Raw genomic sequence first — 112,771 nt, 5'->3', positions numbered from 1 at the left:
GGGTGGGGTGGCCGGCGGGGCGGCCGAGGACGTCGAGGGTGCCGGTGACCTTGGCCTGGGTGCCGACGATGGCGCGCATCAGCGTTGATTTGCCGCATCCCGAGGGGCCGAGCAGGCCGGTGATCCGGCCGCGCGGGACGGTGAAGCGGAGGTTGCGCAGGACGGTGCGGGGGCCGCGTTCGACGGTCAGGTCGGTGGCGTGTACGGCGGGGGTTTCGGGCGTGGCCGGGGGGCCGGAGGCATTATTCATCACGCGATGAATAATGCTCCCGGCGCCGGGGGCCGTCAAGCGTCGCTAGGTGTTGCGGGCGACCAGCAGCTCCACGTCGTAGACCTCCTCCACGGTGCCGTCGGGGAAGGCGGCCAGGAGGTGGGTCCGTTCCTGGGTGAGGAAGGCGGCGGCGCTCTCCTCACCGTGCGTCAGGAAGATCGAGTGGCTGCCGATGTTGGCCAGGTGGGTGTCGAGGGAGACGCGGCGGCTCCAGCGGACCGTGCGGTGGACGAAGTCGAGTCGGCCGCTGGGGTCGGCCAGGGCGGTGCGCACGCCGTCGCCGTTCTTGGCCACCACCCCGTCGCGGCCGAAGTGGCGTTCGATGCGGTCGGTCTGGGCGTCGATCCAGGGGATGTCGAGGGCGCTGGCGTTCCACCACAGCGCGAGGGCTCCGCCCGGGCGCAGCACCCGCAGCGCCTCCGGCACCGACCGGGCGGGGTCGGTCCAGTGCCAGGACTGGGCGTAGGTGATCAGGTCGGCGGCAGCGTCGGCCAGGGGCAGGGCATTGCCGTTGCCCCGGACGATCGGGACGTCGGGAAGGCCGCGGTGGAACTCGGCCGCCATGCCGTCGCCGGGTTCGACCGCGACCACGTCGGCACCGCGGGCGCGCAGAAGCGCGGTCGCGATTCCGGTGCCGGCGCCGACGTCCACGACCCGGGCGCCGGCGAGGGGACGGGCGGCGAGTTCTTCGATGACGTCGAAGAGGGCGGGCGGATAGGAGGGGCGATTGGCTCCGTACTGCGCCGCGGCAGCGTTGAAGGACTGCGCCCGGCTGGCATGCGAGGACGAAGGCGTAGTGGTCATACGCCCATGGTGATCCGCCCAACCGATATACGACAGCGGCCCTCGACCCCGGTCACCGCACCGCACCGCACCGCACCGACGACCGACCCATGCAAAGATTTTCATGCAAAGAAATGGTTGCAACGGTTTCTTTGCATGGCTATCTTCTTCCGTATGAACGAGTCGTCCGAGGACCCGCGGGTCCACAGTCTCGACGCCCGGTCGCTGCGCGGCCTCGCCCATCCACTGCGTATGCGACTGCTGACCGCGCTGCGGCACGCCGGTCCGGCCACCGCCTCCCAACTGGCCGAGAAACTGGGCGAGTCCAGCGGTGCCACCAGCTACCACCTGCGTCAACTCGCCGCGTATGGCTTCGTCGAGGACGCGCCGGAGCGCGGCAAGGGACGGGAGCGGTGGTGGAAGGCGGCCCATATGGGGGTGCGCTTCGACTCGGCGCTACTCAAGGACGGCAACCCTGAGGTGCGCGGGTCCGCCGACCTGTTCCTGCACGAGCTCGCCAACCACCACACCCGGGAGCTGGCGACCTGGCTCGGCACCCGCGGCGAATGGTCCGAGGCGTGGAACCGCTCCTCCGACTTGAGCGATTGGACGCTGAATCTCACGCCCGAACGCGCCCTCGACCTCATCCACAAGATGCACGACCTCGTGGAGAGCTACCGCGTACCGGCTCATGACGACGGCGCGCCGGACGTCGAGCAGGTGCGCGTCCACACGCACGTCCTTCCCCTCCGCACGGACTGAGAGGCCGTTCCATGGACATCGAGACCCATCTGACGCTGCACCGCGTCCGCGCCGCGGAACTATGTGGTGAAGCCGAGGCATATCGGCTCGCCGCGGTGGCCCGGCGGCGCCGGGGCCTGCGGGTCCGGCTCGGCTGGACCCTGGTGGAGGTGGGCCTGCGGCTGGCCGCCACGCCCAAGAGAGCGGACGTTCTTCCGGCGTGCTGACTGGCGTGGGGAATCGTTAGTGGCGGCGGGTTTTTTTGGCTGGGTTGCCGGTGCGGCGGGTTGTGCGGCGTTCGTGCCGGGTGCGGGCCTCCTCGTACTCGGCGCGGTGCAGCTTCTCGCCGGGGGCCTCGATGAGGGTCCGGAAGAAGTACGCGAGGAGGGAGCCGACGAAGCCGATGGCCAGGAGGCCGCGCAGGGACGCCTGGCGGTCGGGGTCGGGGCGCCTGCCGAAGCGGTCCCAGGTGTTGCGGAAGGCCAGCGCGCTGCAGATCGCGAACATCACCACGACCAGCACGGTCACAAAGGATCCCGTGTCGGCGATCTGCAGGCCCTGGTAGGCGAAGCGGAGGATCAGGCAGGATGCGGCCGCCGCGGCGAGCGAGCCCACGGCCACGCCGGCGCGGCGGGCCGCGTAGCCGCCGTCGTGGTGCACCCAGGACGTGCCGAAGAAGCGCAGGGGCTCGGGGCGGGGGCCGTTCGGTCCGCCGCCGGTGGAGCCCGCGGGGGCGTCCGGGGTGCCGGGTTCGTCGCTCACGGGACGATTATGGCGCCGCGGGTCCGCGGGCTCCGGGGCGGGTCAGGAGCAGCGCGAGGCCACGTAGCCGTCGCTGCCCGTGTACACATAGGCGTCGGAGACGTATTCGCCGTTGTCGATGTTGTCCCAGATGTTCGAGGTGCCGTAGGGGCCGGTGACCGTCGTGCCCGGCGTCTGGCAGAAGATCGGGACGCGGGTGTCGGCCGGCAGGACCCGGACGATGCCGTAGTTGGTGCCGGGACCGCTGCGGACGTTCAGCCGCACGCCCGGGGCGACCGGATAGGTGCGCACGGTGGCCCCGGCCGCCTGCGTGTCGTCGGTGTCGTTCGTCTCGTTCGTGCCGTCGGTTGCTTCCGTCGCTTCCACACGGTCGACAGACATGAGTGGATCTCCCCCCGTCAGACCCCATGACCTCCATGGGGTCACGTTGATTCCCCTGTTTCGAGCCACGAAACACCCGTGCGCGACTCGCACGCGGAGGCTAGCAAGTCGCCTCGGTCCCGTCCGAGTCATCGACTAGGCTCCGAGCGTCGCGCGCGCCGACGAACAGCACGGGGGTGGTCCCATGGCGCCACAGCGGAACACCGGAGCGGGCGCGGAAGCGGAACTTCCCGAGTACGCCGGTCACTACCGTCTTGAGGCACGCCTCGGGTCGGGTGGCATGGGCGTGGTGCACCTGGCCCGCAGCACCTCGGGGCTGAGGCTCGCCGTGAAGGTCGTACACGCCGAGTTCGCCAAGGACCGCGAGTTCAGGGGCCGTTTCCGGCAGGAGGTGGCCGCGGCCCGGCGGGTGAGCGGCGCCTTCACCGCGTCGGTCGTCGACGCCGACCCGGAGGCCGAACGGCCCTGGATGGCCACGCTGTTCATTCCGGGTCCGACCCTCGCCGATCATGTGAAGCGGAACGGGCCCATGGAGCCCGCCCAGTTGCGCCGGCTGATGGCCGGGCTCGCGGAGGCGCTGCGCGACATCCACCGGGTCGGGGTGGTGCACCGCGATCTGAAGCCGAGCAACGTCCTGCTCGCCGAGGACGGTCCGAAGGTCATCGACTTCGGAATCTCACGGCCGAAAGACAGCGAACTGCGCACCGAGACCGGCAAGCTGATCGGTACGCCGCCCTTCATGGCGCCCGAGCAGTTCCGGCGGCCCCGGGAAGTCGGGCCGGCCGCGGACATCTTCACGCTGGGGTCGGTGCTGGTGCACGCGGCGACCGGGCGCGGCCCGTTCGACTCGGACAGCCCGTACGTCGTGGCCTACCAGGTCGTCCACGACGAGCCGGATCTGGCCGGGGTGCCGGACGACCTCGCCCCGCTGGTGCTGCGCTGCCTCGCCAAGGAGCCGGAGGACCGGCCGACGCCCGACGAACTGATGCGGGAGCTGCGGTCGGTGGCGGCCCTGTATGACACGCAGGCGTTCATACCGTCTCAGCGGACGCGCGCGGACGACCGGCAGGCGGACGGCACGGACCGGCCGACGCCCGACACGGAGGACCCCTGGGGGCTGCGGGCCGTCCCGCCCCAGGAGCCCGAACGGGAGGTGCGGACCGCGCCGGCGCCCCGGGGACCGCGGGCATGGCTCGGCAAGCGGGCAGCGCTCGTGGGCGGGTCGCTCGCGCTCGCGCTGTGCGGTGTGCTCGGGTCGGTGCTGTGGCTCGGCGGCGACCCGCCGGTGCCGGTGGGTGTCACAGCGGAGGACACCCCGGCGGGCTTCCCGGGGTGGCACGCCGATCCGGTGGGCGAGGGCTCCGGGATGCCCCAGTGCACGTACGGCGACGACAAGGTGCTGTGTCTGCGCTCCGGCATGGCCTACGCCCTCGACCCGGCCAACGGGTCCCTGCTGTGGCGGCACCCCGTCGCCGGGGACCGGGCGAGCGTCGCGCCGGTGCTGTCGGGCGGACTCCTTCAGGTGCCGGCGAACGGGGACGGGCGAGTGGAGGCGGTCGATCCCGGCTCCGGTACGACGCGCTGGAAGCGGGCGGTGCCGGGACAGGCGGCGCTGCGCTTCGCCGGCGGGATGCTCCTCGTCGGCGACGCCGACGGATCGGTCACCGGCGTGGACAGCCGGACGGGCGACACCAGGTGGACCCGGCGGATCTCCGGGGCCCACACGCCCTCCCTCGACTGGTTCGCGGGGGACTCGTCGGCGTATGCGACCAGCTCCGAGGACGGGACGCACACGCGCGTGACGGCCGTGGATCCCGAGACGGGCGCCGAGCGCTGGCAGGCTCGGCTCGCGGGGAACCTGAGGCCGGTCGGCAGCCAGGGCGGCTCGCTGTTCCTGCTGTCGGTGGACAACGCCACCGGCGAGACGCACGAGGTGGTGCGCTACACGCCGGCCGCGGCGACCGAGCGCCGGGTGCCGCTGCCGGTGCCGCGCCTGGCTCCGCAGGCCGCCGTGCGGGGCGATGTCGTCTACCTGCTGTCCAGTGGCGGCGCGCTGGAGGCGGTCGACATGGCGGACGGCGAGCGGCGGTGGCATCTGGAGACGTCCGTGAGCCGTGGCTCGGCGCCGGTCGCCGACGCCGGCCATGTGTACTTCAGCGCCGCCGACGGGCGGCTGCTCGCGGTCGACGCCCACGACGGCGCACTGCTGGGACAGACCAGGCCGCGGCTCGGTGCGAACTCCGACGAGGTCATGGCCGCGCTCCCGGCACCGCTGCTCGTCGGCGGCCGTCTCTTCGCCGGCGCCCCCGACGGCACGGTCATCGCCGTGGACGCCCGCGACCCCGATTCCTGGTGACCGGGCGCGGCCCCGCTACCGGCAGCCCGCGGCCCCGCTACCGGCAGCCCGCGGCCCCCGCAGTGGTCGGCCCGCCGCGCACCTTGGCACACGGCGGGGCCGCCTCCGGCTGAGGCGGCCCGGGAGCGTGCGGGGGCTGCGGGGCTCAGCCCAGCTTGCTGACGTCCCGGACGGCGCCCTTGTCCGCGCTGGTCGCCATCGCCGCGTACGCCCGCAGGGCCGACGAGACCTTGCGGTCGCGGTTCTTCGGGGCGTAGTCGCCGTTCAGCGCCTGCTCGCGGCGCGCCAGTTCGGCCTCGTCGACCAGCAGCTCGATGCTGCGGTTCGGGATGTCGATACGGATCCGGTCGCCGTCCTGGACCAGGGCGATGGTGCCGCCGGACGCGGCCTCGGGGGACGCGTGGCCGATGGACAGGCCGGAGGTGCCGCCGGAGAAGCGGCCGTCGGTGATCAGCGCGCAGCTCTTGCCCAGGCCGCGGCCCTTGAGGAAGGACGTCGGGTACAGCATCTCCTGCATGCCGGGGCCGCCCTTGGGGCCCTCGTAGCGGATGACGACGACGTCGCCCTCAGTGATCTGCTTGCCGAGGATCTTCTCGACGGCCTCCTCCTGTGACTCGCAGACCACCGCCGGGCCCTCGAAGGTCCAGATGGACTCGTCGACGCCGGCCGTCTTCACCACGCAGCCGTCGACGGCCAGGTTGCCCCGCAGGACGGCGAGGCCCCCGTCCTTGGAGTAGGCGTGCTCGGCGGAGCGGATGCAGCCGTGCTCGGCGTCCTCGTCCAGCGCCTCCCAGCGCTCGGACTGGGAGAACGCCTCCGCCGAGCGGACGCAGCCGGGGGCCGCGTGCCACAGTTCCACGGCCTCCTGGGAGGGGGAGCCGCCGCGCACGTCCCAGGTCTTCAGCCAGTCCGCCAGGGACGGGCTGTGCACCGCGTGCACGTCCTCGTTGAGCAGGCCGGCGCGGTGCAGCTCGCCGAGCAGGGCGGGGATGCCGCCGGCGCGGTGCACGTCCTCCATGTAGTACGTGCGGTCCTTGGCGACGTTGGGCGCGACCTTCGCCAGGCAGGGGACCCGGCGGGAGACGGCGTCGATCTGTTCCAGGCCGAACGGGACGCCCGCCTCCTGGGCCGCGGCCAGCAGGTGCAGGATGGTGTTGGTCGAGCCGCCCATCGCGATGTCCAGGGCCATCGCGTTCTCGAAGGCGGCGAACGAGGCGATGCTGCGGGGCAGGACCGTCTCGTCGTCCTGGTCGTAGTAGCGGCGGGTGATGTCCATCACCGTGCGGGCCGCGTCCTCGTACAGCCCGCGGCGGGCCGTGTGCGTGGCCAGGACCGAGCCGTTGCCGGGCAGGGACAGGCCGATCGCCTCGGTCAGGCAGTTCATCGAGTTGGCGGTGAACATGCCGGAGCAGGAGCCGCAGGTCGGACAGGCGTTCTCCTCGATGCGGAGGATGTCCTCGTCGGAGACCTTGTCGTTGGCGGCCTCGGCGATCGCGTCGATCAGGTCCAGCGTGCGGACCGTGCCGTCGACCAGGGTGGCCCGGCCGGCCTCCATCGGGCCGCCGGAGACGAAGACCGTGGGGATGTTCAGGCGCAGCGCGGCCATCAGCATGCCCGGGGTGATCTTGTCGCAGTTGGAGATGCAGACCAGGGCGTCGGCGCAGTGCGCCTCGACCATGTACTCCACGCTGTCCGCGATCAGGTCGCGGGAGGGCAGCGAGTACAGCATGCCGCCGTGGCCCATCGCGATGCCGTCGTCGACGGCGATGGTGTTGAACTCGCGCGGGATGCCGCCCGCCTCCCGGATCGCCTCGCTGACGATCCGGCCGACCGGCTGCAGATGGGTGTGGCCCGGCACGAACTCGGTGAAGCTGTTGGCGACCGCGATGACCGGCTTCCGGCCGATGTCCGCACCGGGTACACCGGAGGCCCGCATAAGGGCGCGGGCGCCCGCCATGTTGCGGCCGTGGGTGACTGTGCGGGACCTCAGCTCGGGCATCGTCGCTCGCTCCTTCGAAGACCTTCTGCCAGACGGTTCTGGTCCGTCGAGCCTACGCCGGTCATCCAGGGATCGGGACGCCATGTCCGGAATGCGGGATGTCCGTCTCGCGGGTCCGGTGCCCGCGGGCTCACGCCCCGGTGAGATGCCCCTGTACCACCGGCGCCGCCCGCGCGATGATCTGCTCCAGGTCGGCCGAGGCCAGCGGCTCCATCTTGATCACGTACCGCAGCATGGCGCAGCCCACCAGCTGCGCGGCCGCCAGCTCGGCGCGCAGCTCGGCGTCCGGCAGCTCCAGCTGTCCCGCGATGCGGCGCAGCAGCTGGCTCGCGATCAGCCGGCGGAAGACGGCGGCGGCGGTCTCGTTGTTGACGGCGGAGCGCAGGATCGCCAGCAGCGGCGCCCGGGAGGTCGGATTCTCCCAGATGCCGAAGAAGAACCGGGTCAGCCGTTCGCCGATGCCGTCCAGCGGGCCGGCGCCCACGACGTTCGAGGCGTTCAGCGCGGGCGCGAAGGCGACCTCGATGGCCGCCTCGAAGACCTGTTCCTTGGTGCCGAAGTAGTGGTGGACGAGCGCCGAGTCCACGCCCGCGGCCTTGGCGATGCCGCGTACGGACGTCTTCTCGTAGCCGCGCTCGGAGAACTCCTCGCGGGCCGCGGTCAGGATGCGGTCGCGGGTGTCGCCCGACTCGGTGCGCGGGGGCCGGCCGCGGCGGCGGGCGGGCGCGCCCTCCCGGTCCGGGGTGGTGCCGCTCACCGTCCGGGCACCTTCACCGCGGAGGCGAGGTGGAGCCGGGTGAAGGCCAGCGCCTCCGCCAGGTCCGCCTCGCGTTCGGCGCTGGACATGGCCCGCCGGGTGTTGACCTCGATGACGACATGGCCGTCGTAGCCGCGCTGCGCGAGCCGTTCCAGCAGTTCGGCGCAGGGCTGGCCGCCCCGGCCGGGCACCAGGTGCTCGTCCTTGCCCGATCCCCTGCCGTCGGCGAGGTGGACATGGCCGAGGCGCGAGCCCATCCGGTCGATCATCTGCAGGGCGTCCGTGCGGGCGGTGGCCGTGTGGCTGAGGTCGATCGTGAAGTGCCGGTAGTCGTCCTTGGTAACGTCCCAGTCGGGGGCGTAGGCCAGCATCTCGCGGTCGCGGTAGCGCCAGGGGTACATGTTCTCGACGGCAAACCGTACGTCCGTCTCGTTCGCCATCCGCCAGATGCCGGCGACGAAGTCACGGGCGTACTGCCGCTGCCAGCGGAACGCCGGGTGCACGACGACCGTACCGGCGCCCAGCTTCTCGGCGGCCGAGCGGGCCCGCTGGAGCTTGACCCAGGGGTCCGTGGACCACACGCGCTGGGTGATCAGCAGACAGGGGGCGTGCACGGCCAGGATCGGGATGCGGTGGTAGTCCGACAGCCGGCGCAGCGCCTCGATGTCCTGGCTCACCGGGTCCGTCCACACCATGACCTCGACGCCGTCGTAGCCGAGGCGTGCGGCGATCTCGAAGGCCGTCGCCGTCGACTCCGGGTAGACGGAGGCCGTCGACAGGGCGACCTTCGCATCCGGGATGCGGACGGGGACGTCCCTTGCTTCAGCCACGAAGGACAGGGTACGGGGTCGCATCGGTTCGGCTGCCGGATGCCCCGTGCGCCGTTTCGGCCGTTCCTCGCGTGCCGGTGCGGGCCGTCCGTGACCCGTCGCACACCCCCGCGCGCCGGTGCGGGGCGCTCACGGCGACCCCATGTGGTCCAGGCGGCGCAGGATCACGCCCTCCCGCAGGGCCCACGGGCAGATCTCCAGGCTCTCCACGCCGAACAGGTCCATCGCGCCCTCGGCGACCAGGGCACCGGCGAGGAGCTGGCCGGAACGGCCCTCGGAGACACCGGGGAGTTCGGAGCGTTGCCGGGCGCTCATGCCGGCCAGCCGCGGCACCCAGGCCTCCAGGGACTCCCGCTTCAGCTCGCGCTGCACGTACAGGCCCTCGGCGGAGCGTGCGGCGCCCGCGATGCGGGCCAGCTGCTTGAAGGTCTTGGAGGTGGCGACGACGTGGTCGGGCGCCCCGAAGCGGCTGAACTCCCCCACCGTGCGGGCGATCTCGGCCCGTACGTGCCGGCGCAGGGCCCTTATCGCCCCGGAGTCCGGCGGGTCACCGGGCAGCCAGCCGGCCGTGAGCCGGCCGGCGCCGAGCGGCAGCGAGACGGCCGCGTCGGGTTCCTCGTCGATGCCGTAGGCGACCTCCAGGGAACCGCCGCCGATGTCCAGGACCAGCAGCTTCCCGGCCGACCAGCCGAACCAGCGGCGGGCGGCGAGAAAGGTGAGCCGGGCCTCCTCGGCGCCGGTGAGCACCTGGAGTTCGACGCCGGTCTCGTGCTGCACGCGCGCGAGGACGTCATCGGCGTTGCTGGCCTCGCGCACGGCGGAGGTGGCGAAGGTCAGCAGGTCCTCGACGCCCTTGTCCTCGGCTGCCTGGAGGGCGTCGTGGACGACGCCGATCAGCCGGTCCACCCCGTCGGGGCCGATCGCCCCGTCCGCGTCCTGGAGTTCGGCGAGCCGCAGCTCCGCCTTGTGCGAATGCGCGGACAGCGGGCGCGCGCCCGGGTGTGCGTCCACCACCAGCAGATGCACCGTGTTCGATCCAACGTCCAGGACACCGAGTCTCATGTACGGAACGCTACTGCCACCTGGGCCGTCGTCCGTCCCCGGAGCGGGCTGGGGCGACATACCCTGGACGGGTGCCAAAGACGAAAAAGGCGAAGGACCACAAGACCGCCAAATCCTCCTCCGGTTCTTCGCGGGCGAAGTCATCGCAGAAGCCGAAGAACGCGGCGGAGGGCCCCGAGCCCGATGAGAAGGGGCTCGACTTCGCGCGCGCGTGGGTGGAGTTCCCCGACCCGGCGGACGACGAGCAGGTCTTCCGGTGCGACCTGACCTGGCTGACCTCCCGCTGGAACTGCATCTTCGGCAGCGGCTGCCAGGGCATTCAGGCGGGCCGCGCGGACGACGGGTGCTGCACGTTGGGCGCGCACTTCTCCGACGAGGACGACGAGAAGCGGGTCGCCGAGCATGTGGCGCGGCTCACGCCGGAGATCTGGCAGCACCATGACGAGGGCATGCGGCACGGCTGGGTCGCGGAGGACGACGAGGGGTCCCGGCAGACCCGCCCGTACCAGGGGTCGTGCATCTTCCAGAACCGGCCCGGCTTCTCGGGCGGCGCGGGCTGCTCGCTGCACATCCTCGCCCTGCGGGAGGGCCGCGAGCCGCTGGAGACCAAGCCGGACGTGTGCTGGCAGCTGCCGATCCGGCGGACCTACGACTGGATCGACCGCCCCGACGACACGCGGGTCCTTCAGGTGTCGATCGGTGAGTACGACCGCCGTGGCTGGGGTCCGGGCGGGCACGACCTGCACTGGTGGTGCACCTCGGCGACCTCGGCGCACGGCGCGGGCGACCCGGTGTACGTCTCCTACCGGGCCGAGCTGACCGAACTGATGGGCAAGGCCGGCTACGACCGCCTGGCCGAACTGTGCGAGGAACGCCTGGCAACGAACCTCCCCCTACTGGCCCCCCACCCAGCAGACCCAACCGGCTGACCCAGCAGCGCCACCCAGCCCCAGGGGCACGAGGAACGGCGCGCCAAGCCCACCCAGGGCCGCAAGAAGCGGCGCGCCAAGCCCACCCAGGGGCGCGAGGAACAGCGCGCCCAACCACACCAAACCGGCACCCGCCCACGGCGCCAAACCCGGCACCCCACTAGGCACACGCACCCCAACCACCAGAAAAGCCACAAGCCCAGCCACCCCAGGGGCGCGAGGAACTGCGCGCCCAACCACACCAAACCAGCACCCGCCCACGGCGCCAAACCGGGCCACCCCCTAGGCGCCCCGCCAAACCGCCGACGGCCTACTCGTCCGAGGGCGGCGGCGAGTCGGTCGGGGGCGGAGGCGAGGACGGAGGGTCGGACGGAGTCGGCTCCGGGGGGGGCGAGGTCGGCTCGGTCGGCGTGGGCGACGGACTGGCCGGCGGATCGGCGGTAGCCGATTTCGTGGGCGTCGGGTCCGGTGCGGCGGTGGTGGGCGGCCCGCCCGGGTCGGAGGGGCGGGTGGGCGCGGTGCCGTACCCCCGGATGGAGACGACGGCGCCCGCGGGTGCGATCGCCACCTGCGCGCTCCAGAACCCGGAGGGCTCGCGCAGCGGGTCGACGTACACCTTGATGGTCAACGATTCGCCGGGCTGGAGCGTTCCCGAGCCGCGGCTGAGGTAGAGCCAGTCGGCCGGCGTGGACATCGACCAGTGGACCGGCGAGGGGCCGGACGCGGTGAGGGTGACGTAGGTGGTCTGGCCGCTGGTGCGGGCGGACACCCCAAGGTGGCCCGCGCCCTTCTTGCCGGCCCCGGAGACGCTGATGACCTCCACGGAGACGTCGGGCGCCGCGCCGTCCTTCATGAAGCGGGCGCCGGGCCTGACGCCGGCGTTACCGGTGTTGCCGTAGCCGTCGGCCCCGTCGCTGTGATCGCCGCCGTGGTCGTGCGCCTCCTGCGCGGTGGCGGCGGGGCCGTCCTGGTCCTCGCCCCCGGGCGAGCCCCGGTAGGCGGCCCACAGGGCGAGTACGGGGGCGGCGACGACCGTGGCCACCACGGTCGTCGTGACGGCACGCGCGCGTAGCCGGTCGCGGCGGGCCGCCCGGTCCTTGGGGTCCATCGGGAAGCCGCGCCGGTCGAAGCGCGGCACCGCGGCGCCCCGCGCACGCGGCCGGTGCGCCAGTGCCTGGCGCAGGGCCGCCCGCGGGGCCTCCAGGACCGGCAGTTGGGCGGGCGTGACGGCGGCGCCGGGCCAGCGGCCGGGCGCCGCGCGCTCGGCGGTGCGGCGGCAGCGGGGGCAGTCGTCCACGTGCCGGACCAGCTCGCGGCGGACCGTGCTGCTGAGCACGAGCTGGTGGTCGCCGGCGAGCCGGGCCACTCCGGGACAGCCGCCGGTCTCCACAACGGCGAGCGCGGCACGCGTGCGTTCCACCTCGCAGGCGGCGGACGCGAGCAGATCGCGGGCGGCGGCCAGATCCAGGCCGAGGACGGCGGCGACCTCGTGGGCGGCCAGCTGGTGGCGTACGGCGAGTTCGAGCGCTTCGCGCTGCTCCGGGGTGGTCCCGGCGGCCTCCGGCCAGGCGAGCCGGGCCAGTTCCCGTCTCCGCTGCTCCTGAAGCTCATCGGTGAGCGCCGGTTCGGCCGCCTGCGCGTCGGGCCGCCGCCCGGCGTCGGGGCCGTCCGCGGTGCCGGACCGCTCTTCGGCGCCGGACGGCCGCTCAGTACCGGGCCGCTCTTCGGCGCCGGGCCGCCGCTCGGCGCCGGAGCGGCCCGCCGCGTGGGTGACCTGACGTTTCTGCTTGGCCTCGGCGAGCTTGCGCAGGCAGGCCCAGCGGGCCAGCGCGTACAGCCAGGCCCGGCGGTCCTCGGCCGACTCCGGCCCGCGGTGGCCGCGCCGCTCGGCCAGCGCGAGCACGTCGCCGAGCGCCGCGGTCGCCGCGTCGTGGTCGCACAGCACCGACAGACAGTAGGTGAACAGGCCGTCCAGGTAAGGCTCGTAGCGCGGCGGCGTGCGCTGCGCCAGCGTGCGCGCCGCGGCACGGTCGCGCGCCTCCCGGTGCGCCCGATGTGCGCCGGTCGTGCGGGGGAAGGTTTCCGGACTGCTGCTCATCACCCGTGCGACCGTAGGCGGCCCTGGATGGCCCCTTCCGCCACCTTGAGCACTTTTAATCCGTACGGGTGAAACGATCCCTCATAAGGGGACAGGAACGTTTCATTCCGTGACTTTCCCCGACGGCGCGGGGTAGGTCGCGGCGGCCCCGGACGCCGGCCCGTGCCCGCGTTGTCGGTGGCGGCCGTTACGGTTTCGTCCATGGCTGCCCGTACCAAGACCACCAAGGACCGCCCGTCCTACCGCTGCACGGAGTGCGGCTGGCAGACGGCCAAGTGGCTCGGCCGCTGCCCCGAGTGCCAGGCGTGGGGGACGATCGAGGAGTACGGCGCGCCCGCGGTGCGGACGACGACGCCCGGGCGCGTCACCACCTCCGCGCTGCCCATCGGCCAGGTCGACGGCCGGCAGGCCACCGCCCGCTCGACCGGCGTGCCCGAGCTGGACCGGGTGCTCGGCGGCGGCCTGGTGCCCGGCGCTGTGGTGCTGCTCGCGGGCGAGCCCGGTGTGGGCAAGTCCACGCTGCTGCTCGACGTGGCGGCCAAGTCGGCGAGCGAGGAGCACCGCACCCTCTATGTCACGGGTGAGGAGTCGGCGAGCCAGGTGCGGCTGCGCGCCGACCGCATCAAGGCCATCGACGACCATCTGTACCTGGCCGCCGAGACCGATCTGGCCGCCGTCCTCGGGCACTTGGACGCGGTCAAGCCCTCGCTGCTGATCCTGGACTCCGTACAGACGGTCGCCTCCCCCGAGATCGACGGGGCGCCCGGCGGCATGGCCCAGGTGCGGGAGGTGGCCGGGGCCCTGATCCGCGCGTCCAAGGACCGCGGGATGTCCACGCTGCTGGTGGGCCATGTCACCAAGGACGGCGCGATCGCCGGTCCGCGGCTGCTGGAGCACCTTGTGGACGTGGTGCTCCACTTCGAGGGCGACCGGCACGCGCGCCTGCGTCTGGTGCGCGGCGTCAAGAACCGGTACGGCGCGACGGACGAGGTGGGCTGCTTCGAACTGCACGACGAGGGCATCACGGGCCTCGCCGATCCGAGCGGGCTGTTCCTGACCCGGCGCGACGAACCGGTGCCCGGCACCTGTCTGACCGTGACCCTGGAGGGCCGCCGCCCGCTGGTCGCCGAGGTGCAGGCGCTGACGGTCGACTCGCAGATCCCCTCCCCGCGCCGTACGACGTCCGGTCTGGAGACCTCCCGGGTGTCGATGATGCTGGCGGTGCTTGAGCAGCGCGGCCGGATCAGCGCGCTCGGCAAGCGGGACATCTACACCGCGACGGTCGGCGGGGTGAAGCTCTCCGAGCCCGCCGCCGACCTCGCCGTCGCCCTGGCCCTGGCCTCGGCCGCGAGCGACACCCCGCTGCCGAAGAACCTCGTCGCGATCGGCGAGGTGGGGCTGGCGGGCGAGGTGAGACGGGTCACGGGCGTGCAGCGCAGGCTCGCCGAGGCGCACCGCCTGGGCTTCACGCACGCGCTCGTGCCGGGCGATCCGGGCAAGATCCCCGCCGGCATGAAGGTCCTGGAAGTGGCCGACATAGGGGACGCGCTCAGAGTGCTTCCGCGCTCCCGTCGCCGGGAGGCCCCGCGGGACGCGGAGGACCGCCGGTAGACTTTGCCCTGGTCTCGCCCGTCCGTACGAACGTCGTGCGGGAACGGGGGCGCCCCAGAACCTGCGACCGGAGGAGTGCAGTGGCAGCCAACGACCGGGCAGCAGCTCCCGGAAAGTCCGGTGGGAGTGCCGGTTCCGATGGCCTGATGCGCGCCTCGCTGAGCGCCGTGGCACCCGGTACGGGTCTGCGCGACGGTCTGGAGCGGGTTCTGCGGGGCAACACCGGCGGACTGATCGTGCTGGGCTCCGACAAGACCGTCGAGGCGATGTGCACGGGCGGTTTCGTGCTGGACGTGGAGTTCACCGCGACCCGGCTGCGCGAGCTGTGCAAGCTCGACGGCGGCATCGTGCTCTCCTCCGATCTGTCCAAGATCCTGCGGGCGGGTGTCCAGCTGGTCCCGGACCCGACGATCCCGACGGAGGAGACCGGCACCCGGCACCGCACGGCGGACCGGGTCTCGAAGCAGGTGGGTTTCCCGGTGGTCTCCGTGTCCCAGTCGATGCGGCTGATCGCCCTGTACGTCGACGGACAGCGCCGGGTCCTGGAGGACTCGGCGGCGATCCTCTCGCGCGCCAACCAGGCACTCGCCACCCTGGAGCGCTACAAGCTGCGCCTGGACGAGGTCGCGGGCACGCTGTCGGCGCTGGAGATCGAGGACCTGGTGACCGTCCGCGATGTGTCGGCGGTCGCGCAGCGCCTGGAGATGGTGCGCCGCATCGCCACCGAAATCGCCGAATACGTGGTCGAACTGGGCACCGACGGGCGTCTGCTCGCCCTCCAGCTGGACGAGTTGATCGCGGGCGTCGAGCCGGAGCGGGAGCTGGTGGTCCGGGACTATGTGCCGGAGCCGACGGCGAAGCGTTCCCGCACGGTGGACGAGGCGCTGTCGGAGCTGGACGCGCTCAGCCATGCCGAGCTGCTGGAACTTCCCACGGTGGCCCGGGCGCTGGGCTACACCGGCTCCCCTGAGGCGCTCGACTCCGCGGTGTCGCCGCGCGGCTTCCGCCTGCTGGCCAAGGTGCCGCGGCTCCCGGGCGCGATCATCGACCGGCTCGTGGAGCACTTCGGTGGGCTGCAGAAGCTCCTCGCGGCAAGCGTCGACGACCTCCAGACGGTGGACGGCGTCGGCGAGGCCCGGGCCCGCAGCGTCCGTGAGGGCCTGTCCCGCCTGGCGGAATCCTCGATCCTGGAACGCTACGTCTGACCACCCCGCGCCGACTACGGCGCACGCACCGGCCTCGGAGACGAGCGCATCCGAGACACAACGGCCTCGCGCACCGGAACGGCGGCAACGCATCGACCGAAAACGGAACGCCGCTCGCGGCACGTCCACCTGGCCCGGCACGCCCACCCGGTGCGGCGCGCCCACCGGCTGCGGTACGAGCCGTCGTAGCGCTCCGGTGATGGCGGTCGGCCGTCTGCCGCGGCACGCATAGGGCGGCTGGAACGATCCGGTCGGGCTCGGTCGCCTACCGTCGGCGCGACGGGCGCGGATGCGTACCGAGGCCCTGCCTGCTCCACCCGGACGCGCGGTCGCCCAAGGACGTCTCGACGCGGCCGGCGGTTGGTCCCCCTCCCTGGTGCGCCCCGAAAAGACCGGCCGGTGCGGGTCAGTCTGCGGTCAGGACGAAGGAGGTCTGGGCCTTTTCGAAGCCGGAGGACCTGGCTTCGACCAGGTAGGTGCCGGGGGCGGCCGAGCCGGACGGGGGCGTGGCGCACTCGGGAGCGCTCGGCCTGCGGTCCCACTTCACGCTGTAGGTGATGCTGCTGCCCGCCGGCACCCGGTACACCAGGCTCCCCGCGCCTTTCGGGCAGTCGGCGGACGACCAGTAGTCGTCGCTGTCGTCCGCGGGCGTGATGGTCAACACGGCCTTCTTCGGACCCAGATCGACCTTGCAGTCGGCGGACGAAGAGTTCTTCGCGATGAGTTCGACGGTCGGCGTCTGCCCGGGCGCGTAGCTGTTGTGCAGGCTGCGCAGGCTCAACTTCACCGCGCCGGGCGTGCAGTTGGGCAACCCGGAGGACGCGGGGAGCGTGGGCCCCGCACCCGTGCCCGTACCGCCGCCGCCCGCCCCGTCGCCCGCCCCCGTACCGGATCCCGGGGAGCCGCCGTCGTCCGGCCCGGCGGAGCCGGCCGTGGCGCCGCCGGCGCCCGCACCGGCGCCGTCGTCGCCCGATCCCCCGCCGCCCGACTCGTCACGCCCGCCCGGGTGTTGGCTTATCGCGGACCCGGACGGCGACGGCCCCGCCGTGATGGTGGGCGCGGGGCTCTTGCCATTGGACCCGTCGGCGCTCTTTTTCTCGCCCCCGCCGCCCGAGGTCACGATCCAGGTGATCAGCAGCGCCAGCAGGGCGACCACGGACAGCAGAACGACCCTCCGGCGCCAGTAGATGGAGGAGGGAAGCGGCCCGATCGGATTGCGCAGAGATCCCACGGCGCAAACTGTACGAGAGATCGGCGCGCTTGCTTGCGCCACCCGCCGCCCGCGGCCCAACTTTTCCAGATCATCATCCCGGTAACTGCCGTAGGGAGGAGCGCCCTTCGGCCGCCACGCGCCCCGGCCCGGCGGTGCCGCGGAGCACGTCAGCCCCACCCGTGGCAGGATCGGGAGGGCCATGACTGAGAAGCTCCACGCCCCCGTGATCGCCTGGTTCGACGCCCATGCCCGCGACCTCCCCTGGCGCCGCCCGGAGGCGGGCCCGTGGGGCGTGATGGTCAGCGAGTTCATGCTCCAGCAGACGCCGGTCAACCGCGTACTGCCGGTCTATGAGCAGTGGCTGGCCCGCTGGCCGCGCCCCGCCGATCTGGCCGCGGAGGCCCCCGGTGAGGCCGTCCGCGCCTGGGGCCGGCTCGGCTACCCGCGCCGCGCCCTGCGGCTGCACGGCGCCGCGGTCGCCATAACGGAACGGCACGGCGGCGACGTGCCGACGGACCACGCCCAACTGCTCGCGCTGCCCGGCATCGGCGAGTACACGGCGGCAGCCGTGGCCTCGTTCGCGTACGAGCAGCGGCACGCCGTGCTCGACACCAATGTGCGCCGGGTGTTCGCGCGGGCGGTCACGGGCGTGCAGTACCCGCCGAACGCCACCACGGCGGCCGAGCGCAGGCTGGCCCGCGAGTTGCTGCCCGAGGAGGAACGGACCGCCGCGCGCTGGGCCGCCGCCTCCATGGAGCTGGGCGCGCTGGTGTGCACGGCGAAGAACGAGCTGTGCGAGCGCTGTCCGATCGCCGACCAGTGCGCCTGGCACCTGGCGGGCAAGCCGGAGCACTCGGGCCCGCCGCGCCGCGGTCAGACATACGCCGGAACCGACCGCCAGGTGCGCGGGAAGCTCCTCGCCGTGCTGCGCGAGGCGCACTCCCCCGTGCCGCAGGCGGCCCTCGACCGGGTGTGGCACGAGCCGGTGCAGCGCGCCCGTGCGCTGGACGGGCTGGTCTCGGACGGTCTGGTGGAGCCGCTGGCGGGCGGCCGTTATCGGCTTCCGCATAGTTGACGTACAGACAGGTCACAGCGGCGGTGGCCCGGTTACGGCCCATCAGGCCCGACAAAAACCACCAAATCAGGACAGAAGGCGGCCCTTCTTTACCCCGTTCCTACTTCCGTTACACAACCGACGGACAGCCGAGCGCCATCCGCAGGCTCCTCCGCACAACCCCGTGACAACTGCTCCGTACCTTCATTTCCGTGCCCGGCCGACCACCGGGCCGGGCAACGACAGGCACGGGCCGTAGCAGCACGGGGAACGGAGGCGGTTGGAATGGCGCAGGGCGAGGTGCTCGAATTCGAGGAGTACGTCCGCACCCGGCAGGACGCGCTGCTGCGCAGCGCCCGCCGGCTGGTTCCGGACCCGGTGGACGCCCAGGACCTGCTGCAGACGGCGCTCGCGCGGACGTACGGCCGCTGGGACGGCATCGCGGACAAGCGCCTCGCCGACGCCTATCTGCGCCGGGTGATGATCAATACGCGGACCGAGTGGTGGCGGGCGCGGAAGCTGGAGGAGGTCCCCACCGAGCAGCTGCCCGACGCGTGCGTGGACGACGCCACCGAGCAGCACGCCGACCGTGCGCTCCTCATGGACATCATGAAGGTGCTCGCTCCGAAGCAGCGCAGTGTCGTGGTGCTGCGACACTGGGAGCAGATGTCCACGGAGGAGACGGCCGCCGCCCTCGGCATGTCGGCCGGAACGGTCAAGAGCACGCTGCACCGGGCGCTCGCCCGGCTCCGCGAGGAGCTGGAGGCGCGCGATCTGGACGCACGCGCGCTGGAGCGTGAGGAGCAGGAGCGTTGCGCGGCCTGACGGGCGCCGGGCCCAGTGCCCGAGGGAGTGTGCAGGCGGTGAGCACGGTGGTGGCCGTGCTCACCGCCCTCGCCCTTTTCGTGGCCGCCTGCGCCACCGGCGGCACCGGCGCCCGCGACGAGGGTCCGGCACACGCCGACTCGGTCGCGGGCGCTGCGGCCTCCCCCGCGCCCAGCCCCTCCGACAGCTACCGGCGGGTGAACGCGGTCACTCTCGTCAAGGACGACCCGCACGTCTCACCCGCGGTCAAACGGGGCCTCAAGCCGTGCGCCGCCGACGAGTACCCGGTCGACGTGTCCTACGGCAACCTGACCGGATCGACCGTAGAGGACGTCGTGGTCAACGTGCTGACCTGCGGCGACGCCGTGGGGGTCGGCTCGTATGTGTACCGCAGCGAGGGCGGCAGGTACCAGAACGTGTTCCGGGCGGAGGAGTCCCCCGTCTACGCCGAGATAGACCGCGGCGATCTGATGGTGACCAAGCAGGTGTACGAGAAGGGCGACCCGGTCTCCAGTCCGTCCGGCGAGAACGTGATCACCTACGCCTGGACCGCGGGCCGCTTCGTCGAGGAGTCCTCCCACCACACCGACTACGGCAACGCGGCCGGCGGCGTGGCCTCGCCGGTGCCCGAACCGACAGTGGCACCGGACGGCTGATGGCGAGCGCGGTGAACCCCGCACACGACACCGGCGTCACAAGGGTGACGGCACGAGAACCACACGAGGACTGAGAGCACCGGGATGGCAGAGCAGACCCACGTCCTGTTCGTCGAGGACGACGACGTCATCCGTGAGGCCACCCAACTCGCCCTGGAGCGGGACGGCTTCGCGGTCACCGCGATGCCCGACGGGCTGTCGGGTCTGGACGCGTTCCGGGCCAGGCGCCCCGACATCGCGCTGCTGGACGTCATGGTCCCGGGGCTGGACGGGGTGAGCCTGTGCCGGCGCATCCGCGACGAGTCGACCGTGCCGGTGATCATGCTGTCGGCGCGCGCCGACTCCATCGACGTCGTGCTGGGCCTGGAGGCGGGCGCCGACGACTATGTGACCAAGCCCTTCGACGGTGCCGTACTGGTCGCCCGCATCCGCGCGGTGCTGCGCCGCTTCGGGCACGCCGGCGGGGCCGCTCAGGCCGAGAACCCCGGTACGCCGGTGTCCGGCGGCGTGCTGACCTTCGGCGGACTGGAGATCGACACCGAGGGCATGGAGGTGCGCCGGGACGGCCGGCCGGTGGCGCTCACCCCGACCGAGATGCGGCTGCTCCTGGAGTTCTCCTCGGCGCCTGGCACGGTGCTCTCGCGCGACAAGCTGCTGGAACGCGTATGGGACTACGGCTGGGGCGGCGACACACGGGTCGTCGACGTCCATGTGCAGCGGCTGCGGACAAAGATCGGCCAGGACCGGATCGAGACGGTCCGCGGCTTCGGGTACAAGCTGAAGGCGTGAGCGGGCGACGACATGAGGCGGTTCATTCGGCGTCCGGTCCACGGAAAGGTACTGTCGGCCGGCCTGCGCACCGGGCTCCGCTGGAAGCTGAGCGCGGCGATCGCGCTGGTCGGCGCCCTGGTGGCGATCGCGCTCAGCCTGGTCGTGCACAACGCGGCCCGGGTGTCCATGCTGGACAACGCGCGCGACCTGGCCGACGAGCGGGTGCAGATCGCCCAGCGCAACTACGAGCTGTCCGGGCGGCCCAACTTCCCGAGCATCAAGATCGACGACCCGGAGCTGCCGCCCGAGCTGCGGCAGAAGGTCGGGGAGGGGCGCCGGGCGACGTATGTCACCGACCACGGCGGCCCGGTGCCGGACATCTGGGCGGCGGTCCCGGTCAAGGACGGGCACGTGCTGTCGCTGCACACCCACTTCACCGACCGCAGCACGGACGTGATGAAGGACCTCGACCAGGCCCTGGTCATCGGCTCGATCGCGGTCGTCGTCGGCGGCAGCGCGCTCGGCGTGCTCATCGGCGGGCAGCTGTCGCGGCGGCTGCGCAAGGCGGCGGCCGCCGCGAACCAGGTCGCCAAGGGTGAGCCGGACGTCCGGGTGCGGGACGCCATCGGCGGTGTCGTACGGGACGAGACCGACGATCTCGCGCGTGCGGTGGACGCCATGGCGGACGCGCTCCAGCAGCGGCTCGAGGCCGAGCGGCGGGTCACCGCCGACATCGCGCACGAGCTGCGCACCCCGGTGACCGGGCTGCTGACCGCCGCCGAGCTGCTGCCGCCTGGCCGGCCCACCGAGCTGGTCCTGGACCGGGCCAAGGCGATGCGCACGCTCGTCGAGGACGTGCTGGAGGTGGCCCGGCTCGACGGCGCATCCGAGCGGGCCGAACTGCAGGACATCATGCTGGGCGAGTTCGTCGCCCGGCGGGTGGCCGCCAAGGACCCGGAGATCAGGGTGCGCGTGGTGCACGAGTCGGAGGTCACCACCGACCCGCGGCGCCTGGAGCGGGTGCTGTTCAATCTGCTCGCCAACGCCGCCCGGCACGGCAAGCCGCCCGTCGAGGTGACCGTCGAGGGCCGCGTCATCCGGGTCCGCGACCACGGGCCCGGCTTCCCGCAGGACCTGCTGGCCCATGGCCCGAGGCGCTTTCGCACGGGCAGCGAGGACCGCTCGGGCGAGGGCCACGGCCTGGGCCTGACCATCGCCGCCGGGCAGGCCCGGGTGCTGGGCGCCCGGCTGACCTTCCGCAACGTCAGGCCCGCGGGCACACCGGAGGACGTCCCCGCGGAGGGCGCGGTGGCCGTCCTCTGGCTCCCGGAACACGCCCCGACGAACACGGGCAGCTACCCCGTACTCCGGTAGCGCCCCCAGGACGGGCTCGAACGGGCTCGCAGGAAAGGCCCTCCGGGGCGGACACCCGCCGGAGGGCCTTCGGCTCGGACGTGGCTCAGACGGCCTCGGCCACCGGCGCCTGCGCCTGGGCGGCGTCCGCCGGGTCCTTCTGCGGTCCGCCCTTGAGCGGGACCTCCTTCACGAACAGCGCCGCGACCAGCACGATCACGGCGACGGCCGTGCCCAGCAGGAAGGCGCTGTGGGTGCCCGCGGACACCGCGTGCTGGTACGCCTCGCGTGCCGCCGCCGGCAGCTTCGCCAGGCTCGCCGCGTCCAGCTGCGCGGACTGCTCGGTCAGCTGCCGGCCCGCCGAGCCGGCCCGCTCCGCCATGACGTCCTGGACCCGGTGGTTGAACAGCGCGCCCATGATGGCGACACCGAACGAGGAGCCGAGCGTACGGAACAGGGTGGTCGACGAGGACGCGACGCCCATGTCCTTCATCTGCACGCTGTTCTGCGCGACCAGCATGGTGATCTGCATCAGACAGCCCATGCCCAGACCCAGGACGGCCATGTACACGCCGGAGGTGAACCGTGAGGTGCCCGCGTCCATCAGGGACAGCAGATACAGACCGGCGACCATCAGCACGCCACCGGCGATCGGGAAGATCTTGTAGCGGCCGCTGTTGGTGGTGACCCGCCCCGCGACCATCGACGTGACCAGCATCGCGCCGAGCATCGGCAGGAGCAGCAGTCCGGAGTTGGTCGCGGACGCGCCCTGCACCGACTGCTGGTACAGCGGCAGGAACAGCGTGGCGCCGAACATCACGAAGCCGGTGATGAAGCCGATGACCGACATCAGGGTGAAGTTGCGGCTGCGGAAGATGTGCAGCGGCAGCACCGGCTCGGCGGCCTTGGTCTGCCAGAACACGAAGGCGACCAGCGAGACGATGCCGATGGCGCTCAGTTCCATGATCCGCGCGGAGGTCCAGGCGTACTCGGTGCCGCCCCAGGTCGTCACCAGCACGATCGCGGTGATGCCGACGGTCAGCAGCGTGGCACCCAGGTAGTCGATGCGGGTCTTGGTCCGCTTCTTCGGCAGGTGCAGCACCGCGCTGATCGCGGCCAGCGCGATCGCGCCGAGCGGCAGGTTGATGTAGAAGGCCCAGCGCCAGCCCCAGTTGTCGGTGATGGTGCCGCCGACCAGCGGGCCGCCGATCATCGCGAGCGCCATGACGCCGGCCATCATGCCCTGGTACTTGCCGCGCTCACGCGGCGGAATGAGATCGCCGATGATCGCCATGACGCCGACCATCAGACCGCCGGCGCCGAGACCCTGCACGGCCCGGAAACCGATCAGCTCGCCCATGTTCTGGGCCATGCCGCTCAGCGCGGACCCGATCAGGAAGATCACGATCGAGGTCATGAAGGCGCCCTTGCGGCCGTACATGTCCCCGAGCTTGCCCCAGATCGGGGTGGCCGCCGCGGTGGCGAGCGTGTACCCGGTCACCACCCAGGACAGGTGTTCGAGGCCGCCCAGTTCACCGACGATCGTCGGCATCGCCGTGCCCACGATCATGTTGTCGAGCATCGCGAGCATCATCGCGATCATCAGCGCGAGCAGGACCACGCGCACGCTCCTGGGCTGCTTGCCCTGCTCTTCGGATATCTCCTGGCCCGCCCGGGCCTGCGGTGTGTCCGCCATCGTCCGGCACTCCCCCTGCGGCGGCCACTTACTTGCCGCCCGGCTAGTTGACTACACTGGGGAAGGTAGACCCGTCACTAGCCGGTCGTCAAGTAAGTTTCCGCAGCAGCGCGAGGAGTACGAAAATGGGCGTCACCATGGACGGGACCAAGCAGCAGCGCCGCGGAAACACCCGCCAGCGCATCCAGGACGTGGCGCTCGAACTCTTCGCGGAGCAGGGGTACGAGAAGACCTCCCTGCGGGAGATCGCCGAACGCCTCGACGTCACCAAGGCGGCGCTCTACTACCACTTCAAGACGAAGGAAGAGATCATCGTCAGCCTCTTCAAGGATCTGACGAAGCCGATGGAGGACCTGATCGCCTGGGGCGAGGGGCAGCCGCACACCCTGGAGACCAAGCGGGAGATCATCCGGCGCTACAGTCAGGCGCTCGTCGACGCGGCGCCGCTGTTCCGCTTCATGCAGGAGAACCAGGCGACCGTGCGGGAGTTGCGCATCGGCGACTCGTTCAAGGACCGCATGCGCGGCCTGCGGGACATCATCATCGACCCGGAAGCGGACCTGGTCGACCAGGTCCGCTGTGTGAGCGCCATCTTCACTCTGCACGCCGGGATGTTCGTCCTCCAGGACCTGGAAGGCGACCCCGAGAAGAAGCGCGCGGCCGTTCTCGAGGTCGCCGTGGACCTGGTGACACAGGCGCACAAGGGCGCCGGGAACACCGGGACTTAGACCCGCACGCCCTTGCCGCGCAGGAAGGAGACCGGGTCTATCGCGGAGCCGTAGTTCGGGGTCGTACGGATCTCGAAGTGCAGGTGCGGGCCGGTGGAGTTGCCGGTGTTGCCGGAGCGCGCGATGTGCTGGCCGGCGGCGACGGCCTGGCCGACCTTCACGTCGATCCTGGACAGATGGGCGTACTGGGAGTACGTCCCGTTGCCGTGCTTGATGACGACGGCGTTGCCGTACGCGGGGCCGTCACCGGCGCCGTTGCCGCCGGCCTTCACGACGGTGCCGGTGGACGCGGCGACGACCTCGGTGCCGATCGGCACGGCGAAGTCCTGGCCGCTGTGCTTGGCCTTCCACATGCCGCCGGCCTGGTTGAAGCTCGCGGAGAGCGTGTACTGCTTCACCGGGTCGACCCATGCGGCCGCGCTCTGGGCGGCGGTGGTCGTTCCCGTGACGGTGGTCGCGGGAGTGGCGGCCGCCGCGACTCCGCCTCCCAGTACGGCCGAGACGCCGAGACCGGCGGCAAGGACCGCGGCACGGTTGCGGAGCAGGGACGTACGGGACCGGCGGGGCGTGACGCGCTGGAACATCGAAACCTCGTGTACTCGGGGACGGGAGACCCGGCCGGAGCACGGACGGCTCCCGGTCGGGCCATCCCTTGGTAACCCCCGGCCTCGCCCGCCTCCAAAACCCCCATCTACGAGGCGTTCTAGTACGCCACCGGGACATCGCCGCCTTTCTTGACAAATGCCTCACTAGTCGGACAAGCCTCCTGGCAGCGGCGAATCGACCCAAAAGCATCCGGGGTGAATGTCCTAATTTGCCCCAACGCGAACTCCCACTAAGTGGGCTAGTAACGGACATTTGCCCTGTGCGGCATGTCACCGAGCCCCTAGATCCAACCCCCTTCGAATGTGACCGGCGCTACGCCCGCCCCTCGGACCGAGCGCTCCGGTTAGGCTCCCTCCGTATTTCTCGTTCGCGTTTCTCGTTCGCGGCGGTACGACCACGGGGGTGGACGGATGGAGCCGGCGGTACTGGGCAGCAAGCTCGCCTCCAGCGTGATCGGGCCGCTGGTGAAGAAGCTGATCGTCAGCGACGGCCCCGGCGCCGGACTCGTGGACAAGCCGGTACGGCTGACCCGTCTGGTGTCCTTCCGTGGCGAGAAGCGCACCCTCACCGAGAGGGACGTCCACCGGCTCGCCGCGCGTCTGGTGCAAGAGGCGGTGGACTCCCCCGGCGAACCGCCCTTCCCGGCCCACGAACAGCCGGCCGTGGCCGACGCCCTCGCCCGCAGGCTGCTCGCCCTCGGCGACCTCGACATGGACGACGCCCAAGCGGTCCGGCTCGGCCACCGCGAGCTGGCCAAGAGGCTGCACCACGGCTCGGCGGCTCCCGACGGCCTGTCCGCGGATGCCGCCTTCTTCCTCGACTCCGCGACCGAATGGGCCTGCCTGCAGATCCTGGAGTTCTTCACCCGGCGCTCCACCTTTGTCGCCCGCACCCTCGTCGAACAGACCCGCGGGCAGGCCGAACTCATCGCCAAAGTGGACGAGTTGCTGGCCCGCGCCCAACGGCCCGACGCCCGCGACACCGCCTTCGAACGCCGCTACCTGCCCTACGTCGCGCGACAGCACGACCACATCACCCTCTACGGCGTCGATCTGCGCGACTCTCCCGACCGCTGGCCCCTGGAAGTCGCCTACCTGAGCCTGGAGACCACGGGCGACGACGCCGCGGGCGACGCCACCCCGGACGAGCACCCCTCCGCGGCCACGGTCCGGCTGGCCGCCGAGGACGCGCTGCGCGGCCACGACCGGGTGCTGCTGCGGGGCGACGCGGGCTCCGGCAAGACGACCCTGGTGCAGTGGCTTGCGGTGACGGCCGCCCTGCACGGGAACGGGCGCATCCCGTACGTCCTGCCGCTGCGCTCCCTGATCCGCGCGGGCGCGCTCCCGGCGCCCGCCGCCTTCCTCACCGCCGTGAACTGCCCGCTGTCACCGCCCGAAGGCTGGGCGGAACGCGTCCTGACCGCCGGCCGGGCCCTGGTCCTCGTCGACGGCCTGGACGAGATCCCGGCCGCCGAGCGCCATCGCACCCGCGACTGGCTGCTCGCCCTGGTCCACGCCTTCCCCGGCAACAAGTGGCTGCTGACCTCCCGCCCCACCGCCGTACGCCCCGACTGGCTGGCCGCCGAGGGCTTCCGCGAGCGGGCCCTGACTCCGATGCGCCGCGCCGACGTCACCACCTTCGTACGGCGCTGGCACACGGCGGCGCGGGCCGAGGAGTACGAGGCCGGGCTGCTGGACTCCCTGCGCACCAAGCGCGATCTGGCCCGGCTCGCCACCAACCCGCTGATGTGCGGCCTGATCTGCGCCCTGCACCGCGAGCGCCGCGGCTATCTGCCCACCGGCCGCAAGGAGTTGTACGACGCCTCCCTCACGATGCTGCTGTCCCGCCGGGACCGGGAGCGGGGCATGGGCGCGGTGGACGGCATGGAGCTGGGCGAGGAGGCCCAACTGGAGCTGTTGCAGCGCCTGGCCTACGCGCTCGTGCTGTCCGGCCGTACCGAGATGGACCTGGATGCGGCCGAGGGGATCGTGGAGCGCTGTCTGCCGGCGGTGGCGTCGGCCGCGGGCCAGGGGGACGCGGCGGCCGTGCTGCGGACGCTGCTGCTGCGCAGCGGTCTGCTGCGGCAACCGGCCGAGGGCGTCGTGGACTTCGTGCACCGCACCTTCCAGGACTACCTGGGCGCCCGGTACGCCGTCGCGGAGGGCCACCTGGACGTGCTGATGAGCCATGCGGACGACACTCAGTGGGAGGACGTCATCCGCATGGCGGTGGCCCACGCCCGACCCCGCGAACGGGCATTTCTGCTACGGCAGTTGACGGCACGCGAGGTGCCCCGGCTGAGTCTGCTGGCGCTGGCCTGCCTGGAGCAGGCGACGGCCGTGGATCCGGCGGTGCGGGCGGAGGTGGAGGAGCGTGCGGCGGCGCTGATTCCCCCGCGGACCACGCGGGACGCGCGGACGCTGGCCGAGGCGGGGCCGCTGGTGCTGGAGCTGCTGCCGGGCCCCGAGGGGCTGACGGACGAGGAGGCGCGGGGCGTGACGGTCACGGCCTCACTCCTCGGGGACGAGGAGCCGGAGGGGGCGCTGGCGGTGCTGCGCCGGTTCCGGAACCACCCGGACCTGGGCGTCCGGCGCCAACTGGTGGGGACCTGGGGCCGGTTCGACGCCGTCGAGTACGCGGCCGAGGTACTGGACCGGCTGGACCGTGCGAAGCTGCATCTGTCCTGCGGGTCGCCCGAACAGCTCGCGGCACTGGCCGGGATGCGGTCCTGGCACGAGCTCTCCTTGCAGGGTGAGCACCGGATGGCGGACATCCTGGCCGCCGTGCCGAGGGCCGACGCGGTGACCTCGCTCCAGTTGTCGGACAACCCCCGTCTCACCGATCTCGGGTCCCTGCTGCCGTTCGGCTCCCTCCACAGGCTGTGGATCCACGACTGCCCGGCGGCGGGCGGCCTGGACCGCCTCTCCGCGCTGCCGCTCAGCCTCTTCGGCTGCTCCGGAATCGGCGACCTGACGGGGCTGCGGACCCTGCGGTCGCTGACCAGGATCACCCTGAGCCAGCAACTGCCGGGCACCGACCTCACCGACACCCTGCCACCCGAAGCGCCCTTGGAATTCCTCTTCCTCGGCGCACACAGCACCGACGGCACGGGGCTGCGCGGGGTGCAGCACTGGACCGGCCTGAAGACGCTCAGCCTCGGCCCGCTGACCACGGAAGTGACGGCCGCCGACTGGCGGGCGGTCAGCGAACTGCCGGAGCTGACCCGGCTCTACCTGAACGCGCGGATCATCCAGGAGTTCCCGCAGTCCATCGCACGGATGCCACAGCTGCCGGGCATCGAGGTGCTGCGGGTCGTCTCGATGACGGGCGAGGAGGATCTGGCCCCTCTGGTGCCCCGGCTGCCCGGACTGCGTTCGGTGACCCTGACCAACCGGGCGGGGCACTCCGTTCCGGTCTCCCGCTTCGTGGGGCTCTTCCCCGGCGCGGAAACGAGCCTGGAGCCGCGCTGAGAACGGCCGAAGGGGCCGGTGCCCGCAAGGCACCGGCCCCTTCGGGGCGGCCAATCGGCCGGAGGCTTACGCCTCCTTGCTCAGGTTCGGACCGGCTCCGCCGGCCGCCTGCTCGATCGGCGGGGCGTCCGGCAGTGCGGACTTCTCCTCGCCCCGGAAGGTGAAGGTCTTGGTCTCGCCCTCACCCTCGGTGTCCACGACCACGATGTGACCGGGGCGCAGCTCACCGAAGAGGATCTTCTCCGAGAGCGTGTCCTCGATCTCGCGCTGGATCGTGCGGCGCAGCGGCCGGGCGCCCAGCACCGGGTCGTAACCCTTCTTGGACAGCAGCTCCTTGGCGGACTGGGACAGCTCGATGCCCATGTCCCGATCCTTCAGGCGCTCGTCCACCTTGCTGATCATCAGGTCGACGATCCGCAGGATGTCCTCCTGCGTCAGCTGCGGGAAGACGACCACGTCGTCGACGCGGTTGAGGAACTCGGGCCGGAAGTGCTGCTTCAGCTCGTCCGAGACCTTGTTCTTCATGCGCTCGTAGTTGGTCTTCGTGTCACCCGAGGCCGCGAAGCCCAGGTTGAAGCCCTTGGAGATGTCCCGGGTGCCGAGGTTGGTCGTCATGATGATGACCGTGTTCTTGAAGTCCACGACCCGGCCCTGGGAGTCGGTCAGCCGACCGTCCTCCAGGATCTGCAGCAGCGAGTTGAAGATGTCCGGGTGGGCCTTCTCGACCTCGTCGAACAGGACGACGGAGAACGGCTTGCGGCGGACCTTCTCGGTCAGCTGGCCGCCCTCCTCGTAGCCCACGTAGCCGGGGGGCGAACCGAACAGACGCGAGACCGTGTGCTTCTCGCTGAACTCCGACATGTCGAGGGAGATCAGCGCGTCCTCGTCACCGAACAGGAACTCGGCGAGCGCCTTGGACAGCTCGGTCTTACCGACACCGGACGGGCCGGCGAAGATGAACGAGCCACCGGGGCGCTTCGGGTCCTTCAGACCGGCACGCGTACGGCGGATCGCCTTCGACAGCGCCTTGACGGCGTCGACCTGGCCGATGACCCGCTTGTGGAGCTCGTCCTCCATGCGGAGCAGGCGGCTGGACTCCTCCTCGGTCAGCTTGAAGACCGGGATGCCGGTGGCCGTGGCGAGGACTTCGGCGATCAGCTCGCCGTCGACCTCGGCGACGACGTCCATGTCGCCGGCCTTCCACTCCTTCTCCCGCTTGGCCTTGGCGGCCAGGAGCTGCTTCTCCTTGTCGCGCAGGGAGGCGGCCTTCTCGAAGTCCTGCGAGTCGATCGCGGACTCCTTGTCCCGGCGCACGGCGGCGATCTTCTCGTCGAACTCGCGCAGGTCCGGCGGAGCGGTCATCCGGCGGATACGCATCCGGGAACCGGCCTCGTCGATCAGGTCGATCGCCTTGTCCGGCAGGAAGCGGTCCGAGATGTAGCGGTCGGCCAGGGTGGCGGCCTGGACCAGCGCCTCGTCCGTGATGGAGACCCGGTGGTGGGCCTCGTAGCGGTCACGCAGGCCCTTGAGGATCTCGATCGTGTGCGGCAGGGACGGCTCGGCGACCTGGATCGGCTGGAAGCGGCGCTCCAGGGCCGCGTCCTTCTCCAGGTGCTTGCGGTACTCGTCCAGCGTGGTCGCACCGATGGTCTGCAGCTCACCGCGGGCCAGCATCGGCTTCAGGATCGAAGCGGCGTCGATGGCGCCCTCGGCGGCACCCGCACCGACCAGCGTGTGCAACTCATCGATGAACAGGATGATGTCGCCGCGGGTGCGGATCTCCTTGAGCACCTTCTTCAGGCGCTCCTCGAAGTCACCGCGGTAGCGGGAGCCGGCGACCAGCGCGCCGAGGTCCAGCGTGTAGAGGTGCTTGTCCTTGAGCGTCTCGGGCACCTCGCCCTTGACGATGGCCTGGGCCAGGCCCTCGACGACGGCGGTCTTGCCGACGCCGGGCTCACCGATCAGGACCGGGTTGTTCTTGGTACGGCGGGACAGCACCTGCATGACCCGCTCGATCTCCTTCTCGCGCCCGATGACCGGGTCGAGCTTGGACTCGCGAGCGGCCTGGGTGAGGTTCCGGCCGAACTGGTCGAGGACCAGGGACGTCGAGGGAGTGCCCTCGGCAGGGCCGCCGGCGGTGGCGGTCTCCTTGCCCTGGTAGCCCGACAGCAGCTGGATGACCTGCTGGCGGACACGGTTGAGATCGGCGCCCAGCTTGACCAGGACCTGGGCGGCGACGCCCTCGCCCTCACGGATCAGACCGAGCAGGATGTGCTCCGTGCCGATGTAGTTGTGGCCCAGCTGAAGGGCCTCGCGGAGCGACAGCTCCAAGACCTTCTTGGCACGGGGGGTGAAGGGGATGTGCCCGGACGGGGCCTGCTGGCCCTGGCCGATGATCTCCTCCACCTGCTGGCGGACCGCCTCAAGCGAAATGCCGAGGCTCTCCAGGGCCTTGGCGGCGACACCCTCACCCTCGTGGATCAGGCCCAGGAGGATGTGCTCGGTGCCGATGTAGTTGTGGTTGAGCATCCGGGCTTCTTCCTGAGCCAGGACGACAACCCGCCGCGCGCGGTCGGTGAACCTCTCGAACATCGTTAATCGCTCCTCAGAGCGGTCAGGCAGTAAGGGGACGCTCCCCTCTCTGTCCTTCCGCAGCTTAGTCCCGCAAGCGGGGACCGCTCATTCCAACTGCCGACACCGTCCGGATCACCTCCGCTCTCGCGGAGACAAGCTGCTGCCTCCTGACCCCGAACGCCGACATCTGCTCCAACCCGATGGTGCGAGACGATGTTCCCGCAGGCCAGGCAGTTACCCCCACCATCAGTACGCCGATGGCGAACGTGAGACGGCCTGTTCTGCGTGTCGCCCCCTCCCACTAGGGATGTCTTACCCGTACGGACTGACACTCCATGCCGGGCGCCCCGGTTCCCTCCGCTATGGGCGAACAACCTTGCGCCTGCTCGGGCCCCCACGCGCCCCCTCGTCCGGCACTGTGCGCAGTCATCGGTACACCAAGCGTAACTCTCAGCGAGGTTCCACTGTTGCGCCTGGCATGGTTGGCACCCTTCCCATGATCCCGCTCCCCCGTCGGCCTGTCGCGCCGGACGCACGGGCCCGGGACTGGTACGAGAACGAGCTGGGCTGGGCCACGGCACCCGGGGGGCCGCTGCGGCTGCTCACGGGTGTGCGCTTCGACGTCCTGGACGTTCCGGCCGCGGCGGGCGCCGCGACGCTCCGGCATCTGGCGCCGGGCACTCCGGTGGCCCTGCGGGGCGAGCGGATGCGGCTTCTGGTGGCCGCGGGCAGCGCGGAGGAACTGCCGGGGCTGCTGGACTGGCTGGAGTGGGGCTCACTGCCGCTCGATCTGATCGCCCTGGGCGCGGGCGGGCGGCTGGACGCGCCGATGCCTCCTGAGCCCGGCGCCGGCGGACCGCGGCCGGCACTCCCGGGCCGTTCCGGGCCCGCGCCGCACGCGCGCGCGGTCCCCGCGCCGCGTTCCGCGCGTGCCGCTCATCCTGGGCAGGGGGCCGCCGTGTGGCTGCGGCCCCCCGAGCCGGGGCGCGAGGTCGAGACCTCGCTGCCGACCCTGTCGGCCGTGGGGGGCGGTGGGGGCGCCCCCGATCTCGTACGGCTGGTGGACACGGTGGCGACGTGCTGCCACCGGATCCGGCTGCGGCGCGCGTGCGCCGGGCCGTCGGCCGTTCAGCCGTTGGCCTTCTCGTAGGCCTCGCGGATGGACGCGGGAACACGGCCACGGTCGTTGACCTCGTAACCGTTCTCCTTCGCCCAGGCGCGGATCTGCGCGGTGTCCTGGCTGCCACCGGAAGCGGCGCGGGCCTTTCCACGTCCGCCCGAAGCACGGCCACCGGTACGACGGCCGCCCTTCACATAGGGGTCGAGAAGTCCGCGCAGCTTGTCCGCGTTGGCGGTCGTGAGATCGATCTCGTACGTCTTGCCGTCCAGCGCGAACGTCACGGTCTCGTCCGCCTCGCCACCGTCGAGGTCGTCGACAAGAAGGACCTGAACCTTCTGTGCCACCGGATTTCCTTTCATCGATAACTTGAGGGCTCGGAGCCCGCGGCGTCCGCCGTTTCGCCGCCCCCTGTTATATGCAGTACTGCAGTACGTCGGAAAGCAAACCGCCTTTGCCGGAAAAACACAAACCCCCGGCAGAGACTCTGGGGGGCGCACCAGTCCGGAAACATGCGCGTTTCGGACATAGGGAACGTGGGCAGGGTCGGCGGCCGGAATACCGGGTCAAGCCCCGGCGATCACAGATGCAGAAGCATCCGGCTGTTGCCCAAGGTGTTCGGTTTCACTCGTTCGAGACCCAGGAACTCGGCGACGCCTTCGTCATAGGAACGCAACAGCTCCGCGTAGACATCGGTGTCCACGGGTGTCTCGCCGATCTCCACGAAGCCGTGCTTCCCGAAGAAGTCCACTTCGAAGGTCAGGCAGAAAACGCGTCGAACACCGAGCCAACGGGCGGTGTGCAGCAACTTCTCCAGCAACCGGTGGCCGACGCCGGCGCCCTTCAGACCCGGCTTGACCGCGAGAGTGCGCACTTCCGCGAGGTCTTCCCACATGACGTGCAGCGCGCCGCAGCCGACCACCTCGGCGTTGTCGTCGCGTTCGGCGACCCAGAACTCCTGGATGTCCTCGTAAAGCGTGACGGTCGCTTTGTCGAGCAGGATGCGCTCACGGACGTACACGTCAAGGAGGCGGCGCACGGCCGGGACATCGCTGGTCCGGGCCCGCCGGACGGTGATGGCTTTTGCGGTGACTTCGGGGCGCTCTGCTGACATGAGCGGACGCTATCGCCCGCCGCCGTCCTGGGCGGAGCCGGGGTTCTCGGCGCCGGTATCGGGGACCGTATCGGGGGTTTCCGGGCCCTGGACGATGCGGACGGCGTCCCTGAGGGCCTGACGCTGTTCGTCGCTCATCATGCCGAAGAAGGCGACCAGAGCCGCCGCCGGGTTGTCACTGTGCGACCACGCCTCGTTCATCAGGGCGGCGGCGTAGGCGGCCCTGGTGGAGACGGCCTCATATCGATAGGCCCGGCCCTCGGCCTCGCGGCGCACCCAGCCCTTCTGATGGAGATTGTCCAATACGGTCATGACCGTGGTGTACGCGATCGACCGTTCCCGCTGAAGGTCTTCCAGGACTTCTCGAACGGTCACCGGGCGGTTCCACTTCCACACCCGCGTCATGACCGCGTCTTCGAGATCTCCCAATGGGCGAGGCACAACTCACAATAATAGTAGGAGACCCAACCAACGGCGCACCAAACGCCCCCTCCCTCAACAACCCGCCCAAAAAGTCTGCCCAACTCCCCGCGCAAGACCGCCTCCGCGCCGCACCGGGCACCACGGACGTAACGATCCAGAAGGGCGGCCGTGGTCCAGGGCGGGCGCCGGGATACGGGGCAGGCGGGCGGGGTCCGGAGGCGGGCGCCACGGGCGCGGGCAGGCGTCATGGTGCGCGGCGCGCATCTCAACCGCGGCGGGTGCGGCGGACCGGGCGGGTGCCTTGGCCGCCGAGGCAGGCACCGCAGGTCGTAGTGGCCGCCGCGGGCGGGTAGCCGGCGCACGCCGGTGCAAGCGCTCAGGCGTCGGGGTGTTCCACCGCGACCCAAGACGGCCGCCGTGGTCCAGGGCGGGCGCCGGGATACCGGGCAGGCGGGCGGGGTCCGTGATCAGGCGCCACCGGCGCGGGCAGGTGGGCGCTCGGGGCGCGGGCAGCCGCTCTGGTGCGGGGCGTGCGCCTCATACGCGGGCCGGAATGCGCCACGGGGTAGAGCGGGCGCCGCAACCGGGACAGGCACCGTGGGCACAGGCCCGGGAAGCGCCACGGGCGGGGCGGGCGTCGCTGTCCCGGACAGGCGCCGCGGTCTGGGTCGGGTGCCTCAGACGTCGGGTCGCCGCCGACCGGAGGGGATCGGACGCGGGCCGACACCGTGGTCCGGAGCGGGCTCCGCAGTCGGGCGCCGGCGCGGCGGCCGGGGCGGGCGCGGGGCGCGGGCAGTCCCGGGAGCTGGAGCGGGCGCGCGGTCCGGAAGCAGGCGCTGCGGGCCTGGAGCGGGCGCCTTGGGAGCCGGCCAATGCCCTGTGTGCGCCTCGACCCTGGCGGGGTGGGTGGGTCAGGCGTCGGAGTTGGCGGGGGTCTCCGTGCGGGTCAGGGCGGCGTCGACTGCGGCGTCTTCCTTGGTCTTGGCGGCGCCGCCCTGGGTCTTCACGATCACCCTGACCACACCGATGAAGAACACCGCCATGACGACGGGGGGCACGAGAGCGGAGACGTAGTCCATGCCCCCAGGGTAGCCACGCACCCCCGCCGCCGGCGGACCGCCCCTCAGCCGGCGGCGAGCCGCTGCTGAGGGGGGCCGGGGTTGGCGGGAGGCGTGGGCGGCTTGCGGCGCGGGAAGACCTCGCCGGGCGTCGGAATGGGCCGCGACGGCTTCGACGGGGCCGGGGCCGGCCGCTGCCCTGGCCGCTCGCCCGGCCGCTCCTTCGGGCGTTCCGCGGGCTTCTTGCCCTGTTCCTCGCCCGCGCCGCCCGGCAGGGCCAGCAGCCGCGTGCTCCGGCGGGAGGCGGGCACACTCGGCAGGACGGCGCCCCCTCCGCCCGTGCAGCGGCGCAGCAGGGCCGCCGCGCCGGGATTGCCGCGCAGCGCCCGCAGCGCGGCGAGGTCGTCGTCCGACGGCCGGTACCCGGCGGCCAGCGCCTCCTCCAGGAGCGCGAGATACCCGACGACGGTGCCGGGCAGGGCGGCGCGGTACCGGGCGAGGTCCGCCACCAGGAAGGCGCGCAACCGGGCTCCCTCGCGCATCGCCTCGTCGAGCGACTCGGCGAGCCGGAGACAGTCCTGGACGTCCTCGGCCGAAGCGGGGCAGGGGTGAACGGCGAGGGCGAGAGCACGGCGGAGCACACGCAGCTCCTCCGCACCGAACGCCATGCCGCCGCGGGATCCGTATGGCGTGGGCATGCACCGACGATACGCACTAATCAGACAAACTTGGCATAAGGGGCGCGCGTGGCGCGCGCAGCCCACCCACCTGGACGTCCGCGCCCCGCCCCGCGCCGGGCAGAAACAGGCCAAGGTCAGAGACGGACCCGGATCAGAGACGGGACATGTTCCGCTCGTACACCAGGCGCAGCCCGATCAGCGTCAGCCACGGCTCGTGCTCGTCGATGACAGACGACTCGCCCAGGACCATCGGCGCCAGCCCACCCGTGGCGATCACCGTCACGTCGTCCGGGTCGTCGGCCAGCTCCCGGGCCATCCGGGTCACCACGCCGTCGACCTGGCCGGCGAACCCGTACACGATCCCCGCCTGCATCGCCTCCACGGTGTTCTTGCCGATGACGCTGCGCGGCCGGGCCACCTCGATCTTCCGCAGCTGCGCGCCCTTGACCCCGAGCGCGTCGACCGAGATCTCGATGCCCGGCGCGATGACCCCGCCGATGTACTCCCCGCGCGCGCTGACCGCGTCGAACGTGGTCGCCGTGCCGAAGTCCACGACGATCGCCGGGCCCCCGTACAGCTCGACGGCCGCGACCGAGTTGATGATCCGGTCGGCGCCGACCTCCTTGGGGTTGTCGGTCAGGATCGGCACGCCGGTCTTCACTCCGGGCTCCACCAGCACCGCGGGCACGTCCCCGTAGTACCGCCGCGTCACCTCCCGCAGCTCGTGCAGCACCGACGGCACGGTCGCGCAGATCGAGATGCCGTCGATGCCGTCCCCGAGTTCGTCGCCGAGCAGCGGGTGCATGCCCATCAGCCCCTGCAGCAGCACCGCCAGCTCGTCCGCCGTGCGCCGGGCGTCCGTGGAGATGCGCCAGTGCTCGACGATGTCGTCACCGTCGAACAGACCCAGCACGGTGTGCGTGTTGCCCACGTCGATCGTGAGGAGCATGGCCCTACTCCGCCTCACGCAGGTCCAGGCCGATGTCCAGGATCGGCGAGGAGTGGGTGAGGGCACCGACGGCCAGGAAGTCCACGCCGGTGTCCGCGTAGGCCCTGGCGTTCTCCAGGGTCAGCCGGCCCGACGCCTCCAGCAGCGCCCGCCCGTCCGCGATGGCCACCGCCTCCTCGCACTCCCCGGGCGTGAAGTTGTCCAGCAGGACCAGGTCGGCGCCCGCGTCGACGACCTCGCGCAGCTGGTGCAGGGTGTCGACCTCGACCTCGATGGGCACGTCGGGGAACGCCGCCCGCACGGACTCGAAGGCCCTGCCGACGCCGCCCGCGGCGACCACGTGGTTGTCCTTGACCAGCGCCGCGTCCGACAGCGACATGCGGTGGTTGACCCCGCCGCCGCAGCGCACCGCGTACTTCTCCAGCGACCTGAGGCCCGGCGTCGTCTTGCGGGTGTCACGGACCTTCGTGCCGGTGTCGTCGAGGGCGTCCGCCCACGCACGCGTGGCCGTCGCGATGCCCGACAGGCGGCACAGCAGGTTCAGCGCGCTGCGCTCGGCCGTCAGCAGGTCACGCGTGCGCGTGGTGACCGACAGCAGCCGCTGCCCCGCCGCCACCCGGTCACCGTCCGTCACGTGCCGCTCGACCTCGAACTCGTCCGTGCAGACCACCGAGAGCACCGCCTCGGCGACCCGCAGGCCGGCCACCACGCCCGCCTCGCGCGCGGTGAAGTCCCCGGTGGCCACGGCCTCCTCGGGGATGGTCGCCACGGTCGTCACATCCACGCCGCCCGCCAGGTCCTCCTGGACGGCGACGTTCGCGATGTCCTCGATCTCCACGGGGTCGAGCCCGGCGTCGGCCAGGAGCTGGGCGAGCGCGGGGTCGAGCCCGCACTCCAGGTATGCCTCGTCGCCCTCGGCACCGCAGGCGCAGCCGTCGCCGCAGCCACCGGTCGAGGCGAGGGGAAGGTCGGGGGTGCTCACTTGTGTCACTGCTCCTGGGGACGGTGCTGCCGGGTCGGGGGGAAGTCTGCGGTGTCCGTGGTGCGCACGGCCAGCGTGCGGTCCGGATTCAGCCGTACGACGATGTGGCGCCGCCAGGCCGCGTCGTCGCGGGCGGGCCGGTCCTCGCGCCAGTGGCAGCCGCGGGTCTCCTCGCGCAGCCGGGCGGCGGCGACCAGGACGCGGGCCACGCACAGGAGATTGGTGGCCTCCCAGGTGTCCACGCCCGGCTCGGCGGTCTTGCCGTTCTCTTCGAGGGCGTCGCGGGCCTCGGTGTCCAGCCGCTGGAGCTGGTCGGCGGCCTTGGCCAGGGATTCCTCCGAGCGCAGGACGCCCGCGCCGTCGGTCATGATCCGCTGGATCGCGAAGCGCGCCTCGGGGCCGAGCAGCGGGTGCGCGGGCCGGCCCGGCTGCCCGACCGGGTCGGGTTCGCCGGCGGGCGGGCCGGCCGCCGCCCGGCTCGCCGCGATGTCGGCGGCGATCCGCTCGGCGTAGACCAGGCCCTCCAGGAGGGAGTTGGAGGCGAGCCGGTTGGCGCCGTGCACGCCGGTGCAGGCGACCTCGCCGCACGCGTACAGCCCGGGGACCGTCGTACGGCCCCGGGAGTCGGTGCGGACGCCGCCGGAGGCGTAGTGGGCGGCCGGGGCGACCGGGATGGGCTCCTCGACCGGGTCGATGCCGTGGGCGCGGCAGGCGGCCAGGATCGTCGGGAAACGGTGCTCCCACATGGCGGCGCCGAAATGCCGGGCGTCCAGGAGCATGTGCCCGGCGTCCTGCTCCTGCATACGGCGCATGATGGCCTTGGCGACGATGTCCCGGGGCGCCAGCTCGGCCAGTTCGTGCTGCCCGAGCATGAAGCGCACGCCGTCGCCGTCGACCAGGTGGGCGCCCTCGCCGCGCACCGCCTCGGAGACCAGCGGCTGCTGGCCCTCCGCGTCCGCCCCGAGGAACAGCACGGTCGGGTGGAACTGCACGAACTCCAGGTCGGATACCTCCGCGCCCGCGCGCAGGGCGAGCGCGACGCCGTCGCCCGTCGACACCGACGGGTTGGTGGTCGCCGAGAACACCTGGCCCATGCCGCCGGTCGCCAGCACCACGGCGGGCGCGTGCACGGCGCCCACGCCGTCGTGCTGGCCCTCGCCCATGACGTGCAGGGTCACGCCCGCGGTCCGGCCGTCCGCGCCCGTCAGCAGGTCGAGCACGAGCGCGTTCTCGATGGTGCGCAGTCCACGCGCGTGTACGGCCTCCACGAGCGCCCGGGAGACCTCCGCGCCGGTGGCGTCGCCGCCTGCGTGCGCGATGCGGCGGCGGTGGTGGCCGCCCTCCCGGGTCAGCTCGATGTCGCCCTCGTCGTCGGTGTCGAAGTGGGCGCCGGTGGAGATCAGCCGCCGCACCGCGTCGGGGCCCTCGGTGACGAGGATCCGTACGGCCTCCTCGTCGCACAGGCCGGCGCCCGCCACCAGGGTGTCGTCCAGGTGCTGCTCGGGGCTGTCGCCCTCGCCGAGGGCCGCCGCGATGCCGCCCTGCGCCCAGCGGGTGGAGCCGTCGTCGAGGCGGGCCTTGGTGACGACGACGGTGCGCAGGCCGGCCGCCTCGCAGCGCAGGGCCGCGGTGAGTCCGGCCACGCCGGAGCCGACGACGACCACGTCCGCGTCGATGGACCACCCGGGAGCGGGCGCGTGCAGTCGTATGCCTGTGCTGGTCACGAGGCGGCTCCGAGGGTTCCGAAGGTGAGGGGGATGTTGTCGATCAGCCGGGTCGTCCCGACCCGGGCGGCCACGGCCAGGACGGCCTCGCCGGTGAAGTCGTCGTCGATCTCGGTGAAGTCCGCCGGGTCGACGAGGGCCACGTAGTCCAACTCAAGCGGCGGGTCGTAGCGGGCCGCCTCGTCAAGGACGGTGCGGGCGGCGGCGCGGACGGCCGCCGCGGCTCCCGGCACGGCCTTGGCGACGGCATGCGCGTCGGCCGCCGCCCGGGCCTCGCCGAGCGCGCTCAGCGCCTCGGCACGCGCACGCGTGGAGGGCACCGCGAGGGCACGCGCGCGCAGCGCCTCCTGGGCGGCGTGCCGGTCGTGGCCGGCGAACAGGGCCCGGGACAGTGCGAGCGCGGTGCGCCGCTCGTCGGGCGAGAGATAGCGGTTGCGGCTGGACAGGGCCAGGCCGTCGGGTTCGCGCACGGTCGGCACGGCGACGATGTCGACGCCGAAGTTCAGATCCCGCACCATGCGCCGGATCAGGGCCAGCTGCTGGGCGTCCTTCTGCCCGAACAGGGCCAGGTCGGGGCGGGTGAGGTGGAACATCTTGCCGACGACCGTGAGCACGCCGTCGAAGTGGCCGGGGCGCGCGGCGCCCTCCAGTCGCTCGCCCATGGGGCCGGCGGAGATGCGCACCTGGGGCCGGCCGCCAGGGTAGACCTCGTCCACCGACGGCGCGAACACCGCGTCGGCGCCCGACTGTTCGGCGATCTTCAGGTCGGCTTCGAGGGTGCGCGGATAGCGGTCGAGGTCCTCGCCCGCGCCGAACTGGAGCGGGTTGACGAAGACGGTGACGATCACGAACCCGGCGTCGCCGACGCGCTCGCGCGCGGCCCGGACCAGGGTGGCGTGGCCTTCGTGCAGGGCGCCCATGGTCATGACGACGGCGGTCCGTCCAGCTGCCGCGTCACGGTCGCGCACGCGCGTCAGGTCCTCCGCCGTGGGGACGAGTTCGAAGCGACGGCGGCTCATCGGTCTTCCCCGTTCTCGGGCAGGTCCGTGCCCGTGGCGAGCACTCCGAGCAGGTCCTCGGCCAGTTCCGGCTTCAGCAGCCCGTGCGCCAGGGCACGGTCGGCGGTCGCGCGGGCCATCGCCAGATAGCCGGCGACGCTCTGCGGGGCGTGCTTGCGCAACTCGGTCACGTGCGCCGCGACCGTGCCCGCGTCACCGCGCGCGACGGGCCCGGTCAGCGCGGCGTCACCGGAGCGCAGGGCGTTGTCCAGGGCGGCGCCGAGCAGCGGGCCGAGCATCCGGTCGGGCGCCGCGACGCCGGCCGCGCGCAGCAGCTCCATGGACTGCGCGACCAGGGTCACCAGATGGTTGGCGCCCAGGGCGAGGGCCGCGTGGTACAGCGGGCGGTTCTCCTCGGCGATCCACTCGGGCTCGCCGCCCATCTCGATGACCAGCGCCTCGGCGGCCAGCCGCAGCTCGTCGGGCGCGGTGACGCCGAAGGAGCAGCCGGCCAGCCGCTGGACGTCCACGGGGGTGCCGGTGAAGGTCAGCACGGGGTGCAGCGCGAGCGGCAGCGCGCCCGCGCGCAGCGCCGGGTCCAGGACCCGCGCGCCGTAGCGCCCCGAGGTGTGCACGAGCAGCTGCCCCGGCCGTACGGCGCCGGTCTTGGCGAGGCCCGTCACCAGGCCCGGCAGGGTGTCGTCCGGGACGGTGAGCAGGACCAGGTCGGCCCGCTCGAGGACGTCGGCGGGCGGCACGACCGGCACGTCCGGCAGCAGCAGTTCGGCCCGCCTCCTGGAGGCGTCGGAGACCGCGGAGACGGCCACCGGCCGGTGCCCGGCGAGCCGCAGGGACGCGGCCAGGGCGGGGCCCACCCGGCCGGCGCCGACGACGCCCACGGTGAGCCGCGCGGGGCGGTCCTTGAGGTCTGGCTGTTGGTCTGTACTCACGCGACGGTGGCCTTCCCGTTCCAGTCCGCTCTGGGTACCGGACGATTTCTCGTCATGTTAACGCGATCGGCCCAGACCCCAACCGCTCGTCCACAGCCTGTGGACCCCCGGGACCGGCTGGGGCCCGGTGGTGGGGGCCCGTGCGGGAAAGGCCATGCGCCCCACATTGGGCCCACACCCCGTGGCCCACCATCCGAGGCACCCCGTATCGCTCCAGAGCCACATCGGCCGCGTGCGGCCCATCAAACTTGCGCAGGCCCCACAGGCACCGCGCAGCCGCCCACGCCCACATGCGCCGTCAACCGCTCCGGCCCCGCATGCGCCCCATCGCTCCGCTCGTGCTCCGCCACCGCACGCGAGCCGCGTCAGGGCACCTCCCCGCCCAGCATCCGCATCGCATGCCATCCGCAATCGTGGCGCGGTAGGCCGGGCACCCCGCACGGCCCGGTTGGCACGCGCCCGTCCACGCCCAGCTCGCGCACCACCCCCGCGTGGCCCACGCACCGCTCGAACCACCGTCACCGTCCTGCGGCGCCCGCGGTGCGCCGGGATGCCGGCTATTGGAAATCGGGCTGCTTTCGGGGTGGGGGGAGCGGCATGATCCGGGGCATGAGTGACAAGGCTGAGCGAGGCGAAGAGCCGTCGGAGCGGCTGCGGGAGCGGCGGGCGGCGGCGCACCGGAAGGCACGGCACGTGCTGGACCGCCCCGGCATACGGGCCACGATCCGCGAACGGCTGGAGCTGCTGCTGGAGGCCGGATCGCAGGTGTACGACCTGGACGAACCGGCGGACATGTACGGCGACCGGATCGTGACGGCCCTGGAGGACCGGGTCGCCGCGCTGCTCGGCACGGAGGCCGCCGCGTTCTTCCCGACGGGCACGATGGCCCAGCAGGTGGCCCTGCGCTGCTGGGCGGCCCGCACCGGCAACACATCGGTCGCACTGCACCCGCTGTCGCACCCCGAGGTGCATGAGCGCCATGCGCTCAGCCAGGTCAGCGGCCTGCGCCCGGTCCATGTGACCACCGCGACCCGGCTCCCCACGGCCGACGAGATACAGGCACTCGCGGAGCCCTTCGGCACCCTGATGCTGGAGCTGCCCCTCCGGGACGCCGGTTTCGTGCTGCCCACCTGGCAGGAGCTGACCGAGGTCGTGGCTGCCGCCCGGGAACGGGACGCCGTGGTGCACTTCGACGGGGCCCGGCTGTGGGAGTCGACCGTCCATTTCGGCCGCTCCCTGGACGAGATCGCCGGCCTGGCCGACAGCGTCTACGTGTCGTTCTACAAGTCCCTCGACGGCCTGAGCGGCGCCGCGCTCGCCGGCGGCAGGGGGCTGGTGGAGGACGCCAAGGTCTGGCGGCACCGGTACGGCGGCACGCTGTTCCAGCAGTTCCCGGCCGCGCTGTCGGCGCTCGTCGGACTGGAGCGTGAGCTGCCCCGGCTGCCGGAGTACGTGCGGCACGCGCGCGTGGTGGCCGGCGCGCTGCGCGAGGGGCTGACCGCGGCCGGGCTGCCGTGGGCGGGCGTGCACCCGGAGGAGCCGCACACCCACCAGTTCCAGGTCTGGCTGCCGTACGAGCCGGACGTGGCCGCGGAGGCCGCGGTGCGCCAGGCCGAGGAGACCTCCGTCGCCCTGTTCGCGGGCGCGTGGCAGTCCGGCGGACCCGGCCTCGCCGTGACGGAGGTCACTGTCGGGGCGCCCGGCCTGGAGTGGACGGGGCAGGACGTGAGGGCGGCCGTGGCCGAGTTCGCCGCCCGGCTGCCGGAGAAGCCGTAACCACCGGGCGTGGGAACCCGCGTACCACCCTCGATGTCAGTGGTGGCGTGCACCATGGGGTCATGAGTGTGCGCATCGACATCGCGGGGCTGCGGCCGGAGCGGGTCGTCGTCGTGCCCTCGCCGCTGGCCGAGCTGGGCATGGCGCTGCACGCGCTGTCGGAGCCCGGGCACCATCCGGGTCTGCGCGGCTGGGCGGCGGACGTGACCGCCCGGCTGGACGCGCACCTCGCCGACCGGATGTGCGACGCGGACTTCCTGTGGCGGACGACGTTCTCGGACCTGTTCATGCCGTTCGCGGGCCTGCCCGGCGCGGTCCCCGGCACCACCCTCGCCGAGGACATGGACCTGCTGGACAAGCTGGCGGACGAGGATTTCGTGGACGCGGCCCTGGAGTTCACGTGCACGCTCACGTACGACACCCGGGCGCCGGACATCCTGTCGAACGCCGGGGTGCGCCGCCGCGCGCTGGAGGCGGCCGCCTCGCGCGGGCCGCGGCAGGTGCGGTTCACGCAGCGGCTGCTGGACGACCCGCCGAGCGTCCGGTCCTGGCTGCGGCGGTTCCTGGAGGACTGCGACGAGGCGTTCTTCGCGGACACCTGGGACCGGCTGCGCCACCAGCTCTCGGCGGACGCCCGGCACAAGGGCGAGATGCTGCGCCGCAAGGGGCTGGCCGAGGCGCTGGCCGCCGTCTCCCCGGCCGTGACGCTGGACGAGTCGGCCGCGCGGATCACCGTGGACAAGCTCTCCGAGGGCCGCACGGTCACCGCGGGCGGCGGCCTGCTCCTGATCCCGTCGACCCTGGGCCGGCCGCATCTGAGCGTGCTGTACCGCTACGGGTGGCAGCCCACCCTGCACTACCCGGTCGCCTCCCCCGAGCCGGCCTCGCCCCCGTCGGTGGAGCAGCTGACGCTGCGGATGACCGCGCTGTCCCACCCGGTCCGCATGCGAATATGCCGCCATCTGGCGCGCAGCGCGTACACCACGAGCGAGCTGGCCCAGGTGCACGGCCTGACCGCACCCGAGGTGTCCCGGCATCTGGGCGTGCTGAAGAAGGCGGGCCTGGTCACCACCCGCCGCCGCGGCCGCTATGTGCTGCACCAGCTGGACGTGACGGTCGTCGCCCGGCTGGGCGGCGACCTCCTGGAGGGGCTGCTGCGTTAGCGCTCCGCTGGAAGGGCCGTGATGTGCGGTCAGTCGGCTGCGGCAGCATCGTGGCTGGTCGCGCAGTTCCCCGCGCCCCTTCGGGGCGCTGCCGGACCGTGATCAGTCGAAGCGGATGTGCCGCAGCCCGACGCCGGCCTGTCTGATCCGCGTGCGCAGCGCGCCCTCGGTGTTGGGCAGCAGCGTCAGCCCGGCCAGCACCGCGATCCGGTCCGCCGTCTTGGGCACGGTCGAGTGGTCGGTCCACAGGTGCTCGGCGAACTCCGGCTCGCGCAGCCGCTCCAGGCAGTGGTCGAGCTGCTGGACGGCCCAGCTCTCCCTGCGCGGAACCGTCTTCTTGCCGCCGGGGAGCCGCAGCAGCTGCCCGAGGCTCCGCTCGCGCAGCCGCCGCAGCACCGTCTCGCGCTCGGCGAGCAGCGTGAAGTGCTGGACGTCATGGCCGAGTTCACGCAGCCGGCCGACGGTCTCGGCGAAGTGGCCCGGGTCGGTGACCGTCATGGGTGCGATCACCACGCCGTCGTGCTTGGCCAGGGCGAGATCGAGCACTTCGACCACGCCCTGCCGCCAGGCTGCCAAGTCCTGGAAGTCTCCGCGCAGTCCGGGCGGGAGCATGCGCCTCAGCCCGAAGCCGGGGCGCTCGGGGTCGCAGATCACGCTGCCGGGCAGGCGGCGCTGGATCTCGTGCGCGGTCTGTGTCTTGCCGCCCCCGAAGGGGCCGTTGATCCACAGGAGCATGCGCAGACCCTATCGATGCCCCGGCGCGGGGTCAGCCGTGTCCGCCCGCCCGCACCAGACCCGTCTCGTACGCGAGGACCACCACCTGCACCCGGTCCCGCAGCCCCAGCTTGGTCAGGATGCGGCCGACGTGGGTCTTGACCGTCGCCTCGGACAGCACCAGCCGGGCCGCGATCTCGCCGTTCGACAGGCCCTGGGCCACCAGCACCATGACCTCGCGCTCGCGGTCCGTGAGCCGGTCCAGCTCCTTGTGCTGCGGCTCCCCGCCGACGGGGGGCAGCATCGGCGCGAAACGGTCGAGCAGGCGCCGGGTGGTGGAGGGGGCGACGACGGCGTCGCCGCTGTGCACGGAGCGGATGGCGGTCAGCAGTTCGGCGGGCGGCACGTCCTTCAGCATGAAGCCGGAGGCGCCCGCCTTCAGCCCGGAGAAGGCGTACTCGTCCAGGTCGAAGGTGGTCAGGATCAGTACCTTCGGAGGGTCGGGCTCCGAGCAGATGCGGCGGGTGGCCTCCACACCGTCCAGCTTCGGCATGCGGACGTCCATCAGGACGACGTCGACGGCGGTGGAGCGCAGCACCTGAAGGGCCTCGACGCCGTCACCCGCTTCCGCGACGACCTCCATGTCCGGCTGGGCGGCGAGCACCATCCGGAAACCGGTGCGCAGCAGCACCTGGTCATCGACGAGCATCACGCGGATCGTCATCGGGTCCTCTCTTCGGCTCTGGGGTCTGCCGCGGGGTGTGACAGGTGTCCATGGGGGCGTGCGCCGACGTCAATGCGCTGGTTTGAGCGGCAGCAGGGCACTGATGCGGAATCCTCCGCCCGGACGGGGCCCCGCGTCGAGAGTGCCGCCGACCATGCCGACCCGCTCGCGCATGCCGATCAGGCCGTGGCCCCCGCCGTCGGCGCCGCCCTCCTCGTACAGCTCGTGCGGGGCGCCCTTGCCGTCGTCCTCGACGAGCAGGCCGAGCCCGTCGTCGAAGTAGACGAGGCGCACGCTGGCGCCCGCGTTCGGCCCGCCGTGCTTGCGGGTGTTGGTCAGGGCCTCCTGCACGATGCGGTACGCGGTCAGCTCGACGCCGCTGGGCAGCGGGCGCGGGGTGCCCTCGACCTTGAAGTCGACGGGCAGTCCGGAGCTGCGGCACTGCTCGATCAGCTCGTCGATCTGCTCCACGTCGGGCTGCGGGACGTACTCGCCGGCTTCCTTGTGCTCGCCGGTGCGCAGCACGCCCAGCAGGCGGCGCATCTCGGCGAGCGCCTGGCGGCCGGTGGAGGAGATCGTCTCCAGGGCCTTCTTCGCCTGGTCGGGCGCGGCGTCGAGGACGTAGGCGGCGCCGTCCGCCTGCACCACCATCACCGACACATTGTGCGCCACGACGTCGTGCAGCTCACGCGCGATCCGGGCGCGCTCGGCGGCGACCGCCACCTTGGCCTGCGCCTCCCGTTCCCTCTCCAGGCGGGCGGCCCGCTCCTCCAGCTGGGCGAAGTAGGCGCGGCGCGTGCGCATGGAGTCGCCGAGCACCCACGCGAGGGCGAACGGCACCGTCTGGAAGACCGCTATCGCGATCTGCCCCGCGAAGCCCGTGTGCTCGGCCGGCCAGCGGATCTGCGCGAGGGTGGCCGCGCACAGGCCGGTGCCCAGGGCGAACCAGGAGGCCCAGCGCGCGCCGGTCGCGGCGACCGTGTAGATGATCACCAGCATGGCGAAGTCGGCGACCGTCGTCTCCACGTCCAAGGCGAGCTGGGCCACTCCGGTGGCGGCGGCCACCAGCAGCATCGGCTCCGGCAGCCGGCGGCGCAGCGCGATGACGACGCACAGCACGGCGGACACGGCCAGCCCCGAGGCGACCGATCCGTGGTGGCGCGGCGTCCTGTAGACGCTGACGACTCCCACGCAGGAGATCCCGAACAGGACGACGGCCCAGAAGGTGTCGACCCACGTCGGGTGTCTGCGAATGAAGTCGTAGAGGCGCTGCACGTAACCCAGAGTAGGGAAGTGTGATGTGTGCAGGGGTCAACCGGAGGGCCGATCCGCGCCTGACGCACATACTCCGCAAGGTGGAGACCGTGATCATCTGTGCGCCTAGTCTGGTCCGATGACGGACGGGACGACGCGCGGAACCACGGGCGGGTCCGCAGGCGGAGCGGGTGGCGCGGAGCGGGGCTCGGCGCCGGGCGTGTGGCGCGGCTGGCGGGCCGCCACCGAGGCGGCGCTCTACGGGCCCGGCGGCTTCTACCGGCGTCCCGAGGGGCCCGCCGGGCACTTCCGTACGTCCGTGCACGCGTCGCCGTTGTTCGCCGCGGCCGTGGCGAGGCTGCTGTGCCGGGTGGACGACGCGCTCGGACGGCCCGGGACGCTGGAGTTCGTGGACATGGCAGCCGGGCGGGGTGAACTGGTCACCGGTGTGCTCGCCGCGCTGCCCGAAGAGGTGGCCGCACGCACGCGCGCGTACGCCGTGGAGATCGCCGCGCGTCCGGCGGGGCTCGACGCGCGGATCATCTGGCTGAGCGAGGCCCCTGCCGGGATCACCGGGCTGCTGTTCGCCAACGAGTGGCTGGACAACGTGCCGCTGGACGTCGCCGAGGTGGACCACGCGGGCGTGCCCCGGCTGGTGCTGGTACGGGAGGACGGCGCCGAACGGCTCGGGGAGCCCGTGACGGGGCCGGAGGCGGCGTGGCTCGCGCGCTGGTGGCCGCTGCCGCCGGAGGAGGGGCTGCGCGCGGAGATCGGGCTGCCGCGGGACACCGCGTGGGCGTCCGCCGTCGCATGCGTCGAGCGGGGCCTCGCGGTGGCCGTCGACTACGCGCACACGGCACGCTCACGGCCCCCGTTCGGAACGCTCACCGGATTCCGGAACGGCCGCGAGACGACCCCCGTACCGGACGGCTCATGCGACATCACAGCCCACGTGGCACTGGACGCCTGCGCGGCACTGGACCCGTCCGCCGCGCCGGGTGCCCCGGCGGCGCGGGGGGTACGCGCGGGGGGTGCGTCGGCGGCGCCGGGCGCCGACAGGGCACGTGCCACCGATCTCACGCCGGACACCTCCGGGGCGTCGGATGGCCAGGCTGCCGTGGGCGTGCGCGCCGGGGCTGACGCCGGTACGGCCTTCCGCGCGGCGCGGGCGCTCCCGGCCGCGCGCCTGCTCGCGCAACGCGATGCGCTCCGCGCCCTGGGCCTGGTCGGCACGCGCCCCCCGCTGGCGCTCGCCTCCACGGACCCCCAGGCGTACCTCCGCGCCCTCGCGAGCGCCGGCGAAGCCGCGGAACTCACCGCGACCGGCGGCCTGGGTGACTTCGGCTGGCTGCTCCAGCCAGTCGGCATCCCCCACCCGCTCGCCCCGGGCCCCGCCCGCTCCTGACTACTTGTCGATGTCTCCGACCACGAAGAACATCGAGCCCAGGATCGCCACCATGTCCGCGACCAGTGTCCCCGGGAGCAGTTCGGTGAGCGCCTGGATGTTGTTGTACGAGGCTGAGCGCAGCTTGAGCCGGTACGGGGTCTTCTCCCCCTTGCTGACCAGGTAGTAGCCGTTGATCCCGAGCGGGTTCTCGGTCCACGCGTACGTGTGCCCCTCGGGCGCCTTCAGGACCTTCGGCAGCCGCTGGTTGATCGGGCCCGGCGGCAGCTCCGCGAGCCGGTCGAGACAGGCGTCGGCCAGCGCCAGGGCGTTGTGCGTCTGCTCCAGCAGGCATTCGAAGCGGGCGAGGCAGTCGCCCTCCTGCCGGGTCACCACCCGCAGGGTGTCCCGCAGCTCCCCGTACGCCAGGTACGGCTCGTCGCGCCGCAGGTCGAAGTCGACGCCGGCCGCCCGGGCGATGGGCCCGCTCACCCCGTACGCGTGGACGGTGCCCGGCGTGAGCGTCCCGACGCCGCGGGTGCGGCCGCGGAAGATCTCGTTGCCGAGGACCAGGTCGTCGAAGACGTCCATGCGCGAGCGCACCGCGGCGACGGCGGCACGCGCGCGTGTCGTCCAGCCGGCCGGCAGGTCCTCCTTGAGGCCGCCGACCCGGTTGAACATGTAGTGCATACGCCCGCCGGAGACCTCCTCCATGACGTTCTGCAGCACCTCCCGCTCCCGGAACGCGTAGAACACGGGGGTGATGCCGCCCAGCTCCAGCGGGTAGGAGCCCAGGAACATCAGGTGGTTGAGCACCCGGTTCAGCTCGGCGAGCAGCGTGCGCGTCCACACCGCGCGCGTGGGGACCTCCATGCCGAGCATCCGCTCCACGGCGAGCACCACGCCCAGTTCGTTGGAGAACGCCGACAGCCAGTCGTGGCGGTTGGCGAGCATGATGATCTGGCGGTAGTCGCGCGCCTCGAAGAGCTTCTCCGCGCCCCGGTGCATGTAGCCGATCACGGGTTCCGCGCGCACGATGCGCTCGCCGTCCAGCACGAGCCGCAGCCGCAGCACACCGTGCGTGGAAGGGTGCTGCGGGCCGATGTTGAGCACCATGTCGGTGCTCTCCGCCGCGCCGCCGATCCCGACCGTGGTCTCCGTCGTAGGAGTCATGCATCCAGTCTCTCCTACGTAGGCTGGCCGTATGGAGACGGGGAGCCCGCGTGAGGCGGGAGCGGAGGGGAGCGCCGAGGGCACGGGGACAGCGGGCGCGACGGAGACGACCGGGACCACGGGGAGGGCGGGGACGGCGGGGTCCGAGCCGGTGTGGACCGGGCTGCCGCCGGGGCTGCTGCGGATGCGGCGGCTGCTGCTGTCGGTGTGGCTGGGCCTGGTCGCCCTCGCCGCGGGCCTGCTGCCCGGCCTGCTCGCCGGGCCGCCCTGGGCCGCGTTCGCGCTGCTGCCGCTCGCCCTGCTGGCATGGGGCTGGGTGATGCTGGGCCGCAACTGGCGCTCGTGGCGGTACGCCGAGCGCGCCGACGACCTGCTGATCAGCCGCGGCGTCCTGTGGCGCGAGGAGACCGTCGTGCCCTATGGGCGCATGCAGCTCGTGGAGGTGACGTCCGGGCCCGTGGAGCGGCACTTCGGGCTGGCCAGCGTCCAGCTGCACACCGCCGCCGCGGCCACCGACGCCACCATCCCGGGCCTCGATCCGGCCGAGGCGGAGCGGCTGCGGGACCGGCTCACCGAGCTGGGCGAGGCCCGATCGGCCGGCCTGTGACCGCGCCGGGCGTCGAGGACGGCGTACGACCGGGGCGGGCCGTGACCGAGCGGCGGCTGCACCCGGTGACGCCGTTCCGGCGGGCGTGGGCGCCGGTCGCCGTGCTCGCCGGATGGGCGATGCACGATCCGAACCAGGCGCAGGAGCAGCTGACCAGGCTGACCACGGCATGGCTGCTGACCGGGCTCGCCGTGCTGGTCCCGGCCGCCGCCCTCTACGGCTTCCTGTCCTGGTGGTTCACCCACTTCTCGGTGACCGAAAGCGAACTGCGCATACGCACCGGCCTGTTGTTCCGGCGCACGGCGCACATCCGGCTGGAGCGCATCCAGGCCGTCGACGTGACGCGTCCCCTCCTCGCGCGCGTGGCGGGCGTCGCCAAGCTGCGGATCGATGTCGTCGGGGCCGACAAGAAGGACGAACTCGCCTTCCTCGGTGAGGATGAGGCGCGCGCCCTGCGCGCGGAACTGCTGGCGCGCGCCGCCGGTTTCGCGCCCGAGACGGCGCACGAGGTCGGCGAGGCCCCGGCGCACGAACTGCTGCGGCTGCCCGCGCGTGACCTCGCGGTCTCCCTGGTGCTGACGGGCGCCACCTGGGGCTCGTTGCTGGCCGCGCTCGTCGTGCCGCCCGTGCTGTGGCTGGCCACCCACAGCGTGTGGACGGTGCTCGCCACCGGGCTGCCGCTGCTCGGCGCGGCGGGCGCGAGCAGCGTGGGCCGGTTCGTCACCGAGTACGACTGGACGGTGGCCGAGTCCCCGGACGGGCTGCGGATCGACCACGGGCTGCTCGACCGCGCGCACGAGACGGTGCCGCCGGGGCGGGTGCAGACGGTGCGGATCGTGGAGCCGCCGCTGTGGCGCCGGCGCGGCTGGGTGCGGGTGGAACTGGAGGTCGCCGGGTCGTCGAACTCCGTGCTGGTGCCGGTCGCCCCGCGCCGGGCCGCCGAGGCGGTCATCGCGCGCGTGCTGCCCGGCGTGGCCGTGCCGCGGTCGGTGGAGCGTCCGCCGCGGCGCGCCTGGCGGTGCCTGCCGGTGTGGTGGCGCGGGCACGGCATCGCGGTCACCGACACGGTGTTCGCCGCCCGGCACGGGCTGCTGCGCCGGAGCCTGTCGCTGGTGCCGCACGCCAAGGTCCAGAGCGTACGGCTCACGCAGGGCCCCTGGGGGCGCCTGTGGGGCCTCGCGAACGTCCATGTGGACACCGGGGCCGACGGGACCGTCACGGCCCGTCTGCGGGACGCCGAGGAGGCGGCGGAGCTGCTGCGCGCCCAGGCCGAGCGGTCCCGGACGGGCCGCAGGGACGCCCCACCGGACCGATGGATGACCTGAACACGCCCCTCCGGCTCAGGAGTCGGCTCTCCCGCCGCTCACGGCACCACCGCCCGTCGAGCCCCCGGCCCCCCGTTGACTCCGGCGCACCGAGAACCGACGAACACGCCCGCCGGACCGGGAGTGGGCAAGCCCGCCCGCCGGACCGAGAGCCGGCGAACCCGCCCGGCGGATCGGAGCCGGCCTGAACACGCCCACCGGATCGGAAGTGGGCCCGAACGCACCCGAGTGGATCGAGAGTTGACCCGAAAGCACCCGGCGGACCCGAAGTCGGCGACGCGCCCCACCAGCTCAGGAGTCGGCCCGAACACGCCCCCGGATCGGGACTCGACCCACCGGATCGGGAGTCGACCTGAACGCGCCCCACCGATCGAGAGTTGACCCGAACCCGCCCGGCGCACCGAAAACCGGCGACGCGCCCACCCGATCGAGAGTCGACCCGAACCCGCCCGGCGGACCGAGAGTCGGCGAACGCCCCCGGCGGGTCCGCAGCCGGCCTGAACACGCCCCACCGGCTCAGGAGTCAGCCTGAACACGCCCCCGGATCGGGAGTCGACCCCGGATCGGCGGGCGGCCCCCACGCGCGCCAACGCACGCAACCACGGGCACCGCCGGGCGGGCGGCCCGTACGCGCCGGGTGGGCCGCGCCGGCTGGCGGGTGCGCGTGCCCGGCGGGCTCAGGAAGCCGCGCTGCGCAGCCCGTGCAGGTTGATCTGTTCCGTCTCGTCGTGCGCCGTCAGGTCGATGACCTCGCCGGCGTCGTCCGCCTTCTTGTCCGCGGACTTGAACCCGCCCTCGGACTCGGCCTTGTGGAGCGCGAGCGCCTCCTGGCCGACCACGTCGGCCAGGTCCTCGTTCTGCACGGCGTCCAAGGAGGCCGACGGAGCGCCCTTCTGGGTGCCGAAGAAGTCGAACCCGCCCTCGACCGCGGGCCGGCGCGCGGGCGCGGCCGGTACGACGGCCACCGCGGTCGGCACGGTGAAGTGCCCCGAGGGCTGCCCGGCGGACTTGGCGGACCCGGTGGGCGCGGGGGTGTTGACGGCGGTCGCGTGCTCGTGCCCGGCGACCGCCTCGGGCTGCCCCTGGTCCTCGTCCTCCGGGACGGACCCCGCGGCGGGCTTCTTGACGTGCTCAGCGTCACCGCCGCTCGGCCGCGCCTCGGCGGCCTCGGCCTCGTCCGTCAGACCCGCGTCCGTCACACCGTCGTCCGTCACGCCCGCGCGCCGCGGCTTCCCTCCTTTGGGAGCGGACTCCGGCGCCTGCCGCGGCGCCGGTGCCGAGGGGGACGCGGACTCCGAGGCGGCGTCGGGGTCGGAACCGGACGCCGATCCGACGGCGGGCTCCGGATCGGACCCGTCGGCGGATTCCGCAGCGGACGCATCGTCAGCCGCGGATGCCCCGTCAGCTCCGGATGCCTCGCCGGCCGCGGCCGACCGGTCACGGCCGGCCAAGCGGGACAGCGCCGCCTGGGCCCGCAGGAACAGCCGGGCTCCCTCGGGCGAGAACGCCCCGGCAGCCGCCCGCTTCCCCTCGTCGGCCCCGCTCTTCCCGTCCGCCGCCTTCGCCTCGGACGCCGGGCCCGCCGCGGGCTCGCCGGCCGCCCTGCCGGCGTCGGACCGGCCGGCCTCGGACGTGTCGGCGGCCGCCCGTGCGGGCTCCGGCCGCGCCCCGGCGGGCGCGGGCGGCAGCGCGGGCGAGGGCGCGGCCTCGATCTCCAGCAGCCGGCGGCCCTCCAGGGCGGTGGCGCGCTCGGTCTCCGCCGTGGCGTAACGCCGCAGCAGCGCGGCGTGCTCGTTGCGCAGCCCCGCCAGCTCGGCCCGCTTGGCGCGCAGCCGCTGCTCCAGCTTGACGCGCAGTTCGCGCGACTCCTCCAGGTCGCTCTCCAGTTCCGCGACCCGCTCCTCGTGGCGCCACTCATCACCGGCACGCGCGCGCGTGAGGTCGGCGACCTGCTTGCCCGCCTGCGCGTCCCAGCGGCGCATCACGGCCGCGCCCACGAACGCGGTCGCCGCGGCGACAGCGGCGACCAGGCGGAGCACCATCGGATCGGAGGACACCCAGGGGCCCAGCGCGCAGACGAGGGAGACGCCGGCGATCGCCGAGGGCGGCAACAGCCTGTGCAAAGGGGGGGAATGGCGATGACGTCCACGTGGCATGGCCAGAAACTTACCGCGCGTAGGCGAATGGTGGTGGCCCGGCCCGTAAAAACACAGCCATACCGAAGCCTTCTCGCAACATAGGGAACGGCATCGGCGGACCGGGCCACCGAATTCATCAAGATCGTTTTCACTGGTCGGTCAATCTCCCGCTCAGCCACTGCAGCGTTCCCGGGATCTCGCGCCGCCAGGTGTTGAAGTTGTGTCCGCCGCTGTCGAGGATGATCGACGAGATCCGGGTCAGGCGCGTGGCCACCACCTGCTTGATGAATTCCCGCGTGGCCTTGTAGTTGGTCTCGCCGACCTTGCTGCTGCTGACGAGCAGTGAGGTGTCCGGCGCGGCCTCGTGATCGAGGAACCAGCGCAGATCGGCGCGATTGCGCAGGCCCTTGTCGCCGTGGAAGAGATCGCCGGTGGTGGGATCGATGGGCGCCTTGTAGTACGGGGACAGGCCCGCGCCCGCCGCGTACACATCCGGATGGTGCATTGCGAGCTTCAGGGCGCAGTAACCGCCGGTGGAATCACCGACGATTCCCCAGCTGCCCGGCTTTTTGCCCACCCGGTAGTGGGCGAGCAAGGCATCGGGCAGGTCCCGGGCGAAGAACGTCTCGGCGCGCGGGCCGCCCGGGACGTCCACGCACTCCGTGTCGCGCGGCGGCACCACCGTCGGCCGGAGCATCACCAGGATCATCGGCTGCGCGCGCCCGTCCTTGGCGAGTTGCTGTGCGGTACGCGGGTAGTGCAGCTTGTCCACCAGGGAGCGCGCCGTACCGGGGTACCCGGTGAGGACGACGACCGCCGGGAAGGTACGCGTGCGGTAGCGCGGCTGGAAGTACTCGGGCGGCAGATAGACATACGCCGGTGTGGCGATGCGGGTCGTACGCCCCATGACGTAGACCCGCTGCACCTCCCCGGCGGTCTGCGGCAGCGAGCCGCCGACCCCCGGCACGCGCGCGGTGCCGACCACCCGGAGCGGCCCCTGGGCACCGGCGTGGTCGACGACGACGCCCTGGCCGGTCTCCTGGCCGAACAGGTCCGCCCAGCCGGCGTAGAAGCCGAACGCCTGGTTGGCGGCGATGCCCAGGGAGGCGAACAGCGCCACCTGGGTGGCCAGCAGGAGGCCGATCCGGCCGCTGACGGACCGCCAGGTCGTGCGGGCCAGCCGCGGCCACATCCATACCGTGCCGGCGAACAGGAGGACGGCGAACCCGATCGCCAGCGCCAGCACTTTGTCACTCGTCAGACCCATGGGTTGTTTCCTGCCTGCGCTTTCCGTCCACGGCCCGCCGACGCGTTCGTCGCGTGGGCTTGCCCCGGGCTTTCCGTGGCCTTTGAACCGGCTTTCCGGTGAGCAATGAACCTCTCCCCCCGGGACACCGTCCTAGAGGGCGCAATGTCGCCGGATGCCCGAATCGGCACCGGGTCGAAGGTCTCTCGCAGAACTACGGGATGCGGTGTGTCTGTCAGGATAGATGGGGATATGTCAGGCAAGGTTCCGAGTCGAGCAAGGATGGCGCGCCGCATACTCCGCGGCCCGCGCCCCGAGACCGTCCCCGCCCTGACCGGCCGGGCGAGCGCCCTCGTGGGCGTCCTGGACATCGCCGCCGGCGTGTTCCCGCGCTTCCGGCACAGCCGTATGCACGCGCTCGCCGAGGTGCTGCCCGGCGCGCTCGGCCCGTTCGCCGCCGCCCTCTCGCTCAGCACCGGCGTGCTGTTGCTGCTGCTCGCGCACGGCCTCAAACGGCGCAAGCGACGGGCCTGGCGGGCCGCGGTCGCCCTGCTGCCGGCCGGGGCGGTCGCCCAGTTCGCGTACCGGCACTCCGTCATCGGGGCGCTCATCTCGCTGGCCCTGCTCGTACCGCTGCTGCGCCACCGCGGCGAGTTCGCGGCCCTGCCCGATCCGCGCAGCAGGTGGCGGGCGCTCGCCAACTTCGTCCTCATGGGCGCCGGTTCGCTCGCCCTCGGGCTGGTCATCGTCAGCGTCCACCCGAAGCGCACGATCGGCGATCCGAGCGTGGCCGACCGTCTCACCCACGTCCTGTACGGCCTGTTCGGCATCGAGGGTCCGGTGGACTACCGGGGCAGCACCTCCTGGACGGTCGCCTTCTCGCTCGGCGCCCTCGGCCTGCTCACCGCGGTCACCACCATCTACCTCGCCTTCCGCCCCGAACACCCGGCCGCGCGGCTGACCGAGGAGGACGAGGCCCGGCTGCGCGCCCTCCTCGCCCAGCACGGCGGGCGCGACTCCCTCGGGCACTTCGCGCTGCGCCGCGACAAGGCGGTCGTGTTCTCGCCCAGCGGCAAGGCGGCCGTCACCTACCGCGTCGTCTCCGGTGTGATGCTCGCCAGCGGCGACCCGATCGGCGACGTCGAGGCGTGGCCGGGCGCCATCGAGCGCTTCATGGACGAGGCCAGGGCGCACTCCTGGACGCCCGCCGTGATGGGCTGCTCGGAGACCGGCGGCGAGGTCTGGACCCGGGAGACCGGCCTGGACGCGCTCGAACTCGGCGACGAGGCGGTGGTGGACGTCGCGGATTTCTCGCTCGCCGGACGCGCGATGCGCAACGTCCGGCAGATGGTCAAGCGCATCGAACGAGCCGGTTACGAAACCCGGGTACGGCGCATCCGTGACCTCGGCGAAGGGGAACTCGAACGCATCCGGCGGGCCGCCGAGGACTGGCGCGGCACCGACACCGAGCGCGGCTTCTCCATGGCACTCGGCCGCATCGGCGACCCGGCCGACGGCGACTGCCTGATCGCCACCGCCCACCGGGTCGACGGGGCGGCGGCCGGCGCCCCGGCCCGTGCCGCGGCGGGCGACGGCCGGGCCGAGGACCAGCCCGGCCCCTACGGCGACCTGAAGGCCGTCCTGCACTTCGTGCCCTGGGGCGACGACGGCGTGTCCCTGGACCTGATGCGCCGCGACCGCTCGGCCGACCCCGGCATGAACGAACTGCTGATCGTCGCCGCCCTCCAGGCGGCGCCGAAGCTCGGCATCACGCGGATCTCGCTCAACTTCGCGATGTTCCGCTCGGCCCTGGCCCGCGGCGAGAAGATCGGCGCGGGCCCGGTGCTGCGCGCCTGGCGCGGACTGCTGGTCTTCCTCTCTCGCTGGTTCCAGATCGAGTCGCTGTACAAGTTCAACGCCAAGTTCCGGCCCCGCTGGGAGCCGCGGTTCGTCGTCTACCGCGCCTCCGGTGACCTGCCCCGCATCGGCTTCGCCGCCATGCAGGCGGAGGGCTTCGTCAACCTCGCCCTGCCGCTGCCCCGCTTCCTGCGACGCCGCTCGCCCGCCGCCCGCCCGTGCGCCCACGGCCTCGCGGAACGCGACATACGAGCCGCCTGACCCGCACCGGCCACCGGTCTCCCCGGCCCCGGGGGCCCGGCCTGTGCCGGGGCCCGTCGGCCCGGCCGCGTCGCCTGAGCCGACGGGCCGGACCGTCCCGCCCGGGGCCTACGCTGAACGTATGAGCAACCAGAGCGGGCGCGGCCGAGTGGCGGGCCTTCCGGCATGGGACCGCTGCGCGGTCATGGGCGTCGTGAACGTGACCCCGGACTCCTTCTCCGACGGCGGCCGCTACTTCGACACGACCGCCGCCGTCAAACACGGTCTCGACCTGGTCGCGGAGGGGGCCGACCTGATCGACGTCGGCGGCGAGTCCACCCGCCCGGGCGCCACCCGCGTCGACGAGGCCGAGGAGCTGAGGCGCGTCGTCCCGGTCGTGCGCGGCCTCGCCGCCGAGGGCGTCACCGTCTCCGTCGACACCATGCGCGCCTCGGTCGCCGAACGGTCCCTCGCGGTCGGCGCCACGCTCGTCAACGACGTCAGCGGCGGGCTCGCCGACCCCGCGATGATCCCGGTGGTGGCCGCGGCGGGCGCACCCTTCGTCGTCATGCACTGGCGCGGCTTCCTGCACGGCGGCAACGTCCCCGGCGTGTACGAGGACGTCGTCACCGAAGTCGCCGACGAGCTGCACGCGCGCGTGGAGGCCGTCCTGGCGGGCGGCATCGCCGCCGACCGCATCGTCGTCGACCCGGGTCTCGGCTTCTCCAAGGAGGCCGAGCACGACCTCACCCTCCTCGCCCACCTCGACCGCCTGCACGCCCTCGGCCACCCTCTGCTCGTCGCGGCCTCCCGCAAGCGGTTCCTCGGCCGGGTGCTGGCCGGCCCGGACGGAGCCCCGCCGCCCGCCCGGGAGCGCGACGCGGCCACGGCCGCCGTCTCCGCACTCGCCGCGCAGGCCGGCGCCTGGGCCGTACGCGTCCACGAGGTGCGCGCCACGGCGGACGCCGTACGGGTGGCGCGCGCCGTGGAACAAGCGCGCACGCCGGCGAACCCGACGGGAAGTGCGCCGGGCGCGCACGGCACGCACGGCGCCGGTGACGCCCGGTGAGCGCCGCCCACACGGACGTCGAATACGTCGAACAGGCCAACGCAGCCTTCTACGAGGCGCTGGAGCGAGGTGACTTCGAAGAGCTGTCCTCGCTCTGGCTCGCCCCGTCCGACCTGGGCGTCGACGAGGAGTACCACGATCCGGCGGACAGCGGAGTGGTCTCCTGCGTGCACCCGGGCTGGCCGGTGCTCACCGGCCGCGGCGAGGTCCTGAGGTCGTACGCGCTGATCATGGCGAACACCGACTACATCCAGTTCTTCCTCACCGACGTGCATGTCTCCGTCACCGGCGACACCGCCCTGGTCACCTGCACCGAGAACATCCTCAGCGGCGGCCCCGCCCCCGAGGCGGGCGCGGAGCTGGGCCCCCTGGTCGGGCAGCTCGTCGTGGCCACGAATGTGTTCCGGCGCACATCCGAGGGCTGGAAGCTCTGGTCACACCACGCCTCACCGGTTCTGGCCGAAAACGACGAGGACGAGGACGACGCCTCACCGGCCTGAGCGGGTAGGGGCCTGCCAGGGACCGAGAAGTGGCCGGAATCACGAACCGGCTCACGGGTCGGGCCACCGACCCGTGAGCCGCCGGGTTCCCCAGGGGAAACGCGCGGTGAAACCTCCCGGTCCCCGGCCGGGTGCACACCCCCGTGGCAGCCGGAGGACAGCCCAGCAGGGCGTCAGTCAGTGCCCGAGCCACGACTACCGGAACCTGAGTATCAGCATCAATGTCAGTGCCCGCAGGTAGATTCGTGTGAGGCCGGAGTGCCGCCCGCACTCGGTACGGACCGGCCGTCACCGACGATTGCAGGAGTGATTCGCGTGGATCGTGTCGCGTTGCGCGGTCTGAAGGCCCGCGGGCACCACGGTGTGTTCCCCAGGGAACGTGAGGAGGGCCAGACCTTCATCGTGGACCTGGTCCTCGGCCTGGACACCCGGCCGGCCGCCGCCGACGACGACCTGGCGAAGACCGTGCACTACGGCATCGTGGCCGAGGAGGTCGTGGCCGTGGTCGAAGGCGAACCGGTGAACCTGATCGAGACCCTGGCCGAGCGCATCGCCCAGACCTGCCTGAAGCACGAAGGGGTCGAGGAGGTCGAGGTCTGCGTCCACAAACCGGACGCGCCGATCACGGTTCCCTTCGACGACGTGACCGTCACCATCACCCGGAGCCGAGTATGACCGCATTCTTCACGCACGGTCCGAGCGACCCGACCGTACAGCCGGTGCCCGCCTCCGTCGTCGAACAGGTCGACGCCGCCGACACCACCCTGCAGAACCCCAAACGCGCGGTGATCTCCCTCGGCTCCAACCTCGGCAACCGCCTGGAGACCCTTCAGGGCGCCGTCGACGCCCTGGAGGACACCCCGGGCGTCCGCATCAAGGCGGTCTCGCCGGTGTACGAGACCGAGCCGTGGGGCGTGCAGCCCGGCAGCCAGCCCTCGTACTTCAACGCGGTGGTGGTGCTGAAGACCACCCTCCCGCCGTCCTCCCTGCTGGAGCGGGCGCACGCGGTCGAGGAGGCGTTCCACCGGGTGCGGGACGAGCACTGGGGCCCGCGCACCCTCGACGTGGACATCGTGGCGTACGCCGACATCGTCTCCGACGACCCGCAGCTCACCCTGCCCCACCCGCGCGCCCACGAACGCGCCTTCGTGCTGGCGCCCTGGCACGATCTGGACCCCGACGCCAAGCTGCCCGGCCGCGGCGCCGTCGCCGATCTCCTCGGCGCCGTCACCCGCAGCGGCGTCGCGGCCCGCCCGGACCTGGAACTCCGACTGCCCGAGTAGTCGTTAAGGTCGAGACGACCACGGGACGGACACACCGAGGTGGGCCGCCCACGACCACGTCCGGGGGAGCTGAACAATCACCGTGAGAGAGCTGCGGATCAGGGTGCTGGTCGGCGTGTTCGTCGTCGCCGGAGTGCTGTCCTGGGCCGGCGCCCGCCTGTGGAACTCGGTGGGGACGCTGCCCAGCGTGCCGCTGGCCGCCCCCATCGTCCTCGCCCTGATCGCGGCGGTCCTGCTGTCCACGGCGCTGTCGCTGCGCGCCCGCCTCAAGGCCCAGCGGGAACGGCGTCCCGGCGCCAAGGGCGTCGACCCGCTGATGGCCGCACGCGCGGTCGTCTTCGCCCAGGCCAGCGCCCTGGTCGCCGCCCTCGTCGCCGGGATGTACGGCGGCACGGGCGTCTTCCTCCTGGAGATCCTTGACATCCCCGCGCGCCGCGACCAGGCGTTCTACGCGGGCTTCTGCGTCCTGGCCGGCATCGCCGTCATAGCGGCGGCCATCTTCCTGGAACGCGTCTGCAAACTCCCCGAAGACGACGACCACGACAACTCGGGCGCTGAACCGGTGGCCTGACGCGCCTGTCCCCGGACGGGGAGGGCGGTTCAGCGGGCCAGTATCAGACTCATGGCCTCGGCGCGGGTCGTGGCGTCCCTGAGCTGGCCGCGCACGGCCGACGTGGTCGTCTTGGCGCCGGGCTTGCGGATGCCGCGCACGGACATGCACATGTGCTCCGCCTCGATGACGACGATCACGCCCCGGGCCTCAAGGATCCGCACGAGGGAGTCGGCGATCTGCGTGGTGAGTCGTTCCTGCACCTGCAGTCGGCGGGCGAACACCTCCACGAGGCGGGCCAGCTTCGACAGACCGGTGATCTTGCCACTTTCGGCCGGAATGTACCCGACGTGCGCCACACCGTGGAACGGCAGCAGATGATGCTCGCACAGCGACACGATCTCGATGTCCTTCACCAGGACCATCTCGTCATGGCCCAGGTCGAACGTCGTCGTCAGCACGTCCTCGGGCTCCTGCACCAGCCCCGCCAGCAGTTCGCGGTACGCCCGTGCCACCCGTGCCGGTGTCTCCCTCAGGCCCTCGCGGTCGGGGTCCTCGCCGACCGCGATGAGGAGTTCGCGTACGGCGTTCTCGGCGCGCTTCTCGTCGAACTCGCCGACGGTGCCCTCGCCGTCCAAGGTCACGGGGTCGGTCATGGGGTGCCTCGTTCCTGTCGCTCACGTGCGGACATGCGCAAATGCCGCGTCCCCCAGGCTAGAACCCTGGGGGACGCGGCATTCATTCCGGGGTCGGTGTGGCCACCGGGGCCACACCGCCGGCGGCCACACCGCCGACGGGGGGGTCAGCTCTCCGGGCGGTCCTCCGGGGTCGGCTCGGCCACCGGGGCGGACTCCGCCGCCGTCGACTTGGCCGTGCTGATCGCGGGCGTCGCACCGTTCGCCCCGTTGGTCAGTGCCAGTTCCTTGGGGGAGAGCACCGGCGGGCGGGTGGACGGCGTACGCCGGGAGGAGCCGGTCCAGGCGGGCCGCGGCGGCCGCTTGACGATCGGCGCGAAGATCTCGGCGATCTCCTCCTTGCCCAGCGTCTCCTTCTCCAGGAGGGCCAGCACCAGGTTGTCGAGGACGTCGCGGTTCTCGACCAGGATCTCCCAGGCCTCGTTGTGCGCGGTCTCGATGAGCTTCTTGACTTCCTCGTCCACCAGGGCGGCGACCTCTTCCGAGTAGTCGCGCTGGTGGGCCATCTCACGTCCGAGGAACGGTTCGGTGTTGTCGCCGCCGAACTTGATCGCGCCCAGCCGCTCGGTCATGCCGTACTGGGTGACCATTGCGCGGGCCGTGGCGGTGGCCTTCTCGATGTCGTTCGCGGCTCCCGTGGTCGGGTCGTGGAAGACCAGTTCCTCGGCCGCGCGACCGCCCAGCATGTAGGCCAGCTGGTCCAGCATCTCGTTGCGGGTCGTGGAGTACTTGTCCTCGTCCGGGAGGACCATCGTGTAGCCGAGCGCCCGGCCGCGGGACAGGATGGTGATCTTGTGGACCGGGTCGGAGTTCGGGGAAGCCGCCGCGACCAGGGCGTGTCCGCCCTCGTGGTACGCGGTGATCTTCTTCTCCTTGTCCGACATGATCCGGGTCCGCTTCTGCGGGCCCGCGACCACACGGTCGATCGCCTCGTCCAGCATGTGGTTGTCGATCAGCTTCTTGTCGCTGCGGGCCGTGAGCAGCGCCGCCTCGTTCAGCACGTTCGACAGGTCGGCGCCGGTGAAGCCGGGGGTGCGACGGGCGACGGCCGAGAGGTCGACGTCCGGGGCGACCGGCTTGCCCTTCTGGTGGACCTTGAGGATCTCCAGGCGGCCCTGCATGTCCGGGCGGTCGACCGCGATCTGGCGGTCGAAGCGGCCGGGGCGCAGCAGGGCGGGGTCGAGGATGTCCGGACGGTTCGTCGCGGCGATCAGGATCACACCGCCCTTGACGTCGAAGCCGTCCATCTCGACCAGCAGCTGGTTCAGCGTCTGCTCGCGCTCGTCGTGACCGCCGCCGAGTCCGGCACCGCGGTGACGGCCGACCGCGTCGATCTCGTCGACGAAGACGATCGCGGGCGCGTTCGCCTTGGCCTGCTCGAACAGGTCACGGACCCGGGAGGCACCGACACCGACGAACATCTCGACGAAGTCGGAACCGGAGATCGAGTAGAAGGGGACCCCGGCCTCGCCGGCCACGGCACGCGCGAGCAGCGTCTTGCCGGTGCCGGGCGGGCCGTAGAGCAGCACGCCCTTGGGGATCTTGGCGCCGACGGCCTGGAACTTGGCCGGCTCCTGGAGGAACTCCTTGATCTCGTGCAGTTCCTCGACCGCCTCGTCCGAGCCCGCCACGTCGGCGAAGGTCGTCTTCGGGGTGTCCTTGGTGATGAGCTTGGCCTTGGACTTCCCGAAGTTCATGACCCGGGAGCCGCCGCCCTGCATCTGGTTCATCAGGAACAGGAAGACGACCACGATGAGGACGAAGGGCAGCAGCGAGAGCAGCACGCCCACGAACGGGTTCTGCTTGGACGGCGACACGGTGTAGCCGTCCGGGATCTGCTTGTCCTGGTACTTGGTCTGCAGGGTGCCGGCAATGCCCACGCCCTGGTCGCCGATGTAGCTCGCCTGGATCTTCGAGCTGCCGTCGACCTTCTGGCCGTCCTTCAGCGTGACCTTGATGCTCTGCTCGTCACCGGTGGTGAGCTTGGCCGACTGCACCCGGTTGTCGTTGATCGCTGCCACGACCTGGCCGGTGTCCACCGTCTTGTAGCCGCCGGACGAGCCGACGACCTGCATCAACACGACCACGGCAAGGACGGCCAGCACGATCCACATGACCGGCCCACGGAAGTATCGCTTCACGTCCATCCATACGGAGCGGTGCCGCCCCGTCCCTCCTGCCATAGTGAGTTTGATAAGACAGTTCTTCTGACGGTACCCCAGCATTGTTGCCCGAAGTGGCACGGACTGCTGGCATTCCCGTCTCTGCATGCTCCAACGGCGCGAAACCCGCTGGGGTTCCCGATCGTCTTACGAGACTGGCCGCGGTGGGTCTCAGCCGCCGTAGACGTGAGGCGCGAGCGTACCCACGAACGGGAGATTGCGGTACTTCTCGGCGTAGTCGAGTCCGTAGCCGACGACGAATTCGTTGGGGATGTCAAAGCCGACCCACTCCACGTCGATGGCGACCTTGGCGGCCTCGGGCTTGCGCAGCAGCGTGCACACCTTGAGGGTGGCCGGCTCCCGGGAGCCGAGGTTGGAGATCAGCCAGGACAGGGTCAGACCGGAGTCGATGATGTCCTCGACGACCAGGACGTGCTTGCCCTTGATGTCGGTGTCGAGGTCCTTGAGGATCCGCACGACGCCGGAGGACTGGGTGCCCGCGCCGTAGGAGGACACGGCCATCCAGTCCATGGTGACGGGGGTGGACAGTGCCCGGGCGAGGTCCGCCATGACCATCACGGCACCCTTGAGGACACCGACGATCAACAGGTCCTTGCCCGCGTACTCCGCGTCGATCTTCGCGGCCAGCTCGGCCAGCTTCGCGTCGATCTCTTCCTTGGTGATGAGCACCTGCTGGAGGTCGGCACCCATGTCTTTCGCGTCCACCCGCATCACTTTCGGTCGTCCCGCAGTTACGGCACCGGCCCGCCCGGTCCCCCGTACGGAGGAGTGGGATTCAGCCTTGCCGGATCACCAGTCTGCCACCCTGGCGCTGAGCGACGACTTTGCCCGGAAGGTTGATGGCTCCCTGGCCGCGCCAGCCCGTGATCAGGCGGTCGACTTCCTCGATGTGGCGGGCGAACAGCGAGCCGGCCGGTGCGCCGGCCTCGATGGCGGCATGGCGCAGCACACGGCGGCGCACGGCGGGCGGCAGGGCGTAGAGCTTGGCGCACTCCAGGACCCCGGTGGCGTCGCGCACGGCGGTCGCGGCCTGGACGGCCCAGGCGTCGAGGGCGTCGGCGTCGTCACGGGACAGCCGCGCGGTGCGGGCGAGGGCTTCGACGACGCCCTTGCCGAGGGCCTTCTCCAGGGCGGGCAGGCCCTCGTGGCGGAGCCGGGAGCGGGTGTACGCCGGGTCCGCGTTGTGCGGGTCGTCCCAGACCGGCAGGGACTGGACCATGCACGCCTTGCGGGCGGTCTGCCGGTCGAGCCGGAGGAAGGGACGCCGGTAACGGCCGCCGGCCCCCGAGACCGCGGCCATTCCGGACAGGGAGCGGATACCGGATCCCCGGGCGAGCCCCAGCAGGACGGTTTCTGCCTGGTCGTCACGGGTGTGGCCGAGCAGGATCGCGCAGGCGCCGTGGCGGTCGGCGGCGGCGTCGAGGGCGGCGTAGCGGGCGTCTCGGGCGGCCGCCTCGGGGCCGCCCGCGCGGCCGACGCGCACGGCGACGCACTCCACGGGGTCCAGACCCAGCTCACGCAGCCGCAGCACGACCTCCTCGGCACGGGCGCCGGAGCCGGCTTGGAGGCCGTGGTCGACGGTGATGCCGCCGGCGCGGATGCCGAGTTTGGGTGCTTCGAAGGCGAGGGCGGAGGCGAGTGCCATGGAGTCGGCACCGCCGGAGCACGCCACGAGTACGAGCGGGGAGGGGGAACGCTCGTGCCCGGCGCCGTGACCGCCGGTGCGCGGGCCCGCGCGCCGGGGGGCGGCCTGCGGGGTCGCGGATGTGTGATCGGTGAGGATGTCGTGGAGGACGCGGCGGACCGCCAGGCGTATCGCCGCGACCGCAGGATGGGGACCCATGTCCGGTTCCCTTCATGAAGTCTTCGGGGGGTTTGAACCCGAGGTTCGGTCACTCAGAGTGTGTAGATGGTGACAGAAACGGGCCGTTCCCCGAGCATTGCACGCCTACCCCTGGCACACGGTCCCTCGGACGAGTGATTGAAGGGGCGTTCGCCTGCCGTAGGCCGGATTCCATTCACGACGACCGCATGCCGTTCACGACTCCGGCCTGCGATGCACCCGCGCGATCCAGTCCGCCGGTTTGGCGATCTCCGCCTTGGTCGGCAGCGTGTTCGGGGAGGTCCACACCCGGTTGAAGCCGTCCATGCCGACCTGTTCGACGACGGCGCGCACGAAGCGTTCGCCGTCCCGGTACTGCCTGAGTTTGGCATCCAGACCGAGCAGCTTGCGCAGGGCCATGTCCAGCCGGGACGCGCCCTTGGCGCGGCGCTGCTGGAACTTCTCACGGATCTCGGCGACGGTCGGCACGACGTCCGGTCCGACCCCGTCCATCACGAAGTCCGCGTGCCCCTCCAGCAGGGACATCACGGCGGTGAGCCGGCCCAGGATCTCCCGCTGCGCCGGCGTCTGCACGAGTTCCACGAAGGACCGGCCACCGTCGTCCTCCTCGGCCTCGGGCCGCCCGCCGGCCAGCGACTGGGCGGCCTCGCGGATGCGCTCCAGGACGGTCATGGGGTCGACGTCGGTCTCCGCGAGGAACGACTGGATCTCGCCCTCCAGGTGGTCGCGCAGCCAGGGCACCGCGGAGAACTGCGTGCGGTGGGTCTCCTCGTGCAGGCACACCCACAGCCGGAAGTCATGCGGCCGGACGTCGAGTTCCCGCTCCACGTGGACGATGTTCGGCGCGACCAGCAGCAGCCGGCCGCCGCCGTTCTCGCCTGCGGGGAGGTCCCGGGTGGCGGGGGCGAACGTCTCGTACTGGCCGAGGACGCGGGAGGCCAGGAAGGACAGCAGCATGCCGAGTTCGACGCCGGTGACCTTGCCGCCGACCGCGCCGAGCATCGCGCCGCCCGGGGTGCTGCCGCGCCGCTCCTGCATCTTGTCGAGCAGCGGTTTGAGGACTTCCCGGAACCCGGCGACGTTCGCCCGGACCCAGCCGGGGCGGTCGACGACGAGGACAGGGGTGTCGTGGATGCCGTCGGTGCCCAACCGGGTGAAGCCCCGGACGTGCGCCTCCGAGGACTTCGCGTGCCGGCGCAGCTCCGCGACGACGGCCCGGGCCTCGTCGCGGCTCACCTCGGGGCCCGGCCGCACGAGCCGGGTCGCGGTCGCGACCGCGAGATTCCAGTCGACCAACCCAGAAGAAGCGGCACCGCCGATGCTCGTCATGCGTCAACGGTACGTGAGCCCCCCGCCCTGAGGCAGTCCAAGCACCCCGCGCCCCAAAGGACCACAGGCAACTGCGCGACCAGCGCCCCGAAGGGGCGCGGGGAACGGCGCGAGCGACCACAACGCACCCGCACCCGAACGCCGAGCCCCAAAGGGGCGCGGGGAACGGCGCGAGCGACCACAACGCACCCGCACCCGAACGACGCCCCTCCCCGGCCCCACCCAGCGGAGCGCTCAGCGGTCCGCCAGCGCCGTAGCCGTGGCGTCCAGCGCCGCCTGGGCCTCGACGGCGTTCGTCGTGCCGGACGCCAGGAAGGCGAAGGCCAGCAGCCGCCCGCCGCGGTCGGCCACGGTGCCGGCCAGCGAGTTGACCCCCGTAAGGGTGCCGGTCTTGGCCCGTACGACGCCCGCCGCACCGTTCGCGTAGCGGTCGCTGAGGGTGCCGGTGAAGCCGGCCACCGGCAGGCCGGTGAGGACCGGACGCAGGTCGGGCCGGCCGGGCGAGGCGGCCTTGGCCAGGAGGGCGGTGAGCAGGTTGGCCGTCAGCCGGTCGTCGCGGTTCAGGCCGCTGCCGTCGTGGAAGACGGACCCGGCGGTCGGCAGGCCCAGCTTGGTCAGCTGGGCGGCGATGGCCCGGGCGCCGCCGTCGAAGTCGGCCCGCCCGCCGGTCGCGACGGCGGTCTGCCGGGCCAGCGCCTCGGCGATGTCGTTGTCGCTGTCGGTCAGCATGCGTTCGACCAGGGCGGACAGCGGGGGCGAGGCGACGGAGGCGAGGGCGGTGGCGCGGCCGGTGGCCTTGCCGGGGCCGGGTGCCGTCGTCTTGATGCCGGCCTTCCCGAGGAGGTCGGCGAAGGTGCGGGCCGCGCCCGCCGCCGGATCCGGCACCCGGGGCGCCGGGCCGCTCGTGGTGGCGTCGGCGCGGCCCTCGTCGGCCATCAGGGCGCTGACCGGGGCGAGGTTGTCGTTCACGCCGATGGGGTGCAGGCCGGGGCCCGAGTACAGGCTGGTGTCGTAGGAGAGGGCGACCTCGTGGACGCCGCGGGCGCGCAGCGCCTTCGCGGTGTCGGTGGCGAGGGTGCGCAGGCCGGCCCAGCCGCCGGGGTCCTTCCGGGCGGTGAGGGTGGGGTCGCCGCCGCCGACGAGGACGAGTTTCCCGGCGCCGGGTTCCAGGACGGCGCGGGTGGTGAGGCGGTGGTCGGGGCCGAGGGCGGAGAGCGCGGCGACCGCGGTGGCGATCTTCGTGGTGGAGGCGGGGGTCAGTGCCTTGTCGGCTCCGGTGGCGTACAGCCGTTCGCCGGTCACCGCGTCCACCACCACGGCCGTGTGGGAGCCGCCCAGTGCCGGGGCGGCCAGGAGCGGCCCGAGGACGTCCGCGAGGGGCTTTCCGGTGCCCGCGACGCCCGTGGTGTCGCCGGTGCCCCTGCCGGTGTCCTTGGTGCCCTTGGTGTCCGCGGCGCTCGCGGTGCCGCCGAGAGCGGTCAGCACGGGCGCCGCGCTCGGGGCCGGCCGGGGGCCGCCGGAGGCCGTGCCGGAGTCATCGCCGTGATCTGCGCCACCTGCCCGCTCCAGGGCGGCGGCCCGGTCCCGCTCGGCCGTACGCTGACCGTTGGCGTCCCAGGGACCGGCGGCGGTCACCACCCCGGCGGCCAGCGCCAGCCCGGCGGTTGCGGCACCCGCGGTGAACTGCCAGGTCCGCGCTGTCCGGGGCCCGGGGATCCGCGTGAGCTGCGGTTTCACGGCCCGTACGAGCCGCGCGACCCGTGGCCGGGCGGTCGCCGCGCCCCCTGCCAGACGTGGTAGTACGGCGTTCACGATCCGCACCACGTGCGGTCTCGCGGCGCGCCACGGCCTCAGCTCTGGCATGACCACCAGCCCCTTTCGCGATCACACACCTGCGTGAGGGACACTTAACCACCAGAACTATGTGCTGATCATGGAGGAGCCACCGGTGGAGTTCGACGTCACGATCGAGATCCCGAAGGGTTCGCGGAACAAGTACGAGGTGGACCACGAGACCGGTCGTATCCGCCTGGACCGTCGTCTCTTCACCTCGACCGCCTACCCGACCGACTACGGCTTCGTCGAGAACACCCTCGGCGAGGACGGCGACCCGTTGGACGCGCTGGTCATCCTGGACGAGCCGACGTTCCCGGGCTGCCTGATCCGCTGCCGGGCGATCGGCATGTTCCGCATGACGGACGAGGCGGGCGGCGACGACAAGCTGCTGTGCGTCCCGGCCACCGACCCGCGGGTGGAGCATCTGCGCGACATCCACCACGTGTCCGAGTTCGACCGCCTGGAGATCCAGCACTTCTTCGAGGTCTACAAGGACCTGGAGCCCGGCAAGTCGGTCGAGGGCGCCAACTGGGTGGGTCGTACCGACGCCGAGGCGGAGATCGAGCGGTCCTACAAGCGCTTCGAGGAGCAGGGCGGTCACTGAGCCCGCTGCCGCAAGGACGGGCCGCACGCACACGCGTGCGGCCCGTCCTTGCGTGTCTGCGCATACTGAGGCTGAGGGAAGGTGTCGTTCAGGGAGCGTTGAGGAGTGACGGAGGCCGAGGACCGCAAGCCTCGCTCGGACGAGGCGAGGACCACGTACGACCCCGAGATCACGTCCGAGTTCGCCGTTCCCCAGGGTCTCGTGGTCCCCAGGACCGGTGGCGAGTCGGAGACGACGTCCGAGTTCGCGGTGCCCGAGGGCCTGGACGCGCCGCAGCCCGCGGGTGCCGAGCCGGAGGGGTCGGCGTTCAGCCTGCCCAGCACGTACAGCGCCCAGCACGCCCCGGCGCTGTTCACGCCGCCGACCGGGGTTCCGGCGGTCAGCCTGACCAAGGACGCGCCCTGGCAGGACCGGATGCGCGCGATGCTGCGGATGCCGGTGGCCGAGCGGCCGGCGCCGGAGCCGGTGCCGAAGGCGGAGGAGGACGGCCCGGCCGTCCCGCGCGTCCTCGACCTGACCCTGCGCATCGGCGAGCTGCTGCTGGCGGGCGGGGAGAATGCCGAGGACGTGGAGGCCGCGATGTTCGCGGTCTGCCGTTCCTACGGGCTCGACCGGTGCGAGCCCAACGTCACCTTCACCCTGCTGTCGATCTCCCACCAACCGTCGCTGGTGGACGACCCGGTGACGGCCTCACGGACGGTGCGCAGGCGGGGCACCGACTACACGCGGCTTTCGGCGGTCTTCCAGCTCGTGGACGATCTCTCCGACCCGGAGACGCATGTCTCCCTGGAGGAGGCCTACCGGCGGCTCGCCGAGATCCGCCGCAACCGGCACCCCTACCCGGGCTGGGCGCTGACCGTGGCGAGCGGGCTGCTGGCCGGTGCCGCCTCGATCCTGGTCGGCGGCGATCTGATCGTGTTCTTCGCCGCCGCCGTCGGCGCGATGCTCGGCGACCGGCTCGCCTGGCTGTGCGCGGGGCGCGGACTGCCGGAGTTCTACCAGTTCACGGCGGCCGCGATGCCGCCGGCCGCGATCGGGGTGGCGCTCACCCTGGCGCACGTCGACGTGCGGGCCGCGGCCGTGATCACCGGTGGGCTGTTCGCGCTGCTGCCGGGGCGGGCGCTGGTGGCGGGCGTGCAGGACGGGCTGACGGGCTTCTACATCACCGCGGCCGCGCGACTGCTGGAGGTCATGTACTTCTACGTCGGCATCGTCATCGGCGTGCTGATCGTCCTGTACTTCGGCGTCAAGGTGGGCGGCCAGCTCAACCCGGAGGCCGCGATGAACATCGAGAAACGGCCGCTGCTGCAGATCGCGGCGGCGATGCTGCTGTCGCTGACCTTCGCCGTGCTGCTCCAGCAGGAGCGCTCCACGGTGCTGGCCGTCACCCTCAACGGGGGCGTCGCCTGGTCGGTGTACGGCGCGATGCGCTACGTCGGCGACATCTCGCCGGTGGCCTCCACGGCGGTGGCGGCGGGTCTGGTGGGCCTGTTCGGGCAGTTGCTGTCGCGCTACCGGTTCGCGTCCGCTCTGCCGTACACGACGGCGGCGATCGGGCCGCTGCTGCCGGGTTCGGCCACCTACTTCGGTCTGCTGTCCATCGCGCAGAACGAGGTGGACAAGGGGCTGGTGTCGCTGGCGAAGGCCGCGTCCCTGGCCATGGCCATCGCGATCGGGGTCAACCTCGGCGCGGAGATCTCGCGGCTGTTCCTGCGGGTGGGCTCCGCCGGGAAGCGGCGGGCGGCCAAGCGGACCAGGGGCTTTTGAGCGGCCGTTCGAGCGGGCGGCGGCCCTGGGCCCCTGGTCGTCGCGTCGGTCAGGGACGGTAGTTGCCCTGGCGGGAGTCGTAGGGGTACTGCTGCCGGCCGTAGCCACCACCGTCGCCGTAGTTCTGGTCGCCGTAGCCCTGGTTGTCGTAGCCCTGGTCGCCGTAGCCCCGGCCGTCCTGGCCCTGGTTCCAGTTGCCGTACGGGTCCTGGGGCTGCTGCGTCTGCTGGGGCTGGTGGGGCTGCTGCTGGGCCTGGGCCTGCGGCTCGTAGCCCGGGCCCGGCTCGATGCGGCGCAGCCGGGTCGTGGCGTCGTCCATGACCGGGGGCTGCTGCTGGTAGGGCTGCTGCGCGGCGGGCTCGGCGGGCGGGTTGTTCTTGTTCTTGGAGCGGGCCCGCAGGAACTCGATGATGATCGGCACGACCGAGAGCAGGACGATCAGGATGAGGATCATCTCGATGTTCTGCTTCACGAAGTCGATGTTGCCCAGCCAGGAGCCGAGCAGGGTGACACCCGCGCCCCACAGGACGCCGCCGATGACGTTGAAGACGAGGAACGAGCGGTACCTCATGCCGCTGACGCCGGCGATGATCGGCGTGAACGTGCGCACGATGGGCACGAAGCGGGCCAGGACCAGGGACTTCGGGCCGTACTTCTCGAAGAACTCGTGTGCCTTGGTGACGTTCTCCTGCTTGAAGAGGCGGGAGTCCGGGCGGTTGAAGAGGCTCGGGCCGACCTTCTTGCCGAACATGTAGCCCGCCTGGTCACCGAGGATCGCGGCGACGCAGATCAGGGCGATGGCCCCCCACAGCGGGAAGTCCAGCTGCCCGGAGGTGATCAGCAGTCCGGCCGTGAACAGCAGCGAGTCACCCGGCAGGAAGAAGCCGATGAGCAGACCGGACTCGGCGAAGACGATGAGGAGCAGGCCCCAGATGCTGTACGTGTCCAGCAGGTAATTGGGGTCCAGCCAGCTCGGTCCGAGGGCAATCGTCATCACGGTTCCGGGCTCCTGAGGGGTGAGGGCGGCGAGGGGGCGTCCTGGTGCGGCCGCACAAAGCTATCAACGCCGGGTGACCGCCCCGGGTTCCACCGCTGGCTCCGGGCCGCGCCGCGGGTACGAAGGGACGAACCGGCGAGCCCCCGCCGCCCCCGGCTGAGGGGCCCCGGCGCCCCGTACGTCTACCGCGCCTGTGCGGTGTGACGGGCGGCGTTGGCCAGGATCGCCTCCTTCAGGTGCGCGGCCAGGCCCGGCCGCATCGCGTCGTAGAAGGCTTTGAAGCGCTCGTCGGCGACGTACATCTCACCGAGGCAGCGGTGCATGTCGTGCGGGCACGCGTAGAACCACCGGGAGATGTGCCGACGGTGCTCCTCGGCCATGTCCATGGCGGGCTCGCCCGCCGGGGACGCGCCCGCGTCCACCAGCGCCCCGTACCGCTCGCTCCAGTCGTCGACCTCGGCCTGCAGCCGCTTCCAGTCCTCCTTGGTGTAGCGGGCGGCGCGGCGCTGCGACTCGGCGTACGCGTCCGTGCCGCCCCAGCGTGCCTCGGCCTCCTCGGCGTACTGCTCGGGGTCCTTGTCCCCGAAGACCTCGAACCGTTCCTCCGGCGTGAGGTTGATGCCCATTCTGCGTGCCTCCATGGCGTGCTCCACGGCCTCGGCCATCCGCTGCAGCTTCTCGATCCGGGCGGTCAGCAGTTCATGCCGGCGGCGCAGGTGCGCGCGCGGGTCCGCGTCCGGGTCGTCGAGCAGGACCGCGACCTCGTCGAGCGGAAAGCCGAGCTCCCGGTAGAACAGGATCCGCTGCAGCCGGTCCAGGTCGGCGTCGCCGTAACGCCGGTGGCCCGCCCCGCTGCGCCCGCCCGGGACGAGCAGGCCGATCTCGTCGTAGTGGTGCAGGGTGCGCACCGTGACCCCGGCGAACCCGGCGACCTGTCCCACGGAGTAGCTCACTTCCGCTCCTTCACTCGGTACGCGCTCCACGGTCGCCCCTCACGTGGCGTGAGGTGCAAGCCCATTTCTCTCGGGATGTTCGCCCACTTATGTCCGTTTATCGTGAGCCCGTGGCCCAGGACACGGCGCGGCAGGCGCCCACCGCTCCGGCGACCCCGGCGCGCGCTCTGCTGCCCTTGGTCCTGCCCGCCCTCGTGGTGGGCGTGCTGGCCAGTCTGCTCTTCGTCGGGGTGAGCGTGGCGGCCGAGAAGCTTCAGGGCGTGCTCTGGGCGGACCTGCCCGATGCGCTCGGGATCGGCCGTCACTCCGTGGCATGGGTCTTCATCATGCTCACCGCGACCGGGATCGCCGTCGGCCTCGTGGTGTGGAAGGTGCCGGGGCACGCCGGGCCCGATCCGGCCACCCTGGGCCTGGACGCGCCCACGCTGCCGCCCGCGGTGCTGCCGGGCCTGCTGCTGGCGACCGCGCTGATGCTCGCGGGCGGGCCGAGCCTCGGCCCGGAGAACCCCATCATCGCCGCGAACGTGGGTCTTGCGCTGTGGCTGGGCACCCGGCTGGCGCCGGGGCTGCCGGGCGGCCTGTGGCCGACGCTCGCGGAGTCGGCGACGATCGGCGCGCTGTTCGGCACGCCGGTGGCGGCGGCGCTGGTGATCTCGGAGGCGCTGGCCGGGCGGCCGATCAGGGGGCGCCTTTGGGACAACGTCTTCGCGCCGCTCACGGCGGGCGCGGCGGGCGCCCTGACGACCACCCTGGTCGCCCACCCGAGCTTCGATCTGCGGCTGCCCCCGATCGGCCGCCCGGCCTGGGCCGACGTGCTCGCGGCGCTCGTCGTCGCCTCGGCGGGCGCGCTGCTCGGCCTGTGCGCCGTGTGTGGTTTCCCGTACGTCCACGGGGCCTTCCGGCGGCTGCGGCACCCGATGCTGATGCTGCCGGCGGGCGGGGTCGTGCTGGGCGCGCTGGGCGCCCTCGGCGGCCATCTGACGCTGTTCAAGGGGCTGGACGAGGTCGGTGAGCTGGCGCGCGATCCCGGGGGGTGGACGGCCGGGCAGTTCGCCGGGATGGCGGTGGTGAAGCTGGCCGCGCTGCTCGTCGCCGCGTCCTGCGGGTTCCGGGGCGGCCGGATCTTCCCGGCCGTCTTCGTGGGCGCCGCCCTCGGCCTGTGCGCCCACGCCCTGGTGCCCGCCGTGCAGCCGGCGGTGGGCGTGGCCGCCGGCGTGCTGGGCATGCTCCTGGCGATCACCCGGCAGGCTTGGGTGAGCCTGTTCACCGCCGCGGTACTCGTGGCGTCGCCCGCGGCCCTCGCGCTGCTGTGCATCGCCTCACTGCCGGCCTGGCTGCTGGTGACCGGGCGACCGCAGATGCAGTTGCGTGCGGACGGTACGGCGATGCGCTGACCGGCCGGCCACCCCCCGACCCTCCAGGAAGGCACCCCCATGGCACTGCACAAAGGTCCGCAGAAGCACGAACACCGGCGGCTGTCCGTCAACCCGTTCTTCGGGGAGGCCAATCCGGTCGGCGGCATGACCGAGGCGCCGCCCACCCACCGGCTGCCCAGCGCGCCGCTCGCGCCGTCGACCGCGTACCAGCTGGTGCACGACGAGCTGATGCTGGACGGCAACTCCCGGCTCAACCTGGCCACTTTCGTCACCACCTGGATGGAGCCGCAGGCCGGTGTCCTGATGGCCGAGTGCCAGGACAAGAACATGATCGACAAGGACGAGTACCCGCGCACGGCCGAACTGGAGCGGCGCTGTGTGGCGATGCTCGCCGACCTGTGGAACGCGCCGGACCCGTCGGCCGCCGTGGGCTGTTCGACGACCGGGTCCAGCGAGGCGTGCATGCTGGCCGGGATGGCGCTCAAGCGGCGGTGGATGCACCGCAACGCCGACCGCTACCCGTCCAGCGGGGCCCGCCCCAACCTCGTCATGGGCGTGAACGTCCAGGTCTGCTGGGAGAAGTTCTGCACGTTCTGGGAGGTCGAGGCCCGCCAGGTGCCGATGGAGGGCGACCGCTACCACCTCGATCCGCGGGCGGCGGCCGAGCTGTGCGACGAGAACACCATCGGGGTCGTCGGCATCCTCGGCTCCACCTTCGACGGGTCCTACGAGCCGATCGCCGACCTGTGCGCGGCCCTGGACGACCTCCAGGAACGCACCGGCCTGGATGTACCGGTGCACGTGGACGGCGCGTCCGGCGGCATGGTCGCGCCGTTCCTCGACGAGGACCTGGCCTGGGACTTCCGCCTGCCGCGGGTGGCCTCGATCAACGCCTCCGGGCACAAGTACGGCCTGGTCTACCCCGGCGTCGGCTGGGCGCTGTGGCGGGACAAGGAGGCGCTGCCCGAGGAACTGGTCTTCCGGGTCAACTACTTGGGCGGCGACATGCCGACCTTCGCGCTGAACTTCTCCCGGCCCGGTGCGCAGGTGGTCGCGCAGTACTACACGTTCCTGCGGCTCGGCCGCGAGGGCTACCGGGCCGTGCAGCAGTCCACCCGGGACGTGGCGCGCGCCCTCGCCGAACGGATCGAGGCGCTGGGCGACTTCCGGCTGCTGACCCGGGGCGACCAGTTGCCGGTGTTCGCCTTCACCACCGCGCCGGACGTGACGTCGTACGACGTCTTCGACGTCTCCCGGCGGCTGCGCGAGGGCGGGTGGCTGGTTCCCGCGTACACCTTCCCGCCGCACCGCGAGGACTTGTCCGTCCTGCGGATCGTGTGCCGCAACGGCTTCTCCACCGACCTCGCCGACCTGTTCGTCGAAGACCTGACCCGTCTCCTGCCGGAGCTGCGCCGCCAACCGCACCCCCTGACCCAGGACAAACAGGCAGCCACCGGCTTCCACCACTAGCGCTCCGAAGGGGGCGCGGGGCGACATCAACCTGCGGCTCCGCCGCGCGGGCGCGACCGTGTGCCGTGCCCAACGGGCCGGATTCGGCCATCACTTCGCTGTCGCACATTCTTCCAGTCGCCGTTCCCTGAGCGCCCGGAGACCATCGGGCGATAGGCTATCGCGCGCTGCTCGCGATGGCGGTCGGTGAGGTCGGGGTGGGGGTGAGGGCACCGTCCGGGGCCGTGAATGCGCGTTTGCTCTTTCTGGCCCGCGGAGCTCACAACTCATCGACAATATCCTCATGCGATCACCACGAAGTGGTCCACGCAACAGCGGTGGGCCCCTTTCCCCTTCCGTGCTGTAAGTGGACATGCAGCGAGAAGCGGATGCTTCATTTTCACGACAAGAGAAGTCACGACGAGAGAAGTGTGGAGTGTGATGCCATGAACCGACTCGGCAGAGACTCGCGCCGGTTAACCTGGAAGGTTGTCGAGCCGTCGGCGCGCATCGCGATATCTGTTCTTTTGCTGGCGGGCGGTGCCGTGGGAGCGACGGCCGGACCGGCCGCCGCTTCGGCCGACGACGGCACGCTGACGGTCGAGGTGCTGCGCGACTTCTTCGGCACCGGCGTGATCAACGCGACGATGGACGTGCCGCAGCGGGGCATGAAGGTGGAGGTCTCCGACCCCGCCGGGCACATCGTCACCGGCGTCACGGATGCCACCGGAAAGGTCGTGGTGGCGCAGTCGGCCGCGCTGAGCGGCGGCCAGTACCGCGTAGACGTCAGCGTCCCGGCGCCGTACAGCGACTATCTGCAGGCGGCGCCCGCGTCGACGGCGGAGAACCACTTCGACAGCTTCACGTCGTTCGTCGACGTGTCGGGTGGAAGAAACGTTTCTGTGGTGACGGGCGTGTGGGATCCGGCCGACTACGCGCTGCCGGACTCGCGGTACTTCGTACCGGTCCACAACGGCCCGGGTGGGACCGACACCCGGGCGTTGGTGGCGTTCGGGACGAACGTCCGGGGCACGTGTCCCACCGATGTGGCCTGCCCGACCACGCTGGCCACGCAGGACCAGGTGGGCACGACGTTCGGGTTGGCGTACGACAAGGACCGGACCCGGCTGTTCCAGAGCGCGTTCGCCCGCCGCTACGCCCCGTACGGGCCGCAGGGCGGGGGCGCGATCTACACGGTGCCGGTCAACGGCTCGGGCGCGCCGGAGCTGTTCGCGCGGGTGCCGGACGCCGCGGTGACGCGGCACGACACCGCCAACATGATCAAGGATGCCGGGTTCACCGACGCCCCGGGCAAGGAGAGCATCGGTGGCCTGGCCCTGTCGGCGGACGGCTCCACGCTGTACGCGGTGAACCTGCGGAGCCGCAGCCTGGTGAGCTTCGACGCGACAGGGGCCACCGCCGCGGCGCCCAAGTCGACGGTCCCGATCCCGGACCCGGGATGCGCGAGCCCCGACGACTGGCGGCCGTTCGGCCTCCAGGTCCACAACAACACGCTGTACGTCGGCGGCGTGTGCAGCGCGGAGAGCACACAGCAGCGCGCGGACCTGAAAGCCGTCGTCTCCACCTACGACGGCAAGCGGTTCACCACGGTGCTGAGCCACCCGCTCACGGCCGAACGCGGCAACGTCTTCGGTGCCGGCGACAAGGGCAGCCACTGGAACCCGTGGAACACCAGCCTGGAGACGTGGGACGACCGGAAGTCGGGCAACACCTTCATCGATCCGCAGCCGGAGTTGTCCTCCCTCGCCTTCGCCCGCGACGGCTCGATGATCCTCGGTTTCCGCGACCGGTTCATGGACGTGCTCGGCTGGGGAGGGCTTGACCCCCGCCCGGGGATCGACACCGCGGAAAACGGCATGTCCGGTGGTGACATCACCATGGTCTGCGCCACCCCCACCGGTGAATACCAGTGGGAAGGCACCGGGAGTTGCCCCAACCACGCCACTCCCGCCAACAATGGCGGCCAGGCCGCCGGCGTCGTCGAGTACTTCCCGGGCGACTTCTATGCCAACGCGCACCAGGAGACCGCGCTGGGGTCGGTGGCCTATATCCCGCAGCAGCAGTGGGTCGTCAGCACGGAGTTCGACCCGGTCGTCAACGTCGCGACCTCCGGGACCGGTTACCACCACATCACGACCGGTGAGGGCCCGGGCAACAAGCCGACCGAGAACGGGTTCCAGTTCGTCAGCCAGGCACAAGGCGGGTTCGGCAAGGCCGGCGGACTCGGTGACATCGCGTACGCGGCGGCGAACGCGCCGATCCAGATCGGCAACGTCGTGTGGTTCGACGGCGATCACAACGGGATCCAGGACCCGGGGCACGTGCTGCTGCCCGGGGCGACGATCAACCTGCTGGACGCGGACGGCAAACAGGTCGCCACGACCACGACCGATGCCGCCGGCGAGTACTACTTCGGTGGTGTCGGCGCCGAGTACGAGCTGACGCCGGGCGCGAAGTACACGGTGCAGTTCGACGTGTGCACCGCGGACACCAGCCAGGTGCCCGAGCAACCCGCGGCGAGCGAGCTGAGGTTCACGCTCCCCCGGGCCGGTGCCGACCGTGCGCACGACTCCAATGTGACCCCGCCGACCACCGGACGGCTGTGCAACGGCTACGCGCCTGTCACGGCGCCGGACAAGCCGGGCGGGGTCGATCACACGATCGACGCCGGGGTGTACATCCCGAAGGAAACGCCGGAGCCGACCCCGACGCCGACTCCCACACCGACACCGACACCAACTCCGACGCCGCCCGCGGCCTCCGCGCCGCCGTCGCCCGCGCCGCCTGCCAACCACCCGGCCCCGGCCGGTGGAGGCGGGGGTTCGCTGGCGAGCACCGGTACACCCGGGGTGGCGGAGATGATCGGCATCGTCGGTCTGCTGGTGGGTGCGGGCCTGGTCATCGCGTTCGTGACCCGGAATCGTCGCGCCCGGCAACACTGAACGAACCGCACAACGATGGTCCGCACCGTCCGCGACCCGGACGGTGCGGACGGGCACATCACGTCTCGGCCGGTCCACAAGGGCCGGCCTTGGCGTGGTCTGCCACCGGAGTGCCACATGCCGCCGCGAGCCCGCGGCGGCCGGACGGTGTGCTGATCGAAAGGATGAATCGGAGAGTGTCAGCGTCGAACCGTGTGCGGAGCGTGAGAACTCGGCAAGCCCCATCGGGTCGTCCGGCTGACCGGCGGCGATGGCCGTGGTCGCGCCGGACTGCGGCCGTCATCGGCATCGCGGCCGCCGCGGTGGCAGCGATGGCCACGGTGGCCGCGTTCCTGGTCGCCGACGGCGGCTCCGGCGGTCCGCGCCCGCTGACGTCGGACGAGGCGAGCCGGCTGGCGATCACACGATTCCGTAACTACCAGGCGCAGGGCCGCGCGGTGACCATCACCGTGCCGGGCACTGCCGGCAATCTGACCATCACCGGGTCCGTCGACTACCGGCGCAAGGTCGGTTACGGCGTGGTGCACGGCACCGGGCGCGCCAGGTCCAGCGACGGGCTGATCCAGTGGACGCCCACCTCGGTGCACATCCGCCCGATGACCAACGCCCCGGCGCACGCACCCGCGTCGCCGCCCCGTTCCGGCTGGTCCGACCGTCCGCTGCTGGCCTCCGGCAGCGCGCTGGACACCTCCCTGTCCATCGCGCTCGGTCTCGGCGGTGACCGGCCGGACAACGCCGAACTGCTGCCGCAGAACGGCGCCGCCTGGTGGGGGCGGGAGCAGGTGGACGGGCGCCGGGTGGACGTCATGACCGGGCCGTCCTCCCCCGACCGCTCCGGTACGGCGGGCAACGTGCGCTACTGGATCGGCTCCGACGGCACCATGTACCGGGTCCGCGTCAGCGTGGGTTCGCAACCGGAGCCGGTGGTCATCGACTTCGACACCCACACATACGTTCCGGTCGAGCCGGTACCCGGAGCGACCCCGGCCAGGTAGCCGCTGTTCAGGACGTCTGCACCCGCGCGTTCGCGGCGAGCAGGGACGCCGGCGGCAGCCGGATCTCCTCCGTCTTCGGCAGGTCCGGGACGGGCGGGACGACGGTGGCGCCCGCGGTGGCGGCGTCGGGGAACTGCGGCTGCGGAGCAGGCGCCGCGACCTCGGTGAACGGGATGCCACCGGGTGCGGTCGGGGCCGTCCACCTACCGGCCGGCGAGGACGACCCGGCCGGCAGCGGGCAGGCCGCAGTCGTCGCCAGCCGGGCGGGCACGGTGGTGCGCAGCTCGTTGCCCCGCAGGCAGTTGCCCCGTCCCCGCGTGGCGGTGGGGAACGTCCAGCCGACGTCGACGCCGTTGCCGGTAAACGTGTTGTCCAGGATCTGGTTGCCGACCGGAGGCATGTCGGCGGTCGCGGTGATCAGCAGCCCGGTGTTGCGGTGGCCGGCGATGCGGTTGCGGATGAACCGGTTGTCGCTGCCGCCGTCGATGCCGGCGCCGATGCCCCACCCGCCGTCGGCCTGCTCCGGAGTGGCCGTCTGCTGGTTGGCGGCGATCAGATTGCCCGCGATGACGGAGCCCTTCTGCGGGAGCAGTTTCTCCTGGTGGTCGGAGTTGGTGGTGAGTCCGACCCGGTTGCCGACCAGGCGGTTGCCGACCACGTACATGTCCTCGCTGGCGTTGGTGCCTTCGTAACCGACCGCGTTGAGTTCGGCGACGTTGTCCCGCACCACGATGTTGCAGGGCTTGCACTGGCCGACATAGATCCCCGAGTCGGCGCCGCCCGAGGCGTACGAGTGCTCGATGACGCCGTTCTGGGCGGAGAAGGCGTAGATGCCGTACAGACCGTTGCGGGTCGCGGTCACATGGGAGACCAGGAACGACTTCAGGAAGGTGACGGGCTCGTCGCCGGTGTCGTAGCCGCCGCTTCCCCCCGGCAGGCCGGCGGCCGCCTTCGCCGAACCGGTGACCAGGACGCCGTTCTGTGTGTTGTTCTTCACGGTCAGGTTCTCGACGGCCACCCCGGGCGCCGAGACGACGACGCCGTTCGGCTGCTGCAACCGTCCGTCGATGACGACCTTGTCCCGGGACACACCGCGAAGAGTGATGCGCGCCGTGTCGATCTTCACCGACTCGCGGTACACGCCCGGCGCGACCAGCACCAGGTCACCGGGCCGGGCCAGGGACACCGCATCCGAGATCGTCGGGGCATCGGCAGGCACTCGGATCGTCGCGTGCGCACCGGCCGGACGCCGGCCCTTGTCCGATCCGCCATCGCCGCCGCCGCAGCCTGCCACCAGTGTGAGCGTGCCCGCTACGGCCGCCAACACGCGAAGAGCTGATCGAGGCATGATCCCATTCTGGCATGGTGCGTCCAATTGCACGGGGGAATCGAGGGGTTGACCGGCCCACGCGATACCGCTGTGGCATTCTGCACCCCATGCCCCGAGCCGATCAGCCCCCGTCACGCCGCAGGTTCCTCGATGTCACCGGCGCCATGATGGCCGCCGGGCTGACCGCCGGGTGCACATCGGACGCCGCCCAGCCGGGCCGGCCCGCGCCTGCCCCGGAGCCCACGCCGAAGCCGGTTCCGGCGACGGGCCGCCATCAGGCAGGTATCACGCTCCCGCAGCCGGCCCAGCCCAACCTGCTCGCCGTGGTGGCCGACCTCGATGCCAGCGCGGCTCCCGGCCCGTTGCTGGCCGAACTCGGCGAGGCCATCCGCACCCTCACGGCGGGGACCGACGCGCGGCTGCTGGGGCTGCCGCCGGGCGACCTCACCGTGACCGTCGGCGTCGGCCCCCGGCTGGTGCGCACGGCCGGCGCCTCGCTGCCCGGCGCGGCCGACCTCCCGCGCTTCTCCCGCGAGCGGATCGACCCGCAAGCACGCGGCGGTGACCTGCTGATACAGATCTGCGCCAGCGACCCGCTGCTGCTACCGGTCGTCGCCGCCGCGCTTGTGGACCAGGCCGGTGACCGCGTCCGCGAACGCTGGCGGCAGTCCGCACGCCGCGGTGCGAACGTGCCCGTCGGCAACGGCCTTACCGCGCCCCGCAATCCGCTCGGTTTCATCGACGGCATCGTGGGCCCGCACACGACCGCCGAACAGCAACGCGACCTGTGGCTGGCGGGGCCCCGTGCGGTGGCCGGCGGCACCCTTGCCGTACTGCGGCGTATGGAACTCGACCTGCCTCGGTTCGCCGCCCTGTCCGTGGCCGAACAGGAGGCGGTCTTCGGGCGGCGCCGGGCCAGCGGCGTCCCCCTGTCCGGCGGCAGCGCCGCCTCGGGCCCGGAACTCGGGGCCAAGACACCGGACGGGCGCTATCTTGTCCCCGCGGACGCCCACGTGCGCAGAGCGCACGCCACCGTGGTGGGGGTCGGGCACATGCTCCGCCGCTCCTACAGCACCGACGAGCCCGCCCCCGGCCTGTTCTTCATCAGCTTCCAGAACGACCTGCGGACCTTCACCGCCACCCTCACCCACATGGAGACCTCCGACGCGCTGCTGTCCTTCACCACCACGACCGCCAGCGCGACATTCCTGATCCTCCCCGGCTTCGACCGCCAACGCCCCCTCGGCTCCCCCCTGTTCACCTGACCCCGCCCCGAAGGGGCGCGAGGAACTGCGCGCCCAGCCCCACCGGGCCCGTGCCCCGAAGGGGCGCGAGGAACTGCGCGCCCAGCCCCAACGCACCCGCAGCCAACCCACGACCCACCACACCCAGCCCCACCGGGCCCGTGCCCCGAAGGGGCGCGGGGAACTGCGCGACCAGCCACAACAAACCCGCAGCCAACCGACAACCCCCACACCCCCAGGCCACAACACCCCGCACCCCAAAACCCGGCCAAACCCGCGGAGCGACTAGCGGAACCTGCGCACCGCCAGCGGAAAGAACACCGCGAGCAACACGACCGGCCAGCCCACCGCGGCCCAGACGTGCCCACCCGCACCGCTCTGCCCGCCGATCAACTCCCGTACGGCGGTGGCCGTGTGGGACAGCGGGTTCCACTGGACAGCCGTGCCCAGCCAGCGGGGCATGGCGTCGGGAGTGGCGAAGGCGTTGGACAGGAAACCGACCGGCCAGACGAGGATCTGCACGGTCTGGACCAGCTCCGGCCGGCCGGCGACCAGGGCGAGGTGGATGCCGATCCACAGCACCGCGAAGCGGAAGAGCAGCAAAAGGCCGAAGGCCGCGAGAACGGCCCCCGCCCCGCCGTGCGGCCGCCAGCCCACCGCGCCGGCCACCCCGGCCATCAGCACGAGCCCGGCCGCCGACTGGAGCATGTCGGCGGCCGAACGCCCCACCAGCACGGCCCCGTTGGCCATGGGCATGGCCCGGAAGCGGTCGATGACACCCTTGTTGAGGTCCTGGATGACGGCGAGCATCGTGCCTTCCAGGCCGAAGGCCATGGTGAGCGAGAGCATGCCGGGCACCAGGTAGTCGACGTAGTCGCCGCGCACGCCCCGGCCGCCGCCGACCAGGTAGCCGAACATCAGCAGCAGCATCACGGGGAACAGCAGGGCGACGAGCAACGGCCCTGGCCGCCGTGCCCAGTGGGCGAGTTCGCGGCGGGTCATGGTCCAGGAATCGGTCAGGGCGTGGCTGCTCACACGGTCTCCTCGGTCCGGTCGGTACGGTCCTCGCGCCCCGTCAGATGCAGGAACACCTCGTCCAGGGTCGGCCGGCGCAGGGCGATGTCCGCCGCCTCGATGCCGGCGCCCTCCAGGGCCCGTACGACTCCGGAGAGCGCCGCCATCCGGTCGGTGACCGGGGCGCTGAGCAGCCGGCGGTCGGTGTCGACGGTGACGTCCGCGGCGCGCAGCGGCAACAGGGCGAGCGCGGCGCCCAGTTGGCCGGCGTCGCGCAGCACGAGGTCGATGCGGTCGCCGCCGGTGAGCGTCTTCAGTTCGTCGGGGGTGCCGTCGGCGACGACCCGGCCGTGGTCGACGACCGAGATGCGGTCGGCGAGTTGGTCGGTCTCCTCCAGGTACTGGGTGGTGAGCAGGACCGTCGTGCCGCCGCCGACCAGGGAGCGCACCGAGGTCCACACCTCGGTGCGCCCCCGCGGGTCGAGTCCGGTGGTCGGCTCGTCCAGGAACAGCACGTCCGGCTCGGTGATCAGGGAGGCGGCGAGGTCGACACGGCGGCGCATGCCGCCGCTGTAGGCACGGACCGGCCGGCGGCCGGTGTTGGCGAGGCCGAAGCGCTCCAGGAGTTCGCCGGCACGCACGCGCGCGTGGCGGGCGCCCAGGTGGTGGAGGCGGCCGAACATCTCCAGGTTCTGCCGGCCGCTCAGCTCCTCGTCGAGGGCCGCGTGCTGGCCCAGCAGCCCGATCCGGCGGCGCACCGCGGCTGCCTGGGTCACCACGTCGTGCCCGGCCACCTCGATCCGGCCGCCGTCCGGTCTGAGCAGGGTGGACAGGATCCGTACCAGGGTCGTCTTGCCCGCGCCGTTGGGGCCGAGCACCCCGTGCACCGTGCCGCGGGCGACCGTGAGGCCGAGTCCGTCCAGCGCGGGTCTGCCGCCGTATGTCTTGCGTGCCGCGTCGACGCTGATCGCCGTTTCGGTCACTGCCACTCCCTCGTTAGTCAAACTTGACTACCAGGTCGAAGCTAAACCCTCGCGCACGATTAGTCAAACTTGATTAGCGGGCGTCCTCGGGATGGGGCTCGCCCGTCGCGTACGGGTTCGGCTCGTCGTCCGCGAGCACCCCGACGAACTGGGCGCCCTCCCCCGCGAACGTGTACGCGCCCGCCTCGACGCGCCCGATCAGGCCCCGCGTCCACTCGGCCTCACCGTCGGCCGTGTGGAGCCAGAGGTTCATGATCTCGCCGATGTGCCCGTACTGCCCCGGACCCTCCTCGGGCACATAGTGCTCGACGACGGTGGAGCGCCACTCCTCGATCCGCCGGATCCGCTCCTCCAGCAGCGCCACCGCCTCGGACCGCGGCAGGTCGACGATGAAGCCGATGGCGGCCGACTTGACGTCCATCCGCTGGTCGTACGAGGTCAGCGCCTCGCGCAGCAGCCGGAAGTACTCCTCGGTGCCCGCCTCGGTGATCTCGTACTCCGTGCGCGGCGGGCCTCCCGCGGTGGACGGCGCGATCTCGTGGGCGCGCAGCAGGCCCTGCTTGGCCATCTGTTTCAGGGCGTGGTAGATCGAGCCCGGCTTGGCGTTGGACCACTCGTGCGCGCCCCAGTACTCCAGGTCGTTGCGCACCTGGTAGCCGTGGGCCCGCCCGTGCTGACGGACGGCGCCCAGCACGAGAAGACGGATCGCTGACATGCGCTCCAGGTTATGACCCCCGGATCATCCGCCCCACCCGGACCACCGGCCACCGACGCCGTACGTGCCCCGGCGGAGCCGTCGCTCCTTCAGGGGCCCCGTGCTCCGGGACCGTCAGAACGGGAACGAAGTCCGGCCGTGCTGTACCGAGATCCACTTCAGGGTCGTGAAAGCGGCCAGCGTCGTCTCGCCGTTCAGGCGGCCGATCCCGGAGTGCTTCTCGCCGCCGAAGGGCACCAGCGGCTCGTCGTGGACCGTGCCGTCGTTGACGTGGAACATCCCCGTGTCGACCCGCTTGGCGAACGCCACGCCCCGCTCGATGTCGGCCGTGTGCACCGCGCCGCTCAGCCCGTACGGGGTGTCGTTGACGATGCGGACCGCCTCCTCCTCGCCGTCGAACGGCACGAGCAGGGCGACCGGGCCGAAAATCTCCTTGCGCAGCAGCGGGGAGCGGGTCGGCACGTCCGTCAGGACGGACGGCTCGACCAGGTTGTCGGTCGTCGTGCCGCGCACCAGGACGGTGGCGCCCTCGGCCTCGGCCTGTTCTATGGCGGCCGAGATGGCGTTCGCCTGAAGGGAGTTGATGACCGGGCCGATCACCGTCCGCGGGTCGCTCGGGTCGCCCGTCTTCAGCGTCCTGACCTTGGCGACGAACTTCTCGGTGAACTCGTCCGCGACCGAACGGTCCACGAGCACCCGGTTGGCGGCCATGCAGACCTGGCCCTGGTCGACGTACCGGCTGAAGACGGCCGCGTCGACCGCGTAGTCCAGGTCGGCGTCGTCGAGCACCACCAGGGCGCTGTTGCCTGCGAGTTCCAGCACCGTCCGCTTGAGCTGGCCCGCGCACACGGTGGCGATGTGCCGGCCCACCTTGTCGGAGCCGGTGAAGGAGATCACCTTGGGCACCGGGTGCTCGATGAAGGCGTCACCGATCTCGGCGATGTCGGTGAGCACCACGTTCAGCAGCCCGGCCGGCAGTCCCGCGTCCTCGAAGAGCCGGGCGAGCAGCGTGCCGCCGCAGACCGGGGTGTCCTGGTGGGGTTTGAGGACGACGGCATTGCCCAGGGCGAGCGCCGAGGCGACCGGCTTGATCGACAGCAGGAAGGGGAAGTTGAAGGCGCTGATGACGCCGATCACGCCGACCGGGACGCGGTAGACCCGGTTCTCCTTGCTGTCGCTCGGGGACGGCAGGAGCTTGCCCTCGCAGCGCAGCGCCAGTTGGGCCGCCTCGCGCAGGAACTCCTTGGCGAGGTGGATCTCGAACCGGGCCTTCAGGAGTGTGCCGCCCAGTTCGGCGACGATCATGTCGGTGATCTGCTGTTCCCGCTCCTCGACCAGGCGCAGGACCCGCTCGAACAGGAGACGGCGGGCGTAGGGGTTGGTCTCCGCCCACTCGCGCTGGGCGCGGGCCGCGGCCCGGTAGGCCAGATCGACCTCGTCGACGGTGGCTATGGTGATCGAGGCCAGCTTCTCGCCGTCGTACGGGTTGAAGTCGATGATGTCCCAGGAACCGGTGCCCGGGCGCCACTCACCGTCGATGTACTGCTGGGCCAGGTCGGTGAAGCAGGACGACATGTGATCCCTCGATCCCCCTTGCTGCCGCAGCAGCCAGCCAGACACCCGATCAACTCCACGGCTGATCACGCTCACGGTCCCATCACGCTGATCAGGCGTCATCGTACTTGTGTTGGGCGTGAGTTGGGATGTCACAGGGGGGTGCGAATTGCCGGTGGGATCGGATCGTCCCCGCCGGGCAGGGGCGCGATCAGGACAGTTGGAGCAGCCCCCGCAGCAGATCGCGGCTCTCGTCCGGGCCGGGGCTGTCCTGCTGCAACTCCTTCAGCGCATGCTCGTACTGGGCGACGTCCTCGCGCTTGTCCAGATACAGCGCGCTGGTGAGCTGCTCCAGGTAGACCACGTCGGACAGATCGGACTCGGGGAAGCTGAGGATGGTGAAGGCGCCGCTCTCTCCGGAGTGTCCGCCGAAGCCGAACGGCATGATCTGCAACCGCACGTTGGGCCGCTCGGAGATCTCGATCAGGTGCTGGAGCTGACCGCGCATCACCTCCCGGTCGCCGTAGGGGCGGCGCAGGGCGGCCTCGTCCAGGACGATGTGGAACTCGGGCGCGTTCTCGGCGACGAGGTACTTCTGCCGTTCCAGGCGCAGCGTGACGCGCCGCTCCACGTCGGCGACGCTCGCGCCCTTCATGCCGCGCCGCACCACCGCCCGGGCGTACTCCTCGGTCTGCAGCAGACCGTGCACGAACTGCACCTCGTACACCCTGATGAGGGAGGCGGCGCCCTCCAGGCCCACATAGGTGGGGAACCAACTCGGCAGTACATCGGAGTAGCTGTGCCACCAGCCCGCCACGTTCGCCTCCCGGGCGAGCGAGAGCAGCGACTCGCGCTCCGCCTCGTCCGTGATGCCGTACAGCGTCAACAGGTCTTCCACGTCCCGCGTCTTGAAGCTCACCCGGCCCAGCTCCATCCGGCTGATCTTCGACTCCGAGGCACGGATCGAGTATCCCGCGGCCTCGCGCGTGATGCCGCGAGACTCACGCAGTCGCCTGAGTTGCGAGCCGAGCAGCATGCGTCGCACCACCGATCCGGGCTCTCCCGCGCTCACGTTCGCCAGCCTCCCCAACCGTCTTCAAGGGCCGAAGTCTGCCACTAAAACACTTCGAGCAGTACTCGTCTGGTTACGGAAACGGAAAGAGGACAAAGTTTTCCCGCAGGAAGGAGCAGGCAAGCGGCGAGCCACGCATGCGAGGTTGGCGGAAAAAATGACCAAGAAGTGGTACGGGAGGGAGCAATTCGCCTCGTGCACGTGCATCTGCCCTTGCATCTGCTGTGCGCATCCGAAACCATGGTCCCGCGCCACCGCTGCATCGCAACGACCGCGAATTCCCGGGAGTGCCTCGCATGGGGACGAATGGATCGACCATGCTCAAGCCGTTACGGCAGGGCCTTCCGCCACTGGACCCCGCGGCCGTGTCCAGCGCCGCCTCCTGCGCCCTGCCCGCCCGGTACGAGGCGGTGCGCGAGGCCCGGCGGTTCACCCGCGGCACCCTGGACCAGTGGGACGTCGGCGACCGCTTCGACGACATATGCCTGGTCGTCTCGGAACTCGTCACCAACGCCCTGCGGCACGCGCTGCCGGGCGACGGCGGCGTCGACCCGTCCGCGGCGGTGCGGCTGCACCTGATGCGCTGGACCGAGCGCCTGGTGTGCGCGGTGCGCGACCCCAGCCACGAGACCCCGGTCGCCCATGCCGCCGAGGACCATGTGGCGGAGTCGGGGCGCGGGCTGTTCCTCGTCGAATCCTTCAGCGACGGCTGGGGCTGGTACCCGCTCGCGGGCACCCTCAGCGGCAAGGTCGTCTGGGCCCTGTTCCGGCTCCCGGGCGTCTGACGCGGCACGGCACCGTCCGACGCAGCCGTTCTACGCGCGTCTCCCCGGCCTCGTCCGGCACTGCGTCGGCGCCCGCCCGGGGCGCCGGCGTCAGCTCGTTATCAGGTGGTCGAACTCGCCGTCCTTGATCCCGAGCAGCATCGCCTCGATCTCCGCGCGCGTGTAGACGAGCGCGGGCCCGTCGGGGTAGCGGGAGTTGCGGACGGCCACGTCTCCGCCGGGCAGCCGGGCGAACTCCACGCAGGAGCCCTGCGAGTTGCTGTACCGGCTCTTCTGCCAGGCCACGCCGGCCAGCCGTGTGGCAGCCATGCCGTTGTACACGTCGTACCCCCCGTACCCGCCGTCAACGTCGAGGTTCACAGGTTGCTCCCCGCTGGTGCACTGGCTGGTGTGGCCATTGATGCAGTGGTCAACTGATCGGGATCATAACCCTGTTCATGTGCAGGTGCATGGGCAGATGCACGTGCACGCGGGGTGTTCCTCCGGTTACAGCTTTGACGACCCTTTTACCGAAGCCCTTCAAGCGTCTGCCCCAGGCTTCGCATGACATGCGTACGCCAACCCCCGTCCATGATCTTCCGCGCCATCATCTGTGCCGGGTCGTCCGGATCGAATCCCTCGTGCACTAGGAACAGACGCGTGCCGCGCCCTTCCTGTTCCAGTGTCCAGGTGATGGTCCAGTCCGCGGGATTGGCCGGATCGGCGTCCGCCCACCGGACGGACAGCATCCGCTCGACGTCGTAGGCGAGAACCCGCACGTCGACGACGCCGGAGAAGCGGGCGTTGGGACGCGGGACCGAGGTCATCCAGTACCGGTGGCCGACCTTGAGCCGGAACTGCTCCGCGCCGGGCATCTGCCACTGCGCGAGCAGATCGGGCTCGGTGAGGGCACGCCAGACCTTGGCGGGCGGGTGCGGGAAGAACTGGTCGACACGGATGGTGGTGAGGTCGCCCGCGTCGTCTTCCGGGGGATGGGTGCTCATGAGCGGTCATCGTCGGGCATGCGGTCGAGCAGTTCGCCGAGCCCTTTCAGACGGTCGCGCCAGAACCGCTCGTACGGATGGAGCCAGTCCTGCAACTCGGCGAGCGGCGCCGCCTCCAGGCGGTAGATGCGCTGCCGGCCGGAGCGCTGCTCGGAGACGAGGCCGGCCGCCCGGAGCACCTTGAGATGCTCCGAGAGGCTGGGGCGCCGCATCGCGAAGTGATCGGCCAGGGCCTGGACGGGCTGCGGCCCGCCGTCGCGCAGGAGCCGCAGCACCTCGCGCCGGGTGGCGTTGGCGAGCGCGGCGAAGACGCGGTCCTCGGCGTCCTCGCGGGCCCCGGTCGTCGTCATGCGTTCCTTCCCGCCTAGTGCCGAGCCTCCGTGAGCAGCATCAGACCGTTGCCGTCCGGGTCCTGGAAGGAGGCCATCCGGCCCCACGGGAACTCGTCCGGGCCGTGCACGGGGGTGCCCGCCTCGGCGAGCCGCGCGCAGTCGGCGTCGACATCGGTCGTCACCAACATGATCCCCCGGCTCGCACCGGGTTCGAAATCGCCCATCCCCGGCCCGGCGAGCGTGAAGACGGTCTGTGCGCCCTCGGGGGCGACCTGGAGCCATCGGCCCTGGGGCAGGTCGAGGTCGGCGGTGACCCGGAAGCCGAGCACATCGGTGTAGAAGCGCAGGGCACGGTCCTGGTCGGCGACGGGGAGCGTGACGAACGAGGCGTGGGTGATGTTCATGCGCCCGACCATAAGTAGGAGATTCCCTACGCGTCAAACATAGGGAATCTCCTACCTGTCTATGTGGGGCGGCTCACAGGGCCCTGGGCACTCTCAGTACCCGGAGCGCTCTCAGTACCCGGAGCGCTCTCAGCGCCCGGGACACCCTCGGCACTTGGGGCACCCTCGGCACCCGGCGCACCCTCAGCGGCCTGAGTAGGGCAGCAGGGCCATCTCCCGGGCGTTCTTGATCGCACGGGCCAGGAGCCGCTGCTGCTGCGCGGTGACATGCGTGACGCGCCGGCTGCGGATCTTGCCGCGGTCCGAGATGAACCTCCGCAGCAGATCGGTGTCCTTGTAGTCGATGTACTCGATCCCGGCCTGCTCCAGCGGGTTGGGCCGGTTCTTGGCGGGCTTGCGCTCACTCTTGCGGGGCACGGCGGTTCAGACCTCCAGGAGGGAGTCGAAGGCGGGCGGCAGCCGCTTCCAGGCGTCGCGCCCGGCGGCGTACTCGGCATCGGTCAGCAGGCAGGACTCCAGCAGCCGCGCCAGTCCGTCGCGGTCGAGTCCGGGGGAGGTGAAGACGAGGTGCTGGCAGCGGTCGCCGTGCTCCGGGTGCCAGTCGAGCGCGGCGGCGGCACGGCGCACCGGCGGGATCATGTCCCAGGCGGCGTCGGGCAGCGCGGCCAGCCACGGGCCCGCGCTCTCCACGCACAGGGCCCCGCCCGCCGCGTCCCAGTGCAGCAGCGTGTCGGGGCGGTCGGCGAGCCAGAACCGCCCCCGGCTGCGGGCGGCGGCGCAGGTCACGTCCTCCAGCGCCGCGTACAGCCGCTCCGGGTGGAACGGCCGGTGCCGGCGCCAGACGAAGGTGGCGACACCGTGCGCGTCGGCCTCCGCGGGCAACAGGGCACAGGCCGGGTGCTGGGCCGCCGCGGCGGCCTCCACATCGAATCCGGCGAGGGCGGCGCGCGCGAGCGCCGAGAGCGGACGGCCGTCCGCCGGGCCCGCCGCGGTCGCCTCCGGGCCGTCCTGGTCCCGCAGTGCGCGGACTTCGCCGGCGTGGACCTGCTCGGCCGGGTGCCCCGCGGCGCCGCCGAACGACCGGTCGTCCGCGATCGGCACCTGCCGGGCCGTCGGATGGAGCTGGGAGAGCAGTTCGCGGTCCTCGTCGTCGGCCTCGGGGGAATCGGCCACGGCGAGCACGGGGGCGTACTCCAACTGCCGGGCGAAGGTGTCCGCGACCGTGCGCTGGTCGGTGGCCGCCGCCGCGAGCCCGCGCTCGGCGAGGTCGTCGCCGTTGCCGAGGTACGGCAGCACCAGGGCCGGGTCGACGGCGGTGATCACGCCGGTGACGGTGAGCCCGCCCGCGGTGACCACCTCCGCCATCGCCTTGGGCTCGACCGAGTCCCACAGCTCGACGACCGCGAGCCGGGTCCGCCCGTCCCGTGCGAGCCGGCGCAGCTCGGGCACCAGGTCCTCGCGCAGCGCGCAACACGCGCAGTCGTTGACGAGAGGCGCCTCACCGACGGCCAGCAGCCCGCCGGCGTCACGGACCGTGCGCACCACCGTGCCGGCCGGGGCCGTCTCCAGGTCGTGGTGGAGTACGACGCTGCCGGGCACGTCGGCGAGGAGCCGCGCCACGGCCGACCTGCGGGCGTCCGCGTGCAGCCCGCCGACGATCACGACCGACAGGCTCACGCCCCGCCCCGCTTCCCGTACCGCCGCTCGAAGCGCTCGACGCGCCCCGCGGTGTCCAGGACGCGCGCGGTGCCGGTGTAGAAGGGGTGGCTGACGTTCGAGATCTCGACGTCCACCACCGGGTAGGTGTTGCCGTCCTCCCACTCGATGGTCTTCTCGCTGGTCATGGTCGACCGGGTGAGGAAGGCGTGGTTCGCGGCCCGGTCCCGGAAGACCACGGGACCGTAGGCCGGGTGGATGCCCTTGCGCATGGCGGGTTCAGCGCTCCTCTCGGAAGTCGACGTGCCGGCCGAGGGCCGGGTCGTACTTGCGCAACGTCATACGGTCCGGGTCGTTGCGGCGGTTCTTGCGGGTCACGTAGGTGTAGCCGGTCCCGGCGGTGGACCGGAGCTTGATGACCGGGCGGAGTTCGTTGCGAGCCATGCTGCTATGTTACTGAAAATGAATTCCATTAACAGCAGTCGACGAGGAGAGGTACGTCACCCATGTCCGCCCACTGCATGCTGACCGGCGCCCAGCCCGGCTTCGGCAACCGCATCTCCCACTCCCACCGGCGCACGTCCCGCCGCTTCGACCCCAACATCCAGACCAAGCGCTACTGGCTGCCCGGCGAGGGCCGCTACGTGCGGCTGCGCCTGAGCACCAAGGCGATCAGGACGGTCGACGCGATCGGCGTCGAGGCGGCCGTGGCGCGCATCCGCGCGCGCGGAGTGAAGGTCTGACGGGGACGGGAGAACGCCATGGCGAAGAAGAGCAAGATCGCGAAGAACGAGGAACGGCGGCGGACCGTCGCCCGGTACGCCGCCCGCCGCGCCGAGCTGAAAGAGATCATCCGGCGGCCGTCCTCCACCGAGGAACAGCGGCTCGCCGCGCAGCGGGAACTGCGCGGGCAGCCGCGCGACGCCAGCGCCACGCGCGTGCGCAACCGGGACCAGGTGGACGGCCGTCCACGCGGCTACCTCCGCGCCTTCGGCCTGTCCCGGATCACCCTGCGCGAACTGGCACACCGCGGACACCTGCCGGGCGTACGGAAGTCTTCCTGGTGAGGGCTCGCGATTTGGCGTGGGGTCCGCCCGGTGAGTCCTGGCAACTCGCGGCAGTGGTCCGCCCGGTGACTCCTGGCAATCCGCCGCGACGATCCCCGCGGTGGCTCCCGGCAGCCCGCCGCGACGATCCCCACGGTGACCCCTGGCAGCTCGCCGCAGGGGTCCCTCCGGTGACTCCCGGCAACCCGCCACGATGATCCCCCGGTGACTCCTGGCAACTCGCCGCGGTGGTTCCGCTGGTGAGTCCTGGTAGCTTGCTGCGGTCGTTCGACAGGCCGGCTACACCTTGGGAGCTTCCAGTGACTTCGGCGACTAGGACGGTGCGGATCGCGGCCACGGCCGCGGCGCTGACGGGCGCGCTCGCGCTGACCGCGTGCGGTGGCGGCGACTCCAAGAACGACGCCTCACCGCGTCCGAGCGCGTCCACGACCCCCTCGTCCTCCTCATCCCCCTCGGGCAGCTCGGACACCGGCGGCGCCACGGCCTCGTCCGGTGCCCTGCAGGGCAGCTGGCTCACCACGTCCGGCGGCAAGGCCGTGGCCCTGGTGATCACCGGCGAGCGGGCCGGGCTCTTCGCGACCGGCGGCGCCGTGTGCAGCGGGACCGCCGGCCAGGAGTCGGGCATGCAGATGATCCATCTGACCTGCACGGACGGCAGCGCCGACCGGAAGTCCGGAATGGTCGACTCCGTGGACGGGGATTCCCTGAAGGTGACCTGGTCCGGCAAGCTGGGCCAGGAGACCTACGCCAAGGCCGAGGGCGGCAAACTGCCGACGGGGCTGCCCACGGCGAACCTCGGTTCCTGACCCGGCGGAAACTCGGTTCCGGCCCCGGAGGAGTCTCGGTTCCTGACCCGGAGGAAGAGGGGGCGCGCGATCGAGTGCGGGCGCCAGGCGTGATGATGCTGGGTACACCGTCACGACCTCGACAGGGACCCCACACATGCGCGCCATTCCGCTCACCGTCACCCTCCTCGCCACCGCCCTCGCCCTGACCGCCTGCGACGGCGGCGGCGGCGGCGGCACGAACGGCAAGGGCGGCGCGGCCTGTGCCGTCGGCGGGGTCTCCGTGCAGATCGGGTCGGCGAGCGTGGCCCCGGCCGCCGGTGACACGGGTGAGGTGCCCGTCAGCATCACCAACCAGAGCGCGCCGTGCACCCTGGACGACTTCGCCGGCGTCGCGCTGGACGCCGGCGGCACCCGGGTCACCGTCCCCGCCCTGAAGGACGCGAAGGCGCAGAAGCTGAAGCTCGCCAAGGGCGACTCCGCGTCCTTCACGATCAGCTATGTGCGCGGTGCGGCGGGCGACGGGGCCAGTGTGGCGGCGAAGACGGTGGAGATCAGCCTGCCGGGCTCCAAGGACGTCAAGAGCTTCCCGTGGACGTACGGCCCCGTCGGTGTCAAGGCCGGCCAGGACACCCCGGACGCCTCCGTGAGCGCCTTCCAGCAGTCGGGCGACTGAGCCGAGAACACGCCCGCGCCCCGGACCCACGCTCACTCCGCCCCACGGTGGCTGGGACGGACCTGCCCGCCGACGGCCGGTACCGGTGCCGGTGCCACCGAGGAGGCCGGCCTCCCCCAAGTCGGCCGCGCTGCCCCGGACGACGAAGTTACGGGCGAAGCGGCCTTCGGGCGCGGGCGTTGGTCCAGGCGTACCCCGGCTGCCACCCTCGGCGTGCGGCTCGCCCGGCTCCTCCTGAGAGGCGCGACCCGAGCCGGTCCCGAGGCACGCGGTGCCCTCCACCCGACCCGCCACGTCAGCGACCCCACCCGCACGGACCAAGACGCCCCCAGCAATCCGGCAACCGAACCCCGAACACACCCCCACCCCCGAGCCCACGCTCACTCCACCGCACGACGAGGCGCGACCCGAGCCCGATCCGCCGCCCGGGCGCCCTCCGCCCAGCCCGCCGCGTCACCGACGCCACGCAGGCGGGTCGAGGTCGTGTGCGGGAACATGCGCTCCATGTGTTCGCTCACCGCGACCTCCCTGGTGGCCAGGACCGGAAGCAGTTCGGGGCCGGCCTGGGTCTCGGCGGCGGCCATGAGGCGGTCGCCGACGCGGTGGGCGTAGGCCGCGAGAAACGACTGCCGGAAGGTCTTGGTCCGCTTGCGACCGCCCGCCCGCTGCGCCGCCTCCGCCTTCGTCATCGCGTGCGTGGCCTGCACCAGCAGCGAGGTGTAGAGCAGTTCGACCGCCTCCAGGTCGGCCGCGAATCCGACGACTGTGGAGAAGCCGAACGGCTCGTGCCACACCGCGCGGCAGTGGTTCGCGGTGGCGACCGCGTCCAGCAGCACCGCCTTGGCCTGCTCGTACGGCGGCTCGACCCCGATCCGCCAGGCGCCGGGCGCGTCCGCGGCGGGCGCCTCGGCGGCCAGCAGCGCCTCATCGATGCTGTGCCGGGCCATCAGCTCCTGCGCCTTGGCGCTCAGCGCCTCCGCCTCCTCCGGAAACCCGGTCGCCTCCGCCTTGGCGAGCAGCGCACGGATCCGGCCGAGCATGCGGGCGGCCGGACGCCCGCGGTCAGGCGCCTGCCCGTCCGGGCCAGGCCGGGCGCTCGGGGGATCCACCGGCGCCTCCAGGGCGGGCAGCCGCAGCAGCAGCCGGTACAGCTCCAGGACGGCGACCGCGTGCGAGAAGCGGTCCGTCCCGCGCGCGGGAGCGGCCGGAAGGCCGGCGAGCTGCGCCGCCCAGCGCGGGCCGCGGGGCCCGTCGGCCGCCGCCTGCGCGCGGATCAGCGCCGCCGCCAGCCCGACGTGCACCTCCTCCAGCTCGCGCCGCACCATCCGGACGACATCGGCGGGCTGCCAGCCGCGCCGCCAGGACGCCGCCACGAACTCCTCGCCGCGCCGGGCGAGTGCGGCGTCCGCGGCGGGGTCGGCCGCGAGGAGGGACGCGCCCGTGTCGAGGCCGGAATCGGTGCCGTCGTAGAGGGCGGCCCGGAAGGCCCGCTCCACCGTGCTGGTCGTACTGCTGCTCACCCGTCGATCGTGCCACGCGCCACCGACAGCGGTTCGCGTTGTCCACACCCTGTGGAAAACCCCCCGCCCCGGGCGTCGATCCGGCGAGGCTCTGGATACCGATCCGGGAGCGGAGCCTGGGCGGCGACCCGGGCGCGGAACCTGGGCCCCGGTGCGGGCATGGGCCCTGGACCCGGCGCGGGCTCCACCCGACGGGCCGGTGTGGGCGCGGACCCGATCCGCCGGTGCGTGCCACCCCGGTCCGCGATTCTCGCTCGCCTCCGCCGAAGCGGGCGGGCGCGCCTCGAACGCGTCCCCATCTTCAGCGGACGGTGTCGTCGAGGCTGGCGGTGCGGCTAGCGGCGATTCCCAAGCGCCACCCCATCGGAGTGTCAACTTCGAGTTGACACCCACAGGCTGTCAACCTAAGGTTGACGCATGACGACCAATCGCGGAGTCGGCGGGACCATCCGTCTCGACGACCTCATCGACGCCATCAAGAAGGTCCACACCGAACCCCTCGACCAGCTCCAGGACGCGGTGATCGCCGCCGACCACCTGGGCGACGTGGCCGACCACCTGATCGGGCACTTCGTGGACCAGGCGCGGCGCTCGGGCGCGTCCTGGACCGAGATCGGCAAGAGCATGGGGGTCACCCGGCAGGCGGCCCAGAAGCGCTTCGTGCCGAAGGAGTCGATCGACCTCGACCCCAACCAGGGGTTCAGCCGCTACACCCCGCGCGCCCGGAACGTGGTGATCGCCGCCCACGCCAAGGCCAAGGAGTCCGGCAACGCCGAAGGCGTGCCCGCGCACCTCGTCCTCGGGCTGCTCGCCGAGCCGGAGGCCATCGCCGCCAAGGTGATCACCGCGCAGGGCGTGTCGCTTGAGGCGGCCCGCGAGGCGGCCACCGCGGCGCTGCCGCCGGCCGCTGAGGACGCGCCGGACCTGGTCCCGTACGGCTCGGACGCCAAGAAGGTCCTGGAACTCACCTTCCGCGAGGCCCTGCGGCTCGGCCACAACTACATCGGCACCGAGCACATCCTGCTGGCCCTGCTGGAGCACGAGAACGGCGAGGGTGTGCTCAGCGGCCTCGGCATCGACAAGCCGACGACGGAGCGGCACGTCGCCGAGATGCTGGAGGAGATCGTCCAGCGTCACAAGGAGGAGGACCGACCGAGCGACTGAGGCCCAAGACACCCGACTGAGGTACTGAAACCGCAGGTCAGAGCGGATTGTCAGACCCGCCTGCCACACTCGCCGACATGACCGACCGCTGGGCGCTCGCTCCGGCCGAGGACGGTGGCGTGGACATCGCCCCCCTCGGCCCGGACGGGCTGCCCGCCGGTCCGGTGCGGCGGGAACCCGATCTCGCCGGGGCGGTACGGGACCGGCCTGAGGTGACGCGCTGGGTGTGGCGGTCGACCCCCGAGGTCTACCCGCGTCTGCTTGCCACGGGGGTGCGAGTGGACAGGTGCTACGACATCGAGGACGCCGAAACACTCCTGCTGGGCCACGAGGGGCGGTACGGCGAGCCACGCTCGGCCGCCGCCGCCCTGGCCCGGCTGCGCGGCGGCCCCGTACCGCCCGATCCGCCGCTGCGCCCGGCCGAACCCGGCGCGCAGTCACCGCTGTTCGAGCCGCAGGGCACCCGCCTGCCGCTCGACGACCTGATCGCGGTCTACGCCGAGCAGCAGCGGCGGCACGCCAGGGCGGCCCATCCCGACCGGATGCGGCTGCTGACCGCGGCCGAGTCGGCGGGGATGCTGGTGGCCGCCGAGATGAACCGCGCGGGCCTGCCCTGGCGCGCGGACGTGCACCGCGAGGTGCTGGACGGCCTGCTCGGCGAGCGGTACGCGGGCGGGGGCGAACCGCGTCGGCTGGCCGAGCTGGCGGACGAGGTGTCGGCGGCGTTCGGCCGGCGGGTGCGGCCCGATCTGCCGACGGACGTCATCAAGGCGTTCGCGCAGGCCGGGATCAAGGTGAAGTCCACCCGTCGCTGGGAGATCGAGTCCGTCGACCACCCGGCGGTCAGACCGCTGCTGGAGTACAAGAAGCTGTACCGCGTCTGGGTGGCGCACGGCTGGACGTGGTTGCAGGACTGGGTGCGGGAGGGCCGGTTCCGGCCCGAGTTCCTGGCCGGCGGGACGGTCACCGGGCGCTGGGTGACCAACGGCGGGGGCGCGCTGCAGATACCCAAGGTGATCCGGCGGGCGGTGGTCGCCGAACCCGGCTGGCGGCTCGTCGTGGCCGACGCCGACCAGATGGAACCGCGCGTGCTCGCGGCGATCTCTCGCGACCCCGGTCTGATGGAGGTGGCCGGACGCGCGAGCGACCTGTACCAGTCGGTCTCCGACCACGCCTTCTCCGGCGACCGCGCCCAGGCCAAGCTCGCCGTGCTGGGCGCGGTCTACGGCCAGACCTCCGGCGACGGCCTGAAGAACCTCGCCGCGCTCAGACGCCGCTTCCCGCAGGCGGTGGCGTACGTGGACGAGGCGGCCCGGGCCGGCGAGGAGGGCCGGCTGGTGCGGACCTGGCTGGGACGGACCTGCCCGCCGGCGGCCGGCGCCGGTGCCGCCGAGGAGGCCGGCCTCCCCCAGGAGGAGCCGGGCGAGCCGCCCGCCGAGGGCTGGCAGCCGGGGTACGCCTCGACCAACGCCCGCGCCCGAGGCCGCTTCGCCCGTAACTTCGTCGTCCAGGGCAGCGCGGCCGACTGGGCCCTGCTGCTGCTCGCGGCGCTGCGCAGGACCTGCGCGTCCATGGCGGCCGAACTGGTGTTCTTCCAGCACGACGAGGTGATCGTGCACTGCCCGAAGGAGGAGGCCGACGCCGTCGTCGCGGCGATCGCACAGGCGGCGGACCTGGCGGGACGGCTGACGTTCGGCGACACACCGGTGCGGTTTCCGTTCACGACGGCCGTGGTGGAGTGCTACGCGGACGCCAAGTGACCACCGCCACCGCCCCCTGCCGGGGCGGCCACCACGACTCGACCGAAGCCACGCGGGCCAGGGGTCACTGAGTCCACGTCAGACCAGGCGCGGCCGAGGCCATATGAGATGGGGCGACGGGCGGGCGTCGAAGCGGCATCAGCGGACGAGCAGGCGACGAGCGGGACGGCCGAGCCACACAGGCGACGGGCGGGCAACCGAGACGGCATCAGACAACGCACCGCCGGCCGTAGCAACGGCATACCACGGGCGAGCAACCGAGGCGGGTCAGATGACGGGCTGACGACCGAAGCAACGGCACACGACGGACGGACGGCCGGGACCAGGTCGGCTGACGGGGCCGGTGGCCGAGCCGGGGCCGATGACGCTGCGGATGGCCGGGATCAGGTCAGATGACGGACGGACGGCCAAGGCCAGGTCGGCTGACGGGGCGTGCGGCCAGCCAGGGGCCGATGACGCTGCGGACGCGCGGTGACCTGAGGCCGGGTCAGATGACGGGCGGGCGGCCGAGGCGGGTCAGTTGCCATACCGTCCGCCACCGCATGGGGCGGCGCTCACCGGCCGACTGTCGCAGCCCCTCCACGAAGCCGCCGCACCAGGCCCGCAGTCCGCCCGCCGACCGGGTGCGGACGAGCGTGAGAAGCGTCCACACCCCGAGGTGCACCGGGATCAGGGCGAGCGGCAGCCGGCGCCGGACCAGCCAGACCCGGTTGCGCGCGGTCACCCGGTAGTAGATGGCGTGCCGGGCCGGCGAGGTCCTGGGGTGCCGCAACAGCAGTTCTGGCGCGTAGAGGATCTTCCAGCCGGCGTCCGCGGCCCGCCACGCGAGGTCCGTCTCCTCGTGCGCGAAGAAGAACTCGGCGGGCCAGTCCCCGGTCTCGTCCAGCATGGCCATGCTCAGCGCATGCCCGCCGCCGAGGAAGCCGGTGACGTAACCCCCGCGCAGCGGATCGGAGTTGCCGACCCTGGGCACGTGCCGCTGCTGGGTCTGTCCCGTCTCGTCGGCGATACGGAAGCCGACGATGCCCAGCCGGGGGTCGGCGGCATACAGATCGCGTACCCGGCGCAGCACGTCGGCGTCGACGAGCAGTCCGTCGTCGTCCAGTTCCACGACCACGTCGACGTCGCCGAACTCCCGCAGCCGGGCGAGGGCGACGTTTCGGCCGCCGGGGCAGCCGAGGTTCTCCTCCACGTCGATGGTGGTGACCTCGCCGGGCAGCGACAGCCGCCGGGCGAACTCGGGCAGCCGGCAACCGTTTCCGACGATCACGATCCGGGTGGGGGCGAGGTCCTGCTTGGCCACGGACTCCAGCAGGGCGTCGACCTCGGCGGGCCGGTTGCCCATGGTCACCACGGCGACGGCGATCCTCGGCTGCACCACGTCCCTCACCCCATCCGGCCGTCGGCGGCAGCCGCGCCCGGCCGCGCGGCGCCCACCGTTCACCAAGATGTTCCCTCAGATCCGCCGATACCCCAGACTCCGCTTCCCTTTCCAGCCCTTTTACTCCGCCTTTGACCCCAATTTTCGACCTGAAGGTGCCGACGGGCTGGCAGGAGACGGCGGATGCGGCGGGGGATGGTGCTGGCCCCCGTCCGCTTCGGCGAGCCGGACCGCAGAGGTGACCGCGAACCGTCGGTCGCTTTCTCGTACGTGTGCGACCGGGCCCTGTCGCTGGACGAGCCGAAGCGCCGGCCACGCGAGGTGGAGCGGCTGCTCCAGGGTCTGCCCAGGCACCTCGCCGTGTCCGCCTCGCCGGGCTGCTCGCCGCGGTGTTCGCCGAGCCCGTGGCCGTTCGTCGCCGCCCACGGCCGCACGGTGACCGCCAAGGTCATCGACCAGGGCGTGAACCTGGCCAGGGAACGTGCCAAGTGGGGCCCCTGCCCCCTCCGCTCACGCCTCGCTCACCCAAGCCGCCCCCGGCAGCCAGCCAGGCGACGCGACAGGTCTCGAATCAACCAAAAGGCCAGGTCACGTGCAATGTGACCTGGCCTTTTCCGGAGCCGCTTTCGGGATTCGAACCCGAGACCTACGCATTACGAGTGCGTTGCTCTGGCCATCTGAGCTAAAGCGGCATGCTGCCCGCGACTATGGTGCGATCGGCAACGTCGGTAAGTCTACACAGTTTCCGAGGGTGCTTCGTACGCGCCCCGGAGGGGCTGCCTCCGGGGCGTGCGGCGGGCTATGAGCAGCGCTTTCCGTTGGCCGGAGGGGTGCCCTCCAGCAGGTAGGCGTTGATCGCGGAGTCGATGCAGGCGCTGCCGCGGCCGTAGGCGGTGTGGCCGTCGCCGGCGTACGTGAGCAGGCGGGCGGAGGCGAGCTGGTGGGCGAGGGACTGCGCCCAGGGGTACGGCGTCGCCGGGTCGCGGGTGGTGCCCACCACCACGATCGGGTCCGCGCCCTTGGCCTCGATGCGGTGCGGCTCGCCCGTGGCCCGCACCGGCCAGTACGCGCAGTTCAGGGACGCCCAGGCAAGGCCCTTGCCGAAGACGGGGGACGCCTTCTCGAAGGCCGGGAGGTCCTTCTCGACCTGCTCGGGGCTGTCGAAGGCCGGCGGCAGGTCGAGGCAGTTCACGGCGGCGTTGGCGAACATCAGGTTCGTGTACTGGCCGTCGCCGTCACGCTCGTAGTAGCTGTCCGAGAGCGCCAGCAGGCCGGCTCCGTCGTTGTTCTTCATCGCCGAGGTGAGCGCTTCGCGCAGCCGGGGCCAGGCCGCCTCGTCGTACATCGCGGCGATCACCCCGGTGGTGGCGAGGGCTTCGCCGAGCCTGCGGCCGTCCGCGTCGCCGGCCGGGACCGGGTGTGCGTCCAGCTTGCGGAAGAAGGCCGCGAGGTGGTCGCCGACCTGGGCCGGGGGCGCGCCCTTGCCGCCGAGGGGGCAGTCGGTGTGCCGGACGCAGTCCTTCGCGAACGCCTGGAACGCGGTCTCGAAGCCCCTCGTCTGCTCCAGGTTCAGCTGCCGCGCGGACAGCGACGGGTCCATCGCGCCGTCCAGGACGAGCCGGCCGGCCCGCCCGGGGAACAGCCCGGCGTATGTCGCCCCGAGGAAGGTCCCGTAGGACGCGCCCACGTAGTTCAGCTTCCGGTCCCCGAGCACCGCCCGCAGGATGTCCATGTCCCGGGCGGCCTCCACCGTGGACACATGGCGCAGCAGCCGCGACGAGCGGGCCCCGCAGCGCTCCGCGAACTTCTTGTACCGGCCGACCAGCGCGTCGGTCTCCTTGCGGTCGTCGGGCGTGACGTCCGACTGCGTGTATGTGTCCATCTGCCGCCCGTCCAGGCACTGGACGGGCTCGCTGCGGGCGACGCCGCGCGGGTCCATCGACACCATGTCGTAGCGGGCGCGGATCTCGGCCGGGTAGCCGATGCCGGCGAACTGCTGGAGGTAGCCGACCGCGGAGCCGCCCGGGCCGCCCGGGTTGACGAGGAGCGAGCCGAGCGGCCGGCCCTCGCCGGTGGCCTTCTTGCGGGCGACGGCGAGCCGTACGTCGCCCGCGCCGGGCTTGGCGTAGTCGAGCGGCGCCTTCAGCGTCGCGCACTGGAAGCCCTCGACGCCGCAGTCGCGCCAGGCGAGCTTCTGCCCGTAGTACGGCGCGAGCGCGGCCGGTGTCGAACTCGGCAGCGGGGCCAGGGCGGGCTGCGCCGCTTCGCTGGTCGCCGTCATCGAGTCGCCGGCGGAGCACGCGGTGAGCAGCAGCCCGGCTGCCGTGAGGGCGGCGGCCAGGGCGCGGGCGGTGGCCTTGGTCTGGCGGGGGGTTCGCCTGGTGTGCATCAATCGAGCGTAACGCTGAGCGATGGGGCGGATGCGATGCGTGCTCTTCATGGCTCTTACGGGTGATGACGTCAACGACGCGATGGCCTGGGCCCTGGACGAGTGAGCGGCGCGTCCCGGACCGGCGGCCGGGGTCAGCCCGCTCTCAGTGCCAACGTCATCGCCTCCACCGCGAGCAGCGGCGCCACATTGCGGTCCAGGGCCTCCCGGCACGCGGAGATCGCCTCAATGCGGCGCAGTGTCGCCTCCGGTGAACTGGCGTGCGCCACCCGCTCCACCGCCTCCTCGGCGTCCGTGCTGGCCATCGCCACGCGGGAGCCGAACTGGAGGGCGAGCACATCGCGGTAGAAACCGGTGAGGTCGCCGAGGGCGACATCGAGGCTGTCCCGCTGTGTCCGGGTTCTGCGTCGCTTCTGCATGTCCTCCAGGTCCTTCATCACGCCCGCCGTGCCGCGCGGCAGCCGTCCGCCCTGGGCCGCGCCCAACGCAGCCTTCAGCTCCTCGGTCTCCTTGCCGTCCGTCTCCTCGGCGAGCTGCTTGGCGTCCTCGGCCGCCGCGTCGACCAGTTGCTGGGCCGCCTTGAGGCAGTTGCCGACCTCGTCGAGGCGGAGCGGCAGCTTCAGCACGGAGGCGCGGCGCTCCCGTGCGGCCGGGTCGGTGGCCAGCCGGCGGGCCCGGTCGACATGGCCCTGGGTGGCGCGGGCCGCCGCCGCGGCCACGTCCGGCTCGACGCCCTCGCGGCGGACGAGCATGTCGGCGACGGCGTCCACCGACGGTGTGCGCAGGTTGAGGTGCCGGCAGCGGGAGCGGATGGTGGGCAGCACATCCTCGATGGAGGGCGCGCACAGCAGCCAGACCGTGCGGGGTGCGGGCTCCTCCACGGCCTTGAGCACGGCGTTGGCCGACTTCTCGTTCAGCCGCTCGGCATCCTCGACGAGGATCACCTGCCAGCGGCCGTTCGCCGGTGCCGTGAACGACTTGCGGACCGTGTCCCGCATGTCTTTGACAAGGATCTCGCTGCCGACCGCGGCGACCGTGGACACGTCCGCGTGGGTGCCGACCAGAGCCGTGTGGCAGCCGTCGCAGAACCCGCAGCCGGGGGCGCCGCCGAGCGCGCGGTCGGGGCTCACGCACTGCAGGGCCGCGGCGAAGGCCCGCGCCGCCTGGTTGCGGCCCGCGCCGGGTGGGCCGGTGAACAGCCACGCGTGCGTCATCCTGGACGCCTCCGGCGGCGGCGCGTCCGAGGCGGCGGCGGTGACGAGGGCGTCAGCGTCCCGGGCCGCCGCGTCGAGCAGCTCGCTCACCTTCTCCTGCCCGACGAGGTCGTCCCACACGGTCATGGGTCACTCCGCCCTTCCGTCACGTTCCGCGTTCCGGAGTCCATTGTGCGGGTGCCCACTGACAACGGGCCGCCGACCGCCTTCGCCGACGGCATGCGCGGACCGCCTTCGCGAACCACTGGCGCGGACCGTCGTCAGTAACCGCCGTCGGTGACCGCCTTCACCGACCGCACCCGGTGACCGCATCCGGTGACCGACATCCCGCGGCCGACCAGCCGGTCGCGGCAGGGCGTACCAGGTGTACGCACCGCGGCCCGCAGCGGCGGAGCGGTCAGCCGCGCCCCCGGCCCCGTCGGTCCCGGTTCTCGTCGTACTCCTCGGCCTCGTACGACCCGAGCAGTTCGTCCGCCAGCGACGGCAGGTCGTCCAGCGGCGTCTCCTCAGCCCAGTCGGGCCGCGGTCGGCGCCGGGCCGCGCCGCCGGCGTCGGTGTCCGCGTCGACCTGCGGCATCTCGCGCGTACGGTCCTCGGCGTCGCCGCCCGCCGCCGAAGGCCGCTCGTCCCGGAAGAAGTCCCGCGGGACCCGGTCCGCCGGATCGTCGGCCGGTACGGGCGGCAGCACGGCGGTCTCGTCCGCCGCGCCCGGGGCGACCGGCGGCAGCACCGCAGTCTCGTCGGCGGCCCCCGGCACGACCGGCGGCTGCGGCAGCTTCGCCGTCACCTCGGACTCGGACTCCGCCTGCCGGCCGGGGCGAGCCCTGCCGTCCCGCTCCTCGCGCACCGGCCGCAGCACCGCCGTCTCGTCCGCCCCGGGCGTCACCATTGGCGTCTCCACGGTCGTGGCCTCCGGCGTCACTCCGGGAGCCGCCGGCCGCGGTGCCGTGGGCTGCTGGGCCACGGCATCGGCCGCGGCCGCCGCCTCGGCGGCCCGGCGCCTGGCCTCCTCGGCCCGCAGCAGCGCCTCTTCGGCCTTGCGCTGCTTCTCCTGGCGTCGCGCCTCCTCCTCGGCGCGCAGCCTGGCCTCCTCCTCGGCCTGCCGGCGCCGGCGCTCCTCCTCGGCCTTGCGGCGAGCCTCCTCCTCGGCACGGGCCTTCTCCTCGGCGAGGAGCCGCTGCCGCTCCTCCTCCGCCCGGCGCCTGGCCTCCTCGGCCCGCAGCCGGGCCTCTTCCGCCTGCCGTTCGGCCTCGCGGCGCTGCGCCTCCTCCAGCTCGCGCTGCTTGCGCTCCTCCTCCTCGGCACGCAGCCGGGCCAGCTGCTCCTGGCGCTCGCGCTCCAGGCGCTCCTCCTCGGCCTTGCGGGCGGCCTCTTCCTCGGCCTTGCGGCGGGCCTCCTCCTCGGCGGCCTTGCGGGCCTCCTCCTGTGCCTTGATCTCGGCCTCGGACAGCGGCAGCACGATGTCGAGACGGTGCCGGATGACGGTGGTGACGGCCTCCGGTTCCTGGCCCGCGTCCACAACGAGGTAGCGGCCGGGGTCGGCGGCGGCCAACGTCAGGAAACCGGCTCGCACGCGCGCGTGGAACTCGGCGGGCTCCGACTCCAGCCGGTCCGGGGCCTCCGTGAACCGCTCGCGGGCGGTCTCCGGGGACACGTCCAGCAGGACGGTCAGGTGCGGGACCAGCCCGTTGGTCGCCCAGCGGTTGATCCTGGCGATCTCGGTCGGGGACAGGTCGCGGCCTGCTCCCTGGTAGGCGACCGACGAGTCGATGTAACGGTCGGAGATGACGACCGCGCCCCGCTCCAGCGCGGGCCGCACGACCGTGTCGACGTGCTCGGCGCGGTCGGCGGCGTACAGCAGCGCCTCCGCGCGGTGGGACAGTCCGGCCGACGACACGTCCAGCAGGATCGACCGCAGCCGCTTGCCCACGGGGGTGGCCCCGGGCTCGCGGGTGAGGACGACCTCGTGCCCCTTGGCCCGGATCCACTCCGCGAGGGCTTCGGCCTGGGTGGACTTCCCGGAGCCGTCGCCGCCCTCCAGGGCGATGAAGAAGCCGTTCGCGGCGGGCGCCTGCGCCGGGTCGTCGCCGCCGAGCAGCGCGTCCCGCAGGTCCTGCCGCAGCGGGACGCCGGCCCGGTCGTCGACCTTGGCCAGCACCAGCGCGGCCACCGGCAGCAGCAGCGCGCCGACCAGCATCAGCGTGAAGGCGGCGCCGCCGTGCGCGAACACGAACCTGCCGTTTTCCAGGCGGTGCGGCCCGATGAGAGCGGCCACCAGGGGCGCGATCAGCGCGCCGGCCGCCACGAAGACCCGGACGACGGCGTGCAGGTGCTCGGTGGTGCGCGGCCGACGGTGGTCCTCGGTCTCCTGGTCCAGCAGCGCGTGCCCGGTGTTGGCGGCCACACCGGCGCCGACCCCGGCCAGCGCGACGATCAGCACCACGCTGGTGACGTCCGGGACGAGCCCGGCGGCGAGCAGGGCCACACCGGTGAACGCGATGGCCAGCGACAGCAGCCGACGGCGCGAGAGCGACGGCAGGACGGCGGGGGCGCTGCGGATGCCGACGACGACTCCGCCGGTCAGCCCGAGCACCAGCAGGCCGTAGAGCACGGGGCCGCCACCGAGTTCCGTGGCATGCAGCACCGAGACGGCGACGGCGGCGGAGACGGCCCCGGCGACGGCGGCGCAGGCCGGCACCAGCAGCGGGATCGCGCCCGTGCGGCCCTTGTCCACGCCGGTCCCGGTCCTGGGGCGGCGCAGTCCTTCGAGCGGGGACCTCGGGCGCGGGGTGCGCGTGCCGGGCAGCTCCAGGAAGGTCACCACCGACAGGGACGCGGCGAACAGCCCGGCGGCCACATACGAGCCGAGCGCCACCTGATGCTGGTCGAACCAGCCGACGCCGGTGCCGAGCAGGTTGTTCAGGAGTGCCCCGACGACCAGGGCGGCGGCGGCCAGGGGGACCGCGGCGAAGCTCGTGCGCAGCGCAAGCCGGCGCAGGGCGTCCATGTGGTCCGGCAGCGGTCGCACCGTCGCCCCCTCCGGGGGCGGGGCGGGCAGCAGCGCGGGGGCCGCGCTCTCCCGGCACACGGCCCAGAAGCGCTCGGCGACCCCGGTGACGAAGACGGTCACCAGGAGGACGGCGAGCGCGTTGTCCGGTGTCCAGTCGATCCACAGCGGGGCGACGATCAGCAGCGCGGCCCGCAGGCCGTCGGCGCCGACCATGGTCCAGCGGCGGTCGAGCGGGCCTTCCTGGGAGGTGAGGGAGGCGAGCGGGCCGAGGAGGACGGCTCCGAAGAGCAGCGTCGCGAGGACGCGGGCCGCGAACACGGCCGCCACCGCGAACGCCACGCCGCGGTAGCCGTCGCCGAACGAGCCCTCGGCGATGGCCGCCTGGAGGGCGAGCACGACCAGCACCAGCAGCGCGAGGGTGTCCCCCACGCCGCCGACAAGCTGCGCGCTCCACAGGCGCTTCAGCTCGGGCTGGCGCAGCAGGGCGCGGACGGCGCGCTCGCGGGAGTCCGCCACGAGTGCGTCGTCGGGGGTCGTCCTGTGGGCCGTTGGCTGCTCGGCTCGCGTCATGCGTTCAGCCTATCGGCAGCCACCGACAGCCAGCGGCGGCCGTCCGAACGTGCGCACGCCCCGACACCAAAGTGATGCCTGGGCGTGCCCTTCGCGCACCGGATGTACGTGATGTGAAGGACCGACGACGTCGTGCCCACGCCGTCCGGGCCGTCAGTCCTCCACGGACGCCTTGGAGGCCGTCGCCTTCTTGGCGGTGGTCTTCTTGGCCGTGGTCTTCTTCGCGGCGGAGGTCGCCTTCTTGGCCGCCGTCTTCTTCGCCGCGGTCTTCTTGGCCGGGGCGGTCTTCTTGGCGGCCGCCTTCTTCGCCGTCTTCTTGGCGGGGCCCTTCGCCCGCTTCTCAGCGAGCAGTTCGAAACCGCGCTCCGGGGTGATCGTCTCGACGCTGTCGCCGGAGCGCAGGGTCGCGTTGGTCTCCCCGTCGGTGACGTACGGTCCGAAGCGGCCGTCCTTGACGACCGCCGGCTTGCCGCTGACCGGATCCGCGCCGAGTTCCTTCAGCGGCGGCTTGGCGGCGGCGCGGCCACGCTGCTTGGGCTGGGCGTAGATCGCCTCCGCCTCCTCCAGCGTGATCGTGAAGAGCTGGTCCTCCGACTGCAGCGAGCGCGAGTCGGTGCCCTTCTTCAGATACGGCCCGTAGCGACCGTTCTGCGCGGTGATCTCCACGCCGTCCGCGTCCGTGCCGACGACCCGCGGCAGGGACATCAGGCGCAGCGCGTCCTCCAGCGTCACCGTGTCCAGCGACATCGACTTGAACAGCGAGGCGGTGCGCGGCTTGACGGCGTTCTTGCCCGTCTTCGGGGTTCCCTCGGGAAGGATCTCGGTGACGTACGGGCCGTAGCGGCCGTCCTTGGCGACGATCGGGCGGCCGGTCTCCGGGTCGGTGCCCAGGGAGCGCTCGCCGCTCGGCTTGGCGAGCAGTTCCTCGGCCAGTTCGACGCTCAGCTCGTCGGGCGCCAGGTCCTGCGGGATGTCGGCGCGCTGGTGCTGCTCGGTGTCCTTCTCGCCCCGCTCGATGTACGGGCCGTAGCGGCCGACCCGCAGCACGATGTCGTTGCCCACCGGGAACGAAGACACCTCGCGCGCGTCGATCGCGCCCAGGTCGGTCACCAGCTCCTTGAGACCGCCGAGGTGGTCCCCGTCGCCGTTGCCGGCGTCGGCCGCGCCACCCGTGGCCGTGCCCTCTCCGAAGTAGAAGCGCTTCAGCCACGGCACGGCCTGGGCCTCGCCGGCCGCGATGCGGTCGAGGTCGTCCTCCATCCTGGCGGTGAAGTCGTAGTCGACGAGCCGCCCGAAGTGCTTCTCCAGAAGGTTGACGACGGCGAAGGACAGGAAGGACGGCACCAGCGCCGTGCCCTTCTTGAAGACGTAGCCGCGGTCGAGGATCGTGCCGATGATCGACGCATATGTCGATGGGCGGCCGATCTCTCGCTCTTCCAGCTCCTTGACCAGGCTGGCCTCGGTGTAGCGGGCCGGGGGCTTGGTGGCGTGCCCGTCGACCGTGATCTCCTCGGCGCTCAGCGCGTCGCCCTCGGCGACCTGCGGCAGCCGGCGCTCGCGGTCGTCCAGCTCGGCGTTCGGATCGTCGGCACCCTCGACATACGCCTTGAGGAAGCCGTGGAAGGTGATCGTCTTGCCGGACGCGCTGAACTCGACGTCCCGCCCGTCGGCGGCCCTGCCGCCGATCTTCACGGTGACGCTGTTGCCGGTCGCGTCCTTCATCTGGGAGGCGACCGTCCGCTTCCAGATCAGCTCGTAGAGCTTGAACTGGTCACCGGTCAGACCGGTCTCCGCGGGCGTGCGGAAACGATCACCTGAGGGCCGGATCGCCTCGTGCGCCTCCTGCGCGTTCTTGACCTTGCCGGCGTACGTACGCGGCTGGGACGGCAGGTAGTCCGCGCCGTACAGCTGCGTGACCTGGGCACGGGCGGCGCTGATCGCGGTGTCGCTCAGCGTCGTGGAGTCCGTACGCATGTAGGTGATGTAGCCGTTCTCGTACAGCTTCTGCGCGATCTGCATGGTCGCCTTCGCGCCGAAGCCGAGCTTGCGGCTGGCCTCCTGCTGGAGCGTCGTCGTACGGAACGGGGCGTACGGCGAGCGGCGGTACGGCTTGGACTCGACGGACCGGACCGCGAAGCGGGTGCTCTCCAGGGCGGCGGCGAGGGCGCGGGCGTTCGCCTCGTCGAGGTGGAGGGTGTTCGCGCTCTTGAGTTGTCCCAGGGAGTCGAAGTCGCGGCCCTGCGCGACCCGCCTGCCGTCGACGCTCTGCAGGCGGGCGACGAGCGACGACGGGTCCGACGGATCCCCCGCGCGGCCGGTCGCGAAGGTGCCCGTCAGGTCCCAGTACTCAGCAGAACGAAAAGCGATGCGGTCGCGTTCCCGCTCGACCACGAGCCGGGTGGCGACGGACTGGACCCGGCCCGCCGACAGGCGCGGCATGACCTTCTTCCACAGGACCGGCGAGACCTCGTAGCCGTAGAGGCGGTCGAGGATGCGGCGGGTCTCCTGGGCGTCGACGAGCTTCTGGTTGAGCTGGCGCGGGTTGGCGACGGCGGCGCGGATCGCGTCCTTGGTGATCTCGTGGAAGACCATCCGCTTGACCGGGATCTTCGGCTTGAGGACTTCCTGGAGGTGCCAGGCGATCGCCTCGCCCTCCCGGTCCTCATCGGTGGCGAGGAAGAGTTCGTCGGAGTCCTTCAGCAGATCCTTGAGCTTCTTGACCTGCGCCCTCTTGTCGGCGTTGATCACATAGATGGGCTGGAAGTCGTGCTCGACGTCCACGCCGAGGCGGCGCACCTCGCCGGTGTACTTGTCCGGCACCTCCGCGGCGCCGTTGGGAAGGTCGCGGATGTGCCCGACGCTCGCTTCGACTACGTAGCCGGGGCCCAGGTAGCCCTTGATCGTCTTCGCCTTGGCAGGCGACTCGACGATGACGAGTCGGCGGCCGCCCTGTGCGGTCTCGCTGGTCGGGGACAACTTCGCTCTTCTCTCCGGTCGACGCTTGGGGCCTCCCCAGGCCATTGTCCCGGGGTCGGGTGGTGGTGACGCTGCGGAGTGTGACGGTACATCCCGCCCCCGTGTCAAACGGGAAAAGCCCGCAACGGCCACTCGAACGGTAACCCGACTACCGCCATTCCTGCCGCCCGGACCGCTCGGGTACCCCTGCGGCCGTGCCCGGAGGGTGACGCTCCCCTTACGCCTGGAACAGCAGGCGTGGCGCCCTCAGATGCGGGTGAAGCAGTACGCCCCGAGGCCCAGCGCGATCACCGAAGCGAGGCCGGTGAGGGTCGCGGATGCGACTCGACTCACACCGTGGGCGATGGGCTCGCGGCGGTGCAGCCGCGTGCCGGTCCATGCCAGCAGAGCACCCCCGAACAGGGCGAACACCACTCCCGCGAAGATCGCCGGTCCGCTCTCCATGGTTCCTCGCGCCCCTTTCCCCCCGTCCATGCGTACCCAGCGCCGGGAGACTGGCACGCGCGGGCGGCGGGCGGGCGAATCCGAGGTGAACGCGCGGTCGGCGCCCCCGTCCCGTCCACGTCAGAACCCACCCGTCCAGAACCGGTCGCCCACCTCGTTCCGGCCGATTTCCCTCACGGAGGACACACGGGTCACAGAGAACGCCGGCTACGGATTATGGAGAGCCCATGGAGCACGGTGACGCGGCGAGGCGCGGCGGCGCGCAGGGCGCGGCAGGCACGCCAGCCACAATGCCGCAGGGACGCGGTAACCACGCAGGCCACAGCAGACGCCCATGCCGCAAATGACGCATCAGTCGCACGGCATCCGGACCGCCCTGCGGGAGCCGCACGAGTCACCGCGGCGCGCAGGGCACAGAGGCCCATTCAAGCCGCAGTGTGCCCGGGCCAAGCCGGCCGTCTCGTCACGCCGGTTCCAGGAAGCCCTGTTCCACGAGGACGCGGATCTGCGCCGGCGTACGGTCGCGCAGGACTACCGGATCCTCGCCCAGCAACTGGGCGATGGCGTCCAGAATGCGGCCCGCGCTCAGCGTGCCGTCGCACACGCCCGCGAAACCGGCGCCGACGGTGTCCACCTTGGTGGCGCGCCGCATCCCGCGGTTCTGGCGCAGCACGACATGCTCCGGGTCCTCGGCGCCGGGCAGCCCGACCTGCTCCTGCACGACCTCCGCGACGAGCCGGAAGTGGCTGTCGAGCAGGGCCGCGTCGTCATGCTCCCGGAGGTAGTCGAGGCGGGCGAAGTGCGCCCGGACCGCCTCGCCGAGCGGCTGTTCGATCGGATGCGGCCACTCCTCCACGGTGACGGAGGACGCCGCTGCCCCCGTCCTGCGCAGCGTGATCCATCCGAACCCGACCGCCTTGACCTTGCGCGCCTCGAACTCGTCGAGCCAGGCGTCGTACCGCGCCTGGTACTCGGCGGCGTCCCCACGGTGGTCGCCGGCGTCCCTCAGCCACAGTTCGGCGTACTGCGTGATGTCCTGCACCTCGCGCTGCACGACCCAGGCGTCGCACCCGCGTGGCACCCACGATCTGATCCTGTCCTGCCAGTCCTCCCCTTCCACGTGCTGCCAGTTGGCGAGGAACTGCGCGAACCCGCCCACGTTCAGCCGTTCCCCCGATTCCTGAACGAGCGAGCGGCACAGATCGTCCCCGCCCATGCCACCGTCCCGGTAGGTCAGTCGGGCGCGGGGCGAGATCACGAAGGGCGGGTTCGAGACGATCAGGTCGTACGTCTCCCCGTCCTTGACCGGCTCGAACAGCGATCCCTCGCGCAGGTCGGCGGCCGGTGCGCCGGACAGGGCGAGGGTCAGCGCGGTCATGTGCAGGGCGCGCGGGTTGACGTCGGTCGCCGTCACGCGCGTGGCGTGCTGGGCGGCGTGCAGGGCCTGGATCCCGGAGCCGGTGCCGAGGTCGAGCGCGGCGGCGACGGGCGTGCGCACGGTGATGCCGGCGAGGGTGGTGGAGGCGCCGCCGACCCCGAGCACGACTCCTTCGTCCCGGTTCCCGATGCCGCCCGCGCCGCCGACCGCGCACCCGAGGTCGGACACGATGAACCAGTCCTCGCCGCCCGGACCGCCGTACGGCCGTACGTCCACGCTCGCGGCGACCTCGTCCCCGCCCGTGCGCACCAGCCAGCCGCTCTCCAGGCACTCCGGGAGGGGCAGCACGTCCGCCACGCGCGCGTACGGGACGGGCTGCTGGAGCAGGAACAGCCGCACCAGCGTCTCCAGCGGCGTGTCGCCGCGGGTCGCCCGGAGCGCGGGCACGGTCTCGCTGCGGGCCAGTGCCGCATAGGCCGGGGCGCCGAGCAGTTCGAGCAGCCCGTCGGCGGTGAAGGAGGCGCCGAGCAGGGCCTCACGCAGCCGGGCGGCGACATCGGGGCGTTCGGAGGACGGCAGGGAGCGCTGGGTGGCGTTACTCACGTGTCCCATTGTGTCCGCTCGTACGGGCGGTGCACGCACCCGAGCCCTCCAGGGGCCGGCCCCGCCACAGCCCCCGGATCAGCCCGCGGTCTGCGAGGCCGACGCGGACGCGGACGCCGACTTGCAGGTCTCCTGCTGGGCCATCGCCTTGCCGACGTCGCCCTCCTCCAGGTTCTTGAGCGCGTCGTTGCCGGTCTTGCTCAGCTTGGACAGCTCCGTCGCGATGTCCTTGAGACCGTCGGCGAACTTCCCCTGGTTCTTGGTGTCCAGCTCGTCGACCTGCTTCTTCAGGGACGCGTACTGGGCCGAGATGGCGTTCAGCTCCTTGACGGCGTCCTGCTGCTTCTTCTCGCCGCCGTCGACGGCGGGCGCCCCGGCCGAGCTGACGGCGGCACCGATCGCCTTGTAGGCGTCCGACATGTCCTGGAAGGCCTGCGCGTCCGTCTTCTGCACGTCCGCCGGTGCGCTGTTGTCCGAGGTCTGCTTCTGTATCGCGGTGTTGGCGGAGGCGATCTTCTTGGCCTGCGGCTGTACCGCGTCGCAGACCTGCTTGGCCCAGGCGTCCAGCTTTTCGTTGGTGTCGTCGCCGCTGCATCCCGTCAGCGCCAGCGCCAGTACCGCGCCGCCGGACAGTGCGGCCGCGAGCTTCTTGTTCACCGGATCGGTCCCTTCCGTGGCTCTCGGCCCCCGGACCCTACACGCCACACCGTCCGCACCCGCCGCCGTACGTCCGTTAAGAACACTTTTGACGCCATTTACTCCGAGGGAGAGAAGGCTCACGGTCGCAGCGGCCGGCACACGCGCGTGAAGTGCGCGGGCACACGCGCGTGAAGTGCGCGGGCGCACGCGCATGAAGCAGGCAGGCGCATGACAAACGGGCGGAGCACGCGCGTGAAGCAGGCAGGCGGCGCATGAAGCGGGGGGGGGGGGGGGGGGGGGGGGGGGCGCCGCGCCCCCCCCCCCGGGGGCGGGGGGGGGGCGGCCGGGCCGGCAACCGCCGCGGCCGCGCCCGGGGGGGCCCCGGGGGCGGGGGGAGGAGGGGC

The 112,771-nt window shown here is 72.1% G+C and carries 99 protein-coding genes and 1 tRNA gene (1 of these 100 cut by a window edge); 39 read left to right on the top strand and 61 right to left on the bottom strand.

All coding sequences use genetic code 11. The features are described 5' to 3' along the window. Positions 1 to 250, bottom strand: partial view of an ABC transporter ATP-binding protein gene (locus ACIRFL_RS23505; RefSeq protein WP_404031552.1) — the 5' portion only. Its footprint begins 581 nt before the window's first position; only the first 250 of its 831 coding nucleotides appear in the window; its start codon is at positions 248 to 250; its stop codon lies beyond the left edge, outside the window. Positions 251 to 295: 45 nt separating this feature from the next. Then, on the bottom strand, positions 296 to 1,075 hold the full coding sequence (locus ACIRFL_RS23500; RefSeq protein WP_404031549.1) for a class I SAM-dependent methyltransferase: 780 nt from the start codon (positions 1,073 to 1,075) through the stop codon (positions 296 to 298). 153 nt (positions 1,076 to 1,228) lie between these two features. Here ACIRFL_RS23500 and ACIRFL_RS23495 point away from each other — a divergent pair, with 153 nt between their 5' ends. Next, the gene (locus tag ACIRFL_RS23495) at positions 1,229 to 1,816 is read left to right on the top strand and encodes an ArsR/SmtB family transcription factor (protein ID WP_404031547.1); all 588 of its coding nucleotides are present in this window, start codon (positions 1,229 to 1,231) and stop codon (positions 1,814 to 1,816) included. A gap of 11 nt (positions 1,817 to 1,827) precedes the next feature. Then, positions 1,828 to 2,022, top strand: coding sequence for a hypothetical protein (locus tag ACIRFL_RS23490; RefSeq protein ID WP_404031544.1), 195 nt, complete (start codon positions 1,828 to 1,830; stop codon positions 2,020 to 2,022). Between the two features lie 16 nt (positions 2,023 to 2,038). Here ACIRFL_RS23490 and ACIRFL_RS23485 read toward each other — a convergent pair whose 3' ends face one another. Both ACIRFL_RS23485 and ACIRFL_RS23480 read right to left on the bottom strand, forming a co-directional pair. After that, positions 2,039 to 2,557 (bottom strand): EamA/RhaT family transporter, encoded by a 519-nt coding sequence (locus tag ACIRFL_RS23485; RefSeq protein ID WP_404031541.1) that lies wholly within the window; start codon positions 2,555 to 2,557, stop codon positions 2,039 to 2,041. Between the two features lie 42 nt (positions 2,558 to 2,599). Next, the gene (locus tag ACIRFL_RS23480) at positions 2,600 to 2,938 is read right to left on the bottom strand and encodes an SH3 domain-containing protein (RefSeq protein ID WP_404031538.1); all 339 of its coding nucleotides are present in this window, start codon (positions 2,936 to 2,938) and stop codon (positions 2,600 to 2,602) included. 184 nt (positions 2,939 to 3,122) lie between these two features. Between ACIRFL_RS23480 and ACIRFL_RS23475 the strand changes: the two genes are divergently transcribed. Next, positions 3,123 to 5,294 (top strand): PQQ-binding-like beta-propeller repeat protein, encoded by a 2,172-nt coding sequence (locus ACIRFL_RS23475; protein ID WP_404031535.1) that lies wholly within the window; start codon positions 3,123 to 3,125, stop codon positions 5,292 to 5,294. Between the two features lie 145 nt (positions 5,295 to 5,439). On the opposite strand, the gene ilvD is transcribed toward ACIRFL_RS23475, so the two are convergent. From ilvD to ACIRFL_RS23455, 4 genes are all read right to left on the bottom strand, one after another. Further along, entirely contained in the window at positions 5,440 to 7,293 is a 1,854-nt protein-coding gene (gene ilvD, locus ACIRFL_RS23470; RefSeq protein WP_404031533.1) for a dihydroxy-acid dehydratase, read from the bottom strand. A 130-nt stretch (positions 7,294 to 7,423) separates the two neighbouring features. Further along, positions 7,424 to 8,050, bottom strand: a complete 627-nt coding sequence (locus ACIRFL_RS23465; protein WP_404031530.1) for a TetR family transcriptional regulator — start codon at positions 8,048 to 8,050, stop codon at positions 7,424 to 7,426. Continuing rightward, positions 8,047 to 8,880: a sugar phosphate isomerase/epimerase family protein gene (locus ACIRFL_RS23460; protein ID WP_404031527.1), complete on the bottom strand. Its 834-nt coding sequence runs from the start codon at positions 8,878 to 8,880 to the stop codon at positions 8,047 to 8,049. Before ACIRFL_RS23460 ends, ACIRFL_RS23465 begins: the two co-directional genes overlap by 4 nt. 129 nt (positions 8,881 to 9,009) lie before the next feature. Beyond that, positions 9,010 to 9,942, bottom strand: coding sequence for a Ppx/GppA family phosphatase (locus tag ACIRFL_RS23455; protein WP_404031525.1), 933 nt, complete (start codon positions 9,940 to 9,942; stop codon positions 9,010 to 9,012). A gap of 71 nt (positions 9,943 to 10,013) precedes the next feature. Here ACIRFL_RS23455 and ACIRFL_RS23450 point away from each other — a divergent pair, with 71 nt between their 5' ends. Continuing rightward, the gene (locus ACIRFL_RS23450; RefSeq protein WP_404031522.1) at positions 10,014 to 10,871 is read left to right on the top strand and encodes a hypothetical protein; all 858 of its coding nucleotides are present in this window, start codon (positions 10,014 to 10,016) and stop codon (positions 10,869 to 10,871) included. Between the two features lie 310 nt (positions 10,872 to 11,181). Here the strand turns inward: ACIRFL_RS23450 and ACIRFL_RS23445 are convergent, their stop codons facing one another. Continuing rightward, positions 11,182 to 12,972: a hypothetical protein gene (locus ACIRFL_RS23445; RefSeq protein WP_404031519.1), complete on the bottom strand. Its 1,791-nt coding sequence runs from the start codon at positions 12,970 to 12,972 to the stop codon at positions 11,182 to 11,184. A gap of 198 nt (positions 12,973 to 13,170) precedes the next feature. Here ACIRFL_RS23445 and radA point away from each other — a divergent pair, with 198 nt between their 5' ends. Then, positions 13,171 to 14,580: a DNA repair protein RadA gene (gene radA, locus ACIRFL_RS23440; RefSeq protein WP_404031516.1), complete on the top strand. Its 1,410-nt coding sequence runs from the start codon at positions 13,171 to 13,173 to the stop codon at positions 14,578 to 14,580. A gap of 80 nt (positions 14,581 to 14,660) precedes the next feature. Beyond that, entirely contained in the window at positions 14,661 to 15,785 is a 1,125-nt protein-coding gene (disA, locus tag ACIRFL_RS23435; RefSeq protein WP_404031513.1) for a DNA integrity scanning diadenylate cyclase DisA, read from the top strand. Positions 15,786 to 16,191: 406 nt separating this feature from the next. Here the strand turns inward: disA and ACIRFL_RS23430 are convergent, their stop codons facing one another. Beyond that, complete coding sequence (locus ACIRFL_RS23430; protein ID WP_404031510.1) at positions 16,192 to 17,016, bottom strand: hypothetical protein; 825 nt, start codon at positions 17,014 to 17,016, stop codon at positions 16,192 to 16,194. Between the two features lie 181 nt (positions 17,017 to 17,197). Here ACIRFL_RS23430 and ACIRFL_RS23425 point away from each other — a divergent pair, with 181 nt between their 5' ends. The 5 genes from ACIRFL_RS23425 (at position 17,198) to cseC (ending at position 21,678) form a co-directional block, all read left to right on the top strand. Further along, positions 17,198 to 18,073 carry an A/G-specific adenine glycosylase gene (locus ACIRFL_RS23425; protein WP_404031507.1) on the top strand — a complete coding sequence of 292 codons (876 nt, stop codon included), beginning with the start codon at positions 17,198 to 17,200 and terminating at the stop codon, positions 18,071 to 18,073. Between the two features lie 264 nt (positions 18,074 to 18,337). Then, entirely contained in the window at positions 18,338 to 18,877 is a 540-nt protein-coding gene (locus tag ACIRFL_RS23420) for a SigE family RNA polymerase sigma factor (RefSeq protein ID WP_404031504.1), read from the top strand. Next, positions 18,865 to 19,533: a hypothetical protein gene (locus tag ACIRFL_RS23415; protein ID WP_404031502.1), complete on the top strand. Its 669-nt coding sequence runs from the start codon at positions 18,865 to 18,867 to the stop codon at positions 19,531 to 19,533. Before ACIRFL_RS23420 ends, ACIRFL_RS23415 begins: the two co-directional genes overlap by 13 nt. Before the next feature lie 84 nt (positions 19,534 to 19,617). Further along, positions 19,618 to 20,322, top strand: a complete 705-nt coding sequence (cseB, locus tag ACIRFL_RS23410; RefSeq protein WP_404031499.1) for a two-component system response regulator CseB — start codon at positions 19,618 to 19,620, stop codon at positions 20,320 to 20,322. Between the two features lie 12 nt (positions 20,323 to 20,334). Continuing rightward, positions 20,335 to 21,678, top strand: coding sequence for a two-component system sensor histidine kinase CseC (gene cseC, locus ACIRFL_RS23405; protein ID WP_404031497.1), 1,344 nt, complete (start codon positions 20,335 to 20,337; stop codon positions 21,676 to 21,678). Between the two features lie 85 nt (positions 21,679 to 21,763). Here the strand turns inward: cseC and ACIRFL_RS23400 are convergent, their stop codons facing one another. Beyond that, complete coding sequence (locus ACIRFL_RS23400) at positions 21,764 to 23,353, bottom strand: MDR family MFS transporter (RefSeq protein ID WP_404031494.1); 1,590 nt, start codon at positions 23,351 to 23,353, stop codon at positions 21,764 to 21,766. A gap of 125 nt (positions 23,354 to 23,478) precedes the next feature. On the opposite strand from ACIRFL_RS23400, the gene ACIRFL_RS23395 reads away from it, so the two are divergent. Then, positions 23,479 to 24,081, top strand: a complete 603-nt coding sequence (locus tag ACIRFL_RS23395) for a TetR/AcrR family transcriptional regulator (protein ID WP_404031491.1) — start codon at positions 23,479 to 23,481, stop codon at positions 24,079 to 24,081. On the opposite strand, the gene ACIRFL_RS23390 is transcribed toward ACIRFL_RS23395, so the two are convergent. Next, entirely contained in the window at positions 24,078 to 24,665 is a 588-nt protein-coding gene (locus tag ACIRFL_RS23390) for a M23 family metallopeptidase (RefSeq protein WP_404031488.1), read from the bottom strand. The genes ACIRFL_RS23395 and ACIRFL_RS23390 overlap by 4 nt on opposite strands. A 432-nt stretch (positions 24,666 to 25,097) precedes the next feature. On the opposite strand from ACIRFL_RS23390, the gene ACIRFL_RS23385 reads away from it, so the two are divergent. Next, on the top strand, positions 25,098 to 28,157 hold the full coding sequence (locus ACIRFL_RS23385; RefSeq protein ID WP_404031485.1) for an NACHT domain-containing protein: 3,060 nt from the start codon (positions 25,098 to 25,100) through the stop codon (positions 28,155 to 28,157). A gap of 66 nt (positions 28,158 to 28,223) precedes the next feature. On the opposite strand, the gene ACIRFL_RS23380 is transcribed toward ACIRFL_RS23385, so the two are convergent. Then, positions 28,224 to 30,749: an ATP-dependent Clp protease ATP-binding subunit gene (locus ACIRFL_RS23380; RefSeq protein ID WP_388719710.1), complete on the bottom strand. Its 2,526-nt coding sequence runs from the start codon at positions 30,747 to 30,749 to the stop codon at positions 28,224 to 28,226. A 460-nt stretch (positions 30,750 to 31,209) separates the two neighbouring features. On the opposite strand from ACIRFL_RS23380, the gene ACIRFL_RS23375 reads away from it, so the two are divergent. Further along, complete coding sequence (locus ACIRFL_RS23375) at positions 31,210 to 31,881, top strand: SCO3374 family protein (protein WP_404031481.1); 672 nt, start codon at positions 31,210 to 31,212, stop codon at positions 31,879 to 31,881. Here ACIRFL_RS23375 and ACIRFL_RS23370 read toward each other — a convergent pair. From ACIRFL_RS23370 to ACIRFL_RS23325, 10 genes are all read right to left on the bottom strand, one after another. After that, a complete protein-coding gene (locus ACIRFL_RS23370) occupies positions 31,860 to 32,195 on the bottom strand; it encodes an Lsr2 family protein (RefSeq protein ID WP_149512141.1) in 336 nt (111 codons plus the stop codon). The genes ACIRFL_RS23375 and ACIRFL_RS23370 overlap by 22 nt on opposite strands. Before the next feature lie 233 nt (positions 32,196 to 32,428). Continuing rightward, a complete protein-coding gene (locus ACIRFL_RS23365) occupies positions 32,429 to 32,962 on the bottom strand; it encodes an amino-acid N-acetyltransferase (RefSeq protein WP_404031478.1) in 534 nt (177 codons plus the stop codon). A gap of 9 nt (positions 32,963 to 32,971) precedes the next feature. Next, positions 32,972 to 33,367: a BlaI/MecI/CopY family transcriptional regulator gene (locus tag ACIRFL_RS23360; RefSeq protein WP_404031569.1), complete on the bottom strand. Its 396-nt coding sequence runs from the start codon at positions 33,365 to 33,367 to the stop codon at positions 32,972 to 32,974. A gap of 929 nt (positions 33,368 to 34,296) precedes the next feature. Then, entirely contained in the window at positions 34,297 to 34,464 is a 168-nt protein-coding gene (locus tag ACIRFL_RS23355) for a hypothetical protein (protein ID WP_404031475.1), read from the bottom strand. Between the two features lie 44 nt (positions 34,465 to 34,508). Next, on the bottom strand, positions 34,509 to 35,141 hold the full coding sequence (locus tag ACIRFL_RS23350) for a hypothetical protein (protein WP_404031473.1): 633 nt from the start codon (positions 35,139 to 35,141) through the stop codon (positions 34,509 to 34,511). A gap of 133 nt (positions 35,142 to 35,274) precedes the next feature. Then, positions 35,275 to 36,072 (bottom strand): type III pantothenate kinase, encoded by a 798-nt coding sequence (locus tag ACIRFL_RS23345; protein WP_404031470.1) that lies wholly within the window; start codon positions 36,070 to 36,072, stop codon positions 35,275 to 35,277. Positions 36,073 to 36,076: 4 nt separating this feature from the next. Then, positions 36,077 to 37,054, bottom strand: coding sequence for a carboxylating nicotinate-nucleotide diphosphorylase (gene nadC / locus ACIRFL_RS23340; protein WP_404031467.1), 978 nt, complete (start codon positions 37,052 to 37,054; stop codon positions 36,077 to 36,079). 5 nt (positions 37,055 to 37,059) lie between these two features. Then, the gene (locus ACIRFL_RS23335) at positions 37,060 to 38,778 is read right to left on the bottom strand and encodes an L-aspartate oxidase (RefSeq protein ID WP_404031464.1); all 1,719 of its coding nucleotides are present in this window, start codon (positions 38,776 to 38,778) and stop codon (positions 37,060 to 37,062) included. Beyond that, complete coding sequence (gene panC / locus ACIRFL_RS23330) at positions 38,775 to 39,797, bottom strand: pantoate--beta-alanine ligase (RefSeq protein ID WP_404031461.1); 1,023 nt, start codon at positions 39,795 to 39,797, stop codon at positions 38,775 to 38,777. Before panC ends, ACIRFL_RS23335 begins: the two co-directional genes overlap by 4 nt. After that, positions 39,794 to 40,726 (bottom strand): Rossmann-like and DUF2520 domain-containing protein, encoded by a 933-nt coding sequence (locus ACIRFL_RS23325; RefSeq protein ID WP_404031458.1) that lies wholly within the window; start codon positions 40,724 to 40,726, stop codon positions 39,794 to 39,796. The genes panC and ACIRFL_RS23325 overlap by 4 nt, the downstream gene beginning before the upstream one ends. Positions 40,727 to 41,335: 609 nt before the next feature. On the opposite strand from ACIRFL_RS23325, the gene ACIRFL_RS23320 reads away from it, so the two are divergent. Both ACIRFL_RS23320 and ACIRFL_RS23315 read left to right on the top strand, forming a co-directional pair. Beyond that, complete coding sequence (locus ACIRFL_RS23320) at positions 41,336 to 42,502, top strand: threonine aldolase family protein (RefSeq protein ID WP_404031455.1); 1,167 nt, start codon at positions 41,336 to 41,338, stop codon at positions 42,500 to 42,502. 62 nt (positions 42,503 to 42,564) lie between these two features. Next, positions 42,565 to 43,665, top strand: coding sequence for a DUF5937 family protein (locus ACIRFL_RS23315; protein ID WP_404031453.1), 1,101 nt, complete (start codon positions 42,565 to 42,567; stop codon positions 43,663 to 43,665). Between the two features lie 102 nt (positions 43,666 to 43,767). Here the strand turns inward: ACIRFL_RS23315 and ACIRFL_RS23310 are convergent, their stop codons facing one another. The 3 genes from ACIRFL_RS23310 to ACIRFL_RS23300 form a co-directional block, all read right to left on the bottom strand. Continuing rightward, positions 43,768 to 44,400 carry an AAA family ATPase gene (locus ACIRFL_RS23310; protein WP_404031451.1) on the bottom strand — a complete coding sequence of 211 codons (633 nt, stop codon included), beginning with the start codon at positions 44,398 to 44,400 and terminating at the stop codon, positions 43,768 to 43,770. A gap of 31 nt (positions 44,401 to 44,431) precedes the next feature. Next, on the bottom strand, positions 44,432 to 45,103 hold the full coding sequence (locus ACIRFL_RS23305) for a response regulator (protein ID WP_404031449.1): 672 nt from the start codon (positions 45,101 to 45,103) through the stop codon (positions 44,432 to 44,434). Between the two features lie 69 nt (positions 45,104 to 45,172). Beyond that, on the bottom strand, positions 45,173 to 46,378 hold the full coding sequence (locus ACIRFL_RS23300) for a sensor histidine kinase (protein ID WP_404031446.1): 1,206 nt from the start codon (positions 46,376 to 46,378) through the stop codon (positions 45,173 to 45,175). 118 nt (positions 46,379 to 46,496) lie between these two features. Between ACIRFL_RS23300 and ACIRFL_RS23295 the strand changes: the two genes are divergently transcribed. Then, positions 46,497 to 47,762 (top strand): SAM-dependent methyltransferase, encoded by a 1,266-nt coding sequence (locus ACIRFL_RS23295; RefSeq protein WP_404031443.1) that lies wholly within the window; start codon positions 46,497 to 46,499, stop codon positions 47,760 to 47,762. Here the strand turns inward: ACIRFL_RS23295 and ACIRFL_RS23290 are convergent, their stop codons facing one another. Further along, positions 47,763 to 48,914 carry an NADH-quinone oxidoreductase subunit D gene (locus tag ACIRFL_RS23290; protein ID WP_404031440.1) on the bottom strand — a complete coding sequence of 384 codons (1,152 nt, stop codon included), beginning with the start codon at positions 48,912 to 48,914 and terminating at the stop codon, positions 47,763 to 47,765. A gap of 31 nt (positions 48,915 to 48,945) precedes the next feature. Here ACIRFL_RS23290 and ACIRFL_RS23285 point away from each other — a divergent pair, with 31 nt between their 5' ends. Further along, the gene (locus ACIRFL_RS23285) at positions 48,946 to 49,521 is read left to right on the top strand and encodes a PH domain-containing protein (RefSeq protein WP_404031437.1); all 576 of its coding nucleotides are present in this window, start codon (positions 48,946 to 48,948) and stop codon (positions 49,519 to 49,521) included. Beyond that, positions 49,518 to 50,846, top strand: coding sequence for a PH domain-containing protein (locus tag ACIRFL_RS23280; protein WP_404031435.1), 1,329 nt, complete (start codon positions 49,518 to 49,520; stop codon positions 50,844 to 50,846). Before ACIRFL_RS23285 ends, ACIRFL_RS23280 begins: the two co-directional genes overlap by 4 nt. Before the next feature lie 677 nt (positions 50,847 to 51,523). Here the strand turns inward: ACIRFL_RS23280 and ACIRFL_RS23275 are convergent. Both ACIRFL_RS23275 and ACIRFL_RS23270 read right to left on the bottom strand, forming a co-directional pair. Beyond that, the gene (locus tag ACIRFL_RS23275; protein WP_404031433.1) at positions 51,524 to 53,002 is read right to left on the bottom strand and encodes a hypothetical protein; all 1,479 of its coding nucleotides are present in this window, start codon (positions 53,000 to 53,002) and stop codon (positions 51,524 to 51,526) included. A gap of 130 nt (positions 53,003 to 53,132) precedes the next feature. After that, positions 53,133 to 54,251 (bottom strand): alpha/beta hydrolase, encoded by a 1,119-nt coding sequence (locus ACIRFL_RS23270; protein WP_404031430.1) that lies wholly within the window; start codon positions 54,249 to 54,251, stop codon positions 53,133 to 53,135. A gap of 231 nt (positions 54,252 to 54,482) precedes the next feature. Between ACIRFL_RS23270 and ACIRFL_RS23265 the strand changes: the two genes are divergently transcribed. The 6 genes from ACIRFL_RS23265 (at position 54,483) to ACIRFL_RS23240 (ending at position 59,750) form a co-directional block, all read left to right on the top strand. After that, positions 54,483 to 56,348 (top strand): phosphatidylglycerol lysyltransferase domain-containing protein, encoded by a 1,866-nt coding sequence (locus tag ACIRFL_RS23265; protein WP_404031428.1) that lies wholly within the window; start codon positions 54,483 to 54,485, stop codon positions 56,346 to 56,348. 121 nt (positions 56,349 to 56,469) lie between these two features. Beyond that, positions 56,470 to 57,396 (top strand): dihydropteroate synthase, encoded by a 927-nt coding sequence (folP, locus tag ACIRFL_RS23260; protein WP_404031426.1) that lies wholly within the window; start codon positions 56,470 to 56,472, stop codon positions 57,394 to 57,396. Continuing rightward, positions 57,393 to 57,896, top strand: coding sequence for a nuclear transport factor 2 family protein (locus ACIRFL_RS23255; protein WP_404031423.1), 504 nt, complete (start codon positions 57,393 to 57,395; stop codon positions 57,894 to 57,896). Before folP ends, ACIRFL_RS23255 begins: the two co-directional genes overlap by 4 nt. Before the next feature lie 315 nt (positions 57,897 to 58,211). Further along, positions 58,212 to 58,571 (top strand): dihydroneopterin aldolase, encoded by a 360-nt coding sequence (gene folB / locus ACIRFL_RS23250; protein ID WP_404031421.1) that lies wholly within the window; start codon positions 58,212 to 58,214, stop codon positions 58,569 to 58,571. Continuing rightward, positions 58,568 to 59,179 (top strand): 2-amino-4-hydroxy-6-hydroxymethyldihydropteridine diphosphokinase, encoded by a 612-nt coding sequence (gene folK, locus ACIRFL_RS23245; protein WP_404031418.1) that lies wholly within the window; start codon positions 58,568 to 58,570, stop codon positions 59,177 to 59,179. The genes folB and folK overlap by 4 nt, the downstream gene beginning before the upstream one ends. Positions 59,180 to 59,261: 82 nt before the next feature. After that, positions 59,262 to 59,750, top strand: coding sequence for a DUF3180 domain-containing protein (locus ACIRFL_RS23240; protein WP_404031415.1), 489 nt, complete (start codon positions 59,262 to 59,264; stop codon positions 59,748 to 59,750). A gap of 29 nt (positions 59,751 to 59,779) precedes the next feature. Here ACIRFL_RS23240 and folE read toward each other — a convergent pair whose 3' ends face one another. The 6 genes from folE to dacB all read right to left on the bottom strand — a co-directional run bounded on the left by folE (position 59,780) and on the right by dacB (position 67,642). Beyond that, on the bottom strand, positions 59,780 to 60,385 hold the full coding sequence (folE, locus tag ACIRFL_RS23235; protein ID WP_404031412.1) for a GTP cyclohydrolase I FolE: 606 nt from the start codon (positions 60,383 to 60,385) through the stop codon (positions 59,780 to 59,782). 146 nt (positions 60,386 to 60,531) lie between these two features. Next, positions 60,532 to 62,571, bottom strand: a complete 2,040-nt coding sequence (gene ftsH, locus ACIRFL_RS23230; RefSeq protein WP_404031410.1) for an ATP-dependent zinc metalloprotease FtsH — start codon at positions 62,569 to 62,571, stop codon at positions 60,532 to 60,534. Between the two features lie 186 nt (positions 62,572 to 62,757). Next, positions 62,758 to 63,318 (bottom strand): hypoxanthine phosphoribosyltransferase, encoded by a 561-nt coding sequence (hpt, locus tag ACIRFL_RS23225; RefSeq protein ID WP_351736104.1) that lies wholly within the window; start codon positions 63,316 to 63,318, stop codon positions 62,758 to 62,760. 64 nt (positions 63,319 to 63,382) lie between these two features. Beyond that, positions 63,383 to 64,450 (bottom strand): tRNA lysidine(34) synthetase TilS, encoded by a 1,068-nt coding sequence (gene tilS / locus ACIRFL_RS23220; protein WP_404031406.1) that lies wholly within the window; start codon positions 64,448 to 64,450, stop codon positions 63,383 to 63,385. 195 nt (positions 64,451 to 64,645) lie between these two features. Next, the gene (locus ACIRFL_RS23215) at positions 64,646 to 65,779 is read right to left on the bottom strand and encodes a zinc-dependent metalloprotease (RefSeq protein ID WP_404031403.1); all 1,134 of its coding nucleotides are present in this window, start codon (positions 65,777 to 65,779) and stop codon (positions 64,646 to 64,648) included. Between the two features lie 234 nt (positions 65,780 to 66,013). Beyond that, positions 66,014 to 67,642, bottom strand: coding sequence for a D-alanyl-D-alanine carboxypeptidase/D-alanyl-D-alanine-endopeptidase (gene dacB, locus ACIRFL_RS23210; protein ID WP_404031400.1), 1,629 nt, complete (start codon positions 67,640 to 67,642; stop codon positions 66,014 to 66,016). Positions 67,643 to 67,727: 85 nt separating this feature from the next. Between dacB and ACIRFL_RS23205 the strand changes: the two genes are divergently transcribed. Continuing rightward, positions 67,728 to 68,219 carry an inorganic diphosphatase gene (locus ACIRFL_RS23205; protein WP_189303680.1) on the top strand — a complete coding sequence of 164 codons (492 nt, stop codon included), beginning with the start codon at positions 67,728 to 67,730 and terminating at the stop codon, positions 68,217 to 68,219. Positions 68,220 to 68,324: 105 nt separating this feature from the next. Continuing rightward, positions 68,325 to 69,986, top strand: a complete 1,662-nt coding sequence (locus tag ACIRFL_RS23200; RefSeq protein WP_404031397.1) for a threonine/serine exporter ThrE family protein — start codon at positions 68,325 to 68,327, stop codon at positions 69,984 to 69,986. Positions 69,987 to 70,035: 49 nt separating this feature from the next. Here ACIRFL_RS23200 and ACIRFL_RS23195 read toward each other — a convergent pair whose 3' ends face one another. Next, positions 70,036 to 70,983 (bottom strand): DedA family protein, encoded by a 948-nt coding sequence (locus ACIRFL_RS23195; protein ID WP_404031394.1) that lies wholly within the window; start codon positions 70,981 to 70,983, stop codon positions 70,036 to 70,038. Positions 70,984 to 71,165: 182 nt separating this feature from the next. Continuing rightward, positions 71,166 to 71,936: a MerR family transcriptional regulator gene (locus ACIRFL_RS23190; protein ID WP_404031391.1), complete on the bottom strand. Its 771-nt coding sequence runs from the start codon at positions 71,934 to 71,936 to the stop codon at positions 71,166 to 71,168. A 110-nt stretch (positions 71,937 to 72,046) separates the two neighbouring features. Here ACIRFL_RS23190 and ACIRFL_RS23185 point away from each other — a divergent pair, with 110 nt between their 5' ends. The 4 genes from ACIRFL_RS23185 to ACIRFL_RS23170 all read left to right on the top strand — a co-directional run bounded on the left by ACIRFL_RS23185 (position 72,047) and on the right by ACIRFL_RS23170 (position 78,719). Then, the gene (locus ACIRFL_RS23185) at positions 72,047 to 73,330 is read left to right on the top strand and encodes an ion channel protein (protein ID WP_404031388.1); all 1,284 of its coding nucleotides are present in this window, start codon (positions 72,047 to 72,049) and stop codon (positions 73,328 to 73,330) included. A 39-nt stretch (positions 73,331 to 73,369) separates the two neighbouring features. Continuing rightward, positions 73,370 to 74,782, top strand: a complete 1,413-nt coding sequence (locus ACIRFL_RS23180; protein ID WP_404031386.1) for a glutamate decarboxylase — start codon at positions 73,370 to 73,372, stop codon at positions 74,780 to 74,782. Between the two features lie 425 nt (positions 74,783 to 75,207). Next, positions 75,208 to 77,724 (top strand): SdrD B-like domain-containing protein, encoded by a 2,517-nt coding sequence (locus ACIRFL_RS23175; RefSeq protein ID WP_404031383.1) that lies wholly within the window; start codon positions 75,208 to 75,210, stop codon positions 77,722 to 77,724. A gap of 311 nt (positions 77,725 to 78,035) precedes the next feature. After that, the gene (locus tag ACIRFL_RS23170; RefSeq protein ID WP_404031380.1) at positions 78,036 to 78,719 is read left to right on the top strand and encodes a hypothetical protein; all 684 of its coding nucleotides are present in this window, start codon (positions 78,036 to 78,038) and stop codon (positions 78,717 to 78,719) included. 7 nt (positions 78,720 to 78,726) lie between these two features. Here the strand turns inward: ACIRFL_RS23170 and ACIRFL_RS23165 are convergent, their stop codons facing one another. Next, positions 78,727 to 79,938: a right-handed parallel beta-helix repeat-containing protein gene (locus tag ACIRFL_RS23165; protein ID WP_404031566.1), complete on the bottom strand. Its 1,212-nt coding sequence runs from the start codon at positions 79,936 to 79,938 to the stop codon at positions 78,727 to 78,729. A gap of 218 nt (positions 79,939 to 80,156) precedes the next feature. Here ACIRFL_RS23165 and ACIRFL_RS23160 point away from each other — a divergent pair, with 218 nt between their 5' ends. Beyond that, a complete protein-coding gene (locus tag ACIRFL_RS23160) occupies positions 80,157 to 81,314 on the top strand; it encodes a Dyp-type peroxidase (protein WP_404031377.1) in 1,158 nt (385 codons plus the stop codon). A 264-nt stretch (positions 81,315 to 81,578) separates the two neighbouring features. Here ACIRFL_RS23160 and ACIRFL_RS23155 read toward each other — a convergent pair whose 3' ends face one another. The 5 genes from ACIRFL_RS23155 to ACIRFL_RS23135 form a co-directional block, all read right to left on the bottom strand. Then, positions 81,579 to 82,328, bottom strand: coding sequence for an ABC transporter permease (locus ACIRFL_RS23155; RefSeq protein ID WP_404031375.1), 750 nt, complete (start codon positions 82,326 to 82,328; stop codon positions 81,579 to 81,581). Next, positions 82,325 to 83,290, bottom strand: a complete 966-nt coding sequence (locus ACIRFL_RS23150) for an ATP-binding cassette domain-containing protein (protein WP_404031373.1) — start codon at positions 83,288 to 83,290, stop codon at positions 82,325 to 82,327. The genes ACIRFL_RS23155 and ACIRFL_RS23150 overlap by 4 nt, the downstream gene beginning before the upstream one ends. 73 nt (positions 83,291 to 83,363) lie before the next feature. Then, on the bottom strand, positions 83,364 to 84,005 hold the full coding sequence (locus ACIRFL_RS23145) for a PadR family transcriptional regulator (RefSeq protein WP_404031370.1): 642 nt from the start codon (positions 84,003 to 84,005) through the stop codon (positions 83,364 to 83,366). A gap of 114 nt (positions 84,006 to 84,119) precedes the next feature. After that, positions 84,120 to 85,580: an aldehyde dehydrogenase family protein gene (locus ACIRFL_RS23140; RefSeq protein ID WP_404031563.1), complete on the bottom strand. Its 1,461-nt coding sequence runs from the start codon at positions 85,578 to 85,580 to the stop codon at positions 84,120 to 84,122. 190 nt (positions 85,581 to 85,770) lie between these two features. Beyond that, positions 85,771 to 86,595 carry a helix-turn-helix domain-containing protein gene (locus ACIRFL_RS23135; protein ID WP_388719929.1) on the bottom strand — a complete coding sequence of 275 codons (825 nt, stop codon included), beginning with the start codon at positions 86,593 to 86,595 and terminating at the stop codon, positions 85,771 to 85,773. Positions 86,596 to 86,927: 332 nt separating this feature from the next. On the opposite strand from ACIRFL_RS23135, the gene ACIRFL_RS23130 reads away from it, so the two are divergent. Further along, on the top strand, positions 86,928 to 87,416 hold the full coding sequence (locus ACIRFL_RS23130; protein WP_404031367.1) for an ATP-binding protein: 489 nt from the start codon (positions 86,928 to 86,930) through the stop codon (positions 87,414 to 87,416). A 90-nt stretch (positions 87,417 to 87,506) separates the two neighbouring features. On the opposite strand, the gene ACIRFL_RS23125 is transcribed toward ACIRFL_RS23130, so the two are convergent. The 8 genes from ACIRFL_RS23125 to rpmG all read right to left on the bottom strand — a co-directional run bounded on the left by ACIRFL_RS23125 (position 87,507) and on the right by rpmG (position 91,235). Then, entirely contained in the window at positions 87,507 to 87,725 is a 219-nt protein-coding gene (locus ACIRFL_RS23125) for a DUF397 domain-containing protein (RefSeq protein WP_404031560.1), read from the bottom strand. A gap of 197 nt (positions 87,726 to 87,922) precedes the next feature. Beyond that, on the bottom strand, positions 87,923 to 88,399 hold the full coding sequence (locus tag ACIRFL_RS23120) for an SRPBCC domain-containing protein (protein WP_404031364.1): 477 nt from the start codon (positions 88,397 to 88,399) through the stop codon (positions 87,923 to 87,925). Further along, on the bottom strand, positions 88,396 to 88,749 hold the full coding sequence (locus tag ACIRFL_RS23115; protein ID WP_404031361.1) for an ArsR/SmtB family transcription factor: 354 nt from the start codon (positions 88,747 to 88,749) through the stop codon (positions 88,396 to 88,398). Before ACIRFL_RS23115 ends, ACIRFL_RS23120 begins: the two co-directional genes overlap by 4 nt. A gap of 14 nt (positions 88,750 to 88,763) precedes the next feature. Further along, on the bottom strand, positions 88,764 to 89,135 hold the full coding sequence (locus ACIRFL_RS23110; protein WP_404031358.1) for a VOC family protein: 372 nt from the start codon (positions 89,133 to 89,135) through the stop codon (positions 88,764 to 88,766). 183 nt (positions 89,136 to 89,318) lie between these two features. Then, positions 89,319 to 89,552, bottom strand: coding sequence for a 30S ribosomal protein S18 (rpsR, locus tag ACIRFL_RS23105; protein WP_404031355.1), 234 nt, complete (start codon positions 89,550 to 89,552; stop codon positions 89,319 to 89,321). 6 nt (positions 89,553 to 89,558) lie between these two features. Next, complete coding sequence (locus ACIRFL_RS23100; RefSeq protein ID WP_404031352.1) at positions 89,559 to 90,812, bottom strand: CobW family GTP-binding protein; 1,254 nt, start codon at positions 90,810 to 90,812, stop codon at positions 89,559 to 89,561. Next, entirely contained in the window at positions 90,809 to 91,063 is a 255-nt protein-coding gene (locus tag ACIRFL_RS23095) for a type B 50S ribosomal protein L31 (RefSeq protein WP_044382364.1), read from the bottom strand. The genes ACIRFL_RS23100 and ACIRFL_RS23095 overlap by 4 nt, the downstream gene beginning before the upstream one ends. Before the next feature lie 7 nt (positions 91,064 to 91,070). After that, a complete protein-coding gene (gene rpmG / locus ACIRFL_RS23090; RefSeq protein WP_404031349.1) occupies positions 91,071 to 91,235 on the bottom strand; it encodes a 50S ribosomal protein L33 in 165 nt (54 codons plus the stop codon). Between the two features lie 62 nt (positions 91,236 to 91,297). On the opposite strand from rpmG, the gene rpmB reads away from it, so the two are divergent. The 4 genes from rpmB to ACIRFL_RS23070 all read left to right on the top strand — a co-directional run bounded on the left by rpmB (position 91,298) and on the right by ACIRFL_RS23070 (position 93,319). Continuing rightward, the gene (gene rpmB, locus ACIRFL_RS23085; RefSeq protein ID WP_404031346.1) at positions 91,298 to 91,534 is read left to right on the top strand and encodes a 50S ribosomal protein L28; all 237 of its coding nucleotides are present in this window, start codon (positions 91,298 to 91,300) and stop codon (positions 91,532 to 91,534) included. Positions 91,535 to 91,552: 18 nt separating this feature from the next. Continuing rightward, complete coding sequence (gene rpsN, locus ACIRFL_RS23080) at positions 91,553 to 91,858, top strand: 30S ribosomal protein S14 (RefSeq protein ID WP_404031344.1); 306 nt, start codon at positions 91,553 to 91,555, stop codon at positions 91,856 to 91,858. Positions 91,859 to 92,157: 299 nt separating this feature from the next. Next, the gene (locus tag ACIRFL_RS23075; RefSeq protein ID WP_404031341.1) at positions 92,158 to 92,664 is read left to right on the top strand and encodes a hypothetical protein; all 507 of its coding nucleotides are present in this window, start codon (positions 92,158 to 92,160) and stop codon (positions 92,662 to 92,664) included. A gap of 136 nt (positions 92,665 to 92,800) precedes the next feature. After that, a complete protein-coding gene (locus tag ACIRFL_RS23070) occupies positions 92,801 to 93,319 on the top strand; it encodes a DUF4232 domain-containing protein (protein WP_404031338.1) in 519 nt (172 codons plus the stop codon). A 380-nt stretch (positions 93,320 to 93,699) separates the two neighbouring features. Here ACIRFL_RS23070 and ACIRFL_RS23065 read toward each other — a convergent pair whose 3' ends face one another. Further along, the gene (locus tag ACIRFL_RS23065; RefSeq protein ID WP_404031335.1) at positions 93,700 to 94,839 is read right to left on the bottom strand and encodes a DUF2786 domain-containing protein; all 1,140 of its coding nucleotides are present in this window, start codon (positions 94,837 to 94,839) and stop codon (positions 93,700 to 93,702) included. A gap of 417 nt (positions 94,840 to 95,256) precedes the next feature. On the opposite strand from ACIRFL_RS23065, the gene ACIRFL_RS23060 reads away from it, so the two are divergent. Together ACIRFL_RS23060 and ACIRFL_RS23055 are read left to right on the top strand one after the other, a co-directional pair. Next, complete coding sequence (locus tag ACIRFL_RS23060) at positions 95,257 to 96,003, top strand: Clp protease N-terminal domain-containing protein (protein ID WP_404031332.1); 747 nt, start codon at positions 95,257 to 95,259, stop codon at positions 96,001 to 96,003. 77 nt (positions 96,004 to 96,080) lie between these two features. After that, positions 96,081 to 97,763, top strand: a complete 1,683-nt coding sequence (locus tag ACIRFL_RS23055) for a bifunctional 3'-5' exonuclease/DNA polymerase (RefSeq protein ID WP_404031329.1) — start codon at positions 96,081 to 96,083, stop codon at positions 97,761 to 97,763. A 487-nt stretch (positions 97,764 to 98,250) separates the two neighbouring features. Here ACIRFL_RS23055 and ACIRFL_RS23050 read toward each other — a convergent pair whose 3' ends face one another. The 9 genes from ACIRFL_RS23050 to ACIRFL_RS23010 all read right to left on the bottom strand — a co-directional run bounded on the left by ACIRFL_RS23050 (position 98,251) and on the right by ACIRFL_RS23010 (position 112,385). Beyond that, positions 98,251 to 99,144, bottom strand: a complete 894-nt coding sequence (locus ACIRFL_RS23050) for a glycosyltransferase family 2 protein (protein ID WP_404031327.1) — start codon at positions 99,142 to 99,144, stop codon at positions 98,251 to 98,253. 618 nt (positions 99,145 to 99,762) lie between these two features. Next, positions 99,763 to 99,836, bottom strand: a tRNA-Thr gene (locus tag ACIRFL_RS23045). Positions 99,837 to 99,943: 107 nt separating this feature from the next. Next, on the bottom strand, positions 99,944 to 101,533 hold the full coding sequence (locus tag ACIRFL_RS23040) for an alpha/beta hydrolase (RefSeq protein ID WP_404031324.1): 1,590 nt from the start codon (positions 101,531 to 101,533) through the stop codon (positions 99,944 to 99,946). Between the two features lie 134 nt (positions 101,534 to 101,667). Then, the gene (locus tag ACIRFL_RS23035) at positions 101,668 to 102,873 is read right to left on the bottom strand and encodes a DNA polymerase III subunit delta' (protein WP_404031322.1); all 1,206 of its coding nucleotides are present in this window, start codon (positions 102,871 to 102,873) and stop codon (positions 101,668 to 101,670) included. 271 nt (positions 102,874 to 103,144) lie between these two features. Then, entirely contained in the window at positions 103,145 to 106,327 is a 3,183-nt protein-coding gene (gene tmk / locus ACIRFL_RS23030; protein ID WP_404031320.1) for a dTMP kinase, read from the bottom strand. Positions 106,328 to 106,480: 153 nt separating this feature from the next. Next, positions 106,481 to 109,303: a type I DNA topoisomerase gene (topA, locus tag ACIRFL_RS23025; RefSeq protein WP_404031317.1), complete on the bottom strand. Its 2,823-nt coding sequence runs from the start codon at positions 109,301 to 109,303 to the stop codon at positions 106,481 to 106,483. Positions 109,304 to 109,549: 246 nt separating this feature from the next. After that, the gene (locus tag ACIRFL_RS23020; RefSeq protein WP_404031315.1) at positions 109,550 to 109,747 is read right to left on the bottom strand and encodes a hypothetical protein; all 198 of its coding nucleotides are present in this window, start codon (positions 109,745 to 109,747) and stop codon (positions 109,550 to 109,552) included. 463 nt (positions 109,748 to 110,210) lie between these two features. Further along, positions 110,211 to 111,737, bottom strand: coding sequence for a methyltransferase (locus ACIRFL_RS23015; protein WP_404031312.1), 1,527 nt, complete (start codon positions 111,735 to 111,737; stop codon positions 110,211 to 110,213). A gap of 69 nt (positions 111,738 to 111,806) precedes the next feature. Beyond that, positions 111,807 to 112,385, bottom strand: a complete 579-nt coding sequence (locus ACIRFL_RS23010) for a small secreted protein (protein ID WP_404031309.1) — start codon at positions 112,383 to 112,385, stop codon at positions 111,807 to 111,809. Positions 112,386 to 112,771: the final 386 nt, after the last annotated feature.

The organism is Streptomyces sp. NPDC102462, assembly GCF_044765425.1.
Classification (GTDB): domain Bacteria; phylum Actinomycetota; class Actinomycetes; order Streptomycetales; family Streptomycetaceae; genus Streptomyces.
The sequence above is the reverse complement of the archived record's forward strand: the minus strand, read 5'-3'. Positions and strand labels throughout refer to the sequence as shown.

What these genes read in the sequence shown, in the direction of transcription:
- ACIRFL_RS23095 (WP_044382364.1), bottom strand. Translation starts at nt 91,063, where the DNA reads ATGCGCAAGGGCATCCACCCGGCCTACGGTCCCGTGGTCTTCCGGGAC.
- ACIRFL_RS23070 (WP_404031338.1), top strand. Translation starts at nt 92,801, where the DNA reads ATGCGCGCCATTCCGCTCACCGTCACCCTCCTCGCCACCGCCCTCGCC.
- ACIRFL_RS23345 (WP_404031470.1), bottom strand. Translation starts at nt 36,072, where the DNA reads ATGCTCCTCACGATCGACGTGGGCAACACGCACACCGTGCTGGGTCTG.
- ACIRFL_RS23060 (WP_404031332.1), top strand. Translation starts at nt 95,257, where the DNA reads ATGACGACCAATCGCGGAGTCGGCGGGACCATCCGTCTCGACGACCTC.
- folP (WP_404031426.1), top strand. Translation starts at nt 56,470, where the DNA reads ATGAGCAACCAGAGCGGGCGCGGCCGAGTGGCGGGCCTTCCGGCATGG.
- ACIRFL_RS23120 (WP_404031364.1), bottom strand. Translation starts at nt 88,399, where the DNA reads ATGAGCACCCATCCCCCGGAAGACGACGCGGGCGACCTCACCACCATC.
- ACIRFL_RS23015 (WP_404031312.1), bottom strand. Translation starts at nt 111,737, where the DNA reads ATGGGACACGTGAGTAACGCCACCCAGCGCTCCCTGCCGTCCTCCGAA.
- ACIRFL_RS23035 (WP_404031322.1), bottom strand. Translation starts at nt 102,873, where the DNA reads ATGACCGTGTGGGACGACCTCGTCGGGCAGGAGAAGGTGAGCGAGCTG.
- ACIRFL_RS23480 (WP_404031538.1), bottom strand. Translation starts at nt 2,938, where the DNA reads ATGTCTGTCGACCGTGTGGAAGCGACGGAAGCAACCGACGGCACGAAC.
- ACIRFL_RS23175 (WP_404031383.1), top strand. Translation starts at nt 75,208, where the DNA reads ATGAACCGACTCGGCAGAGACTCGCGCCGGTTAACCTGGAAGGTTGTC.
- ACIRFL_RS23315 (WP_404031453.1), top strand. Translation starts at nt 42,565, where the DNA reads ATGAGTGTGCGCATCGACATCGCGGGGCTGCGGCCGGAGCGGGTCGTC.
- rpmG (WP_404031349.1), bottom strand. Translation starts at nt 91,235, where the DNA reads ATGGCTCGCAACGAACTCCGCCCGGTCATCAAGCTCCGGTCCACCGCC.
- ACIRFL_RS23355 (WP_404031475.1), bottom strand. Translation starts at nt 34,464, where the DNA reads ATGGACTACGTCTCCGCTCTCGTGCCCCCCGTCGTCATGGCGGTGTTC.
- ACIRFL_RS23285 (WP_404031437.1), top strand. Translation starts at nt 48,946, where the DNA reads ATGGAGACGGGGAGCCCGCGTGAGGCGGGAGCGGAGGGGAGCGCCGAG.
- ACIRFL_RS23265 (WP_404031428.1), top strand. Translation starts at nt 54,483, where the DNA reads ATGTCAGGCAAGGTTCCGAGTCGAGCAAGGATGGCGCGCCGCATACTC.
- ACIRFL_RS23040 (WP_404031324.1), bottom strand. Translation starts at nt 101,533, where the DNA reads ATGCACACCAGGCGAACCCCCCGCCAGACCAAGGCCACCGCCCGCGCC.
- ACIRFL_RS23360 (WP_404031569.1), bottom strand. Translation starts at nt 33,367, where the DNA reads ATGACGCGGGTGTGGAAGTGGAACCGCCCGGTGACCGTTCGAGAAGTC.
- ACIRFL_RS23320 (WP_404031455.1), top strand. Translation starts at nt 41,336, where the DNA reads ATGAGTGACAAGGCTGAGCGAGGCGAAGAGCCGTCGGAGCGGCTGCGG.
- ACIRFL_RS23130 (WP_404031367.1), top strand. Translation starts at nt 86,928, where the DNA reads ATGGGGACGAATGGATCGACCATGCTCAAGCCGTTACGGCAGGGCCTT.
- ACIRFL_RS23310 (WP_404031451.1), bottom strand. Translation starts at nt 44,400, where the DNA reads ATGCTCCTGTGGATCAACGGCCCCTTCGGGGGCGGCAAGACACAGACC.
- ACIRFL_RS23455 (WP_404031525.1), bottom strand. Translation starts at nt 9,942, where the DNA reads ATGAGACTCGGTGTCCTGGACGTTGGATCGAACACGGTGCATCTGCTG.
- cseC (WP_404031497.1), top strand. Translation starts at nt 20,335, where the DNA reads ATGAGGCGGTTCATTCGGCGTCCGGTCCACGGAAAGGTACTGTCGGCC.
- tmk (WP_404031320.1), bottom strand. Translation starts at nt 106,327, where the DNA reads ATGACGCGAGCCGAGCAGCCAACGGCCCACAGGACGACCCCCGACGAC.
- ACIRFL_RS23115 (WP_404031361.1), bottom strand. Translation starts at nt 88,749, where the DNA reads ATGACGACGACCGGGGCCCGCGAGGACGCCGAGGACCGCGTCTTCGCC.
- ACIRFL_RS23275 (WP_404031433.1), bottom strand. Translation starts at nt 53,002, where the DNA reads ATGCCACGTGGACGTCATCGCCATTCCCCCCCTTTGCACAGGCTGTTG.
- ACIRFL_RS23160 (WP_404031377.1), top strand. Translation starts at nt 80,157, where the DNA reads ATGCCCCGAGCCGATCAGCCCCCGTCACGCCGCAGGTTCCTCGATGTC.
- ACIRFL_RS23365 (WP_404031478.1), bottom strand. Translation starts at nt 32,962, where the DNA reads ATGTCAGCAGAGCGCCCCGAAGTCACCGCAAAAGCCATCACCGTCCGG.
- ACIRFL_RS23490 (WP_404031544.1), top strand. Translation starts at nt 1,828, where the DNA reads ATGGACATCGAGACCCATCTGACGCTGCACCGCGTCCGCGCCGCGGAA.
- panC (WP_404031461.1), bottom strand. Translation starts at nt 39,797, where the DNA reads ATGAGCCGCCGTCGCTTCGAACTCGTCCCCACGGCGGAGGACCTGACG.
- cseB (WP_404031499.1), top strand. Translation starts at nt 19,618, where the DNA reads ATGGCAGAGCAGACCCACGTCCTGTTCGTCGAGGACGACGACGTCATC.
- ACIRFL_RS23215 (WP_404031403.1), bottom strand. Translation starts at nt 65,779, where the DNA reads ATGACGAGCATCGGCGGTGCCGCTTCTTCTGGGTTGGTCGACTGGAAT.
- ACIRFL_RS23305 (WP_404031449.1), bottom strand. Translation starts at nt 45,103, where the DNA reads ATGACGATCCGCGTGATGCTCGTCGATGACCAGGTGCTGCTGCGCACC.
- ACIRFL_RS23170 (WP_404031380.1), top strand. Translation starts at nt 78,036, where the DNA reads ATGGCCACGGTGGCCGCGTTCCTGGTCGCCGACGGCGGCTCCGGCGGT.
- ACIRFL_RS23350 (WP_404031473.1), bottom strand. Translation starts at nt 35,141, where the DNA reads ATGCCCACGCCATACGGATCCCGCGGCGGCATGGCGTTCGGTGCGGAG.
- ACIRFL_RS23385 (WP_404031485.1), top strand. Translation starts at nt 25,098, where the DNA reads ATGGAGCCGGCGGTACTGGGCAGCAAGCTCGCCTCCAGCGTGATCGGG.
- ilvD (WP_404031533.1), bottom strand. Translation starts at nt 7,293, where the DNA reads ATGCCCGAGCTGAGGTCCCGCACAGTCACCCACGGCCGCAACATGGCG.
- ACIRFL_RS23110 (WP_404031358.1), bottom strand. Translation starts at nt 89,135, where the DNA reads ATGAACATCACCCACGCCTCGTTCGTCACGCTCCCCGTCGCCGACCAG.
- ACIRFL_RS23495 (WP_404031547.1), top strand. Translation starts at nt 1,229, where the DNA reads ATGAACGAGTCGTCCGAGGACCCGCGGGTCCACAGTCTCGACGCCCGG.
- hpt (WP_351736104.1), bottom strand. Translation starts at nt 63,318, where the DNA reads ATGCGGGTGGACGCGAAAGACATGGGTGCCGACCTCCAGCAGGTGCTC.
- ACIRFL_RS23375 (WP_404031481.1), top strand. Translation starts at nt 31,210, where the DNA reads ATGGTTGGCACCCTTCCCATGATCCCGCTCCCCCGTCGGCCTGTCGCG.
- ACIRFL_RS23055 (WP_404031329.1), top strand. Translation starts at nt 96,081, where the DNA reads ATGACCGACCGCTGGGCGCTCGCTCCGGCCGAGGACGGTGGCGTGGAC.
- ACIRFL_RS23425 (WP_404031507.1), top strand. Translation starts at nt 17,198, where the DNA reads ATGACTGAGAAGCTCCACGCCCCCGTGATCGCCTGGTTCGACGCCCAT.
- ACIRFL_RS23390 (WP_404031488.1), bottom strand. Translation starts at nt 24,665, where the DNA reads ATGTTCCAGCGCGTCACGCCCCGCCGGTCCCGTACGTCCCTGCTCCGC.
- dacB (WP_404031400.1), bottom strand. Translation starts at nt 67,642, where the DNA reads ATGCCAGAGCTGAGGCCGTGGCGCGCCGCGAGACCGCACGTGGTGCGG.
- ACIRFL_RS23145 (WP_404031370.1), bottom strand. Translation starts at nt 84,005, where the DNA reads ATGTCAGCGATCCGTCTTCTCGTGCTGGGCGCCGTCCGTCAGCACGGG.
- ACIRFL_RS23020 (WP_404031315.1), bottom strand. Translation starts at nt 109,747, where the DNA reads ATGGAGAGCGGACCGGCGATCTTCGCGGGAGTGGTGTTCGCCCTGTTC.
- ACIRFL_RS23500 (WP_404031549.1), bottom strand. Translation starts at nt 1,075, where the DNA reads ATGACCACTACGCCTTCGTCCTCGCATGCCAGCCGGGCGCAGTCCTTC.
- tilS (WP_404031406.1), bottom strand. Translation starts at nt 64,450, where the DNA reads ATGGGTCCCCATCCTGCGGTCGCGGCGATACGCCTGGCGGTCCGCCGC.
- folE (WP_404031412.1), bottom strand. Translation starts at nt 60,385, where the DNA reads ATGACCGACCCCGTGACCTTGGACGGCGAGGGCACCGTCGGCGAGTTC.
- ACIRFL_RS23475 (WP_404031535.1), top strand. Translation starts at nt 3,123, where the DNA reads ATGGCGCCACAGCGGAACACCGGAGCGGGCGCGGAAGCGGAACTTCCC.
- rpsN (WP_404031344.1), top strand. Translation starts at nt 91,553, where the DNA reads ATGGCGAAGAAGAGCAAGATCGCGAAGAACGAGGAACGGCGGCGGACC.
- radA (WP_404031516.1), top strand. Translation starts at nt 13,171, where the DNA reads ATGGCTGCCCGTACCAAGACCACCAAGGACCGCCCGTCCTACCGCTGC.
- ACIRFL_RS23395 (WP_404031491.1), top strand. Translation starts at nt 23,479, where the DNA reads ATGGGCGTCACCATGGACGGGACCAAGCAGCAGCGCCGCGGAAACACC.
- ACIRFL_RS23380 (WP_388719710.1), bottom strand. Translation starts at nt 30,749, where the DNA reads ATGTTCGAGAGGTTCACCGACCGCGCGCGGCGGGTTGTCGTCCTGGCT.
- ACIRFL_RS23180 (WP_404031386.1), top strand. Translation starts at nt 73,370, where the DNA reads ATGGCACTGCACAAAGGTCCGCAGAAGCACGAACACCGGCGGCTGTCC.
- ACIRFL_RS23135 (WP_388719929.1), bottom strand. Translation starts at nt 86,595, where the DNA reads ATGCTGCTCGGCTCGCAACTCAGGCGACTGCGTGAGTCTCGCGGCATC.
- rpmB (WP_404031346.1), top strand. Translation starts at nt 91,298, where the DNA reads ATGTCCGCCCACTGCATGCTGACCGGCGCCCAGCCCGGCTTCGGCAAC.
- folK (WP_404031418.1), top strand. Translation starts at nt 58,568, where the DNA reads ATGACCGCATTCTTCACGCACGGTCCGAGCGACCCGACCGTACAGCCG.
- ftsH (WP_404031410.1), bottom strand. Translation starts at nt 62,571, where the DNA reads ATGGACGTGAAGCGATACTTCCGTGGGCCGGTCATGTGGATCGTGCTG.
- ACIRFL_RS23270 (WP_404031430.1), bottom strand. Translation starts at nt 54,251, where the DNA reads ATGGGTCTGACGAGTGACAAAGTGCTGGCGCTGGCGATCGGGTTCGCC.
- ACIRFL_RS23420 (WP_404031504.1), top strand. Translation starts at nt 18,338, where the DNA reads ATGGCGCAGGGCGAGGTGCTCGAATTCGAGGAGTACGTCCGCACCCGG.
- ACIRFL_RS23290 (WP_404031440.1), bottom strand. Translation starts at nt 48,914, where the DNA reads ATGACTCCTACGACGGAGACCACGGTCGGGATCGGCGGCGCGGCGGAG.
- ACIRFL_RS23295 (WP_404031443.1), top strand. Translation starts at nt 46,497, where the DNA reads ATGACGGACGGGACGACGCGCGGAACCACGGGCGGGTCCGCAGGCGGA.
- ACIRFL_RS23400 (WP_404031494.1), bottom strand. Translation starts at nt 23,353, where the DNA reads ATGGCGGACACACCGCAGGCCCGGGCGGGCCAGGAGATATCCGAAGAG.
- ACIRFL_RS23140 (WP_404031563.1), bottom strand. Translation starts at nt 85,580, where the DNA reads ATGTCGTCCTGCTTCACCGACCTGGCCCAGCAGTACATCGACGGTGAG.
- ACIRFL_RS23125 (WP_404031560.1), bottom strand. Translation starts at nt 87,725, where the DNA reads ATGGCTGCCACACGGCTGGCCGGCGTGGCCTGGCAGAAGAGCCGGTAC.